This is a genomic window from Streptococcaceae bacterium ESL0729 (genome assembly GCA_029391995.1).
Taxonomy (GTDB): Bacteria; Bacillota; Bacilli; order Lactobacillales; family Streptococcaceae; genus Floricoccus.
Genome location: CP113924.1, coordinates 177,501 through 292,843 on the forward strand (window position 1 = coordinate 177,501; position 115,343 = coordinate 292,843).

Genomic DNA, 115,343 nt, shown 5'->3' on the forward strand with positions numbered 1-115,343 from the left:
TTTAGTGAAGAAATGAAGGTCGTGGCTGAAGAGTTTGAAGTTGTTTATCTTCCTGATGATCATATATGAAATATGAAAAAAGATAGATTAAAAATCTATCTTTTTTGGCAATATAATTTTGCAAATATAGGTAAGAGGTGAATTTTTTCAAGGAATCTAAAAATCAATACAATAAGACGATTTTTGTAATTTTCTCCTGATAATTTATTTGAAAGAGGATTTAGCTTGCTTTCAAGCCCTTTTTCTTGTATCCAATTTTTAATGGTATAATATTGGTTCATAAATTCATCTGCTGATGCTTGTCTTCCTGAAAAAAGAAGATACCAAATATAATAGCGCTTGATGTAGTATTTAAAATACTCATTTTCTTGACTGTTTTTTGCGATTTCAAGAAGTTTATTTAAAAAATATATAATATTTATTTTTTGACTAAAGCCTTTTTGGGAAGTATTTGATACACTTTCCCCATTATAAAACCAATTGTAACCAGTGTAGTTAATTGAGCTTATTTTCTTGGTAAAATTAAAGGCTTTTAAATTGAAATAAACGTCTTCTCCAATTGGATAATCAAGAAATTGAATTTTATTTTCAAGTAAAAAAGATTTACGGTATATTTTTGCCCAAGGTGCAAGGATTATATATTTTCCCCATTTATTATCCCTTGGGTAGTCAGAAAAAAGAACTTTTTCTTTGTTTGTTCGTTTGTATCCACCGATTACAATATCTGATTTATTTTTTTCGATCTCTTTGAGATAAGTTTCAAGGTAATCAGAATCAATAAAATCGTCATTATCAATAAAAATAACATACTCACCTTGAGCCATAGATATTCCCAAATTTCTGGTAGGTGCAACTCCTTGATTTTCTTTATCTACCACCTTTATCCTACCATCTTTAATTTTATAGTCTTCTAAAATGGTAAGGCTATTATCCTTAGATCCATCATTGATGAGCAAAATTTCATAGTCGGTATAGGTATTTTGGAGAATAGAATCAAGACATTGTTTAATATATTTTTCTGAATTATAAACTGGGATTATTATTGATATTTTTGGTTTTTTGTTTTGCAATTTGTCCACCTCTAAATCTTCGATAATCTTATTTTAACATATTGAAATGTTAGCTTCTATTTAAAAAGAGCCCAATAGCTGGGCTCTTTAATATAAGGAAGTAAGATTTATTTATTTTTTGATTTAAAAAATTTAAGGGCTGATGAAATTACCATACCAATTGTTCCAAATAAAAGGGCGTAAGCTGGGAAGCCTAAAATTGGATAATTCTTATTGAATAATAGGGTTAAAATCCCATCATGGTAGCCAAAATTATTTAAGGTACTGCTTAGGTAAGAGCCAAGAGCAATAAAGAGTATGAGCTCAAGAGCGGCTAGAATTAGGGAAGTCATTTGTAGGGCTTTGTTTGCTAGGAAAGTAAAAACTATTGTCAAAATTGGTACAATAATTAGTGCAAAGCCTATGTATTTAGCTAACTCAAGACTGTTGTTGGTCTGCCCGTTACCAAACATTTGATTAAATCCGTTAATTGATCTACCAACTGATGAAATATCACCTAGTAGTTGGTAGATATTTTCATCTATGAATTTAATAAATTTAGGTCCAAGGGCACCATATAAGGCAAGGAGAGAAGATATGATTGTTAGGATATTTACTAGTCCCAATTTAGTTAGATTGTTACTGACTGCTGGTGCAGGATTGTCTACTTTATCCTTTGCTTGGTCTGAATCAACAGTTTTAGTTAATTCTCCGACTATCTTGGCTGATTCTGAATGTATTGATTGAATGGTTGTTTCAGATTGACTGTAAGTTTTTGAAAAAAGTTCAATTAATTTTCTATTTGCCTTGATTTCATTTCCCTTACTAGAGATGGCTAAAAAGTAAAGAACCATTAGAGATAGTAAAAGGAATATGAGTCCTCTTTGGGCTGAAAAGAGGGTTATGAAAAAGATAAGGCCATAAAAAGTATGGGTTAATTCGAAGTTATTAATCAAAAAGTTTTTCAGGTAATGCATGTTTAGTTTGCTGGGTTTTAAGTCTTTGATTTTGTCGTTACTTGTGGAACTTTTAATAGTTCCCTCTACAGGATGACCACACGATGGGCAAAATTTATCATCAGGTGCTAGTGGTGCCTTGCAATTTTTGCAATTAGTTTGTAAGTTATCTTCCATTGTGCTTGTTCTCCTTAGTTTATTAGTTTAAAATTTTGTATAACACATTAATTGTCTCATTTTATTTTTTTAAATCAACACTCTTTTATCGAATAAGAACTAATTTTTAGTGTATTATGTTGATTTAAGGTGTCTTTTTAATGTTTTATGGTATAATTTTTTGTAATATTTCTGAAAATGATTGGAGAAGTGATGAAAGTTACTAGAAAAATGATTGCTCCAAATTTACGATGGCGGGGGGAAATTCTTAAATCAATATTACCCTGGCATAGTAAAAGAGGTTTTTATTTTAGTCAATTTTTACTTGATCAGATCCTTGAACAACTAAGACCAGCTGCTGATATTTCCTTTGAGGAGGTCTTTATTGACCGGACTGATGGTAGTAAACTCAGACTTTGTATCTATAAATCTAAAGACTACCAGTCAAAGGATGCTTTACCTGGTCTCCTCTGGTTTCATGGGGGTGGATATGCCATGGGTCGCCCTGAGATTGAGACGGGGATTATTGAAGGATTTATTAGGGCAAGCCCTGCGGTTATTATCGCACCCGACTATCAACTGTCGCTTGAAAAGCCCTATCCGGCTGCTCTTGATGATGCTTATTTGAGCCTTTTATGGATGAAAAATAATCATGAGGAGCTTGGAATAAGGGAGGATCAACTTTTTATTGGGGGAGAAAGTGCAGGAGGTGGTCTTACCTGTGCCCTTTCAGCCTATGCTAGAGATAGGGGTGAGGTAAGTATTGCCTTTCAAATTCCCCTTTATCCCATGCTTGATGACCGTGAACAGACGGATTCAGAAATCAGTAATAATGCTCCTATTTGGGATCAAAAAGCTAATATTTTGGCTTGGAAACTGTATCTAGGAAATGGGTATGGAAGTAGTGACGTGCCCTTCTATGCAGCACCAGCAAGACTTACAAATTTTAAAAACCTTCCGCCGACCTACTCCTTTGTTGGGTCAATTGAGCCCTTTTATGATGAGACAAAAGCTTACATTGAAAAAATTAACTCAAGTGGAGGAGAGGCAGAGCTTGACGTTTATGAAGGTTGTTATCATGCTTTTAATATGGTTGCTCCAAACTCGTCTCAAGGAAAAGAAGCTAATAAAAAATTATTTAAGGTTTATCAGAAGGCGGTTAAGACTTATTTTGCCAGCCAACAAAAGGATAGAAAAAAAGGAGTTTAGCACTCCTTTTTATTTTGCTGTATAGACCCAGAGATGGGCAAGTTCATTTTGGATTTGCTCTTTGCTAAAGGCAGTTAGTGAATGCCTTTTTTTAGCATCATCATTTGGATCAAGAAGGTGGATTCCTTGGTCATCTAAAGAACTTAGAACCAAGATGTGACCAACTGATGTAAAGATTCCTGGTTTGACTGATGCAACGACTGGAATTCCCTGGCTTAGGTAAGAAAGGGCACTGTCAATATTGTCTCCAAGGTCAGTAAAGTTATAGTCATATTTTTCAGCAAAGGCAGGGAAAATGTTCCAAGAGGTACCCTCATCGGTAAAGTAGTCATTTTTAGCCCAATCTAAAACATTTTGGACTGATAAATCCCCCTTTTGATAGTTAGCATTAATCATTGAAAGTGAGGCTATGGCACAGGCATTTTTGTCAAAAGTGGTGTAGGTACCCCAGCCGTAAGGAAGATTAGCCCATCTTTCGTCAGTTTGTAGGATGAGGTTGGCATTTAGGCCCTGCTTTTGAAGTTCAGCCCGTGCTTCATTACCATAAGCTTTTATGGGATTAGCGACAGCCTCTTCAAGGGCTTGATTTTTATCTTCAGCGGCTTTTAATTTGTCTTGAGTTGTACGAAGTTCATTTTTTAGATGGTTAATGTCCGTTGTATCCTTGGTTTGGATGGCAGAAAAAGCAAAAATAAGCCCTAAAAAGACTGATATTAAAATTAAGGGCATTCCGATTTTCTTTTTAAATTTCATATAAACTTCCTTTTGCTGAATATTGAGGTCTTCTGGCTTAAAGTTAAGGAGAAGACCAAGTCTTTTGCTATTATAGCATTATTTACTATCTAATCAATATATTTTGGTTCAGAGACTGGGAAGGTTTGTTTTTTTATTTTTCAATAAATGTTATAATCTAGCTATTAGTATAATTTGTGTAAGGAGTGGATAATGGATTTAAAAACTGTAAGTGAATTGTCGGATTTATTCGGCGTAACCCGGCAGGCCATGAATAACCGGGTTAAAAAATTACCTGGGGAGTATGTTGAAAAAAATGAAAAGGGTACAACCGTTGTAAACATCAATGGTATTAAGGAACTGGAAAATATCTATGGTAAGAAGGTTACTTTCAAGCCTGAAGAAGAGGGTGAGGACAAGGGAGCCTCAGAGCAAGGTTTAGCTAGCCTTCTTACAAGTCTTATGGAGGATAAGAATGCTGAGATTAGACGCTTAAATGAGCAGTTAAGGGTCAAAGATAGCCAACTGGCCACCAAGGACAACCAAATTGCCATTAAGGATCAGCAAATTTTTGAAAAGGACAAGCAGCTTGATCAACAGCAGCAATTAACTGCTAAAGCCATGGCCGATAGTGAGCAATTACGTCTTGATAGTGAGCAGTTAAAACTTGATTCAGAGCAGCTGAAAGAAGATGCTGAAAAGTTGAAAACAGACCTTGATACTGACAAGAAAAAGGGCTTTTTTGCTAAACTATTTGGTAAAAAAGAAAATGTTAAAGATGAGTAATTTATTCTTAATAATATTGTAATAAGACCACTATTTATTTATATTTTATCTCTTACTTATCAGTCTTTAGTTCTTGCAATTTATTGTAAAAATGTTATCATAGTTGATGTAAGTTGATTACTTACCAATGTGGTGGGAGATTAGTCTCCCTTAAATAAATTTTTGATTTTCAATAAGGAGGAAATCTACATTATGGTAATTAAAGTCGGTATTAATGGTTTTGGACGTATCGGGCGTCTTGCATTCCGTCGTATTCAAGAAATCGAAGGTGTTGAAGTTGCTCGTATCAACGATCTAACTAACCCAGAAATGCTTGCTCACCTTTTAAAATATGATTCAACTCAAGGTCGTTTCGACGGTTCTGTTGAAGTTGCTGAAGGTGGATTTAACGTTAACGGTAAATTCGTTAAAGTTTCTGCTGAAGCTGACCCAACAAAAATCGATTGGAAAAACGATGATGTTCAAATCGTTCTTGAAGCAACTGGATTCTTCGCTTCCAAAGAAAAAGCTGAACTTCACCTTCACGAAAATGGAGCTCAAAAAGTTGTAATCACTGCACCTGGTGGAGCTGATGTTAAAACTATCGTTTTCAACACTAACCATGATGTACTTGATGGAACTGAAACAGTAATCTCTGCTGGTTCATGTACTACTAACTGTCTTGCACCAATGGCTGACGCTCTTAACAAAGAATTCGGTCTTAAAGCTGGTACAATGACTACAGTTCACGGATACACTGGTGACCAAATGCTTCTTGATGGTCCTCACCGTGGTGGAGACTTCCGTCGTGCGCGTGCTGCTGCAATCAACATCGTTCCTAACTCAACTGGTGCTGCTAAAGCTATCGGTCTTGTAATCCCTGAGTTAAACGGTAAACTTTCAGGTCACGCACAACGTGTTCCAATCCCAACTGGATCACTTACTGAACTTGTAAGCATCCTTGGTAAAGAAGTTACTGTTGAAGAAGTAAACGAAGTTATGGCTAAAGCTGCTAACGAATCTTACGGATACAACACTGACGACATCGTTTCATCTGACATCGTTGGTATGTCATTTGGATCACTTTTCGATGCTACTCAAACAGAAATCATCACTGGTGATGACAATGCACAACTAGTTAAAACTGTTGCTTGGTATGACAACGAAATGTCATACACTTCACAACTAGTTCGTACTCTTGAGTACTTCGCAAAAATCGCTAAATAAGACATCTTATTAACGATAAAAACAAGGGAGGCTTAATAGCTTCCCTTTTTTAAATTTTAAAGGAGAAAAAATGGAAACACCTAAATGCCCATCGTGCTCTTGCGTTTATACTTATGAATTATCTGACACAACTTATGGTTGTCCTGATTGTGGACTTGAGTTTACAGCTGATGATGTAGCAGCTAATGAAACTGAAGGTAAGTTTGTTGTTTTAGATAGCGAAGGTAATGAGCTTAATACAGGGGATACTGTAGTAATCATTAAAGACCTTCCAGTCAAGGGTATGCCAAAACCAATCAAAAAAGGTACTAAGGTTAAAAACATCCGTATCAATGAGTTTGGTAAAAATGGTCATAATATTGACTCTAAGATTGATGGATTTGGATCAATTGGACTTAAGGGTTTAGTTGTAAAACTATCTAAGTAAAAAAAATATATTTATCCCTCAACAAAAGCTCAGTATGTGCTATAATAATCAATGTATATAAATAGCTAAATCATTTGATTTTAAAAGGAGAAAAAATGGCTAAATTAACTGTTAAAGATGTAGATCTTAAAGGTAAGAAAGTTCTTGTCCGTGTTGACTTTAACGTTCCCCTAAAAGACGGAGTTATCACAAATGATAACCGTATCACTGCAGCACTACCAACAATCAAATACATCGTTGATCACGGTGGACGTGCTATCCTCTTCTCTCACCTAGGACGTGTTAAAACTGAAGAAGATAAAGCAGGAAAATCTCTTGCTCCAGTAGCAAAAGCTTTATCTGAAAAACTTGGTCAAGAAGTTGTTTTCGTTCCTGAAACTCGTGGAGCTGAGCTTGAAAAAGCTGTTAGCGACCTTAAAGATGGACAAGTTCTTCTTGTTGAAAACACTCGTTTTGAAGATATCGACGGTAAAAAAGAATCTGGAAACGATCCAGAACTTGCTAAATACTGGGCAGGTCTTGGAGATGGAATCTTCGTTAATGATGCCTTTGGTACAGCTCACCGTGCCCACGCTTCAAACGTTGGTATCTCTAAGAACGTTGATAAAGCAGTAGCAGGATTCCTACTTGAAAACGAAATTGAGTACATCCAAAACGCTGTTGATGCTCCAGTTCGTCCATTTGTTGCCATCCTTGGTGGATCAAAAGTATCTGACAAGATCGGTGTTATCGAAAACCTTCTTAAAAAAGCTGATAAAGTCCTTATCGGTGGAGGTATGACTTACACATTCTTCAAAGCTCAAGGAATTGAAATCGGAAACTCTCTAGTTGAAGAAGACAAACTTGACCTTGCTCGCGAACTTCTTGAAAAATCTAACGGAAAACTAATCCTTCCAGACGACTCTAAAGAAGCAAACGGATTTGCTGACTACACTGAAATCAAAGATACTGAAGGTAAAGCAATCGACGCTGGCTTCATGGGTCTTGATATTGGTCCAAAAGCAATTGCCCAATTCGGTAAAGAAATCGAAGGAGCTAAAACTGTAGTCTGGAATGGACCAATGGGTGTATTTGAAAACCCTGACTTCCAAGCTGGTACTATCGGAGTAATGGATGCTATCGTTTCACAACCAGATTGCAAATCAATCATCGGTGGTGGAGATTCAGCAGCAGCTGCAATCAACCTAGGATATGCTGACAGATTCTCATGGATCTCTACTGGTGGTGGAGCTTCTATGGAACTTCTTGAAGGTAAAGTTCTTCCAGGACTTGACGCTCTTACAGGTAAATAATTAAAGAAAATCCTGATAATCTATCAGGATTTTTTTGTTTTTTCTAAATTACTATTTCGTAAATCTCTGTAAAAGTGTATAATATAGTGATTATGATAACTAACACATCATGTTTAGGAAAGCAAGAAATAATATAATGTTTAGGGGATGAAAATGAAAAGATACATAATAGGGCATGGACTTGATGCTTGGAGTTTCGATGAGGCTTATAAGGTAGCTCGAGATGGCGATATTATTGAGTTAGAAAAGGGTTATAATTTTACTATCCCTAAGGGAGAATCTAGACATCTCGAGAAATGCATAACTATTGAGGGGCATCTTGAAAAAAATAATGAGGGAATCCTATATACTAATACAATTTATGGCGAGTTTATATTGAAAAGCGGTGCCCATGTTACCCTCAAAAACTTATGGATTGAGCCTGACGAAGATAAGGCAGCTTTGATGGTTGAAGAGATGTCTATACTTAATATGGAAAATGTAGTACTGACAACAAAAGTTGAAAACTATTCTGTGTTTATTTTATACGCAGATACGGGGTCGACAGTATATGGGTGCAATTTATTAGTTACAAATCAGGGATGTTTCAATGGTTGCGAAGCTACCTTTGAAAATAGTAAGTTTCGTGATAAAGTAAAACTCCTCAACAAATCTCGCGTAACTTTTGTAAATTCCATTTTAGAGCTTCCTACCCAATCAAATAACTCAGTTCATATTGAAGATTCAAGCGCAAATTTTGTAGACTGCAATATAAGTGGTTCAACCCAAAATGATTTATTTCCTACAATGTGGGTGATAAGAAGTGAAGTCGATTTAGTAAATACCATGGTTTCTCGCGAATCTACAGTGGGAGAATATGTTTCGGCGCTTTGGATGACAGATACTTCTCTATTGAAATCGAATGGGGGCAACTATTCAGGATTGGTTTTACAAGGTTCCACTGCGCATGTAGAAGATTTGTCTATTGAAAGTTGTGTAGATATGGATAATGGATCCTTAATGTTATCAAAAGGAATTTTAAATTTCCGTGCTCATTACCCAGAAAGATGCAATTTATATATGGAGAAAAATTCCATCTTCCGCGGTGAAGAGATTTATTTGAATAAAGTGATAAATCCTAATATTTACGTGGGAGAAAAGTGCACCTTGTCATTAAACTCTCTTAGTTTTTGGGACAGTTCAAAAAAACAATTGAAATCTGGAGATGAGTTATTAATAGCCCATCCCAACAGTTCTGTTAGTGTTCCAAGTGTTAAGAATATGTTTTTTAATGATATTGAATCTAATTAATTCATTGGATGAAGCTTAAGAATTCGAGAGAACAGGTAGGGAGTTTATGAGAACTTCAAGTAAAAACTTACCGAAAAGATGAATGATGGAAGTGATGGGGATAATCTCCATAATGCCAAAGCAATAAGTAAGGAAGATATAATAAAGGTGCTAGTCTTGAAAGTAAAGTTCTTCCAGGACTTGATGCCCTTACAGACAAATAATCGAAGAAAATCCTGATAATCTATCAGGATTTTTTTTAATTTCTTATTTTTTAAGAGGTAAAAGTATTTTTTAAGGTGTGCACTTCTACGTAAAGGTGTATAATAGCAGTGAACAAGATAACTAAGATGTTGTCTATAGAACATTAAAAAATATTTAGGAGGCGAGTTTGGCAAAATATTTAGTGGGTTCCGGAGGAAATACGTGGGACTTTGGTGATGCATATGCAGCAGCAAGCGATGGGGATGTCATTGAACTAGAGAGTGGTTTTAATTACAGGATACCTCAAGGATATCAACATAATCTTGAAAAAAATATAACTATTATTGGCTGTTTGAGAAAAGAAGGAAATACTGATATTTATGAAAATGCTATATATGGAAAATTAGTTATCAAAGGGGGAACCCAGGTCACTCTTAAAAATATCTGTATTCAGGCAGATGAGGATAAGAATTCTCTGGTGATTACAGAAAAATCAACTGTCTCCATTGAAAATGTGGTGCTTACAACAGAAGTTGAAAATCCTAGTGCTCCTACCCTCTATGCAGAGGACGGTGCAACCATAAAAGGGACTAGTTTGGAAGTAAAAAAAGGAGTAGCTAAATTTTATAATGCAACCGCTGATCTTATAAAGAGCAAGTTTTTGGATAGTGTAATTGTCAAGAATAGATCTAGGGTAACCATGCGAGATACGGTTATCGAACTTCCAAACCGCTCTGGTAATGCAGTGAGTATTTTGTATTCAGAGGCCATTTTTACAAACTGTAAAATAAGCGGTTCCCTCCAGAATGACGACAATTCAACCTTATGGGCCCAAGGGAGTAGGGTAACCCTCACCAATACTACAGTTTTCCGAAAAACTGAGAAGACGTTTGAGCATGGAATATGTGTAATAAATGGTTCATCGCTAAAGGCAGCTAAAAGCACTTGCTCTTCGATTTATTTAGATGGCTCGATGGCACAAGTGGAGGGCCTGACTGTCAACAATGTAGTCAGTTTAAGAGAAGGCTCGCTTATGTCTTCCAAGGGAGTCTTGAATCTTCTCGGTCAATATTCTAAAAAGATAGATTTATTTATGGATGACAATTCTGTTTTAATGGGAGAAGGACTCCGTCTAAACAGAAAATGCGGTCCTAATATTCGTTTAAGGGGAGGTTCTAAGCTCTGCACCGACTATATCAGCTTTGTTGGTGGTCAAAAGAGCGATCTAGTATTTCAGGTTTCTGAAGACAGTCACATGATGAGTTCAGGATCTGGAAAGGCTACGGCGACCTCGCCCAATACTCTTTCAAGTTCCCCGAAAAATATTCCCTCACAAAGTGCTCGGGAGAAATTAAATGACCTAGTTGGCCTTGATCTGGTCAAGGGGGAAATTAATAAGATTATCCAGATGGTTGAGTACAATAAAATACGTGAAAGTAAAGGTCTTTCACCTGAAAAACAGTCCCTTCACTCGGTCTTTCTGGGAAATCCGGGAACCGGTAAGACGACAGTTGCAAGGCTTCTTGGGGAAGTGCTCTTTGAAAATGGAGCGTTTTCAGGTGACGAATATAAATTCATTGAAGTATCAGAATCAGATCTGATTTCAGAAAATGTAGGAGGAACTGCCCTACAAACTCAGTCATTTTTGGAGAAGGCACGAGGAGGGGTTCTCTTCATTGATGAAGCCTATACCTTAAATAAGGGAGAGTCTAGGGTAAATTTTGGTCAGGAAGCCATCAACACCATCCTGAAATATATGGAAGACTACCGAGATGAAATCATGGTCATTTTTGCCGGTTATACGAAAGAGATGGAACAATTCCTGCAAACCAACCCTGGTCTCAAGTCGCGAGTTCCTAATACTTTCGTCTTCGAGGATTACTCTCCTCAAGAAATAACCAAGATGGGACAATTCCTTTTGAGGAAAAAACAATATGTTTTGGAAGATGAAGAGTGGTATGCAAAAAGAGTTGAAGGTGCTTATAGGAACTCTCTTGATAAGAGTAATGGACGCTGGATTCGTAACTTCAATGAAAAACTCTTGAATGCTCTTGCTAGTCGTGTTATTGAAGATGATTGTGATGATGTTGCAACAATAATCAAAGCAGACATTGAAGAAGTTGCTAATGCCGGGCGCTACCAAAATGACGAAACTTCTATTAGTGCTACAGATCGGCTGAACCAGATGATAGGTATTACCCAGGTCAAAAAACAGATGGAACAATTTATTGCTGTTGCAGAAGTTAATAAGCGTCGGGAAGAATTGGGACAAAACATTTCCGATTTCACTCTCCATTCTCTCTTCTTAGGAAACCCGGGAACTGGCAAGACGACTGTCGCCCGTATTATGGGTGATATCCTTTATCAAAAGGATGTTATCAGTCAAAATAAATTTATTGAGGTTTCACGAAGTGACTTAGTCGCGGGTTATGTTGGACAGACTGCTATTAAAACCCGTAGGGTTCTCGAATCTGCCCTAGGAGGGGTCCTCTTTATCGATGAGGCTTATACCTTAAGTGGAAATGGGGATAATGATTTTGGTAGAGAGGCCATTGGCGAAATTTTGAAATTTATGGAAGATCACAGAAGAGATATTGTAATTATCTTTGCCGGTTATACAAAAGAGATGGGAGAGTTCCTACAAATGAACTCAGGCCTTAGAAGTCGTATTCCAACGACTATGAACTTTGAAGATTATAGCCTTAAAGATCTTGTGGAAATTGGTCTTCTGGATCTTCATAGGTCTGGCTATAAAATTGATGAAAAATCTTACGGTCTACTAGTTGAAAACAAGTACAATATTTCAAATGACTCCAGTAATGGTCGTTGGATTAGAAATCTTAATGAGAAACTCATCATGGCTATGTCTATTCGCATTAGCAGAACGAGCTCTTACGACTTAAATACCATAACTGTTGAAGACATAAATGAAGTATTAACATAGGAGATATAAAGACGATGAATATGTGGCACCACCAGTAAGGACTTTTGTTGAAGATACTTCTGCACAAAATGAGTATATAGCCCCTCCCGGAAATTTTGATGATGAAGAAATACGGGAGAACATTTCAGAAGAAAGACGAGGTTATTTCGCCACATCTCACATGAATATCAAATTTTATCTCTCAGGATACATATTTTGATCTCTGATATTTATTCTGTGCATGGATACGACTCCGCTTATGAAAATAATACTTGTCGCATATGTATTTTTTCTAATTATATCTATTGTTGGTATGCAGATTACAAACGCTACTAAGGTGGGAGATTTTCATGGTTCTTTACCCCTTGGAATAGCTTCAAAACGGCTCGCGACTGTTCTCAAAGCGCAGATTTTAAAAAGGGATCTATAGAAAAGAACTGGTATGGTGGTGAAACTGTAAAAATAAGAACAGACTACAAACAGCATTTCATAACTTTCATTGTAGCTGCTGTTCTTGGAGAATTGGCTAAGTATTTCGTTTCGGTAGTTATTGCCTTTATAAGTATATTTGTTCATTTTTCAACAATTGATAAATATATAGCGGATATTGGGGAAGAGATTGCATAATTAATTTTTGCAAAGGACTTGACGCTCTTACAGATAAATAATTAATAAAAAGAATCTTGATGAAATCAAGATTCTTTTTTAAGTTTAACCTAAGTTTCCCTTTAGCTTTTCTTAAGCTTTCAGGCCTATACTAAGGTCACTCCTAAAAGACAGCTTAAAAACTGTATAAACTTTTTTCATAAATAAACTCCTAAAAACCGCTAGACATCATGCTAGCGGTTTTTTTTGTTTTCATTTATTTTTTATTAGAAGCTTCTTACTTAATTTTTTGGAAGGATTTAAAGGTATATTTTTTTAAGTTTAATCTAAGTTTATCTTTAGCTTCCATTAAGCTTTCAGGCTTATACTGAGGTCACTCCTAAAAGACAGCTTAAAAACTGTATAAAAACTTTTTTCATAAATAAACTCCTAAAAACCGCTAGACATCATGCTAGCGGTTTTTTCTGCTTTTAAATTACTTTTCTTTCAAAGGCATCTGTTGAAATACCTTTTGAAAGAATTTCACGGGCCCACTCTTTAGCTGACCAGAGTGAATGATCGCGGTAGTTACCACAAGATTCAATCGTAGTTCCAGGGACATCCTCCCAAGTAATACCATCAGCAATTTCTTCAAGAGATGACTTGATAACTCGAGCAATGTCCTCACTGGTTGGCTCACCCCACATAATCATGTGAAAACCAGTCCGACAGCCAAAGGGACTGCAGTCAATCATCCCGTCAATGCGGTCACGAATAAGACTTGCCAGCAGGTGCTCAATTGTGTGTAGGCCCCCTGTTGGAATCTCTTGAACATTTGGTTGAACCAAGCGGACATCAAAATTTGTTATAACATCACCATGAGGTCCCTCTTCGCTTGCAATAAGCCTGACGTAAGGTGCTAGTACTTTAGTGTGGTCAAGTTGGAAGCTTTCTACTTCTGCCATGATTTTCTCCTTTAAATTAACTTTTAATGTAAGTTCTATTATACCAGTTTTAAGCTTTTAAGGTAGTTATAATTTTTTATCCAAAAGTTTTTCATTTTACTAAAGTTAGGGAAAAGTTTAATAAACTTTCTGAACAAACCTTGTGTTCATAATAAAAATTGGGTACAATTGTCATTAGTTACATTCAAATTTTAAAATCGTAGCATAGTACAATATAATGAAAATAAATTACTTTTAAATATTGGTGGGGTGGGAAATGACTTTTAGTGAAGATAAGAAAATTAAGCAACTACAGTTGCTAGAACTTGAAGCCTTGAAAGAGATAAAGGCGATAATGGACAGCAAAGGTTACCCTTTTTTTTTACGTGGGGGATCAGTTATGGGAGCTGTCAAATATCAAGGATTTGTGCCTTGGGATGATGATGTCGATATAGCAATTCCAAGACCTTACTACAAGGAAGCAATCAAACTTATGCAAGAGGGTCTATCTGATAAGTTTTGGGTAGCCGCATATTCAGATGACTTCAATTCATTTTGTTATTTCCCACGTGTGTTCTTAAAAGAAGAAGTCAGGGTTGAGCTTGGTATTCCTAAAAATAACCATCTTGGCCTTTGCTTGATTGACTGCCTACCGCTTGATTCAGGACCGCAAAATAAATTGGCCTTAAAATTCTATCAGTTTAGAGTTTTATACTTAAGGGCCATCGCCTCAACCTTTACCTTAGAAAATAAGGATACGGTCAAGACGAAAAGTCCAATGGTTTATAAGGTTGTTAAGGCTTTAAAGGCTCTTAGATTAAATTCAAATGAGACACAAAATCAAATCTATGACAAGCTAGATAAACTTTATACATCAATAGAATACGAGACTTCACCAGTTAAGGGGACTGTTACAGGTTCACTTTCCTTTAAGGAACTATTTGACTCAGAGGTATGGGGCAAGGGTAAAATGCTTCAATTTGAAGATACTGAAATGCTTGTTCCAGATGATTTCGATTTTTATTTGAAGAAGCTTTACGGGCAAAATTATGCTACAGAAGAGCCAGATTATAAAAAATCTCACCAAGAAGATAGAACCCATTAAGAAATATAAAAAGTAGACGTGTAAAAGAAAAAGGCAGGTAGAGAAAAAGTAATGATTTCCTTTGTAACATTAAATTTTAATTCAGAAGATGAAATTGATTTAGCAGTAGCTAGTATAAGAGAAAAGGTAGCAAATGATTACAAGATTGTAATTATTGATAATGACAGTCCTGATAAATCAGGTCAGAGGCTCAAGGACAAGTATGCTAATGATGATAAAATTGAGGTCATCTTAAACCAAGAGAATGCAGGTTTTGCAAGGGGAATGAATGTTGGTTTCAGGAGGGCATTGGCCGAAAATCCTGATTTTATAGCAATTATGAATCCAGATTCTCACCTGGAATCTAATAATTTTGATCAAGCCATTGAAGAAATCTATGCCAGAGAAAATTTTGCAGCCTACGGTCCTGATATTAATGTTGGTGGAACAAATCAACACCAGAATCCTAAAAAAGGGGACTGGGTTTCAAAAGAGGCTGTTAAAAAGCGTATTAAAACAGCCCAGTCTAAGATTGACCACCCTTATTATGCCTTAGTGAGAAACCGACTTGCTAATTTGGTAAGAAACAACAAGTCTTATAATGATGGGGATTTTTGGAAGGAAGCACAAGAGGGAATCCAACTTCACGGAGCCTTCGTTGTCTTTTCTAAGCAGTTTTTTGAATGGCGTGACTATGCCTTTGATGAAAATACTTTCTTCTACATGGAAATGCAGATTTTATTTTATGAGATGGAAAAAGCTGGCTTAAAATCATATTATTCACCGGAGTTAAAGGTTATCCATGATAAAAGTAGCTCTACTAAAAAATCACACAGTGATTTCTTTAAGAGAAACAAATTCCAAAATGAGAATCTAGTAAAATCATGTACCTACTACCTAAGTCTTTTGGAAAAAGATGAAATCTAAGCTATAAAGGCTTGTAAGAGAGAAATTGAAGATGAAGATAAAGTTTGTTATTCCAAGAAATGTAGATAGACCATCAGGAGGGTTAAAAGTAGGCTTTGATTACGCCAATGAGATGTCAAGACATGGCCATGAAGTTGAAATTCTATTTGTTGGAGATTCAAATTATAAAATTAGAACACATAATCATTTAAAAATTTTAAAGCATTTTTATGACTATGCCAAAACCAAAGGGAAACAAAAAAAGATAAGTTGGTATCAGCTTGATGAAAAAATTAAGATATCAAGTTCCTTTCACTTTAAGCCAAGGAAGCTTAAGGATGATGAGAGAGTTATTTGTTTAGGCTTTGATATTATTTTAAGCATTGCTGATAGGTTGGATAATTTAAAAAATTATTTCTACCTTATTCAACATGATGAAAAGGTCTACTACAAGGAAGAAATTATCAGAGAAGCCTGGAAGCTTCCAATGAAGAAGATTGTGGTAAGTTCATGGCTTAAAAGAGAGGTTGAAAAATATAGCTCAGAGGTTTATCTGGTTAAGAACTATACTGATGAATCAAAATTTTACTTAACCAAACCCGTTGAAGATAGAAAACCAATTGTTTCAATGATTTACCATACCAACCCCTACAAGGGAACGGCTACAGGAATAGAGGCCCTAGAGTTAGCCTACAAACGCTATCCTAAGTTTGAAGCCCAGCTCTTTGGTGTTTTTGATCAGCCTGAAAATTTACCTGCTTTTATTAAATATTTAGGAAAAAGATCAGGTGATCAGTTGAGGGATGAGGTCTATAATGAGTCTTCTATCTACTTGTTCCCGTCTGTTCTTGAAGGATGGGGTCTTGTGGCTACAGAGGCTATGGCTTGTGGGGCTGCTCTTGTAACTACTAAAAATGGTGGTTCAGATGATTTTGCCCTTGACGAGCAAACGGCCCTTGTTAATGAGGTAGGAGATGCAGCAGGTTTGGCTGAAAGTATTGTGAGGATTCTCAAAGACCAAGATTTGAGACAGAAACTTGCAAATAACGCCCTTGAAAGCATAAAAAACCTGACCCTAGAAAATAGTTACAATAATTTAATGAAAGTTTTAGAAGATTAGGAGTGGAGTAAGAGTGCCTTTAGAAAAGCCAAAATATTTTGACGAACTATCTTTAGTTGTTTTGAATTATAATTCATTTGATGACACCATTAAATGTGTGGAGCAACTACTGAGTTTTTCTGAAAACTTTAATATTATTGTTGTTGACAATGCTTCACCCAATAATTCCCGGGAAATTTTAACAAATAAATTTAAAGATGTTAAAAATGTTAGCCTGCTATTTGCTGATGAAAATAAGGGCTATAGTGCAGGTAATAATATCGGAATAAAATTTGCCTTGAAGGAATTTAATTCTAAATATGTCGGAATACTAAACCCTGATGTTATTATTCCAGATGCAAACCTTATCTATAAAACAATTGAAGCTTTAAATATTGATGATAAGTATGTGATAGCAGGGGCTTCACCAATTAACAATTCCAAACATTTTAATGCCAGTGAGGCAGGTTGGAGGATTCCTACGGCCAAGGAGCTTGTTTTAAATCACTCGATTAGAATGCCTTATAGCAGGATTGCTCAGTCCTTTAATATTGTAGATGGAACAATAGCTGAGGTTGATTGTGTTGCAGGTTGCTATTTTATAGCTAAAGCAGATTTCTTAAAGGAAATTGACTACCTGGATGAGGGAACCTTCTTGTACAATGAGGAAAATATTCTGGGAATTAAAGCTAAAAGCTTGGGTTATAAGGAATTAATTCTGTTAGATGAATTTTACCTCCATAACCATAGGCACAGTTCCAAGGACCTAAAGGGTGATTTTAGGGCCTTAAAAATATCTTATGATTCAAGGGCTTACTTATGCCGCAAGTACTATTCAAAATCATTAATTTTCCCCTTATATTTAGTAGATAAGAGCAATTATTTGGTTAAAATTGTGGGAAGATTAAAGAAGAGTATTAAAAAATAGAAGCTTAAGATGAGCAAGTTAAATTTTTATAAATAATTATTAAGGGGAATAAATGAAAAATGATCCAAAAATAGCTTCAATCATAGTAACCTTCAATAGGAAGGAACTACTTATTGAAGCAGTTGAAGCAATGAAAAATCAAACACTAAAGCCGTCAAATATTATCATTATTGATAATAATTCAACTGATGGAACCTTTGAAGAGCTAGAAAAAAATGGCCTACTCGGCGGAAATGTAATCTACAAAAAATTAGATGAAAACATCGGGGGAGCCGGTGGATTTAGTGCTGGGGTTAAGTATGCCCTTGATAATTTAGAATTTGATTGGTTGTCACTATCAGATGATGATGCCATCTATGATTTAAATTATTTTGCAAATCTTTTCTCAAATGAAGATGAATATAGCAAATATGGTGGCCTTTGTGGTAAGGTTCAGTTCCCAGATGGGGAAGTTCAAATGGAGCAAAGAAGAAATGTCACCAACCCCAATATCCTTCTTTCTGAGCCAGTAGCCCCTGAGACTAAGGCAGATATTGATTTAGCAAGTTTCTGTGGTCTAGTTGTAAATAGGGATGTTGTTGAAAAGATTGGCCTACCAAGGGAAGACTTTTTCATCTGGATGGATGATACAGAATATAGCCTAAGAATTAGAAAAGAAGCAAAAATTTTGTATAATCCTTTAGCTTTTATTAATCATAAGACTGCTAAACCTGCTCCTGCTTCGGCTGGACCAACTAAATTAAACTGGAAAAATTACTATGGTTATAGGAACAGTCTGGTAACAGGTTGGGCCCATGCAGAGAATAAGATGGTCTTTTCTTTAGTTAACCTAAAAAACTATTCAAAGATTATTTTTGGTAAATTAAGACGTGGTGACAAGGATTCAGCCAAGGTTGTATTTACTAGTACTGTTGACGCTATAAGAGGAAACATGGGGATAAGTGAAAAGTACCGTCCTTAATTGTTTCTAATAGAAAAGTAAATTTTGGAGGTTGGCTTGGAAAGACACAATAGAAGGAAAAGGCGAGGTTCTTGGATTTTTATCCTCGTGCTTTTGATAATTTTATTACTTATAGGTGGTGGGGCTTACGCCTTAAGAGACCTCTTCTTACCTCAAAGGGAAGAGGCTACAACCAGTCTTAGTAGTAATCAGCCTACTAAAACTTCAGAAGAAAATGGTTATGTTCCTGAGGAGAAGGCACCAGCTGCTACAGGCAGCATGGAGGTCACAGAAGATACAGGTGAAGCTGGTTGGGTTAAGGTTCCATCAAGCGAAAAATTAGATAAATTTACTGATTTATCGGTTAATAATATTACAATTTACCGAATCAATAATCCTGAGGTTTTAAAGACAGTTACAAATCTAAGTGATCAAAGGGTGACCATGGACGAGCTTGTAGCCAAGTATCCAAATTCTTTAATCATGAATGCTTCGGGTTTTAATATGGAGACAGGTGTTATTGCAGGTTTTCAAATTAATAATGGAGAGTTAATCAGGGACTGGCGGTCTACAGATAGCTTGCAGTATGCCTTTGTTATAAATAAGGATGGGTCATGTAAGATCTATGACTCAAGGACACCAGCAAGTGAGATTATTGCAAACGGTGGCCAGCAGTCCTATGACTTTGGCTCAGCTGTTATCCGTGATGGACTTGTCCAACCAAGTGATGGTTCAGTTGATTGGAAGATTCACACCTTTATCGCAAATGATAAAAAAAATAATCTCTATGCCATCTTAAGTGATACCAATGCTGGATACGGAAACATCATGAATGCTGTATCTAATCTTGGGCTAGAAAATATGCTGCTTCTTGACGGGGGAGGCTCAAGTCAGCTATCGGTTAATGGTCAAGTTATTGTTGCTAGCCAAGATAGTAGGCCTGTTCCCGACTACATAGTTATGAAATAAAAAAGAACCCGCGGGTTCTTTTTTATTTCATTGATTGGACAAACATATTTTTAACTGAATCAAGTTCCTCTTGGGTTACAATTTTGGTGTCATTTTCAGTTACTGTATGTAGATTTAATTTACTTGTGTTAATTATTCCCTTGTTGTAGTTGAGGGCAATTTCTTTGGCATCATTAAGGCTAATGTCTGATTTGATGATGGTTGAAAGGGCATCTAGGATATTGCGGTAGTAATTAATATTTTGTAGCTTTTTACTGCGGGCAATTTTTTGGATATTACCATAGAGTTCCATGGAAACATTTTGAATTCTTTTGACTGATGAATCAAAGTCAGCATCGTCAACTTGGGTTAGATAGGCTTGAACTTGTTCAGCCGTCTGAAGGCTTACAGTACCTTGTTGGAATTTATATCCATTGGCATTGAAGGCCTTGGGATTTTCCATGGTAATTCCGCCAGTTGCTTGGACAACAGTCCCCATATTGTTGACGTCAATTTGTACTACCTTATTAATTGGGAGCTTAACAAGGTCAGATACCATCTGGATGACACCAGTATCGCCACCTGTGTTATAGGCCTCAGTTATTGTCTTTTGATTGGGCATGATGGCAAAAACTGGAAAATTCATAAAGGTAGTTTGCTTGGTTTTAGCATTTGTTGAAGCTAGAACAGCCGCATAGGCAATATCAGTAGAATTATTGTGTCCACTTTCGATAATTAGGGTCGTGAAGGCATCTGAATTTTTAAAGTCAGCCTTGGTGGTTTGGGGGAAGTCCTTGTAGGAATTTGCAAAAACGGCGTCAATATTGCGGTAGATAATGAAAGAGGCAGCCCCAAGGAAAATAAGAATCAGTAAAAGAAGACTAAAGAAAACCTTTAAACCTGTATGTTTTTTAGGATAGCTTCTTCGTCTGTACTTGTTTGAATAATGATTTTGTTTGTTAAACATAAGATCTCCATCTAAAATTAAATTCCCCTAATTTTATCACAATTTAAGGAAAGATTATGTATATGATTTAACTTTTTTTAATCAACAAGTAGTTTTGACTCCCTTTAATAATAATTTGTACCTGGAGATAAATGTTCTAAAGGTGTTTTATTTTTAAAAATTTTAGTTTATAATTAAAATATTGGGGTGATGTAGCCTATATTTTAACACTGGGGATAAAAAATGAATCAAGTGACTGAACTATTCTTATCATATTTGGACTTAAAATTAGATAAGTCATTGCATGAAATCGTCTATGATGCCTTTTATAAGATGATAATTACTGGAAAAATTCCTGCAGGGACAAGAATAAATGAAAAGCAAATCTCTATTCATTCCAACATATCACGGACTCCAATCAGACAGGCCCTCAAGCAGCTTGAGGCTGAAAAGCTTATAGCTTACGGCCTAGGAAATAAAAATGGTGCCATAGTGCTTGGGATAACGAGAAAAGATGTTTATGAAATCTTTACTATTAGAAGGTCCTTTGAAACTTTTGCAGTGATTGAGGCCAGTCGGCGAATGTCTAAAGAAGATTTTTCTAAGCTTCACCAGCTGGTACAAAAGTCTTATGACCTGTATGAACTTGATGATTTTGCAGGGATTAGGGATAATTTCAGAGATTTCAATGCCTTTATTTTTGAAAGGGCTAAAATATTTAGGATTCAAAATATTCTTGAGACCCTTGAGGTTTATCAGTTGTATTTTTATGAAATTACAACCAAATGTAGCGAGCGAACCCTTGAGGTCATTAAAAATCATGAAAAAATTTATGCTCTCATGCTTGATGGTGATGAAAAGGGGCTTGAGCGTATAATTGATGATTACCTTAAGGTGAGTTCGGAGTTTATAGCTAATGTTATAGATGAAAAGGATATTAAAAGAATTTAGCTCTGAGTAATAGACAACCACATGGTTTATCAGTGATTGTGGGCGTGTTTATTATTTGACTGATTTATTTTCTTTTGATAGACTTATTTACAACAAGGGAGTAACTAACGTGCAGACGTGGTAATATCGACAATTCGAGTAATCCGGTATTACCTTAAAAAGTGAGACTTGTGGCTGAGCCACAGGTCTCTCTTTTTTACTTACCTGTGAAAGAAAGGAAAATTATGTCAGAGAAAAAGTTTTTTACGCAAACAGGAGATGAAGTCCTAAAGGAGTTAGACTCATCAAGCAAAGGATTGACTACTGAGGAAGTTAATCGCCGTCTTGAACTCTACGGAAAAAATGAGCTTGATACAGGAAAAAAAGAATCTCTTTTAACAAAATTTTTAAATCAATTTAAAGATTTAATGATAATCGTTTTGATTATCGCAGCCATCTTGTCTGTTGTGACAAGTGGCGGAGAAGACATTACTGATGCTATTATTATCATGGCTGTTGTAATTATTAATGCAGCCTTCGGAGTTTTTCAGGAAAATAAGGCTGAGGCTGCAATTGATGCCTTAAAATCAATGAGTACGCCTAATGCACGTGTTCGCCGTAATGGTCATGTAGAGGACATCGAATCAGATTTACTTGTTCCAGGTGACATTGTGCTTCTTGAGGCAGGAGATGTTGTGCCAGCTGATATTCGCTTACTTGATACAGCAAGTATGAAGATTGAAGAAGCTGCCTTAACAGGGGAGTCAGTACCCGTTGATAAGGACGAAGACATTCTTTTAGGTGACGATGCAGGGCTTGGTGACCGAGTTAACATGGCCTACCAAAATGCTAATGTGACCTATGGTCGCGGGGTCGGTGTGGTTGTTGCTACAGGAATGTACACTGAGGTTGGACGTATTGCAAGCATGCTTGAAAATGCTGACGAGACTGAAACTCCGCTTAAAGAAAACTTGAACCGTCTGTCTAAGGTTTTAACCTATGCTATTCTTGTAATTGCAGCTGTTACCTTCTGTGTGGGGGTTTTCCTTCAAGGACATGCACCTCTTGATGAACTTATGACGTCAGTGGCCCTTGCGGTTGCGGCAATTCCAGAAGGACTTCCGGCCATTGTAACCATTGTCCTAGCTCTTGGAACTCAAGTTCTTACTAAGAAAAATGCCATTGTCCGCAAGCTTCCAGCAGTTGAAACCTTGGGTTCAACTGAGATTATCGCAAGTGATAAGACTGGTACCCTAACCCTTAATCAAATGACTGTTGAAAAAGTTTACACTAATGGACAACTAAGAGACGCGTCAGATGAAATTACAGCAGATGATATGACCTTAAAGGTTATGAACTTTGCTAACGATACTAAGATTAGCCAAGATGGTAAATTACTTGGTGACCCAACTGAGACAGCCCTTATTCAGTATGGTCTTGATAATAACTATGATGTTCGTGAAGCCCTAAAAATTGAAAAACGGGTGGCAGAAATTCCATTTGATAGTGACCGTAAACTTATGACTACCATCCACAAGGAAACTAATGGTAAGTATCTAGTTGCAGTCAAGGGAGCACCAGATCAACTCCTAAAACGCATTACTGGAAAGCTTGAAAATGGTCAGGTTACTCCTCTAACAGATAGTGATCGAAAAAATATTTTAGATCTTAATACTAAACTTGCCAAACAGGCCCTTCGTGTTCTTATGATGGCCTACAAGGAAGTTGATCAAATTCCTGAACTTGAGTCAGACATAGTTGAAAAAGATTTAATCTTTGCAGGACTTGTGGGAATGATTGACCCTGAACGTAAGGAAGCAGCAGAAGCTGTTAAGGTTGCTAAGAAAGCTGGTATTCGTCCAATCATGATCACAGGTGACCATCAGGATACAGCTGAAGCTATTGCTAAACGTTTGGGAATTATTGACGCAGGAGATACTGAAGATCATGTGTTAACTGGAGCTGAATTAAATGAGATGACCGATGAAGAATTCCAAAAGGTTGTAGGTCAGTATTCAGTATATGCTAGGGTGTCACCTGAACATAAGGTAAGAATCGTTAAGGCTTGGCAAAATGAAGGCAAGGTTGTTGCCATGACTGGTGACGGGGTTAACGATGCACCAGCCCTTAAAACAGCAGATATCGGTATTGGTATGGGGATTACAGGGACTGAGGTTTCTAAGGGAGCTTCAGACATGGTTCTTGCTGATGATAATTTTGCAACCATTATCGTGGCTGTTGAAGAAGGACGTAAGGTCTTTTCTAACATTCAAAAAACCGTTCAGTACCTTCTTTCAGCTAATACAGCTGAGGTGTTAGCTATTTTCCTAGCTACCCTATTTGGTTGGGATGTTTTACAACCAGTTCACCTGCTTTGGATTAACCTAGTAACTGATACCTTCCCAGCGATTGCTCTAGGTGTTGAGCCTACTGAGCCTGGTGTTATGGACCATAAGCCAAGAGGGCGTAAATCAAGCCTCTTCTCTAATGGTGTTTTATCATCAATTATCTACCAAGGTCTCTTACAGGCTGCTCTAACTCTTGGTGTTTACTGGTTTGGTATCAGTCATCCGGTCCACCTTGGTGATGAGGTAGCCATCCACGCTGATGCCCTAACCATGGCCTTTGCAACCTTGGGTCTAATCCAATTGGTTCATGCCTTTAACGTTAAGTCAGTTTATCAATCAATCTTTACAGTTGGACCTTTTAGGTCAAAAACTTTCAACTGGTCAATCCTTGTATCATTTATCCTTCTGGCAGCAACAATCGTTATTCCAGGATTTAATGATATCTTCCACGTAAGTCACCTGGACGGATACCAATGGTTGGTCGTTCTAATCGGTAGCTTATCAATGGTTGTCATCGTTGAAATTGTCAAATTTATTCAAAGGGCAATGGGACTTGATAACAAGTAATAATAAAAACCTTCAATTCGACTTGGATTGAAGGTTTTTTGTTTATTTTAAGCGGCCATTTATCGGAAAAGTTTGGTCTGAGACAAAAACTTTTTACTCAAAATGTAAAAACATATTTACATTTATTGAAAAGTAACTTATACTGAAATGGTTATATAAATAACAAAAGTTAAAAAAATTAAAAGTCAATTAATTTGTCTCTTGCAACTTATGCTGGATAAAAGTTGATTTTTAATCTGTCAGGGGGAAATGATTATCGCCAATATGAAGCGAAAGATACCGGTAATTGCCTGGGTGGCCTTATTTCTTATAATAATTGCCATATCAGTTATAATATCGGTCAGTAACGGTCAAGCTGATATCTCATTTTGGGATGTTGGTCGAATTTTAGTCAATAAGATGAGCCAGGGAGCAATTGGTGACATAGCAGATTTACCTGCTTCGTCGGCTAATATTATTTGGTTTATTAGGATGCCAAGGATTTTACTGGCAATTTTTGTCGGTCTAGGTCTGGCCCTTTGCGGGGCAGTTATGCAGGCTGTTGTCCAAAATCCCTTAGCAGATCCTTATATCTTAGGGATTTCATCTGGATCATCCTTGGGTGCAACCTTTGCCATATTGATTGGTTTTGGTTCAAGTTCCATCTTATCACAATTTGGGCTTGGTTTTGGTGCCTTCTTGGGGGCCATGATTGCCACCTTGTCCGTTTTGCTCTTGTCAAATATTGGTGGTCGAATGACCAGCGTCAAGCTAATCCTATCAGGTTCTGTAATAAGTAGCCTTTTTGGTTCGATTTCAAATTTAATCGTTTACATGGCGGGTAATTCTGAAGGGATTAAGACCATCCAGTTTTGGCTCATGGGAAGCCTTGCTTCAGCAACCTGGTCTAAGCTTGGAATGGTAGTCATTCCTGTCCTCCTTGTTTTTATCTTTTTTTTAACCCAATCAAGGATTTTAAATGTCATGCTTTTGGGAGATGAGGCAGCAATTACCCTGGGTATATCCCTTGGCAAATACCGTAGAATCTATATGGTTTTAACCTCTCTTGTAACAGGGCTTATCGTTGCAAATTCTGGAATGATTGGCTTTGTTGGGCTGATTGTACCGCATATTGTGCGTGGTCTCTTTGGAAGTGACCACAAGGTAATACTAGCAATTACAGCCGTTTGCGGTGCCCTTTTTATGGTTTGGGCTGATTTGATTTCTCGGATTTTGATTAAAGGTGTTGAGCTTCCGATCGGAATTATCACAGCCATGATTGGTGCACCATTATTCATCTATATTATCGTTAAAAAAGGTTATAGTTTTGGGGGGTAAAAAATGAAATTATCGATTCAAAAACTTGATATAGAAATCGGAAAGAATTCGATTGTCCGTAATGTTTCCTTGGAAGTACCTGATAAGAAAACAGTTGGACTCATCGGAGCTAACGGTTCTGGTAAATCAACCTTATTAAGAAGTATTTACCGAAGCATTGCTCCAAAAGATGGGGCCATCTACCTGGATGATATTGATGTTTTAAATTCACCAAATAAGAAGGTAGCCAAGCATTTGGGCGTGGTTGGTCAGTTTAATGAACTAAATTTTGACCTAACGGTCGAACAGATGGTTTTACTAGGCCGAACACCTCACAAAAAAATGATGGAAGCAGATAATATTTATGACCATCAAAGGGTTCAGGAAGCACTTTTGAGGACTAATTTGATGAATTATAAGGACAGGAGTTATCTGTCTCTATCTGGTGGGGAAAAACAAAGGGTAATACTTGCAAGGACGATAGCTCAGGAACCCCAGGTGATGATACTTGATGAGCCTACCAATCATTTAGACATCAGGTATCAGCTTGAAATTTTAACTGCAGTAAAGAATCTTAACATCACAACATTTGTCGCCCTCCATGATTTGGAACTTACGGCTTCATACTGTGATTACATATACGCCATGAAAAAAGGCGAAATTATTGCCCAAGGAACCCCTGAGGAGGTATTAACTGAAGAGTTAATCGAAGAAATATATCAGGTTAAGTGCCAGATATATGAAAATCCAATCACCCATAAACTGGGCTTTCATTATTCCATCTAAGAATAGTGGAAGGCGGGTAACTTATAGTAAAGAATAATCTATCTGACAAGATAGGTTTGGAATATAGGAAGAAATTATGAAAAAAATATTGATGACAGCCCTTCTTGGGGTATCAGTTCTAAGCCTTGCAGCTTGCGGCGGGAAAAGTACAGAAAAATCAACAGCACAAGCTAGTGATTCAGATAAGACAACTTATCCTTTGACCATTAAAAACTACAGTAAGAGTGTAGGTAGTGACTCATCAGATCCAACTTGGCCTGAAAGTACCCAAACATTTACCCATGCTCCTAAAAAGGTAGTGGCCAATACTCGTCCTATGGCTGAACTTTTACTTCACCTGGGACTTGAAAAGTCAATTGCAGGTGTTGGAGCCGTTTTTGGTGAGAAAGATGAAAGCGTTGAAGCTTCATTTGACAAGCTTAAAAATCTTGGTAACAGCTATATTCCACAGGAGGTTGCCCTATCAGTTGACCCTGACTTTGTCTTTGGTCGTGGTGGTCTCTTTGAAAAATCTGAATGGGGAGTTGGTACAGTTGAATCCCTAAATGAGATGAAGATTCCTACTTATATCATGGAAACATCTATCAATGGTGGAACATTTGACTCAATCTACAAGGATATTGATAATCTTGGTAAAATTTTTGATGTCGAAGCCAGTGCAGATAAGTTTAAAAAAGAGATTGAAGACCGTGAAGATGCCCTTAAGAACACTGTTAAAGATGTTAAGGAAACTCAAACATTTGCCTACATTCACTCTAATGACCCAGCAGAGATTAATGGCTACTCACTAAAGGGTGATACTTTTGCTACCAGCCTGTTTGATATGTTGAAACTTAAGGAAGCTTACGATGTGCCGACAGGTACTGTAAGTATCGAGAAAATCATCGAAGCCAACCCAGATGTTATCATTATTCCTAAGTGGGATGATACCGACAATGCTGAAAAGATGGTCGCAGGACTTTACACTAGTGATAAGGTATCAAGCCTAAAAGCGATCAAGAATAAAAAAGTCTACATCCTAAACTACAACTACCTATTTGGCTACAGCTACCAATCTCTTGCAGGATTTGAAGACTTTGCCAAGGTTTTATACCCTGAACTTGCTAAATAAGAGGTAGTAGGATGACAAATGAAGTTTATGATCTTGTAATCGTAGGAGGTGGCCCAGCAGGCCTTTACAGTAGCTTTGCCTGTGGTATGCGGGGGATACGTGCAAAAATGCTTGAAGCACGAGACTCTTTAGGTGGACGAATGACAGCATACCAGGACAAGCTTGTGTGGGATTTAGGCGGTAGCCAGGGCAAACTTGCTAGTGATATCGCTAATAACTTACTTGCAGCAAATCAAGAGTTTGAGCCAGATATTAGCTATAACCAGCAGGTTAAAAGGATTAAAAAAGAAGCAACAGGCTTTAGCCTGACTAGTCAAGACGGTCAGGAATATAAGGCAAAAACTGTTATCTTGGCTTCTTCCCTAGGGATTATTAGGGCAAAAAAATTAGCTATTCCAGCTGACTATGAAAACCTATCTTATCCGGTAGAAGAGGTGCTTAATTTCAGGGACTATCAGGATAAAACTGTGCTTCTTTACGGGGACCCTGAGTATTTAATTAACTATGCTAATTTACTTGGTCAGCTTGCAAAATCGCTCATCTTGGTTAGTAAAAAAGAAGAGTTCCCTAAAGATGTGGACTTTTCAGCAAATGTGACCCTTGTAAAAAATGCGGAAATCGCTAGTTTTTCAGATGAAGCTGGCCTAATAACTTCAGTTAGTCTATCAGATGGACAAAGCTTCCCTGTTTCAAATGTCTTAGTAAATATTGGCATGAAACGTGAGGCAAACACCATTGACTTTGCGAACTTCGAGCTTGAGACTGTTGACCACCATGGTCATGAGTTTATCAAGAATGAGGCAGATACAAGTACAAGTGTTGAAGGTTTATTTGTTGTAGGTGATTTGGGGAATTACCCTGATAAAAATTACATGCTAGCCTCTTGCATGTTAGAGGGGACCAATGCAGCATCTAAAGTAGCCCGCTATCTTGACGCTAGTGCTAAACCACAAATTACCGTCTCAACTCATAATGAGCTCTTTAAGGCAAAAAACCAAGAAAAGATTGCCAAATATTTTTCTTGATTAAAAGGTACCAATCGGTGTCTTTTTTGTTTGTTAAAGCATGTTAATTAATTTTATAGATTACTTTTATTTTAAATATATAGAATCAGAATGCTTTTACATTTAGCCAAAATTTTGTTATACTTGAACCCGAGAGCCTTTTTTAGGTCTAAGTAAAATATAAGGAAGAATTAAATTGACAAAATTACGTGAAGATATCCGCAACGTTGCGATTATTGCCCACGTTGACCACGGAAAAACTACCCTGGTTGATGAGCTTTTAAAACAGTCAGACACACTTGATGACCACTTTACGCTTCAAGAGCGTGCCATGGACTCAAATGCCATTGAAAAAGAACGCGGGATTACAATCCTTGCTAAAAATACTGCCGTATCATATAACGGTACTCGTATCAACATCCTTGATACACCAGGTCACGCGGACTTCGGTGGAGAAGTTGAACGTATCATGAAAATGGTTGACGGGGTTGTTCTTGTAGTTGATGCCTATGAAGGAACAATGCCACAAACTCGTTTCGTACTTAAGAAAGCACTTGATCAAAAACTAACTCCAATCGTTGTAGTTAACAAGATCGACAAACCATCAGCACGTCCTGCTGAAGTAGTTGACGAAGTTCTTGAACTATTCATCGAGCTAGGTGCAGACGACGACCAACTTGACTTCCCAGTAATCTACGCTGCAGCCCTTAACGGAACATCAAGCCTATCTGATGATGTAGCTGATCAGGAAGAAACAATGGCGCCAATCTTTGATACAATCATCGAACACATTCCAGCACCAGTTGACAACTCTGATGAGCCCCTTCAATTCCAAGTATCACTACTTGACTACAACGACTACGTAGGTCGTATCGGGATTGGACGTGTCTTCCGCGGAACAATCAAGGTTGGGGACAATGTAACCCTTTCTAAGCTTGACGGAACTACACAAAACTTCCGTGTAACTAAACTATTTGGTTTCTTCGGTCTTGAACGTCGTGAAATCCAAGAAGCAAAAGCTGGAGATTTGATTGCTGTATCTGGTATGGCTGACATCTTCGTTGGGGAAACTGTAACTCCAACTGACGCTGTTGAAGCTCTTCCAATCCTTCACATCGATGAGCCAACTCTTCAAATGACCTTCCTAGTTAACAACTCACCATTCGCTGGACGCGAAGGTAAATTTGTAACTTCTCGTAAGGTTGAAGAACGTCTTGAGTCTGAGCTTCAAACAGACGTTTCACTTCGCGTTGACCCAACTGATTCACCAGACCGCTGGACTGTATCAGGACGTGGTGAACTCCACCTTTCAATCCTTATTGAAAACATGCGTCGTGAAGGATACGAACTTCAAGTATCTCGTCCAGAGGTTATCGTAAAAGAAATCGACGGCGTTAAATGCGAACCATTTGAACGTGTTCAAATCGATACTCCTGAAGAATACCAAGGAAGCATCATCCAAAGCCTTTCTGAGCGTAAGGGTGAGATGCTTGACATGCAAAACGTTGGTAACGGACAAGTCCGTCTGATCTTCCTAGTTCCAGCTCGTGGACTTATCGGATACTCAACAGACTTCCTATCAATGACTCGTGGATACGGAATCATGAACCACACATTCGACCAATACATGCCACTTATCCAAGGTGAAATTGGTGGACGTAACCGTGGTGCCCTAGTATCAATCGATACTGGTAAGGCTACAACTTACTCAATCATGTCAGTTGAGGAACGCGGAACAATCTTTGTTAACCCAGGAACTGAAGTTTACGAAGGAATGATCATCGGTGAAAACAGCCGTGACAACGACCTTACAGTAAACATCACAAAAGCTAAACAAATGACAAACGTGCGTTCTGCTAACAAGGACCAAACTTCAGTTATCAAAACTCCACGCATTCTTACTCTTGAGGAATCACTTGAATTCCTTAACGACGATGAATACATGGAAGTAACACCTGAGTCAATCCGCCTTCGTAAGCAAATCCTTAACAAGGCTGAGCGTGAGAAAGCTAACAAAAAGAAAAAAAGCTAATAGTTTAGACTATAACTTTTGACATAATAGATGCTACTGCATCTGAGAGGGCCTGAAATTTTCAGGCTTTTTTGGTAAAATAAAATTATGAAATTAAATGAAGAAGCAATGCTAGCCTTTGCAGAAGGCCTAGCTCATAAATTACAAGCTGGTGACGTTATCATTTTAACAGGTGATTTGGGTGCCGGAAAGACCACATTTACTAAGGGCCTAGGCCGCGGACTTGGGATTAAACAAATGATAAAAAGTCCAACTTATACAATTGTCCGTGAGTATGCTGGACGTCTTCCCCTTTATCACATGGATGTTTACCGTATCGGTGATGATCCAGACTCAATTGACCTTGATTCTTATTTATTTGGAGACGGTGTAAGTATTATCGAGTGGGGAAACTTACTTGAAGAGGATTTACCAGATGAGTACTTGGAAATTATTTTTGAAAGGCTAGACGAGGCAAGAGAGATTAAACTTGTCAGTCACGGTAAAAAATATGAACGATTTGAAGATCTGGTAGATGGTGAATTGTAAGGTAAATTCTTAACTTTTATATTACAAATGCCTAAACTATGTTGATTAACTCTTTAAAGAATGAGATAATCAGCCGTATATAAGAAAAAATAGGGAGATTGATAGTGAAATACGGAAGGAAGATAGTAGGTGCAATTTTTATGGGCCTAGCTGTCACTTTAATAGCCGCAGGTGTGTATGCCTATACGGTAGTACATAAGGCAGAGGATATTATGTCCTCAACTTACGACGACTTAGGACTTGAAAGCACAGGTGTCCAATTTGATGCCTCAAAACCTTTTAGTATCCTTTTAATGGGTATTGATACTGGAGGAGAGGGCCGTGAGGACCCTTGGGACGGTCGAAGCGACTCAATGATGGTTGCAACGGTTAACCCTAAAACCAAGGAGACAACCCTAATAAGCCTTGAGCGAGACATGCTGATTGACCTTGTTGATACAGATGGGAATTCAACCAACGAGCTTCATAAACTTAATGATGCCTATGCCATTGATGGGGCCAAAATGAGTATCGCTAACGTTCAAAAACTTTTGAATACTGATATCGACTCTTATGCTCTGATCAATATGGAGGGTCTGGCAACTCTTGTCGATGCTGTAGGTGGTATTACCGTCAACAATACCTTGGGTGAGACAATCTCGATTGAGGAAACAGAGCCTGATTATAAGGCGACAGTTGAGCCAGGAGTTCAGCACATTAACGGAGACCAAGCCCTGGTTTATGCACGGATGCGCCACCAGGACCCAGAAGGCGACATTGGCCGTCAAACTAGGCAGCGTGAGGTTATCAGCCAGGTTATTAAAAAGCTTCTAAGTATGGATAGTATCTCCAACTACCAGAAGATTCTTAAGGCCTTGAGTGGTAATATTAAAACAAATATTAAGATTGACGCAGGATCAGTCTCTCATCTCTTAAAATATAAGGATTCCCTAGAAAATATTAATACCATTAAGCTTCAGGGTGTTGGTGAAATGATTAATGAAATTTCTTATCAGGTGATGCCAGCAGATAATTTACTTAGTGCCCAAAATGCGGTTAAGCGTTCCCTTGATGAAGAAACAAGTGACAAGCTTGATTCAGGTATTGTGACCTTCGAATCATACTATGGTACCTATCCTAGCCTTTATGAGCGTCCCCTTTTAACCATTGGTCAAAAGGGTAAGACACCAGTTTCTTACTATTTGAACTTAGACGGGACTGAATCAAGTGAGACAGTAGCAAGCTCTGCTTCTGAGGAAGCTGAAAGCTCAAGCTCAAATTGATTCCTCTAAATCTTAAAAAGCAATTGACAAGTTGTGAAAATTTGTTAAAATATAATTAGCGTTTACACGACCTATAACTTACTGTAATAGGGGCTTGTGTGACTTGTTTCAATAGCTCAGCTGGATAGAGCATTCGCCTTCTAAGCGAACGGTCGGGGGTTCGAATCCCTCTTGAAACGCTCTTTATATTGGAACCCGTCCTAGGATGGGTTCTTTTTTGATATATAAGATCTGTTTTGGTAATATTCTCTAAAGGAGATTATTTATGAAATTAATGACAGATCACTTGCTTCTTAGACCCTGGTCTCTTGAGGATGTAGAGGGCCTATACAAGTATGCACAGAGTCCAGAGATTGGTTCTATGGCTGGATGGCCAAGGCATGAAAGTCTTGCTGACAGTAAATGGTGCCTGGAAAATATTCTAATGACTGATTTGAGCTATGCCTTAACCTTGAAGGAAGATTCGTCTCAAGTCATAGGAGCCATTGCCCTTAAGGTCAATGAAGATTTAGGTGCAGAGGATTTGGAACTTGGTTACTGGTTGGGTAGGCCTTTTTGGGGTCAAGGTTTGATACCTGAAGCAGTTGAGGAGCTGAATAGATATGCTTTTACCAATAATCTAGCCCAGACCATATGGTGTCAGACCTATGCCCATAATTTGAATTCAAAGAGGGTACAGGAAAAAACAGGATTTATTTATGAAAAAACAGTCAAAGATGTTTTTTCTCAGTTTTTAAATAAAACTGTGGATTTAGATTTTAGCCGCTTGGATAAGGCTTCTTGGTTTGAAAATTTAGCCCAAATAAAAAGTTAATGGATTATCCATTAACTTTTTATATTTCCATGGCCATATTTACGTGGTCAATGCCAGCTTCTTCAAAAATTTGACCAAATTCCTTAAAACCAAAGCCTTGGTAGAAGCCTTTAGCTGTTAGTTGGGCATGAAGGCTAATTTTTTCAAATTTTTCTGCCCTAGAAAAGGCTAGAAGGTCATTAACCAAGGTTTTAGCATAGCCCTGTCCTCTGAAATCCTTTAAAACCGCCATCCTTTGGAGGACAAATTCCTTTTTATTTAGGGGAAGTAGTCTTGCTGTGGCTACAGCTTCCTTGTCATCATTATATAAGACAAAGTGAATACATAAGGGTTCTTCAGCATCGACCTCCATTGAATAAGGTACACCTTGTTCCTCAACAAAAACTTTAGTGCGAATCCTTAGGGCATCCAGGTAGGTTTGTGATAAGGTGTCTCTTGTTAATTTTATTTCCATATATAATCCTTCTAAAAATTTCTTAAATAAATTATAATATAAAGAAGTTTCATCAGCAAATATATGAAGGAGATCTATGTTTAAAAATAGCAAATTATTCTTTTGGACAGTTGAAATATTGGCTCTTGCCCTACTTACTTTGGTCCTAACTCAGATGGATTTTCTTTTTCATCCTCTGGTTAGTCTTTTTGGAACAGTCTTTATCCCCTTTTTGATTGCAGGATTTTTATACTATTCCTTCAATCCCTTGATTGAATTTTTGGAAGCAAACTTTAAACTTAAACGTTCCTTGGGAATTATGATTGTTTTCATCCTTCTAATCGGAATTATTGTCTTCTTAGTTGTAAGTTTTGTACCGACCATTATTAATCAGCTGGGAGGCTTAGTAAATTCGACAGCCAGTGCCATTCCAGACATCCAAAAGTGGATTTCTGACTTAGCCCTAAGGGATGAGTTTAAAAATATTGACTTAAATGGCACCTTTGAAAAGTTAAATCTATCTTATTCTGAGATTTTGAAAAATATCTTAAATGGCATTAGTTTTAGCTTGGGCGGAATGTTTTCGACAGTTACCAAAATTGGTATGATTTTAATCCTTGCACCAATTCTTTTATTTTACATGCTCAAGGACGGAAAGAAGCTACTTCCTAGCTTGAAGAAAAATGTCCTTAAAAATGATAAGTACGGGGTGGCTTCCCTCCTAGAAACCCTAAATAATACCATGTCCCGCTATATATTAGGTTCAGCTATTGATTGCTCGATTATTTTTGTGGCAGTCTTTGCGGGTTATCTATTTATGGGTATACCTTACGCCTTTTTACTGGCAACTTTCTCAGCCATAATGAACTTGATTCCTTATCTTGGGCCCTACCTTGGAATCATGCCCATGATTCTTGTTGTAGCAGTTGATGACTGGAAGAAGGCCTTGATTGCAGCAATCTATGTCATGATTGTCCAGCAAATTGATGGTAATTTTATCTATCCAAGGGTGGTAGGTAATGCCATGAAGATTCATCCAGTTACTATTATGCTTTTGATGCTGGTTGTCGGCAATTTATATGGGCTTTTGGGGATGATAGTAGCAGTACCAGCTTATTCTTTAATTAAGGATTTAATAAAATTTGCTTTTACAAGCTATGAAAATAGAAAAATAGCTAAGCAAATTAGCCCTAAATAGTTAAAGTATGATATAATCATACTACCTTTAAAAAATTAGAAAAATAGGAGAAATAGAAGAAATATGAACGCAGATCCCGAGGGTCAGTCACTTATAATTCAATTAGTTTTGTTGATTGTCCTAACAATCTTAAATGCTTTTTTTGCAGCCAGTGAGATGGCTTTGGTTAGTGTGAACCGCTCAAGAGTTGAACAAAGGGCGGCTGAAGGTGATAAAAAGTATAAAAACCTTTTAAGCATCATTAACTTTCCAAGTAACTTTTTATCTACAATTCAGGTAGGTATCACCTTGATTAATATCCTGACTGGGGCGAGTCTTGCTGAAGGTTTAGCGGCTAAGCTTGTGCCGTATTTAGGAAATGTTTCAGGGGCCAAGGCCATTGCTCAGGTTATTACGCTAGCTCTTTTGACTTATTTCTCAATCGTATTTGGGGAACTTTATCCTAAAAGGGTGGGACAAAATCTCAAGGAAAACTTGGCTATTGTTGTAGTTAAGCCTATTCAAATCCTTGGGATTATAATGAAACCTTTTGTTTGGCTTCTAGCCAGCTCAACAACTCTTTTGGGTAAGATTACACCCATGAAGTTTGATGATGCCGATGACAACATGACACGGGATGAGATTGAATATCTTCTTAATACAAGTGCCATTGCCCTTAACTCAGATGAGCGGGAGATGCTTGCGGGTATTTTCTCCCTTGATGAGTTGATGGCACGCGAGGTTATGGTACCAAGGACTGAGGCTTCAATGATTGACATTGAGGATACTCCAGCAGAAAATATCCAGTATATTATTGATTCTGTCTACTCACGCTTTCCGGTCTATAACGATGACAAGGACAAGATTGTAGGAATTCTCCATACCAAAACGCTTTTAAAAGAAGCTTACGCTAAGGGCTTTGATAAGGTGGATATCTCAAATATCATGCAGGAGCCTCTTTTTGTTCCAGAAACAATCTATGTTGACGACCTGATGAGGGAGCTGAAACGAACTCAAAATCAGATGGCTATTTTGCTGAATGAATATGGTGGAGTTGAAGGGATTGTTACCCTGGAAGACTTACTTGAAGAGATTGTTGGTGAGATTGAAGATGAAAATGACACTTCTGAGACACCAGAGGTTGAAAAAGTATCTGACAACATCTACAAGGTAAAAGGTAGAATGCCGCTGGGTGACTTTAATGAGGAGTTCCAAGTTGAACTTGAAAATAATGATGTTGACACCATTGCAGGTTTCTTTATCACAGAGATTGGAACCATTCCAGGTCAGGACGAGCATATGAACCTTAATTTACTTTCAAGAGACAAGTCGTTTACTCTGACAAACCTTGAGATGGACGGTCCCCGTGTTGATATTTTACAATTAGAATTTCATGAAGCACAAGCTGATCAAGAAGGAGAAAAAGAGGAGGAATAACCTCTTTTTTTCATGTTTCCCATTGGATGTTTGTAAATATGGTCAAAATCGGGTATTCTTAAGGCATAAATAAATATGATGGAGACGTGTAAAATGAAGGATAGGGACTTATTAGGGGTCAAGGGGCTTGTTCATTCGACCGAAAGCTTTGGAAGCGTTGATGGACCAGGTGTGCGTTTTATTATCTTTATGCAGGGCTGTAAGATGCGTTGTAAGTACTGTCACAATCCAGACACCTTGGCCATGCAAAATGCCAAGGCCCGTGAGCGAACAGTCGAGGATGTCTTAAAGGAAGCTTTGAAGTTTAAATCCTTCTGGGGCCGTCGTGGCGGAATTACTGTAAGTGGTGGAGAGGCCATGCTCCAAGCTGAGTTTGTGACTGCTCTTTTTACCGAAGCTAAAAAACTAGGTATTCACACAACCCTTGATACTTCAGCCCAGCTCTTTACAAGAAAAGCTGAATTTTTAGAAGTCCTTGATGGCCTTTTGGATGTGACTGACTTGGTTCTTCTTGACCTAAAAGAAATAAATCCTGAGCGTCATAAAATTTTAACTGGCCATAAGAATGATAATATTTTAGACTTTGCCAGATACCTATCTGATTACGGAGTTCCTGCCTGGATTCGCCATGTATTGGTACCAGGGGAGTCTGACTTTGATGAAGATTTGATTGAGCTTGGTAAGTTTGTCGAAACCCTAGATAATGTGGACAAGTTTGAGATTCTTCCCTACCACACCATGGGAGAGATTAAATGGCAGGAGCTTGGCTGGGATTATCCCTTGGCTGGAGTTAAACCACCGACAGCAGACCGGGTTAAGCACGCTAAGGATATTATGAGAACTGAATCTTATACAGACTACTTGGCCCGTGTCCAAAGCAGGTAATTACCCCAATAAAATATTATCCCCTGGCAAAAGAATCCCTAATCTGATAAAATAAGATGAATAAATGAATGGAGAGTAGATAAAATGTCTAAAGTTTTTGTTTTCGGGCACCTTAACCCTGACACAGATGCCATTGCATCAAGTGTTGCCTATGCCAATCTTGTAAGAGAGACCGAAGGTCTTGAGGCTGAGGCTGTAGCTCTTGGTACTCCAAATGAAGAAACTGTTTTTGTACTTGACTACTTCAAAATGGATGCACCGCGTGTTGTTGAATCAGCTGGTTCAGAAGACGTAAGTAAGGTTATCCTTACCGACCACAATGAAGCTCAACAGTCAATTTCTGATATTAAAGACCTTGAGGTCCTTGCTGTTATTGACCACCACCGTGTGGCGAATTTTGAAACTGCAAACCCACTATTCATGCGTCTTGAGCCAGTTGGGTCTGCATCAAGCATCGTTTACCGCATGTATAAGGAACGTGGCCTTGAAGTTGGGCCTGAAATCGCAGGACTTCTTTTATCAGGTCTAGTTTCAGATACCCTACTTCTTAAATCACCAACAACAACAGATTCAGACCGTGCAATTGCACCTGAACTTGCTAAACTTGCGGGTGTTGACCTTGAAGAATACGGTTTAACCATGCTTAAGGCTGGAACCAACCTTGCAAGTAAGTCTGCTGACGTTTTAATCGACATTGATGCAAAAACTTTTGAACTTTCAGGAAACGCTGTGCGTGTAGCTCAGGTTAACACTGTTGACATCGATGAAGTTCTTGACCGTCAAGAAGAAATCGAAGCAGCTATGAAGGCTGCCATGGAGCAAAACGGTTACTCTGACTTTGTCCTTATGATTACTGACATTGTAAACAGCAACTCAGAAATCATGCACCTTGGAGCAAATGCTGATAAGGTTGAAGCAGCCTTCAACTTCAAACTTGATAACAACCATGCCTTCCTAGAAGGTGCTGTATCACGTAAGAAGCAAGTTGTACCTCAACTTACTGAAGCCTTCGAAAAATAATGGCAATCAAAATATACAATGAAAATCGGCTGACCAAACAGCCGTTTTTTCAAAGTTTGATTACTTACTTGGATGAAAATTCTAATGTAACCCTAAGGGATATCAAGCGAGAATTCCCCCATGTTGAAAAGCTTGACCGTAAAATTGAGGAGTATGTTAAGGCGGGTTTCATCAGTCGACGTGACAGACGCTACTACAACAATTTTGAGCTTTTTGGTGATGGGGATTTTGACCTGTCTGATGGAACAATTGACGCTCCTGCCATCTTGGTTTATGAGGCTCCCTTCTTTGTTGCTGAGGGATCTAAGCTTCAAGAGCTTTTAGAAAGTAGTCGCATCAACCAAATTCTTGAAAATGATACCAACGAGCTTAAATTCTTTTTTACAAGTGATTATGCAAGAAGGGAAGATAATCTAGCCAACTATTTTTATAAGCTTGAAAAAGATATTCCTTTAACAGAGCTTGAAGGTCAAATCTACAAGTTAATTGGTGATGTTAATCGTGATTACGCCCTTAAATATATGACAGCCTTTTTGCTTAAGTATAGTAAGCGGGACTTAGTCCCTCAAAAGCGGCTTGATATCTTTATTAAAAGTCTGGAAGTCTATGGCTACATTGAAGAGGCTGAAGACAAGCGTTATGCCTTAGGTAATCTTGAGTTAGCTAAAGCTTACGAGCTTCCTGTAATCACATTTGACAATCCACGTGACTTTATTAGCTCACAACTCAAACAACAAGCAAAAACTCAAGGAAGACTATCTCTTCCCTGAGTTTTTATATTTTATAATGGATAATCTTACAGGTATTTTTCAGCGACCGCACGGTCACCAGCATATGAGGCATGCTTACCTTCTACAATCTGGTAGGCGTCGGCCCCTTTTCCAGCGATGATTACAGCATCTCCTGGTCCCAGAGTTCTTGCTAGAGCAGTTTTAATGGCTTCTTCCCGGTCAATAATGGTTTCAAAAGGACGGGTCAAGAAGCTTCCAATTTCAGCACAGATGTCCGAAGGATCTTCAAAGTTTGGATCATCTGAGGTTAGAATAATCTGGATGTTAGGTCTTTTGTTGAGGACGTCAGCAAAATCCTTCCTACGGCTTTCCCCCTTATTACCAGGGGCTCCCAGGAGGAGTTGGATTTTTCCAGTTTGAGTCTGTTCAGCTACCTCTAAGAGATTATTTAAGCTGACTCCGTTATGGGCATAGTCTACATAGACATGGGCCCCATTGTCCTGCTTTAAAATCTCCATTCGCCCAGGAACTGTTGTTTGAGCAATTCCTTTTTTAATGGCTGAAATATCAGCTCCAAGTTTATGGGCTGCAAGGGCTGCTGCCAGAGCATTTTCCTGGTTGAAGCCACCGATTAGCTTAATATTAAAACTATCATTGAAGGTTCCGCTTGTTTTGAAGCTAAAGGCCTTAGAATCATGGATTTGATTGTCTGATTTACTACCGTAAAAGGCATGGGGGATATCCATACACTGGTCCCTGACCAGGTCGAAATGATCCATGTCTGAATTAACCACCATAAAATGGCTATTTTCAATCAGCATTCGCTTGCAGTAAAAATAATCTTCATAGGTTGGATGTTCAATCGGTCCCACGTGGTCCGGTGATATATTTAAAAAGATTCCTACATCATACTTAAGGCCATAGACCCTTGAAATTTTATTGGCCTGGCTACTGACTTCCATGACCAAATGGGTCATGTTATTATCACGGGCACAAGCCATCATCTTGAAGAGATCAAGGCTTTCAGGGGTTGAAAGGGCAGACTTGAAGTAGTTGATCCCATCAAGAGTTGTCTCCATGGTAGAGAGCATGGCTGTCTTGTGACCATTTGTAGCATCAAGAATGTTTTTAGCAAAGTAGGCAGCAGTTGTTTTACCCTTGGTTCCAGTAAAGGCCATAATTTTTAAGTCCCTTTGTGGGTAGCCATAGAAGGCCTGGCAAAGAAGGCTCATGGCCTTTCTAATGTCTGATACCATAAGAACTGGGATTCCGACTTCATAGTCTCTTTCAGACACATAAAATTTAAGTCCAGCTTGGACTGCACCTAGGAGAAACTCCCTTTTAAAATTTAGCCCCTTGGCAAAAAAAAGTGTATCACCATCAACCTGCCTTGAATCGTAAGAAACCTTGGTGAAACTTAGTTCATGCGGGTATTTGTAGTAGTAATTATCATCATCAATAATCTCTCGGAAGTTACTGTCATCCTTAAGAATTTGTATCATTTCATCTATATTAATCATGATTTCAGTATAAAACAAATTTATTAAAAATTCTATTTTTCTACAAATATTTTTATAGTTTCCAACCGTTGCGGGCGAAACATTATTTTTTTGGTGTTCTATCCAAAGCTCATATAGATCGTTAAAAGTCTCAACTTTGGAAGCTTCTGAATTAATCCCGTTGTCCTCATAGAAGACCATTGTTTTATTAATTCATCTATTAGTTTCAGTTTTAGTTTTAAATCCTGATTTTGATTTATATTTTTTCTTATAGGTCACATCATCCCTACCAATGTAAAGGTTTTTAACCTTGTAGAGTTTACGTCCGTTCTTTGTATATTGTTCTATTTGTGCCATTTTTTAATTATCCTTTCTATTTCGGGTAGATATCGGACATTATTCATGCTAAAATAGTACATAAAAGGCCTTATGCGGGCTTTAAAATCAACCACTCAAACTTTGGTCGGGGAGAGTGGTTTTTTTGTTGTTATTTTTTAGTTTCGAATGTATTACCGCAGTTATTGCAGTGCCATTGATTTTTCCCTTTTTTACCAGCGAATCCAGCCAAAACACCAACACCGCTGGTTAGAGCAGCGCCTGCTACAGCCTTACCTACAGAAAAACTTTTTCTATCATTACCCATGAAACTAACATTAATAGAATGACATGCAGGGCAAGAAATAATATTTTTTTTAACATTTTCTTTTGGTACGGCAGGAGTTACTACAGGCTTACTTTCTCTCTTTATAACTTCCACGTTTAATGAAGTTAATAAGTTTAGCAAATCTTCAACTTTTTTAATTTCACCTTGGGTAAAACTAATCACAGTTGCACCAAAGCTACTCCTAGTAGTTTGGTCATTCCCATCTTTGCTAAAATACACTACTCCATCTAAGAGTGATGGATCATAGGGTTTATAATATACGCAAGCGATATCATCCAAATTAAACTTATTTTTTTTAATAGTGATACTTTCATCTTCTAAGATTACTCTTTTTTTAAGTAAAAAACCAAATTTCTCATCAAATAAAACCTTTCCCATGAATAAGCCTCCTGTGATATAATATTTTTGTAAATACATTACATCCTAGTCCCTGATTGCAGTCAGGGGCTTTTTTATGTTGTTAAATAATATCTGAATAATTCTTCTGCCATATCGTAATATCTTGGTTTTATCTTATAGACCGTTAGAAACCTATTAACGTCTATTTCTTCTGGTGGATAGTCGTAGTAGGACAGGAACTCCTTGACCCTGCATTCTATCCAGTACCTGTCAGCTTCGGCTTCATTTTTAATGTGTAGTGCTGGTGCTGAAAGTCTAGTTTCAAAATGTTTATTTAAGTAGTGGCCCAGCTCATGCAAGAGGGCATTTTTTGCGTCAACGTCTTCTAAATTACTATTTATTACTATTAAGTTTACTTTAGGTATGTAGACCCCATCTTCTTTAATCCTATCTGAATAAATAATCTGTATACCTAACTCCTCAAGGCTCTTCATTTTCCGCCTCCTAAGTATTTCTTATTTTTCTTCTTTTAAAATATCTTTCAAGGCTTCTAATGTCTTGCTACTTACTGATTTACCACCAAAGGCGACAGAACCCTCTAACAATTCTTCTAAGTTAATTTGCTGTAATTGAATGATTTTACTTTGTTCCTCTAGTTGATCATTAGCAAAGTTTAGGACTTTTTCTTGGCGGTATTGTTCAAGCTGTTCGCTGACACTTATTATTCTATCTATAGTAGTTATTGATTTTACAGATAAATTTTCATTCAGAAGTTTACTTAATGGAATGTTGAATAGTTTTGCTATTTCATTTAGTACTCCAGCTTTAGGCGTATATTTTCCTTTCTCCCATTCGCTTACTGAAGAAGAACTTTTTCTTCCTAAATGATGGGCTAGTTCCAATTGTTCCATTTTATGTTTTTGCCTCAAATATTTTAAGTTATTAGCAAAATAATTTTCTTTTAAATAATTATTCTCCATGGGGTAATAGTACCATGTAATTCGGTAAATATGAAATATAAGCCATAAGAACGGAAATATTTTTTCTTTCCAAATCTTTTAATTTCCGTTAAAATATAGATATGGAAAACATTGATGAAATTGAAACCTTGCTTGATGATACGGAGCAGGACCAAAAAAATAAGATGATTGAAGGTTCCTTTTGGCTTACCATGGGAAATTTTTTATCTCGATTTTTAGGGGCCCTTTATATCATACCCTGGTATGCTTGGATGGGTACCAGTGCCAATGAAGCTAATGCACTTTTTGGAATGGGTTATAATGTTTATGCCCTCTTTTTACTTATTTCAACGTCTGGTATTCCAGTAGCTGTAGCCAAGGAGGTGGCTAAATACAATACCTTAGGCGATAAGAATTTAAGTTATAAACTTGTCAGACAAATGTCTGGTTTTATGCTGATTTTAGGGGCAGTTGCGTCAATTGCCATGTATCTTTTATCACCAACTTTAGCTCATATGAGTGGGGGTGGTGATTCCTTAATCCCTGTCATGAGAAGCCTGTCATATGCTGTTTTTATTTTTCCAGCAATGAGTGTAATCAGAGGTTTTTTCCAGGGGAATAATAATCTAAAGCCCTTTGCTATTAGTCAGCTGGCTGAACAGTTAATCAGGGTCATCTGGATGCTTTTAACGGCCTTCATTATCATGAAACTTGGTAGTGGGGATTATGTTAAGGCTGTTATCCAATCAACAACTGCAGCTTTTATTGGAATGCTTGCAAGTATAGCTGTTTTATTCTATTACTTGGTTAAAACTGGGGATTTGACAAGGATTATTAATCCAGGCCCAGCCAAGCGGTCAATTAACTCGAAGGAACTCCTTGTAAATACAGTTATTCAGGCAGTTCCCTTTATCATTCTGGGATCGGCCATTCAGATTTTTAAGGTAATTGATCAATTTACCTTTTCAAATGTTATGAGCCGAATTGGGAACTTTACAAGCTCAGATCTTCTGACCTTTTTCAGCTATTTCTCTGGTAACCCAGACAAATTGACCATGATTCTTGTGGCTGTTGCTGTTTCCGTAAGCGGGGTAGGAATCCCTCTTATCACGGAAAATTTTGTTAATGGAAATACTAAGGCAACCGCAAATCTTATAAGCGATAATCTTCTTTTATACTTTGCTTTTATGATTCCAGCTGTGACCGGTCTTTCAATTCTAGCCCTACCGGCTTATACTATTTTTTATAACCGACCTGACAATTTGGCTCTAAATCTGTTTGTTTTCGCGGTAATCCAGAGTTTTATCCTGGGTCTTTATATGATGATTACACCCATGATGCAGTCCCTTAGAAGGAGTAGGCTGGCTGTTAGATATTTCTTTTATATCGTGCTTTTGAAGCTAGCTATTCAACTGCCAGCTATTTATCTGTTTGAGTCTTATGGTCCAATGATTTCAACAACGCTAGCCTTTAGTGTTGCCTGCTACTTTTACATGAAAAAGCTCCATCAGATTACGGACTTTGACATCAATCTTTTATTGAGGCGTTTGGCTGGGATTTTAACTTTTACAATAATCATGGCTCTTGTGACTGCTTTGGTCTTTACCCTTTTAAGATTATTCATAAGTCCTAATGGAAAATTTAGGTCCCTCATTCTTGTCCTTTTAGCTGGAGGAAGTGGTTTTGTAAGCTATCTCTTCTTAATTCTAAAGACTCATTATATTGATCTGCTCCTAGGTGAGCGTGGTACCCGCCTAAGAAAAAAATTAGGCCTATAAAAGCAAAAAAAATAGACTGGCTAGTCTATTTTTTTTGCTTTTATTTAGTCTTTTGAATGTTCCTTATACCATAGGTCAGGCTGCCAAATCCATGAAGCATGATGCTCTTCAAGGAGCCTGAAGCTCTCTTTGGGTCCCATGCTGCCAGCTTCATAAGGGTAAAGGGGAACCTGATTGTCAGACCAGACCCTTTCGATGTCGTCAATTAAAATCCAGCTGGCCTTAACTTCCTCCCAGCGGGAAAAGTTAGAAGAGTCTCCGTGAAGGACATCATAAATTAGCTTTTCATAGGCCTCTGGAGAATTACCAAGGATGGCCGCATCATGTCTAAAGTCAAGCTTAATGTCATTGATATTAAAGTCTTTACCGACCTCTTTTCCATTCATCAGAAGGGAGAAACCTTCTGTTGGCTGGATATAGATGGTGAGGATATTTTGTTTTAATTCCTTTTTAGAGCTAAAGATTGAATCTTCCTTCTTGAAGACAATATTAATCCTCGTCCCCTTTTCAGTCATCCTTTTACCTGTCCTAAAGAAGAAGGGAACATCTTTAAATCTTTCATTATTGACAAAGATTGTCCCAGCTGCAAATGTTTCAGTCATAGACTGAGGATCAACTGCATTTTCCTGGCGGTAACCAAGATAGTCATGGCCTTCAAAATGACCAGCATGATACTGTCCACGAACAAAATTGTCCTTAATTTCATCTGTTGAAGGGAGCTCTAAATTTTCAAGAACCTTAATTTTTTCCTTGAGAATGTCTGAACTCTTAAAAGACGCAGGTTTATCCATGGCTAAAAGAGATAGGACTTGGAGAATATGATTTTGTACCATATCTTTAAGGGCCCCTGATTTATCATAATAGGCACCGCGGTCTTCAACTCCAATGGCCTCAGCAAAGGTAATCTGAATATTATCAATGAAGTTGCGATTCCAGATCTTGTCAAAGATGAAATTTGCAAAACGGATGGCAAAGATATTTTGAATCATCTCCTTGCCTAGGTAGTGGTCAATTCGAAAAATTTGGTTTTCGGAGAAAGCCATCGAAAGCTCATCATTAAGTTTTTCAGCACTTTTAAGGCTTGTCCCAAAGGGTTTCTCAATAATCAGCCTCTCATATCCCAGACCATCAGTAATATTTTCTGACTTTAGGTGACCTGCGATTGTCCCAAAAAATTCTGGAGCCATGGCTAGGAAGAAGATTTTATTATTTTCCGTTTGGTACTTTTGACCAAGCTCAAGGGATAGATTCTTCAAGGTTACATAGTTCTCAGAATCATTTACATCGTGAGCCTGGTAGTAAAAGTGGCTGGCAAATGTCCTTGCATCCTCAGTATTTTCAATCAAATCAGAAATACTATCTAGGACAACCTCCTCATACATCTCCTTGGTCCAAGGACGTCTAGCAGTCCCGATTACTGCAAAGTCCTCCTCCAAAATACCAGATTTATATAAACGGTAAAGTGATGGGTAAAGTTTACGCTTGGCTAAATCACCAGTTGCACCAAAGATTGTGACTAAAACTTTTGACATATATCTTTTCCTTAATTTTTTATTATAGTTATCCTATTCTATCATAAAATTTTAGCTTTTGCCCAAAGCCTAGGATTTACAGCCCTTGTAATCAGCTAATCCTAGCCTAAAAACTTCTATAGACATAGGGGTTGGCTGGCTGATCAACCTCTTTTATCTCCTCAACCTGAATGGTTGGAATATTTCTCTTGTAGACATCAAAGAATTGACTAACAAGAGTCCCTTCAACAGAGAGCCAAGTATTGTCCTTATAGTCCTTGCTACCTTCAATCATGAGACCAAAGACGCCCGAATCTGCTATGCAGTGAATGATACCAAAGCGAAAGAGGAAGTGGTAATTTTGGCCATTAGAAGCATTATTATAGGCAAAGCCTGTTAGGCGGATTTTTTTGCCAATAAATTCACTAGGATAATCGTAGATAAGTTCCATGACCTCCATATAATTTTTTTCAGTGACCTCAATCAGCTTGCTATCCTGGTAATTCTTGAGGGTCTTTTTCATGAGCTCATCATAGTCTGACTTAGTGAAGTAGGAGCTGGTATCAGGCTTTAGGTATTGAATGCTTGTCCCGTCATCACTAGTGCCAGATTCTTTTGAAAGGGGGAAAACAAAGCCCTTATTGTTTACGACAGATGCATCAAGGGATTGGTAAGGAAGGAAGATGCAGGTGAAGAGGGGGAGGGCAAGTAGGAGGTAGGACATAACATTTTTAAGCATACTTGTAAAAGAAGTTTTTTGCTTTTTTTGGCCGGTCTTGACCCACTTGACTAACTCAACCAGAGATAAAAGAAGGGCAAGAATCATGCTCATTTGGGCAAGGTAGCTGTAGTGGACATTGATGTACTGATTTAGCCTTCCGCTAACCATCAAATACATCATCAGCTCAAAATAACCAGATAATATTAAAAATCGAATCATACAAGATACCCCGTAAAAATGATGATGGTGAGTGAGACAAGTGCAATAAATTTGATGATGAAGCTTGCCTTGAAGTAGCGGGCCATTAAAAGGAGATTTTTGATGTCAACGATTGGTCCAAAAAGAAGGAAGGCAAGGACTGGGGCAGGCCCAAAAAGTCCCAGGAAGCTTGCTCCGACAAAGGCATCAGCCTCTGAACAAAGGGACATAATAAGGGCAAGAATCATCATGGTAAGAATGCCCAAAAGTTTATTGTGGTTGAGGCTTGTAATAAAAGTTGTTGGTAGATAAATTTGCATGATGCTTGCAAGCGAGGCCCCAATTATTAAGTATTTCCCCGTATCAAAAAATTCATCAATCGAGTGGTTCAAAGCCAGCCAAATTTTTGAAGATGTTTTAAGGTTTTTAAAATCATGATGGTGGTGGGCGTGTTCGTGCTCACAGGAATTTAGATTCTTGTCCTTTAAAGGAGATCTTTGGTAGACATAGATTAGAAACAAACCGACTAAAAAGGCTACAAGAATTGTTCCAAGGGTTCTAAGAAAAACCAGATGAAGGGAGTTACCAAAGGCAATGTAGCCTGCAAAGATTACGATGGGATTTATTACGGGAGCAGCTACCATAAAGGGGAGGGCTGTGTAAGATGGCACACCCTTAAGCATAAGCTTACTTACCACAGGAACAATCCCACATTCGCATGAGGGAAAGAAAAAGCCAAAGAAGCTACCAAATAGGACTCTTAAAATCTTATTTTGAGGTAGAAGTCTTTTAATTAAATCAGCTGTTAAAAAGATTTCAAGAAAGCCTGAGATGATTGAACCCAGTAAAACAAAAGGAAGTGCCTCAATGACTATGGACATGAAAATTGTCGCACATTGAAGCACCCCGTAAGGTAGATTGCTAAACATTACTTAGTTTTTTCACCGTCCTTATTTTTTTGATCATTTTTTTGATCACTTGTAGAATCTTTTTTCTCGTTCTTGTCTTCTTCATTCTTGGTCTTTAAAAGATCATCAGGAAAACTTGCAAATTCGCTTAGAACCTTATCAAGGTCATCTCGTTTTTTATAGGTTAGTGCCATAATTTCCTCCAGGATAAATTTATTTACTACTACTATCTTATCACTAACTTGCAAAATATGTTAAAATAAATTGCTATGGAAAAAAATATTGAAAAAATCGCAAACGCTATTACCTTAAAGCCAAATCAGGTTGCAACCGTTTTGGAGTTGACCAAAGAAGGCAACACAATTCCCTTTATCGCCCGCTACCGTAAGGAGATGACGGGAAGTCTTGATGAGGTTGAAATAAAAAAAATAATTGACACCCATGCCCAGCTAGAACGTCTCCTTGATCGTAAAAAAACTGTTCTTTCGATAATTGAAAAGCAGGGTAAGCTGACTGATGATTTACGCAAGAAAATTGAAGTCGCTGAAAAAATTCAAGAGGTTGAAGACCTTTATCTTCCCTATAAGGAAAAACGCCGGACCAAGGCAACCATTGCTCGGGAAAACGGTCTTTTTCCGCTGGCAAAACTTATCATGCAAAATGCTTCCAATATCGAAGAGCAGGCTGAAAGCTTTATAAATGATAAGGTAAAGACTGCAAAAGCTGCCCTTGATGGAGCTCTTGCCATCTTAAGTGAGGCCATTAGTGAGGATGTAAAATTACGCAAATGGACCCTATCTGAGATTCGTAACAACAGCCACTTGACCTCCAAGGTCAAGGATGAAAGTCTTGATGAGAAGAAAGTCTTTCTTATGTACTACGACTTTGATAATGCCCTAGCAAAACTGCCTAATTACCGGATTCTCGCCCTAAACCGCGGGGAAAAATTAGGTATTTTGACCCTTAAATTTGCCAACAATTTTGATAAGATTGAACGCTTCTTTGAAACACGTTTTAATGCACGTGGCAACAAGTATTTAGGTCTTGCCATTAAAGATAGCCTTAAAAAGAAAATTGTACCTGCCATGGAAAGGCAGGTACGTAGTGAAATGACTGAGGCTGCTGAGGATTCAGCCATCAGCCTCTTTTCTGAAAACCTGCGTAACCTTTTACTTGTAGCTCCTCTTAAGGGCAAAGTCGTCCTTGGATTTGACCCAGCCTTTAGAACTGGGGCAAAACTTGCCGTCGTTGATGCTACTGGAAAACTTCTTGAAACCAAGGTAATCTATCCGGTTAAGCCAGCCAAGGCTTCTGAAATTGAAGCAGCCAAAAAAGAACTGGCTAACCTTGTCAACAAGTACGAAGTTGAGATGATTGCTATCGGTAACGGGACGGCCTCACGTGAATCTGAAGCTTTTGTGGCTGAGGTCATCAAGAGTGAGAAGCTAAATAGCTACTATGTTATTGTAAATGAGTCAGGTGCCTCTATCTACTCAGCCAGTGAGCTCGCCCGCCGTGAGTTTCCAGACCTTACTGTTGAGAAGCGTTCTGCCATCTCAATTGCCCGTCGCCTGCAAGACCCTCTTGCTGAACTTGTTAAGATTGACCCCCAATCAATTGGAGTAGGCCAGTACCAGCATGATGTCAGTGATAAAAAATTATCTGAAAATCTTGATTTTGTAGTCGATACCGTGGTCAACCAAGTAGGAGTTAATATCAATACAGCAAGCTCAGCCTTACTTAGTCATGTTTCAGGGCTTAATAAGTCAATTGCTGAAAACATTGTCAAATACCGTGAGGAAAATGGAGCAATTACAAGTCGTAGTGAGATTAAGAAGGTACCAAGGCTTGGAGCCAAGGCCTTTGAGCAGGCAGCAGGCTTTTTAAGAATTCCTGATGCTAAAAATGTTCTTGATAACACGGGAGTCCATCCAGAGTCATATCCTGTAGTAAAGGACTTGCTTTCAGTCCTAGAAATTAAGGAGCTTGACGATGAGGCTAGGGTAAAACTTAGCCAGCTAAAAATCAAAGAGATGGCTGACAAGCTTCAGGTAGGTCAAGAAACTCTAAAGGATATCGTGGCTGATTTGATTAAGCCAGGTCGTGACCTTCGTGATAACTTTGACGCTCCAAGTCTTCGCCAGGATATTTTATCAATTGAAGACTTACAAGTGGGCCAAAAACTTGAGGGAGTGGTTCGTAATGTTGTTGACTTTGGTGCCTTTGTTGATATCGGGATCAAGGAAGATGGCCTAATCCACATTTCAAAAATTAGCAAAAATTATATTAAGCATCCTTCTGAAGCTGTAGCTGTAGGTGAGATTGTGACTGTTTGGGTTGACAAAATTGACCTTGATCGCCATAAATTAAACCTCAGTCTACTTGACCCTAGAGACTAATCTTAGGTAATTAGCCAAAATGAGTAAATTATCAGCTGAAAATTTTGATCTCAAGGCCTATGTTAAGAAGGTGTCCCTTGAAGATTTCGCAAGGGAGTTTATCCATGATGTTAGCTGGAATAATCGTTTGAAGACAACCGGTGGTCGCTTTTTTACCAGTGATTGCCATCTTGACTTTAGTCCATCCATCTATGAAGCCTTAGATCTTTCTACTTTTAGGAAGATTGTCCGCCATGAATTGGTCCACTATCACTTGTTTATAGCTGGTAGAGGATATAGGCATAGGGATTACGACTTTAAAAAATTACTAAAAGAAGTTGATGGATTGAGATTCACTCCAAGGATAGCTAAAGATAAGGATTATTATTTTTACTTGTGTAAGGACTGTCAAAAAAAATACAGGCGTCAAAGAAGGGTTAATACCAGTAAGTATGTCTGTGGACATTGCCTGGGAAAGTTGCAGGAGTTAAAGGAGGAAGTAAATGAGTAAGAAATCACCCTTGGAAAAATTAGGAGACCAGGCCATAAGAAAAGCCAGCAAAAAATCCCCCATTTTAGGCCTGATTTTGGCCCTGATGATTGCAGGTTTGCTTTTTTACCTGGACAAGTCAGAGCCTGGAAAGTCTCCCAATACTAGCCCTACAAGTTCCCAGATTCAAAGTTCAGTAAAGGAAAGCAGTCAAACTAGTGGAAGTAGCTCTTCTACTTCTGAAGTCATTTCAGAAAATTCTTCTGATTTTCTAAATTTGAGCTGGGACGGGACTGTTCAAAATATTGCAGTGGCCATAAATAATAATAAGTCAACCTTTACCAGCGAGGAAATGCAGGAAGATTCTGGTCAGGATTTTTGGGTTAAGTTTTCTAAACTTGATAATTTGACAAGAGCTGGTCAGGCCAATGCTCGTCTCAGTCGGGACAAGTACCTAGAGATTAAGGCCATCAAGCGTCCAGGAATTCCCCAAGGTAATGATCCAGCAGGCTGGAAGTACCAGGGGAAATCAAACAATAAGAAAATTGACTTTGCTGGTCAAAATCAAATGATCTATAATCGGAGCCATCTCATTGCCTGGATGCTCTGTGGGGATGCTGGAAGCCTTGATAATTTGGTGACAGGAACCCGTGCCTTTAATAGTCCAGGGATGAGTAATTATGAATCAAAGATTTCAAATTCCTTGTATTATCAAAATGTCCATATTAGATATCAGGTTACTCCCATCTATAAGGATAATGAACTTTTACCTAGAGGAGTTCATATGATGGCCAAAAGTATTGAAGATGACGGAAAATCATATGATCTAAATATCTATGTTTTCAATGTCCAACCAGGTGTCCAAATAAATTATTCAACTGGTCAAACCAACTTGTAAAACAAGCAAAAATTAAATTCAGTCTGCGGACTGATTTTTTTTAGTGAAAATCTGACATAATGGACACATAGCAGGAGGAAGCAAACATGCAAAAAAAAGAAAGAATTTTAGATTTAATGCGTCACGGAGTCATCTCTAATGAAGAGGCCATTGAACTACTTGAAAATATTGATAATAAGAAAAATGATACAAATATAGATACTGGTAAGGATCTTGATAGCTTTAGTGATATCTTTGCAGGTTTTGATCCAAAGAGCTTCTTTGATAGTGAAGAAGTAATCGAAGAATATCCAGAAAATCAGGAATCTGAGACAGACCAGAAGAAAGAAGATGGAAGTAAGAAAGGCAAGAGTCAAGACACTAAGCAAGATAAGTTTAATGCAAGTGACTTTTCAGATAGCATTGGTGAAGCCATGAGGAGCCTTTTAGGATGGGGCAGTGATGTTTTTGACAATGTAAAAACCAAGGTTGATGAAAATTTTGAGTGGGATTCTGGTAAGTTTAAGGTTAAGAGCAGTAAAAAACAGGATTCAAGGGTAATTGAGGGAGACATTCGTGCCCTCAATATCATCTCTCAGGCGGGAGATATCGAAATCATCAAGTCAGAAGATGACAGGGTCAAGGTTGATTTTGACTTTGAGGTCTATGGAAGTGATAATATTGACGATTTCCTTGAAAAAAATATTCTAATCAGTGATGCTGGCGGCATTTTGACTATCAACGTTGCAAGTAAGCGTGTGTCGGCTGATATGGTGGTGAGTCTTCCAGCTAAGAGGTATGATTCTTTAATTGTAAGACTGGCAAGTGGTGATGTAGCTGTCAGCTCAACTATCGCTGACTACATTCGAATTACTAGTGTTAGTGGTGATTTGGAGCTAAATGACTTGAGTTCAACGATTACAGAGCTTTCAACAAAAAATGGTGATTTGAAGGTTTCTGGTGGCTCTTATACCGACTTGAATGTGAAGACAATTAATGGTGATTTGAGGGTCAATTCTGACTTTGAGACTAGCGAGCTTTCATCAATCAATGGGGCCATCCGTCTTGCTCCAAGCCTTAAGGCTAAAAAGATAAATATTAAAAATATCAATGGTGACATCAAGATGTCCATCCCGTCTTCAGCAGGCTTTACAGGACTTGCTAAGACATCTTTTGGGAAGTACAAGACCCGTCTTGAGCTTGATAATCCGCTAGATATTGGTAAGAGTGGTGTTGCCCTAGTCAGAGCAGGCCATGATGTTATTACCTTTGAGATTGAGTCTAAAATGGGTAATATTTGGCTCAAAGATGCTGACTTAGATGAAAAAAAATGAGATAATAATCTCAGTAATGTAAGAAAAGAGGAAAATTATGCCAAAGAAAAGACTGACAAAATCTTCAACCGATAAGGTTTGGTCGGGTGTCTTAGGTGGGATATCAGAATATTTCGGACTTGATTCAACTTGGGTAAGGATTGCCTATGTTGCCTTGTCAGTGCTCTCTTCTGGCTTTCCGGGGATAACGCTTTATATTCTCCTTTCCATAATAATTCCCAAGGCTCCAGATACAAATTACAGGAAATTCCATGGTTTTGACCAAGGGAATTACTACTATAAGGGTGGGACAAAATCGACAGATGGGGCCCGCAAGAGAAAAGATGCTGAGGTCATCCATGATGAGGATGATGACTGGGCAGATTTTTAAAAGTAAAAAAACACTGGCTGAGGCTAGTGTTTTTTGCTTGAATTTAAAATCTTTGAGCATTAAAATCACAAAAAATTTTTAGCTGGGTTATAATGAAGACGGAGGGTAATATGAATAATAATGATTTTTTAGATATTTTAACTAACCGTCGTTCAATCAGAAAATATAAGGACGTGAAAATTGCACAAGATGATATCCTTGACATGCTTAATCTAGCAGTCAAGTCCCCTAGCAGTAGAAACATTCAGCCCTGGGAATTTGTAGTTGTTGAAAGCCCTGAGGCCAAGGATAAATTAAAGCAAATGGTTTATAGCAATACTGTGCAGGTTGAAACATCAAGTTTTGCCTTAATTATATTCTCACGTTTTCAACTTGAAAATAATGCCGAGAAGGTTATTCATGCGGAATACTTGAAGGGACATGTTTCTGAGGATAAGAAATCTGAGCGTGTGGACTACTTCCATAAGAATTACAAGATGTTGTCTGATGAGATAAAGCGTGAGCTTGCGACCTTTGATGCAGGAATTATTACAGCTAATTTTTTAAATGTTGCCCGCCACTATGGTTATGATACCAATGTTATCGGAGGCTTCGTAGCAAGCCAGGTTCATGATGAATTTTCACCAGCCAGTGACACAAGGCCAGCTATTATCATAACAGTCGGTATTGCCGATGAGGAAGGTAAGAAGACTGCAAGGATTGCAGCAGAAGAAATCACTAGATTTGTTTAAAAAAGAGGGTTTTCCCTCTTTTTTGCTTGCAGCTTATAAATTAAAGATAGGAGCTAGTGTGCTATAATAAAAGTTAATAGAAAAAGGAGAAGTCATATGAGTGTTACTGTGCAAAATTTGATTGATAAAATCATGCTTGATGTTGTTTACGCAAGTGAAGATGCCCTTAAAAGGGAAATTACAACTGATGATATTGAAAGACCAGGTCTTGAAATATCTGGCTACTTTGACTACTACACTCCCGAGCGAGTTCAGGTTATTGGACGCAAGGAGTGGAGCTACATGCAGGAGCACACTGGGGAGAACCTTTATGAACTTTTAAAGAAGATTTTTACTCCTGAGACACCTGCAGTAATTGTGGCCCGCGACCTTAAAATTCCTGAGGAGATGGTAAGGGTAGCAAAAGATCAAGATGTTGCTCTTTTACAATCAAAGGATGTAACGAGCCGTTTGTCAGCAGCCATTACTACCTATCTCTATGAAAAATTAGCTGAAAGATTTACTGTCCACGGGGTACTCATGGATATCTTTGGGACAGGAGTCTTGATTCAGGGGGCAAGTGGGATTGGTAAAAGTGAAACAGGACTTGAATTAGTCAAAAGAGGGCATTCTCTAATTGCAGATGACCGTGTTGATGTTTACCGTAAAAGTGAGTTTACCTTGATGGGAGAGCCTGCTGAAATTTTACGCCATCTGATTGAAATTCGCGGAGTTGGGATTATTGACATAATGACCCTCTTTGGGGCTGGGTCAGTTAGGGATTCAAGCGAGGTGAACCTAGCAGTAAATCTAGTTCCCTATGCTAATGACGACGAATATGACCGTTTGGGGAATGGGACAAGCATTTTAAAGCTTGCTGATGTTGAAATTCCACAAATCAGTATACCGGTTAAGACTGGCCGAAATATTTCAGTCATCATTGAGGCTGCGGTCATGAATTTCCATGCTAAAAATATGGGATATGACGCTACTAAAATGTTTGAGGACCGCCTGACCAACCTTATTGGAAAAAATAGTTAGGGAGGTTTTATGCTCTTATCAATTAATCCCATAGCCTTTAAACTAGGTCCTGTTCAGGTACACTGGTATGCTATATTCATAACCTTGGGGGCCGTTTTAGGGGTTCTTTTGGCCATGAAAGAAGCACCCAAGAAGAAGATTAAGGCAGATGATGTTTTAGACTTCATCCTTCTAGCCTTTCCCATCTCAATCATCGGGGCAAGAATCTACTATGTCGTTTTTGAATGGTCTTACTACAAGGACCATCTATCAGAGATTATTGCCATTTGGAATGGGGGGATTGCCATCTATGGTGGACTTTTAACAGGCCTTCTGGTCCTGATTGTTTACTGCTACTATAGGATGATAAATACCTTAGACTTTCTTGATGTGATAAGTCCCAGCCTTTTTATTGCTCAAGTTATTGGTCGCTGGGGGAATTTCATTAATCAAGAGGCTTACGGGCGTGCTGTATCAAATCTTAATTATCTACCAAAATTTATTAGGGAGCAGATGTTTATTGATGGTTCCTACCGAATACCGACCTTTCTTTATGAAAGCCTTTGGAATCTGCTTGGTTTTATCATAATCATTGGTCTAAGGGCTAGAAAAAACTTCCTAAGGCGGGGTCAAATATTTGCCTTTTATCTAAGTTGGTATGGTTTTGGTCGCTTCTTTATCGAAGGCATGAGAACGGACAGTCTGATGCTTGGAGGTCTTAGGGTATCCCAGCTGGTTTCTATTCTTATTTTCTTGACTGGACTTTTAATTATGATCTACCAGGCAAAAAAGAAAAGTAAATATTATCAAGGATAGTTTAAATTTGCTATAATGAAAAAAGTAGATTTAGCCCTTTGGGCTTAGATGGGAGGCTTGTGTGGAAAATATTGCCTTATGGATTATTGTTGGTGCCGTTCTTGTTTTGGTAGCTTTTGTCGCCGCTTTAATCGTCTACCTAATCGGATTTATTAAAAAAATATCGAAAATGGCAGATGAGGTTACAGGAGCAGTCAATTTACTTGCAAGTGACGCAGATATCTTGATGGGACAAACGGATCAACTTTTGGCAAAAACTAACCTTCTCATGGACAATGTTAATGAGAAGATGGATACTGTAGATCCTTTATTTCATACTGTGGCAGACTTGTCAGTTAGCGTTTCAGACATCAATGAAAAGGGACAAGATTTTGTATCTCGCTTCAATTCAAATGCGGCAAGCATTGGGAAGGCTGGGACCATTGTTACAGTTGGTCGGGCTGCAAGCAAGATTTTAAAGGGTCGAAAGAAAGTTTCTAAAAGAAAAAAGGAGGAAAAGTAGATGGCTAAGAAATCAGGATTTTTAACAGGTGCTTTATTTGGAGCTGCTCTTGGAGCAGTTGGAGCCTACCTTACTGCCAGCAAGAAGGGTGAAGAATTAAGGGAAGACTTGCGTGAAGAGTTCAACGAGTACAAGGAAGACCCACAAGGAAAGCTTAATGAATTAAAGGATGTAGTTATTGACAAGGCTTATGTGGCCCGTGACTTTGCTGAGGATAAGTACATTGAGCTTCGTGAGGCCATTGACAATGGTGATATTTCAGTTGATTCAGCTGTCCAATTTTTGAATGAGAAAAAAGCTGAAGCCATTGAAGAATTTAGAAAAATTAAGGCGGATGTTGAATCTTCTGATGAAGAAATCGTTGAAGACCTCAAGGAGGAAGGCCTTGATTTTGAATTAGAGCTTGAAAAATTTGTTGATGACAAAAAAGAAGAAGGTCAGGAACTTAAGGATCGACTAGAAGAGAAGGTTCTTGAAACTGAGGATCGCATTAAGGAAAAAGCTTCTGAGCTCAAAGAAGAAGGCAAAGAAAAATTCACTCGTTTTAGAAGTGAAAAATAGATGATTTAAAATAAGTAATATAAGAAGGGCTCCAGATTTAATCTGGGGTTCTTTTTTTGGGGAAAATAAAAAGAACCCAGCCTCAAGATTCAGAGGACAAGTCCTTTAATGAGCCTTTAGGGTATTATCCTAAAGTTTAGCGGGAAATACGTTTGCGGGCTGCTTTTTTGCGATTTTCATTGATGAACTCTTCTTTTTCAAGCTCTGGATCAATGAATTTCTTTTTGGCAGCGAGAGCCCCAGCTACTGAAACTGCTACAGTTGAGGTTACACCTGCAAGAACACCCTTGACAAATTTATTCATTTTGAATACCTCCGATATGTGTTATAGTTATATTATCTTAAAAAAATGGAAAAATATCAAATGAAAAACAAATTATTAGTCATTGCAGGTCCTACTGCCGTCGGAAAAACAGCCCTTGGAATAAAATTAGCCCAGATTTTTAATGGGGAAATTATCAATGGGGATTCCCAGCAGGTCTATCAGGGCCTTGATATTGGTACAGCTAAGGCAAGTCGTGAAGAGCAGGAGATGGTTCCTCATCATTTGATTGATGTAAAAAGGATTGACGAGGACTTTTCAGCCCATGATTTTACCAGCCAGGCACGAAAGCTGATTGATGACATAAGTTCCAGGGGAAAAGTTCCAATTATTGTTGGGGGGACTGGTCTTTATTTACAGGCCCTTTTGGAAGGTTATCATTTGGGCGGATCTGATAATCATGATATGATGAGGGCAAGGCGTGAGGAACTTGAACTTATGGATGACCAAGGTCTTGAGGAAATTTTTAAAAAGGTAGGTCTTAGTCTTCCTGAGCCCAATAGGAGAAGGATTATTAGGGAGATTGAAAAGTATGAGCTGGCTACTAACCTTGAAAATAATCCCCTCCCCTATGATAGTTTGATCATAGGCTTGAATATGGAGCGACCCCTGCTTTATGACCGCATTAACCAGCGGGTTGACTTAATGGTTGATGCTGGGATTTTAGATGAAGCAGGTCTCCTTTTTAAGCAATTTCCCCAAGTTCAAGCAACAAGAGCCATTGGCTATAAGGAATTCTTCCCTTATTTTAGGGGGGAGGTTGACCTTACAAGTGCCGTTGAAACAGTGAAGAAAAATACCAGACATTATGCCAAAAGACAGCTGACCTGGTTTAAAAATCGCATGAAGGTTGATTTTTATGACGTACTGTCAGAGGATTATCCCTCTGCTGTTTTAAGGGATGTCGAGGTATTCTTACATGAGGAGGATAATCATGATTGAAACTGAAGAAAGAAAAGAACGAGTTGCCATTGTGGGAGTTGAAACTGAGGAGAACTACAAGACTTTTTCAGTATCCATGGAAGAGCTTGCAAGTTTAGTTACAACAGCAGGTGGCGAGGTTATTAGTGAGTTTATCCAAAAGCGTGACCGAGTTGATGGAAAATATCTGGTTGGAAAAGGCAAGCTTGAAGAAATCAAGGAGGGCATTGAGGCAGATGAGATTGATACGGTTATCTTTAATGACCGCTTAAGCCCAAGGCAAAATATGAACCTTGAAGAACTTTTAGAGGTCAAGGTTATTGATAGGATGCAGCTGATCTTGGATATCTTTGCCTCTCGTGCAAAAAGTTATGAGGGCATGTTGCAGGTTGAGCTGGCCCAGTTAAAATATATGCTTCCAAGGCTTGTTGGAAAGGGAATTGCCCTTAGCCGTCAAGCAGGTGGTATTGGTAGTAAGGGTCCTGGGGAAAGCCAGCTTGAGATGGACCGCCGTTATATTAGGACTAGAATTGAAAATATTGAAAAATCCTTGAAAAAGGCTGAGAAAACTCGTCTCAACATGCGTCAAAAACGCCAAAAATCAGGAATTTTTAGGATTGGGTTAATTGGCTACACCAATGCTGGTAAGTCAACCATCTTTAATGTTTTGACTGATAAAATTCAATATGAGAAAGATGAGCTTTTTGCAACCCTTGACGCCACAACGAAAGATTTCAGCTTAAAGGATGATTTTATTGCTACCTTGACTGATACTGTTGGATTTATCCAAGATCTTCCAACGGAGCTTGTTAATGCCTTCAAGTCAACCCTTGAGGAAAGTTCTGATGTGGATCTTCTAATTCATGTTATTGATGCAAGTAATCCTGATCATCAGATTCATGAAGATACCGTTAAAAAAATAATGGCTGACTTGAAAATTTCTGACATTCCAGTCTTAAATGTCTACAATAAGGCTGATTTAATTAAGGGTGATTTTACTCCTGATGCCTATCCAAATATTTTAATTTCAGCTAAAAACAAGGATGACGTAAAAAAACTTAAGGATAAGATTGTTGAGAGAATCGAAGAAATCTTTGAAAAATTTGCCATTAAGGTACCTTATGCGGATGCTTATAAGCTAGCAGATCTTGGGAAAGTCGCCTTGATTGACGACATGAAGGAGCTAGAAGATAGCTATGAAATCCGCGGATCAATTGCTAAAAATCAGGAATGGAGAATACAAAACTATGAGTTTATTTAAGTGGGTCGACCTTGCTCTTAAGTATGGCGGCTACATGGAAATGGACAAACCCCTCCTGGCTAATAGGCTAAATTTATTAGCCAGTGACCAGGAAAAATTGGCTCTTGTGACACCGCCAGCTAGTGTTGTCAACGCTTATTTTTCAGAGCTTTACCAGAAAAAAAGTCCCCAGGATGCCTTGGATTATTTCTTGGATCTAAGTAGGGCCTTAAATAACTTTAATGCGGAGCCTGATTTTAGGCAGGAGGGTGATGAAAATTACCCTTCTTACCGTTTTATCAGGCTTAATCTGCAAAAGCTGTCATATGGCTTTGTTTTCACAAATGACAGAGGAGATGCCCTGGTCTTTCCAGAAGATAGGACTAAAAAGCCTGAGGATGCTATTTTCTTACAGCTAGCAAATCTTTTTCCAGGCTACGGAGTTTTCTGGAAACCCGAAGAGAGTGCGATTAAAGTTCAACCCATGGATGAATTTTCTGAAGAAGTTATTAATGAAAAAATTTTAAATGACTTTCCTAATTCTAAGATTTTTTACCACAAATCTTATGTGCTAGTAGAATCAATGAAATTTGACGAATTAACTGGTCTAAGCCAGCTTCTTGGTGCAGGGTGTGACAAAATTTTACTACTGGATAGGGATACAAATGGAGATGATAAACTTAAGGTTTTTTTAAAGCCTTAGATAAATAAAGGAGGTTATATGATTTTTTTACTAGTTGTACTTGGATTTCTAGCAGTTCTTTTTCTAGCTGCAGCAGGTAGTTTATTTTATGTTGTTAAACAAGAGACAGTTGCCATTATTGAACGCTTTGGTAAATTTCAAAAGGTGTCAGCTTCAGGGATTCATGTAAGGCTTCCCTTTGGGATTGACCGAATTGCTGCAAGGATTCAGCTTCGCTTAATTCAAAGTGATATGACAGTTGAGACAAAAACACGTGATAATGTCTTTGTACAGATGAATGTGGCTACCCAGTATAGGGTGAGTGAGCAAAATATCACTGATGCCTACTACAAGCTTATGAACCCAGTTGAGCAGATTAGGTCATATATTGAAGATGCCCTAAGGTCTAGTGTGCCAAGGCTTACTCTTGATGAGCTCTTTGAGAAAAAAGATGAGATTGCCCTTGAGGTTCAACACCAGGTGACTGAGGAGATGGCAACTTATGGGTATGTTATCGTTAAAACCTTGATTACTAAGGTTGAGCCTGATGCAGAGGTTAAGCAGGCCATGAATGAAATCAATGCTGCTCAAAGGAAGCGAGTGGCGGCCCAAGAGTTAGCTCATGCTGATAAAATCAAGGTGGTTACAGCAGCTGAAGCTGAGGCTGAAAAAGATAGACTTCACGGGGTCGGGATTGCTGAGCAAAGACGTGCTATTGTTGACGGTCTTGCAGCATCTATTCTTGAGATGAAGGAAGCAAATGTGAATATTAATGAAGAGCAGATTATGTCAATTTTACTGACCAACCAATATTTAGATACTCTTAATCAGTTTGCAGAAAAAGGAAATTCAACAGTCTTTTTACCAGCAAGTCCAGAGGGAGTAGAAGATATCAGAACTCAGATAATGACCGCTCTTAGTGCTCAAAAGTAATCAAGTAGGCTGGGAAAGAAGATGGGTGATCTATCTTCTTTTTTTATTGTTGAGGGTGCTTGGGCAAGGGGGCAGTCGCAGAATTTTATTTGTTATGTTATAATGCAAGAAGCTTATATCCAACTAAGGATACCTATAGAATAAATAAATTTTTTGAGGAGTCTAATGAAGAAGGTCATTTTAATAATTCCAGCCTACAATGAAGAAAAGAGTATTGTAAATACTGTAAAGATGGTTGAAGATTTTAAAAAAGAAAGGGCTAAAGATCTTAGTTTTATTCTTGACTATGTTGTTATAAATGATGGTTCAAAAGATAATACCAAGCAGGTTTTAGAAGAGCACAAGCTAAACCACGTCAATCTAATTCAGAATCTAGGAATCGGTGGTGCTGTTCAGACGGGTTATCTTTATGCCTTTAGAAATGATTATGATGTGGCTGTGCAGTTTGACGGGGACGGTCAACATGATATTGCAAGCATTGAAGATATCGTTGCCCCTATCTTAAATAATCAGGCTGATTTCGTCATTGGCTCTCGTTTTGTCCAGGAAGATCAAGATAACTTTAAGTCGACAGCCGCTAGGAGGATGGGGATTAATCTGATATCACAGGCCATTAAGCTTGTAACCGGGAAAAGAATATATGACACAACCAGTGGTTACCGGGCAGCAAATCGGGAATTGATTAAGTATTTTTCAGAAAATTATCCCGTTGCTTATCCGGAGCCTGAAACCATTGTGCGAGTTATCAAACATGGCAATCGTATCCTAGAGGTAGCGGCTCATATGTTTGAAAGAACTGAAGGTGAGTCAAGTATCAGTGCCTTAAAATCGGTTACCTATATGATGGATGTTTTAACCTCTATTTTTATCGCAGGACTTATGAAGGAGGTTGACTGATGTCTACATTGTTGAGAGTTGAGATGCTGGCCTTAGCCTTGGGGCTATTTGTATATATAGTTCGAATGATTAACAGGAGCTCCTTTTCACTAAGAAGGTCTGCTCCCTGGATGATTGTTGGTATTGGAATCTTATTTTTAGCTGCCTTTCCAGGCATAATTGAAAAATTAGCTCATGAATTAGGCTTTGGACTAACCATCAATTTTATCCTTTTTGTTGGCCTTGTTTTTGTCTTTGTGCTTGAACTCATGAAAACAAGTAGTGATACCAAAAAGGACAATCAAATTAAAGTTTTGATTCAGGAAGTTTCATTGCTGAAAAAAGAGGTGGAAGATAAAAATTCTAACCATGATTCTAGTGCTAAATAAATTTATTATCAAAATTTAAAGATAAATCAAACAAGCTTTAGTGAAAATAAAGTAAAGATTTTAACGAGATTCGCTGAAAAAAGATAATTATGATATAATCTAAGAGTATAATTTTTGAAAAAGAGGTAAATATGAAAGGTATTATCCTAGCCGGAGGTTCTGGCACACGTCTATATCCCCTAACTCGTGCAACAAGCAAGCAACTTATGCCGATTTATGATAAACCAATGATCTACTATCCACTATCAACTTTAATGTTGGCTGGAATTAAGGACATTCTTATCATCTCTACCCCTCAAGACCTTCCGCGTTTTGAAGAGTTACTGGGAGATGGAAGCGAGTTTGGAATCAATCTAAGCTATGCTGAACAGCCAAGTCCTGATGGACTAGCCCAAGCCTTCATTATTGGTGAGGACTTTATTGGAGACGATTCAGTAGCATTGATTCTTGGGGATAATATCTACCATGGACCAGGCCTTTCTAAGATGCTTCAAAAGGCTGCCTCAAAAGAAAGTGGAGCAACTGTTTTTGGTTACCAGGTAAAAGATCCAGAACGTTTTGGTGTGGTTGATTTTGATGAAAATATGAAGGCTATCTCTGTTGAAGAAAAACCTGAACATCCAAAGTCAAATTACGCTATTACTGGCCTTTACTTCTATGATAATGATGTCGTAGAGATTGCTAAAAATATCAAACCAAGTGCACGTGGTGAGCTTGAAATTACTGACGTAAATGCGGCTTACTTAGAACGTGGAACACTTGACGTTGAGCTTATGGGGCGTGGTTTTGCCTGGCTTGATACAGGTACACATGAAAGCCTACTTGAAGCAGCTCAATACATTGAGACTGTTCAACGTATGCAAAACCTTCAGGTGGCAAACCTTGAAGAAATTGCCTACCGCATGGGTTACATTACACGCGAACAAGTAGGTGAACTCGCTCAATCACTTAAGAAAAATGAGTATGGTCAATACCTACTACGTTTAATCGAGGAATAAGATGACTAAAGAATTCTTTAATAAACCACTTGCTGCAAGAGAAATTCCTGGTATTCCAGGCATGCTTGAATTTGATATTCCAGTCTTTGGGGACAACCGCGGCTGGTTCAAGGAAAACTTCCAAAAGGAAAAGATGATGCCACTTGGATTTCCTGAAAGCTTCTTTGCCCAAGGAAAACTACAAAACAACGTAAGCTTCTCAAGGAAGAATGTCCTTCGTGGACTCCATGCTGAGCCTTGGGACAAGTACATTTCAGTTGCTGACGATGGGCGTGTTCTAGGTTCTTGGGTTGACCTTCGTGAAGGTGAAACTTTTGGAAATGTCTACCAGACTGTAATTGACGCCAGCAAGGGAATTTTTGTTCCTCGCGGTGTGGCAAATGGTTTCCAAGTTTTATCTGACAAGGTTGCCTACAGCTACTTAGTTAATGATTACTGGGCTCTTGAATTGAAACCAAAGTATGCCTTTGTCAATTATGCTGACGAGACCCTTGGCATTAAGTGGGAAAATCTTGCCCAAGCAGAAGTATCTGAAGCAGATGAGAATCACCCAATGCTTAAGGATGTAAAACCTTTGAAGGCATCTGAGCTTTAATGAGGGTTGTTCATCTTAAAACCAAGAGAAAACTTGAGGCTTGGACTGTTCAAACAGACACCTCCTTACCTTTTTGGGCCGAAAACTTCTTTTCTCAAGGTGGCTTTAAATGGAATGGGACCAGGTCTTTGGCTATTAAAAATGCAGGAGGTCTTGTCAAAATGACAGTGCCTGTCGGGGATGTCATGGTCTTTAATGGCAAGTATTTAAAAGCAGTACCAGCCTACAAGTTTACTCGCGAATATAAGATCTTAGATTAAATAAATAGTTTCAATAAGGAAATGAAAAAAGGGAATACAATGACTGAATATAAAAATATTATCGTAACTGGTGGTGCAGGATTCATCGGAAGTAATTTTGTTCACTATGTTTACAACAATCATCCAGATGTGCATATCACTGTCTTAGATAAGTTAACTTACGCTGGAAACCGTGCCAATATCGAAGAAATCCTTGGCGACCGTGTTGAACTTGTCGTTGGAGATATCGCTGATGCTGAGCTTGTGAATGAACTTGCAGCAAATGCTGATGCCATTGTTCACTATGCAGCTGAAAGCCACAATGACAATTCACTTAAGGACCCTCGTCCCTTCCTTGATACCAATATCATTGGGACCTATACCTTAATTGAAGCAGCTCGCAAAAATAATATTCGTTTCCACCATGTTTCAACTGACGAAGTGTACGGAGACCTTCCATTACGCGAAGACCTTCCAGGACACGGTGAGGGCGTTGGAGAAAAATTCACTGATAAAACTCCTTATAATCCATCAAGCCCATATTCATCAACAAAAGCAGGTTCTGACCTTCTAGTTCGTGCTTGGGTGCGTTCATTTGGACTTAATGCAACAATCTCAAACTGTTCAAACAACTACGGACCATACCAACACATTGAAAAGTTCATTCCACGTCAAATTACAAATATTTTAAGTGGAATCAAGCCAAAACTTTATGGTGACGGTAAAAATGTTCGTGACTGGATCCACACTAATGACCATAGTTCAGCAGTTTGGGCTATTCTTACTAAGGGTGAAAAGGGTGAAACTTACCTAATCGGAGCTGACGGTGAGAAGAACAACAAGGAAGTTCTTGAACTTATCCTTGGTGAAATGGGTCAGGCGTCTGACGCTTACGACCGTGTACAAGACCGTGCAGGTCACGACCTTCGTTATGCAATCGACTCAACTAAGCTTCGTGAAGAACTTGGTTGGGAGCCAGAATTCACTAACTTCGAAGAAGGAATCGCAGACACTATTAAGTGGTATGCTGACCATGAAGACTGGTGGAAGGCTGAAAAAGACGCTGTTGAAGCAAACTATGCCAAAAACAATCAGTAAAATATTTTAGCCTCATAGGGTTAGTGGTAATCAAAGTGCTGGAAAAGATTTAGTTCATTTTTCAGGATTACTGCTAACCCTTATGGCAGTTTTATACTTAAATAAAAAATAAAAAATAAAAGATTCAAACGAAATAAAAAAATTTGTTATTATGATTAAGAATGGAGATAAAATGATTTTAGTTACTGGAGCAAACGGCCAACTTGGAACAGAACTTTGCCACCTATTAGATGAGCGTAATGAAGATTACGTAGCAACTGATGCAGCTCAACTTGATATCACAGATGCTGAAGCAGTTGAAAAAGCTTTTGCTGAAATTAAGCCAACCATCGTTTACCACTGTGCAGCTTACACAGCTGTTGATAAGGCTGAGGATGAAGGAAAAGAATTAGACTATGCTGTAAATGTTACAGGTACTGAAAACATTGCCAAAGCTTGTGGTAAATATGATACAACCCTTGTCTACATTTCAACTGACTATGTCTTTAACGGTGAAAAACCAATCGGTGAAGAGTGGATGGAAGATGATGCGACAGGTCCTCAAACAGAATACGGTCGCACTAAACTTCTAGGAGAAGAAGCAGTCCACAAGTATGCACCACATCATTACATTATCCGTACCAGCTGGGTCTTTGGTAACTACGGAGCAAACTTTGTCTTCACCATGCAAAAACTTGCTGAAACTCGTGATACTTTAACAGTTGTTGATGATCAATTTGGCCGCCCAACTTGGACTCGTACCCTTGCTGAATTCATGGTTTATTTAGTAGAAAATCAAAAAGATTTTGGTACCTACCACCTATCAAACGAAGGTGTAACCAACTGGTATGGTTTTGCCAAAGAAATCTTAAAAGATACCGATGTTGAAGTTTTACCAGTTGACAGCAGCAAGTTTGTCCAAAAGGCAAAACGTCCTAAAAACTCTGTCATGAGCCTTGAGAAAACTAAGGCGACAGGTTTTGTAATTCCAACCTGGCAAGATGCCTTAAAGGAAATGCTTAAAAAATAAAAGAAGAGGTGCAAGATGCAACACGTTTTTATCATCGGATCCCGCGGACTTCCCGCAAAATACGGTGGATTTGAAACCTTTGTTGATGAACTTGTGAGTAATCAAAAGAGCACAGAGATCAAATATCATGTTGCCAATCTATCTGACAGTGAGAACAAAAGCCATTATAAGTATAAGGGAGCTGATGTTTTTAACATTAGGTCACGCAATCTTGGTGGAGCACGGGTCATTTTTTATGACCTTGATGCCATCAACTACTCCTTAGAAATTATTAGAAAAGAGGGGATTGAAAATCCCATTTTCTATATTCTGGGAAATACAATCGGAGCCTTTATCACACCTGCCATCAAAAAAATTCATGCAGTGGGGGGTAAAGTTTTTGTAAATCCAGATGGTCTTGAGTGGAGACGTTCCAAGTGGAGCTATCCAATTCGTAAGTACTTAAAATACTCTGAGCGTAAGATGGTTGAGCAGGCTGATTTGATTATCGCTGACAACCAGGGAATTGAAGATTACTTAAAGACTGAATACAAAAAGCCCTTTAAGTCGACAGTTTTAGCCTACGGGACAGATACTGAAGCGGGGGTAAATCCGGATTTTTCATGGTTTGAAAACAAAGCTATAACTTCTGACGGTTATTATTTAGTTGTTGGCCGTTTCGTACCTGAAAACAACTATGAAGCGGTAATTAAGTCCTTTATGAGGTCTAAAAGTAAAAGGGACTTAGTTATTATTACCAACAAAGATGATGGCAATCTCTATGAAAGTCTCTTAAAATCAACAAATTTTGAAGGTGATTCAAGGATTAAATTTGTGGGAACTGTTTATGATAAGGATACCTTAAAGGCAATTAGGGAAAGAGCCTTTGCCTACATTCATGGTCATGAGGTTGGGGGAACTAATCCCAGTCTTTTAGAGGCCATGTGGTCAAGCAAACTAAATCTGGTCTTGGACGTTGATTTTAATCGTAATGTGACCCTAGACTCGGCCTGCTACTGGCAAAAAGACAATCTAGCAGAGTTGATTAATGAGGTCGATCTTCTTGATGAAGCTAAACGGGCTTTATACAGGCAAAAATCAAGACAAATTGTTTGTGATAATTATACCTGGCAGGGGATTGTTAATAAGTATGAGGAGCTCTTTTTGAATGAAGGTTAATATTTTAATGCCAACTTATAACGGGGCACGATTTATAGCAGACCAATTAAAAAGTATTCAAAATCAGACCTTTACTGACTGGCATCTTCTTATTCGTGATGATGGGTCAACTGATCAAACACCCGACATTATTAGGGAGTTTGCAGCTGTCGATAGGCGAATAACATTCATAAATGATGGAAAACCCACTAAAAATTTAGGGACCATTGCCTCAGTTTTTGAACTAGTAAAAAGTGAAGCTGCTGATTTCTACTTTTTCTGTGACCAGGATGATATTTGGTTGCCCGAAAAATTGGCTCTGACCTTGGATGAGGCAAGCCTTCATGATAATTCAAGGGCTGTCATGTACTATACAGATCTTAAGGTAGTCGACCAGGAGCTTAAGGTGGTTTCTGAAAGTATGATTAGGTCGCAAAGTCATCATGCCAATACTAATCTCCTTGCAGAACTTACTGAAAATACAGTAACCGGCGGGGTAAGTATGATTAACCATGCTCTGGCAGACCTTTGGCTTTCAGCTGATAATATCCTTATGCATGACTGGTATCTGGCCCTTCTAGCTGCTAGCATGGGGGAGCTTGTCTATATCGATATTCCAACCCAGCTTTATCGCCAGCATGATAGTAATGTGCTAGGTGCAAGGACCCTTAGAAAAAGAATGAAGAACTGGATTCGTCCCTGGAAGCTTGTTGATAAATACTGGTGGCTAATTAAATCCAGTCAAGAGCAAGCTAGGAAACTTTTGGAGCTTCCAAATCTTACTAGAGAAAATAGGGAGCTTATTGAAAGTTTTGTCAGCCTCACTGAAGGAGGGTTTACTACCCGACTTTCCAAGCTACAAAAATATAAATTTAGAAAGAACAGGACCTTTCATACCCTGGTCTTTCGGACTTTAGTTATTACCAATTTTGGTAATAAATCGGAGGAATAAGTAATAATGAAGAAAAATAAAAATCTGATTCTTTTAAAGGAATTAGTTTCGACAGATTTTAAATTGAGATACCAAGGATCTGTTTTAGGCTACCTGTGGTCGGTTGTCAAACCGCTGATGCTTTTTACAATCATGTACTTTGTCTTTGTGCGATTCTTAAGATTTGGTGGCGACATGCCCCACTTCTCGGTTGCCCTACTTTTAGGTATGGTTCTGTGGAATTTCTTTGCTGAATCAACCATGCTAGGGATGACATCCATTGTGTCTTACGGTGGTCTTTTGAGGAAGGTAAATATTCCTAAAACAATTATTGTAACCAGCTCAACCATGAACTCAGTTATCAATCTTTTGATTAATTTGATCGTAGTTGTAATTTTTGCCTTAATCAATGGAGTTAGCCTTACTTGGCGGGTTGCCTTTCTGCCATTTTTACTTGTCGAGCTCTTTATTTTAGCTTATGGTCTGGCCCTTTTAATGTCAGCCATCTATGTCCGTTTTCGTGATCTGGGGCAAATTTGGGAGGTTGTTCTTCAAGGTGCCATGTATGCTACTCCAATCATTTATCCAATTACAATGATTATTGACCGCGGCTATACAACAATTGCCCAGCTGATGATGTTAAATCCAATGGCTCAAATCATTCAAGATGCTCGCTATCTTACTATTTCGCCAGAAAATCTAACCATCTGGCAGCTGGTAGATAACAAGTTTCTTGCACTTATCCCCTACCTGCTACCTTTTGCTATTTTCCTATTAGGTCGTTGGTACTTTAATAAGCAATCAGATTACTTTGCGGAGGTAGTATAATGGCAAAAGAAAAAGAAGTAGTCCTAAGAGTTACTGATGTTCATAAATCCTTTAAACTTCCTGTTGATATGTCAAACAGCCTGAAGGTTACCGTTTTAAACATGCTTAAGGGTGTTAAGGGTTATGTTAAATATGATGTTTTAAAGGGAATTTCCTTTGAAGTTGAAAAAGGTGATTTTTTTGGGATTGTTGGACGAAATGGCTCAGGAAAATCAACCCTTTTAAAAATTATTTCTCAAATTTATAAACCAGAAAAAGGCAATGTTGAAGTTTTTGGAAAACTTGTTCCCTTTATTGAACTTGGTGTTGGTTTTAATCCTGAGCTTACTGGACGTGAAAATGTCTACATGAACGGTGCCATGCTTGGTTTTTCAAATGAAGAGATTGACGGCATGTATGACGATATCGTTGAATTTGCTGAGCTTTCAGAATTCATGGAACAAAAGTTAAAGAACTATTCAAGTGGGATGCAGGTTCGTCTGGCCTTCTCGGTTGCCATTAAGGCTCAAGGGGATATTCTAGTTCTTGATGAGGTTCTTGCGGTTGGAGATGAGGCCTTCCAAAGAAAATGTAATGACTACTTTGAAGAACGCAAAAAATCAGGTCTTACAACCATTCTTGTAACCCACTCAATGGAAGCTGTTCGTAAGTATTGTAATAAGGCCCTTCTAATTGATGATGGTCTAGTAAAAACTGATGGTGACCCAAATGATACAGCCAATCAATATGTCCTTGATAACTTTTATGATGTGATGCCAGAATATGAGGCTCCTGAGAATAAGTATGTCGAAGACCTTCAGGTAAAACTTTTAAATAATAGTATTATTGGGCCTGATGAATATGTTGAGTTTGAATTATCCTATACGGTGACAGAGGATATTAAGACTTATCCAGCCTTTTCATTTGTTGATATTGACCGAAATTTTGACCTCTATAATGACAATATGATGCTTGATATGACAAGTGGTAAGGGTTCATTTAAGTTTAACTATAAGTGTAAACTTAATGCCATTAATAATGCCAAAGTCCGCGTTGCCATCTCAATTAAGAGCGACAAGGATGATTATCTGGCTTTCCCTGAAAATAACGATGAGCTTGTCTTTGTTGTTAGAACAGATAAGTTTAAAGATGAGAGTGAAAAGGACTCAGCCTTTGGTCTTCTAAAAAGAAATGGAAGCTGGACCCATGAGTAAAATCTTAGTTTTATCTCCCTTTGGAGGTTTTGGAAATGGTGCAGATATTTCCATGAATCACCAGATGGTTTATCTGAGAAGCCTTGGTTATGAAATAGTTAATGTCTATAACCAAGGTAGCGATAGCTACAGGGATTTTTTAGCACAAGAAGGTATAGAAGGGGTCAATCTCAATTACACTTGGTGGGATGAAACTGAACTTCCTGATGAATTAAAGGCTAATAATGTTTTAATTTATCAGGAGCTGGTTTCTCTGATTAAAAGTCATGGGGTTGACCTCTTAATAACTAATACTTCAAACATGCCTTGGGGAGCTATCGCAGCAAGTATCACTAATATTCCCCATATCTGGCTTCTCCATGAATTCGCTGAAGGTGATTTTGACTGGGTTAAGGACAAGTATCCTTTTATCGATGCCTTTTCAAATAAAATTCTTTGTTCAAGTGAGTCACTGGCTCAGGCGGTACAAAAAGAAGTTAAACAGAAGGTAGATTTTTTTAATCCCTATACAAATGTCCCTTCAATTACGGGACATAGTGAGGACATTCGCCTGCTTTCGGTCAACTACCTAAGTCACGGAAAAAATCAACTGGAGCTTCTTTATGCCCTTAAGGAATTAGTTGCAAGAGGCTACAAGATTCCTGTTCTTTTTTCTGGTCGAGTTGAAGATGAAAAATATTATCAAGAGATGCTCACCTACATAGAAGATAATAATTTAGAGAATTATGTTAGCTTTACTTATGCGGAAAATGGTAACTGGCATCCGGCGTCAGCAAACGATATATTTGTTTCACCAAGTAGGTCTGAAAGTTTTGGCCTTACCTATGTTGAAGCCATGAAAGTTGCCATCCCTGTAATTACTGCCCAAAATGGAGGAGCAGAAACTCTTGAGCAAGCAGGTTATTTGGACCAGGAAAATATCTATCAAGCAGGAGATATAGATGAACTTGTTTCCAAAATAATCTACATGGTAGAAAATCATGATGATATTAAGAAGCAGGCTGAAGCTACTCGAGTAAAGGTGCTTGAAGAGCAGAGTCTTGCAAGGATAACAGAAGCTCTTCTTGCAGCCATTAAGTCTTCAGCGACTTCAATTAATAAAATGACTCAAATCATGGCTCCTTGGGGTGAAAATTTTGTTTATAATCTTGATGGTTTAAAAAATCTTTTAGAGGGTAGACTGAGCTATATCAAAAACCTCGAAGGTGAGGTTATAAATTTACATGTGAAACATGATGCCTTACAAGGCAATCTTCAAGAGCTTGCAGATATTGCAAGGGAGCATGAACTTGCGGCCACTGCTAGTAAAAAAGAGCTTGAAGTCTTGGCACAAGAATACAATAATTTAAATGAACGTTATCAATTTTTAATAAATTCATGGTGGTATAGGGGGATGAAACTGGCCTACCTGCCGATTAAGAAGTCTAGGAGTGCACTTCCGAAAATGAAAAATTTTGTTAAGAGGGGAATTAAGAAGGTCCTTAGGGCCAACCCTAAATTATACGGGTATGTTAAGCAAAAGAATATGGCACGTGCCTTGCGGAAGGAACAAAAACGTCAAGCTATTGCAAACAGACCGTCTAAGGAACTTTTAGCCCTACAAAAATTAAGAAGAGAAGAAAGGGAGGCCTACGTCTATCAGGCAAATAATGCCAAGCGTGCCCTGATCTTTGTTGTCTATGAAAGTCAAGAACGCTTGCAGCCTTATAAGCTTTATTTTCTTGACCACCTTGCTAAATTTGCTGAGGACATCTATATTGTTGTAAATGGTTATTTGGACCCTCGAGATCTTGATACCCTTTCAAAATATGGTCAAATTATGGAGCGGGAAAATATAGGCTATGATGCCACAGCCTTTAAATACGCTGTTGAACATTTAGGAAAAGACCTTCTTGCAAACTATGATCAACTACTTTTGGTTAATGATACAAGCCTTGGTCCTGTAAATGACTTTGAAGATATGTTTGAGTATTTTTCTGACAAGAAGGTGGACATGTGGGGGATAACTGAAGGTGAAACCCAAATTGATCCGCATGGCTTAAATAAATACGGCTACATTCCCCACCACATTCAAACCTACTTTGTAGTTATTGAAAAAACTTTACTCAAGTCTGATGCCTTCTACCAGTATTTCATAGACATGCCAAGGATTACCAATCGTGATGAGGCGATAATGCACCATGAAACAGTCTTTACCAAGAACTTTACCGATCTAGGTTACTCTTATGATGTGTATGTAAAGGAAAATAGGGATTCTGCTGTTTATCATCATCCTTATTTGCTGGTCTCTAAATTCAATAACCCTATTATTAAATTTACGGCCCTTGAATATGATAATGATTTAATCTACCAACTCAATAAGCTTCATACCAAAACAGAAGTTCCTGAACTTCTTGAATGGGTGGAAAAAGAGACAGACTATCCTCTTACTATCCTTGAGGAAGCCATTAGGGTCGTTAAAAGTAAGGAAGAAAGTATCTTAATTATTGATGGCGTCCATGATTTAATTCCACAACTTACAAGATACCGGGTTGAAAACAAAAGAGAGCAACTAGCAAATCTTGGTTTCAAGGTTAGGGTGAGAAGTTCTGAAATAGTGACAACGGCTGACCTTTACAAGACCAACTTCCTTATTATTTATAGGGCTTGGTACAATGAAAATCTGCAGGAGATTGTTGACTGGGCAAGAAAACTTAAGATTCCAGTATTCTTTGATGTGGATGACCTTGTAATTGATACAAGCTATACCGATCAGCTTTCTTATACTCAGGGACTTTCTGTATCAGAAAAAGCTAATTACGATAGTGGAGTTATGAGCTACCGTAGGATGATGCTTTCAACGGACGGAGTTATTGCAAGTACAAGAGATTTGGCTCATGAACTTGAAAACTACAAGGATCAGGTTATCTTAAACCGAAACCTTGCTAATGAAGGGTTGGTAGAAATATCAATGAGGGCCTTGATTCATAAAGATCTTGAAAGGGAGTCTGACCGAGTTAGGATAGGTTATTTCTCAGGATCGATTACGCATAATGAAAATTTTGACCTGATAAAGGCCGCCCTTAAAAAAATTATGGAGGAAAGACCATTGGTTGAACTTCATCTTGTAGGTCACCTGGATTTGCCAGAAGATATGAGTCACTTGAAGAGTCAAATTGTAACCCACGATTATGTTGACTGGAAGAAGCTTCCACAACTAATTGCTCAAGTTGATATCAATTTAGCTCCTTTGGTTGATAGTATCTTCAACCGGGCTAAGTCTGAAATCAAGTGGATTGAAGCTTCCTTGGTCAAGGTACCAACTCTTGCTAGCAAGCTTGGGGCCTTTGCTGACTCTATTGACAGCGGGGTAGACGGTATCTTGGTGGAAAACACAGAAGAGGCCTGGTATGAAGGGCTTGAGCAGTTGGTTAATTCGCCAAAACTAAGGGAAAGCCTGGCAGAGAATGCCTACAAGCGAGTTAGGGCAGATTTTACAACCATTGACCAAGAAGATGACTTATCTAGGTATATTAGAGGGCAAATAAATCATGACTAAAAAGAAGAAAATTTTGTTTGTTTCACCGACAGGAATGCTTGATAATGGAGCTGAACTATCAATTGCAAACCTAATGTTTCTTTTGAAGGATAGGGGCCATGAAGTTATCAATCTAGCTCCTAAAAGTCCTTATGAGGGCTATGACGAAAGTTTTAATGATAAAGGAATTGCTGTTGAAAGGCTTAAGGTCACTAAATTTTGGTGGGCTGATGCCCCAGGAGGCCTACCTGCATCTGAAGAGATTATAGCCCAGGCTCATGAGAGAAACATTGAGGAAATTTCTCAAATTATTAGGCAAAGGGCAGTTGATTTAGTCATTACTAACACGGCTAATGTTTTCGTTGGTGCTGTTGCAGCAAAAAGAATGGGTGTAGCCCACTTTCAATTAATCCATGAATTTCCTGATGGCGAATTTTCCTATTATGATGACAGGCTTAAGTTTTTCTCTGACCATAGTTCAGAAATTTTTGCCGTCCAAGGAAAACTAGCTGAAACCCTCCAGGAAAGATTTGATGAAGAAGGTCTTTTTCAAACAATTAATACTTTTGTACCCTTTGTTGACTACAAGGAAAAGAAGCTATCTGAGCTTGAAGCTAGCCAAACGAGTTTCATCTATATCTCACGTTTAACTGAGCGGAAGAATCAACTTGAGATATTAAGGGCCCTGAATTTAATCCTGCCAGATTTCCCTGACTTGAAGGTTAAGTTTATTGGTGGTTATGATGAAGCTTACAGGCAAAAGATGGTTGATTTCATCAAACTTTTTGAGCTAGAAAAAAATGTAGAATTCATCGGCAATCAGCCCAATCCTTGGGCCATGGTAACAGATAGGGATATAGCTGTCTTCCCATCAGCCGATGAAACATTTGGTCTAGCTTACGGGGAGGCCGTTTTAAACGGGGTTCCAGCAATTTTCACAGACAATCGTGGCTTTAAATCAGCCTATCCAATCTTCCAGGCAGGTCTTATGTATAGGCTCGGAGATATCACAGGTCTTGCTCGAATGATGGCTGACATGTACGAGAATTTTCCAGCCTTTAAGGCAGATGCCCTTGAGCGGGTAAATCTAGCTAAGGAAAATTATAATCTTGAAAGTTGCTATAAAAACATTATCGATAAGATTGAAGGATAATATATGGATATTTTATGCCCTTTAAATTAATAATTGAGTAAACTGAAAAGGAATAGATTTTTGAAAAATGTAAGAAAAGATTATTTAATACTCATACTCATTTTTGGGTTCTTGAGTGTTTTGATTATGCCGGCTGGTACACCACCAGATGAAGGCCATCATTTTTATATTATAAATAGAGTAATTGATAAAGATTGGACTTGGGTAGGAAATGGTCAATCAAGACCTGATGGAGGCCAGTGGCCAGGGACTGCTGAAATTAGGGAACAAATAGCAAATCATACTTATTACGATGAATATTTTAGGGAAAAACTTCCAGCCAGTCAGTTAGAATATGATTTTAATTTTCATCTGAAGGATATAGTTTACCTTCCCCAGATTATTGGTGTCGCTTTGGCTAAAGCCTTTTTTCCAAGCTATGGGATGATGTTCTTTTTTGGGAGACTATTTAACCTCCTAACCTATGCCTTAGGGATTTGTTTTTGCCTTAAATATGCAGTTTATGGCAAGAGAGTTATGTTCTTTGTAGCCCTTTTACCAATAATGGTTCAACAGGCAAGTTCATTAAGTTATGATGTTTTTACAATCCTTGCTATCTTTAATTTTTTCACTCTCTTAACCAGACTTTCTGTCCAAAGAAAGACTGTGACCAAAAAAGAAATTATTTGGCTGATTTGTTCAATCCTTCTTCTTTATGTCACTAAGAGAAACAATATTCTCTTGCTGGGACTACTAGCCTTTCTTCCAACCCAGCTTCTTAGAAGCAAAAAAATTGGCGGTTTGATTGATAAAATATTTAATTTTATCGAAAATAGAAAATTTGTGACCTTTATTTCAGCTGGATTTTTAGCCCTTGTTGGAGCCTACGTTTTCCTCCGAGCTAAGGGTGGTTTCATGCATTTTGTACAGGTAATGTATAATTCATTTTTCCGGGCAGATATAAATTCAACCTTAAATGGGATCATGGATAATGGAGTCATAGGCTTTTTCTCTGATTTTACTTATCAGTTGCCAGGTTGGATGATTACATTTGATTTTATGCTTTTGGCCTTACTTTTATTTGCAGAAAGGGCAGAAGACGGTCTAGTTGAAAAAAGATTTGGCCTAGCTTCAGGGATGGTTTATCCCCTACAGATGCTTATAATCGTGACTGGGATGTACTTTGAATGGACCAGTGTTGTCTCACCAGATGCCCTCTTTTCACAAGGGGCTCAGGGCCGTTATTTTACTCCATTTTTAGTCTTCTTTGTACCGTTTGCCGTCTATATGTCTAAATATATAAAGGTTAAAATTCAAGATAAATTCCTTGATCAACTTCTCCTTTATACATCAACAATTAATTTGTTTACCTTCCTCATCTTGACCATCCAGGTGGAATGGATGCCAAATAAGGGAGCAGATTTTCTCCTTCATTTCTTTTAGCGGCCTAAAGGTGTCGAGGGAGTACTTGGGAGATATGATTTGAAAAAATTAAGGAAAAATTTTCCTTTGCAAGCACTAGCGTAAATAAGCGGCATGTATTGATAGAGGCATCTATCGGTAAACTTTAGAAGCAAATTTCTTCTGTCTCTTCTCGTAATAATTGCAATCATAAATCTTACTACCTATATAAGGATAATTCACCAATTTAGTTGGTAGGCCTAGCAAGGAGTGGATTTTATGATGAATATCTTTAGCATTTTTAGAAAGTAAAACAAAATGACCAATCACACATTTGTAATTTGTGCCTATAAGGAATCTCCTTATTTGGAGGCCTGTATCGAAAGTTTAATGGACCAGGAGTCTGTAGCAAGAGGGGACTCAAAGATTATCCTTTATACCTCAACTCCTGGTGCTTATACAGATGATTTAGGTAGAAAATATAACATCGAAGTTTTTGCAGGGGTTAAAAAGGGAATAGGAGCTAACTGGAACGAGGCCTTAGGCTTTGTGGATACCAAATATGCTACCATTGCCCATCAGGATGACATTTACTTACCAGACTATGGTGTGCGTGTTCTTGATGCCTTTAATAAAAATCAAAACTTAAAGATAGTTTTTACCGACTATGGAGAGATTGATGCAGCTGGCCAAGTACGAGTGCGTAATATCAATCTTAAAATTAAGACTCTGGGTCTAAAAACCATGTCTCTTTTTAACAATAAAACCTATCAAAGAAGGATTTATGCCTTTGGTAATTTTATTAGCTGTCCCGCTGTATCCTATAATCTTGAAGCCCTAGCTGACTTTAAATTCGACGAAAAGCTTAAGATGACCCTTGACTGGGATGCCTGGGAAAGGATCATGAAACTTCCTGGTAACATTAAATATCTACCAGTTCAAGCCATGTACCATAGGATTCATGAGGATTCTGAAACTTCGGCTAATACAGTTGATAAATCAAGGGAGCAGGAAGAGTATCTAATTTACAGACGCTACTGGCCAGAATTTATTAGCAAACTTCTTATGAAGGCTTACGTTAAAAACCAAAAAACAAATAATTAAAAAAACTAGGATTATCCTAGTTTTTTTGTTTGTTTCTTGTAAAAAATAAAGCAGAGGCTACTAATCATTAGAACCAAAAGAAAAATTGAGGTAAAGTAGCTAAGGCCTGCTCCTAAAAGTTGAAAGTTTTTAACTAGATAATTTGTATAAATAGTTGCAAGGATAACAACAATTAGGTAGACGTAAATTAATGCATACTGTTTTCTGAAAACCGTCAAAAGGAAGGTAGTAAAGTAGACAAAGGTGTTAAGCCCCCCAGCAACAAGCAAGATCATGAAGGCTGATTTATAAGGGGCAAGGTCTATCCCGTAGACAATTGATAAAACAGGTATTCCAAGGAAGTATCCTGCAAGCAGTATCAGAGTGGTTAAGCTTACAATAATAGTCGAAATTTTAAAAATTATTTTAAGGAATTCAGCTAAATTTTTTTCCGTCCATTTTCTTGAAATAGTTGTATAGATTGGTGTTAGGATAACAGAGGTCAAGACCATAATAATGGCTGAAGGCATGGAGATAATATTATAGGCCGCTTGAAGGTCATCTGTAAGATAAAGTTCAATGGAGTTTTTAGGGGTATTGGTCATATAAATTATCGTAAAGGCACTGATAAAAACAGGTAGGGTCTGTTTGAACAATGCTAGAAAATCTTTCATTGTTGGTTTAAATTTTCTGTCATAGCCTATTAGTTTAACGAACTGATAGTCTACTAGAAAAATCCAAGAATAAGATATAATTGTGGCTACAAGGATTGCAAGCTCCAAATTTTTAGTAATCAGTAGGCTAAGGGCAAATCCGCAGATATAGGCTAGTACTCGGAAGAAATAAGATTTCCCTGATATATCTAGTCGCTCATGTTGCTGGAAAAAACCAGCAAAGACATCTGCCCAGACCTCAGCTGAAACAAAAAGGGTCAGTAGGACAGCAATTGTTAGTTTCAGAGAGCTTAAAGATAGTAAAAAGCCGTAAATAAAAATACCAATAAACATTAATGAAATCGTTATAAATTTAGAATTAAAATATGTTTTAGCCTTAAACTCCCCTATAACATCGACACTCTGGTAGTTTCTGGAAGCAAAATTACCGATAGAAAGCATCTGCTGGCACATGGCCCAGCCAATAGAGAAAATTCCTGCCATATCATCATTAAGAGTTCTAGTAACAAAGAGCATAAGAAAAATTGATGAAAAGGCATAGATTGTATTTCCAAGTCCAAACCAGAGGGTATTTTTTTTAAGACTGGTTTCTCTTGCAAGTATTTGTAAATATTTGTTAGTCATATTCTCTCCTTAATTATCTACCAATTATACTATATTTCTTAATTTCTTAGCTAATCATTGACAAATTTAAATTTAGATAGCCAAAAAAAATCCCCCATGTTATACTAAATCAATGGAGGTACAAATATCTAAATGAAGAAAGTTTTACAAATATCGTATTTAGTTAGCTTACAGCTACTTTTTCTTTTTATGGGAATAAGTATAAGTCATGCAAGTGCTGTAAATGACTACATAAGAGCTAATAATATTAGGCCTGCATCAGAATCTGTAAATATTCAGATAAATATGCAAGATCCTAATATTAATGGTGGCCTCAATATGGATTTTGCGGATGGGAAACCAACCCTTGTTATCATCCATGAGGTAGCCAATGAATACTCAACCATTGATAGTGAAATAGCATTTATGGTGAGGAATCAAGAAAATGCCTTTGTCCATTCTTTTGCGGATGCAAACTCCCTTAAAACGATTGCTGATACCAGCAAGAAGGCATGGGGAGCAGGTCCCTTTGGGAATCGCTACGGGGTACAGATAGAGCAGACCCGTGAGCATTCTAAGGTGGACTTTGCCAAGCAGGTTGCAAATGTTGCCAGTTGGACGGCAGACCAGCTAATCAAGTACAATCTGGGTGCTCCAAAACTTGTGAGTGAATCAAGTAAGGCCCTAGATGGAAATCTGGCCAGCCACCGTAATATTTCTTACAAGTGGGGTGGTACTGACCACGTTGACCCTGACTGGTACTGGGAAAATAGGGGGCGGACATATTTTGGCGAGTCCTATGACATGAGCCAATTTAGGGAGCTTGTTGATTACTATTATCAGCAAAGGGCCTACCCACCAAAAATTATGGGAACTTCGATTGAAGGAAATCCTTCAACTGGTAAGTTTTCAGTCCGTGTGAAGACCAATGATGTTCCAGGATTGGAGGTTAAGGTTCCAATATGGTCTAATGCCAATGGTCAAAAAGATCTTTACTGGTATCCTGCTCGCAAGGTAGGAAGTGGTGAGTTTGTGGCTGATTTTGACGGTAGCCGCCATGATTACTATGTCGGGGATTATACAGCTCATGCTTATGCCTATGCAGCTGGTAAGGTTGATGCAAGCCTTGTAAATAATACTATTAATGTATCCTTTGGTGCAACGCCCAAAATTACCAGTGCATCAATCGAAGGAAATCCTTTGGATGGTAAGTTTTCTGTTCGGGTCAAGACCAATAATATTGATGACCTGACAGTTAAGGTTCCAATATGGTCTAATGCTAATGGCCAGGATGACCTTTACTGGTATGATGCCCGTAAGGTAGGAAGTGGTGAGTATGTGGCTGACTTTAATCCGGCCAACCATAATTATGAAAGTGGAACCTATTCAATCCACGCTTATGCCTATGCCAACCGTCAAACAACTGCTGTTGCAGTAAGTAGCAACTTAAATGTTTCCTATGCAACACCTTCTGTTAATTATTCAAGTCATGTTAGAGACATAGGCTGGCAAGGATATGTCTCTAATGGAAGTTTATCAGGAACCTCAGGTCGTAGCCTTCAAATGGAAGCTATTAAGCTGATTCTTGCTGGTAATGGAGGTATTACCTATTCCAGTCATGTGGCAGACGTTGGTTGGACTAGTTGGTCGTCAGATAATCAAATTAGTGGAACTGTTGGCCGCAGTCTTCAAATGGAAGCCATTAAGATTAAATTAACGGGAAATGTAGCATCTACTTATGATGTTTACTACCGAGTTCACATCAAGGATTATGGCTGGCTTGGTTGGGCTAAAAATGGTGAAGCAGCTGGAAGCACAGGACTTAGTGAACGAATGGAAGCCATCCAAGTAAAATTGGTTAAAAAAGGTGATAAATTTGATACAGGTCAACCTGCCCTAGTTGAACCCATCCCAAATGTTAATTATTCAAGCCACATTCAAGATATTGGTTGGCAAGGCTACGTCTCAAATGGTAGTCTTTCAGGAACCACAGCTCGCTCTTTAAGACTTGAAGCTGTAAAGTTAAACCTTTCAAATCTTTCTAAAGATGGAGGGATTAGCTATTCAACTCATATCCAAGATATTGGTTGGCAAAATCCTGTAGCTAATGATGCCCTTTCAGGAACCACAGCTCGACTCTTAAGACTTGAAGCCATTAAGATTAATCTAACCGGCTCAATAGCTAATGACTATGATGTTTACTATAGGGTTCATATTCAAGATGGTGGCTGGCTTGGTTGGGCTAAAAATGGTGAACCTGCTGGAAGTTCAGCCATGTCCAAGAGACTTGAAGGACTTAATGTTGTCTTGGTTAAAAAAGGAGGACAGGCTCCTGGCTCGACAGCTAACGCCTTCCTACAGCCGACACCAGTTGTCAGCCAACCAACTGATAAGCCAAACAATGGTTCAAGTACGGGTAATGTAGGTAGCTCAACTCCTTCAAATGAAGATACAAGCAGCTCAACATCTCCGTCGACAAGTGGAAGTAGCTCAGATGCATCTACTAGTGGTTCAAGTACTTCATCTGAAGCACCAGCATTTACTTTACCAAATCTTAGTGCCAGCCAAAAATCATGGTTTGATCAAATTTATCCACAAGCAGCTAAGATTGCTAAGGAGAAAAACCTTTATGCTTCTATCATGATGAGCCAAGCCATTGCAGAATCATCATGGGGGCAAAGTGAACTTGCCAAAAATGCCAATAATTTATTTGGTATCAAGGCAGACAGCTCTTGGATTGGTGAAGTTTATGAGCGAGATACGACAGAGTATGTTGACGGAAAACCAGTTACCGTTAAGGCTAAATTTAGGAAGTATTCAAATCTTTCTGGAAGCCTAGAAGATTATGCTAAAAAAATAGTGGGTTCTCCTGATCGATATAAAAATGTCTTAAAATCTAATGCACCTACTTTTGAAGATGCGGCTCGTGCCCTCCAAGAAGGTGGCTATGCAACTGATCCCAATTATGCAAATAACCTTATAAATCGAATTAAGAGTTATAAGCTTGATCTTTTAGATTAAGTCAGGAGGATTTCATTTGATGAAGAAAAAAACAAGTTTAATCTTTATTTTAGCCTTGCTTTCCCTGCTAGCAGTCTTTTTATTCTTAAAGATTGATGGAAGTAAAAAGACTTCAAATCCTAAGGAATCATCTTCCAAGCAAGTGGTGACATCTACTGAATCTTCAGCTAGTTCTAGCCTTGCAAGTGAATCAAGCTCGACAAGTAGCCAGGAAGAAAGTTTGACTACAATTGAAGCTTCAGAAGCAGCAGAATCTCATTTTGCAGATGAGGCTTTAGAAGCAAGTCAAATCAAAGAATCAGCTGAGGAAATTATGTCCCTTGAAGAAGCACGCCTGAAAATGCGTGAAGCTGGAATTGATGATAGTAATTTTGGTAATGTCGATGTTGCCAAGTATATCAATGAGGCTCATGACAAGGGTGAAGATTTTATTAGCTATCTGAAAGATCAAGGTCTTTAAAGAAAAAAAGGAAGTGAGAAATCACTTTCTTTTTTCATGTTACAAAATCTAACATATTGGTTGACTTTTCAAGAAATTATCGTTAGAATATGTCTTGTAAAGGAGATCGAAGTGAAAGAAAGAGAATTGCGTCGATCAATGGCGGTATTTCCAATAGGAACCGTTATGAAACTAACTGATTTGTCTGCCCGCCAGATTAGGTACTACGAGGATAATGAGCTAATTTTCCCCGACCGAAATGATGGAAATAGGCGGATGTACTCGCTCAATGACATAGATATCTTACTTGAAATTAAAGATTATATAGCTGATGGCCAAAGTATCGCTCAGATTAAGAAGACTTATGATGAGAGTAAGAAGGAAAGGGCCAATAAGCTTTCAAAATCTGTAAGTGACAAGGAAGTTCGTAGGTTATTAGAAGCTGAATTAGTCCGCCAAAGTAGATTTATGGGTAAAGAAGGAACAAGCTTTGGACACAAGTCCATGTAAGGAAAAGGAGAAAGAATGAAGGTTACAGCTGAAGATATCCGTCGTGATATTAAGGAAAAAAATGTTACATTTTTACGTTTAATGTTTACTGATATCATGGGAACTCTAAAAAATGTGGAAGTTCCAGCTACTGAAGAGCAACTGGATAAGGTTTTAGACAACAAGATGATGTTTGACGGATCTTCAATTGAAGGTTTTGTAAGAATTAATGAATCTGACATGTACCTCTACCCAGATTTGGACACATGGATTGTTTTCCCTTGGGGTGCTGAAAATGGTAAGGTGGCAGGTCTTATCTGTGATGTTTACAATCCTGATGGAACACCTTTTGCAGGAGACCCACGTGGTAATCTTAAACGTTCTTTAGGTAAGATGGATGAGCTTGGATTTTCTTCATTCAACCTTGGACCAGAGCCTGAATTTTTCCTTTTCAAACTTGATGAGCTTGGCAATCCTACCCTTGAGGTAAATGACAAGGGTGGCTACTTTGACCTGGCCCCTACTGACCTTGCAGACAACACTCGTCGTGAAATCGTTAATGTTTTAACTCAACTTGGTTTTGAAGTTGAGGCGAGTCACCATGAGGTTGCAGTTGGTCAACATGAAATCGACTTTAAATATGCGAATGTACTTGAAGCTTGTGACAACATTCAAATCTTCAAACTAGTTGTTAAGACCATTGCCCGTGAACATGGTTTACATGCAACATTTATGGCTAAACCTAAGTTTGGAATCAATGGTTCTGGAATGCACTGTAACATGTCTTTATTTGATAAAGAAGGCAACAACGTTTTCTATGATCCAAAAGGTGAACTTGAGCTTTCTACAACAGCTTATGAGTTCTTAGCTGGTCTCTTAAAACATGCCTACAATTTTACAGCCATCACAAACCCTACCGTAAATAGCTACAAACGTTTGGTTCCAGGTTATGAGGCACCAGTATACGTGGCATGGGCTGGACGTAACCGTTCACCTCTAATCCGCGTACCTGCATCACGTGGTAAGTCAACTCGTCTTGAGCTTCGTTCAGTTGACCCAACGGCTAACCCGTACCTAGCCCTTGCTGTTTTACTTGAATCAGGACTTGATGGAATTGCCAATAAGCTTACACCACCAGCTCCAGTTGAATCTAACATTTATGTAATGACTGAAGAAGAGCGTAAGGAAGCAGGAATTACCGACCTCCCGTCAACCCTTCATAATGCAGTTAAGGCACTTAGGGAAGATGATGTCGTTAAATCTGCCATGGGTAACCACATTTACACCAACTTCGTTGAAGCTAAACGAATTGAATGGGCAAGCTATGCTCAATATGTTTCCCAATGGGAACTTGATAACTACTTAGAGTTATTCTAAGTAAGAAAAAAATCTAGGACATCTGTCCTAGATTTTTTGTTTGCCGTAAATTGAACGATTGAAGTTAAAGGTATAACTTGCAAGAACCACGATAATAAAGTAGGGAAGGTTTTGGAAACCAAAGACCTCGCCACCGATTAGGATGGGTGCCAAGAGGGTATTGGTAGCACTAGAGAAGACAGCTGAGTAACCTAGTGCTGCTAAGAGGCTTGCATCCATTCCAAAGAGAGTAGAAAGGCTGACTCCAAGGCTTGCTCCAATAGCAAAAAGTGGTGTTACCTCACCACCTTGAAAACCTACAGCTAAGGTAAGGGTGGTCAAGATAAATTTAAGAAGAAAGTCGAAGGAGTATATTTCCCCTCCACCAAGAGACTCATTAATTAGATTGGTTCCAAGGCCAGCGTAACGTCCGTCCCACAGGGTAAATAGCAGGATTGAAAGGATGAGACCACCTAGACCAATCTTAATTAGGGGGTTTGGGAAAATCTTTCCTAGCTTATCTTTTGAAAATTTAAGAACTTGTGAAAAACCAAATCCTGTTAACCCAAAGATTAATCCCACAAGTAGGATTTTTACAATCATATAAAGGTCCAAGTCTGGGAGGCTATTAAGTTTAAAGGTAAATTTTTCCAGTCCTAAAAAATTACTGGTATAGCTTGCTGCGTAAGAGGCAATCAGGGCAGGGAGGAGTAATTTATAGTAAATTTTCCCAGCAACTAAAACTTCAAGGGCAAAGATTGAAGCAGCCAGGGGTGTTTGATAGAGGCCTGAAAAACCTGCCGCCATTCCAATCATTATCAAAGACCTATTGGATACATCTATCTTCAAGGCTCGCCCCAAGTTGTAAGAGCCTGTGGCTCCAAGTTGTACGGCAACTCCCTCCCTACCGGCACTTCCACCAAATAAGTGGGTAAGCCAGGTTGATAATATGGCAAAGGGGATCAATCTTTTGGGAATAACTTCCTCTTTTTCTGACGAAACATCAAAAATAAGACTCATCCCAGCCAAGGTTTTGGGAGAATATTGTTGAAAAAGATAGGCAATTAAAATCCCTACCGGAGCCAAAAAGGGAATGAGATACATAAAATGCTCCTCCCTAAACTGGCTTATTTCAATTAAAACTCGGCCAAAAAAAGCATCAATAACTCCCACTAAGAGACCAACTACCAGGGCAAAAATTGTTAATTTAAAGATTTCCAGGTAGTATTTTTTCATTTGTTTAAGTGTTTATTCTGGAAATCTCTTGAATTTTTCATGATATCTTTGAAAGATTCAACAATTGTTGCTGAGTATTTTTCATCATCTACCCTAGATGCTACTTTTTCGAGGACTAAATTTTCCCTGCTAGAGTCTAAAACCTGCATGTTATGTTCAATTTTGTAGTTGACAACTTTTTCCACAAGTTTCATTCTCTCTTCTAGTAGTTGAACAATTTTAAGGTCAACTCCATCTATCTGCTTACGAATTTCATCTAAGTTCATGTAAAAACCTATCCTTTTTTGTTATAATATGACTTACGTATTATAGCAGATTTAAGAGGAGGATTAAAGAAAGTGAATAAAAAAATAAGTGATTACAAGCTGATGTTGGCCCAGTTTGAAGGCCTCCTTTCTATGGATAATTTGAATGTACTTTCTGTTCTTTCTAATGCTTCAGCCCTTTTGAAGGAAACTTTACAGGCAAGTGTTTTTGTAGGGTTTTACCTTTATGACGGCGAGAAGTTGATTTTAGGTCCCTTTCAAGGAGGGGTTTCCTGTACTAATATTGAGCTTGGACGCGGTGTCTGCGGTGAGAGTGCTGAAAAATTAAAGACCATTATTGTTGATGATGTTAGGAGTCATAAAAATTATATTGCCTGTGATTCAAAAGCCCAATCAGAGATTGTGGTTCCCATTATTAAAGATAGTCAGTTGCTGGGAGTTCTGGACCTAGATTCGCCTAAGACTTGCGATTATGACCAGGTTGATCAGGATTATTTGGAAGCTTTCGTAAAAATCTTAGTGGAGAAGGCTGACTGGAAGACGGCACAAATTGGGGTGGTAAAATAATGACCTATCAAGCCTTATATCGGAAGTATCGTTCTCAAAGATTTGACCAGATGGTTGGGCAAGAACTTGTAGCAACTACCTTGAAAAATGCAGTCATGAACAAGCAAATTAGCCATGCCTATCTTTTTTCGGGGCCACGTGGTACAGGGAAGACAAGTGCTGCAAAAATCTTTGCCAAGGCCATCAACTGCCCTCATCAGGTAGACGGTGAGCCATGTAATGAATGCTTTATTTGCCAGTCCATCTCAAAGGGGAATTTGGATGATGTGATTGAACTTGATGCCGCCAGCAATAATGGGGTTGATGAAATCAGGGAGATTCGCGATAAATCGACCTATGCCCCAAGCCTTGCTGCCTACAAAATCTATATCATCGACGAGGTTCATATGCTTTCAACAGGTGCCTTTAATGCCCTTTTGAAGACTTTGGAGGAACCTTCTGAAAATGTCGTTTTCATCCTGGCAACTACGGAGATTCAAAAAATACCAGCAACTATTTTATCAAGGGTGCAACGTTTTGAATTTAAGACCATAAGTAGTCAGGCCATTAAAAATCACCTGGAGCATATCCTTGATTTAGAAGGTGTATCCTTTGATGATTCGGCCATGGAGGTAATTTCAAGGGCAGCAAACGGTGGAATGAGAGATGCCCTCTCGATTCTTGACCAAGTTTTAAGCCTATCTGATGGTCTTGTAAGTCTTGAGGATTCCCTCTTAATTACTGGTAGCATAAGTAATGAAGCCATGAATTCATATCTTGAGGCCCTTTTAGCCTTTGATACCAACAAGGCACTATCAGAACTTGATACCTTATTTAACCAGGGTAAAAACATGCTTAGATTTACCGAGGATTTGCTTTTTGCCCTAAGAGACCTTCTTTTAAAGCCCGATCTTGATTTTGATAAAAATCTTATTTTTTCGTGGATTGATATCGCAAGTGATAGCATGAAGACCCTCAAAAGTTCCCTTCAGACCAAAATAATTGCTGATGTGATGACCATAAAGATTACTAGCAGCAAGGGTCTTGGGTCAGGAGATGATAATGCTGGGGAAGGTCATGTTAAGAAGCTTGAAGATGAGATTCTTGCCTTAAAACTTAGGTTAAAGGATATTGAGGGTAAACTTTCCCAGCAAGGAGCTCCTTCAAAACCAGCTCTTCTTTCACGGGAGCAGGATGAGGATACCACCTTTGCTGAGTATTATGATCGGGAGAAGGTCTTTAGTGTCTTAAAAGAAGCAACCATGGAAGATAGGCAGGCTACAATTAATGCCTGGGATGAATTGATTGCCCACTTTAATAAACCAAGTGAGCAGGCTCTTTTGAGTAATACTAAACCAGTTGCGGCTAGCAAAAATTATGTCTTAATTACCTTTCCTCATGAAAATTTAGCCAAAAAGATTATGGAAAATCAGCTTTTACAGGCTCAATTTGGTAACCACTTAAGTAATATTATAGGGGTTGCCCCTGAAATAATTGCCCTGTCAGAGGGGGACTGGCTTAATCTGAGAAGTGACTATGTGGCACAACTTAAGAAAAATCAGACGCAAGATGCCCAGGAACAGCAGCTACCAGATCAGATTCAGCCTGAGGTGGAGACTGAAGAGAATCCCAATAATCAGCTGATAGAAGCTGGTCTCAAGGACTTGAAAAACCTGCTGGGTGAAAAGGTTGTTGAAATTAAAGATTAAAATTAGTAAAAATAAAAAAACTAGGATTAATTATCCTAGCTTTTTTTATTTTCCATCTGGTGTTAAAACCATGGGGATTATAATTGGATTTCTTTCAGTTTCCCTATAAAGGAAGGGACGAAGGGCATCGGTCATAGCCTTTGAAACAGTTGACTCATTAGCATTTTCAGCATTAAGAGCCTTTCTGATGGCATTAAAGAGGACGCGTTGGCTGCTGCGGATTAAATCTCCTGAACCCCTCATGTAGATGAAACCGCGGCTTAATAGGTCAGGGCCTGCAAGGATTAATTTTGATTTAAAATCAACAGTAGCAACAGCTAAAACCACTCCGTTATCAGAAAGTTCGTGACGGTCACGTAAGACAGCATTACCAATGTCTCCGATACCAGATCCATCAACGTAAACATCTTGAGCGTTGAAGTGGCCAGCAAGTCTTGCTGAATCCTTAGTTAGAGCTAGGACGTCACCATTTTCCATAATAAAGGAATTTTCCTTTGGAACACCGGTGTCATGAGCCAGGCTAGCATGAATCTTAAGCATGCGGTATTCACCGTGGACAGGCATGAAGAATTTTGGTTTTAAGAGGCGAAGCATTAATTTTTGCTCCTGTTGGCCCCCGTGTCCTGATGTATGGATATTGTTCATCTTACCGTAGATAACCTTAGCTCCAGCTTCAGAAATTGAGTTAATCAGTTGGTTAACTCCGTGAGTGTTTCCTGGAATGGCATTACTTGAGAAGACCACAGTATCTCCTGGCTGTAAGGTAACCTGGCGGTGCATACCATTTGCAATTCGGCTAAGGGCAGCCATAGGCTCACCCTGAGAACCTGTACACATAACAAGGATTTCATGTCCTGGATATTGGTTTAACTCATGTGGTTCAATGAAGGTTCCTTTTGGTGCCTTAATGTAGCCAAGTTCAAGACCATTAACGATGGCTTTTTCCATACTACGTCCAAAAACGACTACCTTACGTCCAGTTTTCACAGCAGCTTCAACAGCTTGTTGGAGACGGAAGATATTTGAGGCAAAACTTGCAAAGATAATTCGTCCTTCAATTTTTTCAAAAATCTTTAAGATTGACTGTCCGACAACCTTTTCACTATGGGAGAAGGTTGGGATTTCTGCATTGGTTGAATCTGATAGAAGGAGAAGAACTCCCTCGTCACCAAGTTGAGCCATTCGATGTAAATCCGCAGGTTTTCCAACTGGTGTAAAGTCAAATTTGAAGTCACCAGTTGCAACAATTTTACCTGGAGGTGTTTGAACAACGACCCCAAGAGGTTCTGGAATTGAGTGGGTTGTGTTAAAGAAGCTAACGCTTGTTTTCCTGAATTTGATGACACTATCTTCATTGATTTCATAAAGGGTAGCGTCACGAAGAAGACCGTGTTCTTCCAGTTTTCCGCGAATAAGGGCAAGTGCTAAAGGACCTGCATAAATTGGAATATTAGCTTGTTTTAAAAGGAAGGGAATTCCACCGATGTGGTCTTCGTGACCGTGGGTGATGAAAAGTCCCTTGATGCGATCAACATTATCAACGATAAAGCTGTAGTCAGGTATAACGTAGTCGACTCCTAGAAGGTCATCTTCTGGGAATTTAATACCTGCATCAATTAAAATAATTTCGTCTTGGTACTGGATTCCATAGGTATTCTTACCTATTTCATCAAGTCCGCCGATGGCAAAAACCCCGACTTCATTATTTTTTATATTTAATTTTGTAGACATTATTTCTCCTGTTTTTTATACGCAAAAAGCATCCTAAACAAGGATCTTTTTGACTTTCTTAAAATTGTGTAAGCTCGAAGTTTTCAGCTTCTCTTTCGTATTCTTCAGCATCCTTACTTAAGGCATCGATGAATTCAACATTGTAGGCTGTATTTTTAGCAAGTAGTTCACGAGTCTTAACGATACCAGTTTGGGCAGTTACGTCGTCAAGTTCTACGAATAGTGTCTTTGTAGTTTCACGTTTTGGTGAACGAGTTTTGGTTTCTTGGTAAAATACTTTAAATAACATGTTATAAATCTCCTGAAAATCATATTTATATCCGCAGATATATTATTTTGCCTGTGCACCCAAAGGTCGCCTGATTGCAATTATCTTTATAATATCATAAAATAGATGGGGTTGCAAAAGGATAACCTGAGCAGAATAAAAATAAAAATGAAAATTAGTAAGAGGTAGGAATGAAAATCTTAGCTTTTGATACATCCTCTAAGGCCTTATCCGTGGCCCTTGTTGAGGACGATAAATTACTAGGTCAGCTGAGCCTAAATATTAAAAAAAATCATAGCATAACCCTTATGCCAGCCATCGATTTTTTGCTAAGTCAGCTAGATATGAAGGCAAGTGACCTTGACCGAATAGCTGTGGCAGAAGGTCCAGGGTCTTACACAGGTCTTAGGATAGCAGTAACGACTGCAAAAACTTTAGCCTACGCCCTTAAGTGCGAACTTGTCGGTATTTCAAGCCTTGAAGCCATTGCAGCTAGATTATCTTTTGAAAAAGGACTGATTGTTCCTTTAATTGATGCCAGAAGAAAAAATGTCTATGCTGGTGCCTACTTAAAGGGAGAAAGTTTTATAAAAGATCAACATATTTCCCTTGGAAGCCTGCTTGAGCTACTTAAAGATTCAGGTCAAAAGCAGATAACCTTTATGGGTGAGGTCGATAATTTTGTAGAAGATATTGAGGCAGAATTACCTCAGGCTAGAATTATAAGCGATTCAGAATTAAATCTTCCATCAGCATATGAAGTAGCCCTTTTAGGAGCTAAAAAAGAAGCGGTTGAAGTCCATAATTTTCTACCCAATTACTTGAAACTCGTTGAGGCAGAGGAGAAGTGGCTTGAAAACCATGATGAAAAAGATTCAGGATATATTAGTAAGCTTTAAGCTTAAGGAAAAAAGGTTAGACTATTTTCAGCTAAAGGAATCAAGAGAGGGTATAAGCTTTAGGCCTGCAAATGAAAGTGATATCTACCAACTTTTAGCCATTGAAAGAAGTATTTACGGGGAAAATTTGCCCTGGATTTACCCTCATTTTGAGTTTGAGCTGGTCGCAAACCCTCAAGCTTTTTTCATCCTGGCTGAAATTAGTTATCAACCGGTGGCTTTTTTAGGCTTTAGGCTTGAAACTAGGGAATCAAGCGTCTATATTACCAACCTGGTCGTAAAAAAGGAGTTTCAGAGGCAGGGCCTTGCTTCAAAACTCTTGGATGAGCTTAGTCAGCAAGTCGAGGCTATGAATATTTGTAAATTTAGGCTGGAAGTGAGAGCTGATAATAAAGAGGCTCAAGCTTTTTATAAGGCCCGTGGCTTTTTGGTCAAAGAAAAAATACTAGCTTATTATGAAGATTCGACGGATGCCCTTTTAATGGAGATGGAAGTGAGAAGTAGGTATAATGGATAAGAGACAGGTAAAGATAGTAAGCCACAAGGAAGAAACTTGTAAAAATGTGCCAGTAAATATTCATGATATTTTATGTCAAATTTATAAGATATCTCCGTGGAATTTGAAGCAGATAGAGTCTGATCTTGGGCAGGATGAGTCAGTTTATCTTCTTGCTTACCAAGAAGATAGGCTTATAGGCTTTCTAGCGGCTACTGAGCTTATGGGAGAGATTGAGATTACCAATATCGCCATCCATCCGGACTTTCAAGGGCAGGGCCTTTCTTCAAAACTTTTAGAAAAACTTTTGGACTTTGAGGCCAGCTTTTTTTTGGAAGTCAGAAAATCTAATTATGTCGCCCAGAATCTTTATAAAAAATTTAACTTTGAGCCCTTTCATGAGCGAAAAAACTACTATAAAAATCCGACAGAAGATGCAATTTTAATGCGTTTAGAGAGGTCATAAATGAAAGATACATATATTTTAGCCATTGAGACTAGTTGTGATGAAACTAGCGTGGCTGTCTTAAAAAATGATGATGAACTTTTAAGTAATATCATCGCCAGTCAAATTAAGAGCCACAAGCGTTTTGGCGGGGTGGTACCTGAGGTCGCAAGCCGCCACCATGTGGAACAAATTACCCTTGTTATTGATGAGGCCCTAACTGAGGCTAAAATTACGCCTGATCAACTAGATGCTGTAGCTGTAACTTATGGCCCTGGTCTTGTGGGTGCCCTTTTAGTCGGGGTAGCAGCAGCCAAGGCCTTTGCTTGGGTTCACAATCTTCCTGTAATTCCAACAAATCATATGGCGGGTCACTTGTGGGCCGCAAGACTTGAGGCAAAGCTTGAATTTCCTCTGATGGCCCTTCTGGTATCAGGAGGTCATACAGAGATTGTCTACGTCAAGGAGCCAGGAGACTATAAGATTATTGGTGAAACCCGGGACGATGCAGTCGGTGAGGCCTATGATAAGGTCGGTCGCGTTATGGGCCTAACCTACCCAAGTGGGCGTGAGATTGATGAGCTTGCCCATCAAGGGTCTGATATTTATAATTTTCCTCGTGCCATGATTAAAGAAGACAATCTGGAATTTAGCTTTAGCGGACTAAAGTCGGCCTTTATTAATCTTCATCACAATGCCGAACAAAAGGGTGAAAGTTTGGACATTAAGGATTTATCAGCAAGCTTTCAAGCAGCTGTTCTTGACATCCTTATGAATAAGACGCAAAAGGCCCTAAAAAAATATCCTGTTAAGCAGCTGATTGTAGCAGGTGGCGTTGCGGCCAATCAAGGATTGCGTGAATGTTTGGCTGAGGAGATTCATGATGTTGAGGTCATTATTCCTCCCTTACGTTTATGTGGGGACAATGCTGGAATGATTGCGGCAGCGTCTGCCTGTGAGCTTAAGGGTGAAAATTTTGCAGACTTAGATCTTAATGCCCTACCAAGCTTAAGCTTTGAAACAATGGGTTAGCTTATGTATAGGTGAATAAAATTTGAATAGTTAAATAAAAAAGCAAGAAAATGTACTTTTCTGCTTTTTTACTTAAATTTAAGGATTAGATAAAAAATCACATTGATTGTGAATATAAAAAAGAGTAAAATTAACGTATTACAATATTATGTGCGGCTCATAATTGCCCAACTTTCTATGGAGGACTTAGTTTCAATGAATGAACTAACTACAACTGATGATTTAGATGTTACAAAGCTACCTAAAAATAAATTATTTTCCTTTTTTTCTTTAGTTATTTCACAAGAACAGCCTGTGCTTGAAGCTGAAGATTGTTATCTCAATAATAAGGATGTAATCTCACTTCTTTTTTCAGAAAAGCAATTTTCAGAAGATTATTTTTATTCGGGTGTTGAAAAAATTCCTAATCTTATAGGAAAAACTTCACAGGAATTAGAAAGTATTATTAGTAACCGGATTATAGAATCAAATAAATTAATAAAAAAGATATATGATGATACGGGCATAGTTGAAAAAGATCTTGATGAAAAAATTAAGTTACTTGAAAATGAATCAAAAGCAAATCAAGAACTTTTTAACAAAAATCTAAAAATACAAGAGACTGAATACAAGGCTCAGAGAAAAAAACTAAATTTGCAAACTCTTGCAGTTAATTTAGGCTATAAGAATGCCTTAGAACTTGAAGGAAATCTTATTAGACAAGGTAAACCTAAGCCTAAGCCTAAACCTAAACCTAATCCAATAATTGAAATGATGGGCTCAAATCATGATTTTTCATGGACTTTAGTTGCTATATACATATCAATATTCACAGTATATCCCGTCAAGCTTATAATCTCCATTGTAAGATTTATTATAAGCCTTTGCTCGGGTCAGTCAATATTATTCCTTAGAAACTGTAAAAAAATTATGGAGATGATACCTGAGGATATAAGTGAGGTATCTTATGACATAAAAGATGGAAAACCAAGCTACACAATAGAAGTGGAGGATATTGGAACAACCTTCGACTACCCTAACTCTTTAAGCTATTCCGTGGCAGTAAATCCGGATCAAAAAGAAATGGATGAGAACTGCATAATCCGATATAAAAATATGAAAAAAGGCTATATTAAAGGTCAAGATAAAATACAATCATTAATTTCGGATGATGTACAAAAGTTAAATAACTGTGGTATGGAAGCCTTAGAATCTATTCTTCTTTTACAAGAAGAAAATTATAAATTAACAATCCTTGATAGGTCTAAAACTAGACTGTCTAAGTCTCTGCCAAGTCAGTTTGCTAAAAGTGGTCAAAATTGTATAGATGATTGTCTTGTATATATTTCATTATTGGAAACAGGAAGGGCTGATACTTGGAAGGATGCTGCAAATTTAGCTATAGATGATAAATTTAAATTAGCTACTTTAAATGAAATGAGAGAAAATAAAAATCAACTCATCAGGAGTATGGTTGAAACTGCCAGTGAGCTTCAAAGTTCAATTAGTAGGGACATTAATGAAGTTAATGAAAATATTAATGAAGTTAATGAAAATATTTTATATAGTAATGAACGTGTTAAGGACGAAATTAATTCGTTACAGAGGAAAGTAGATTCGGCACGTAACAAACTGAATTCTATATCATACAGGAGTTCAGCTTTGATTAGGAAACTTACAAGGTGAAGCTAAATCTTCTTTTTCCTTAAAAAATAAGAGGTGACTTGCTTGTCAAAGTCCATTCCTAGAGCGATTGTTTTAAGTAATTTATTAATTTTCTTCATGTTCATACCTCATTTTGATGTGGGGACTTCCTTCGTGAATGAAAGGTTCTCCTGCTATCTTGAAACCATATTTTTCATAAAATCCTATTACCTGCTCTTGAGATTCGATGACTATTGGTCGATTGGGCCACCTGTCTTGGGCAAAATCTAAGGTTTTCCTTAATAGTTTTTTACCCCAACCCTTAGCTTGAATAGATTTATGAGTGACGACACGTCCCATAATGATGTCACTTTCCTCTTCAAAAATTCGAGCATAGGCCAAAATTTCCTTGCTGTTAGAATCTTGGTAGAAGATATGGTAGGCTACAAGGTCTTTTTCATCTAATTCATGATAAACTCTTTTTTGATCTACGATAAAGGTATCGATTCTAAGCTTTAGGACATGATAAAAATCTAGTCCGTCAAGTTCATTAATTTTTTTAATTTTCCACATGGTTTTCTCCTTTTCCAATTGGTTTAGGTTATGTATAATGTGTGTTAGTTTTGTTTTAAATTTTTATCTAAAGGAGGAGCAGCCCCTTGAATAACATTGCTATATTCAGAATGATGGGTTCAATTTCGCGTAGGGCCATGACCAAGATGAACCACGATGCCAGTAAGTATGGTTTGAATAACAACCTCTTTTTATACCTCTTAAGGATTGTTGAAAATGAAGGTATTACCCAAACGGACTTAGTTTCTCTTGTGCAGGTTGATAAAACCACCCTAAGTCGGGCTCTTTCAAAGCTTGAAAAGCTTGGTTTTATCAGAAGCTCACTAGAAGATGGGAAAAAATATAAGAAGCTTTATCCCAGTCAGGAGGGCTTAAAATTATATCCAGAATTAGCACAGCTCGAAAAAAGCTATGTGGATGAGAGACTTAAAGGATTTTCTGAGGAAGACTTGTCTGATCTACTTAAGTTGCTTGAAAGGATTAATTTGAACTAGCATGGACATATAATAATCTATTTTAGTTGCATATGCAACTAAAATGACTGAAAGTATTCACCGAAAAGAAAAAACAGGAAATTATCTTCCTGTTTTTTCTTTTAAATTTAGTTGGTTCCAGCCACCCAACCAGTTACAAGGGCACTGGTAATATTGTAGCCACCGGTATGGGCATTGATGTCTAGAACTTCACCAACAAAGTAAAGGCCTGGAACCAAGCGTGATTCCATGGTTTTGGGGTTGATATTTTTAAGATCAACTCCACCTTGGGTCACAAATGATTTTTCCAAGGAGAAGGTCTTTTCAATTGGAAGCTTCCACTTCTTACTTATTTCAACCAAGCCTTCCAAATCTTTTTTATTGACCTGCTTGAGGGGCGTTTGGGGGTCAAGGTTTACTCTTTCCAAAAGATAAATTAAAAGTCTTTCCTGGAAGTCAGCTTTCAGGGCATTTTTCAAGGATTTATTCCGGTCTAAGGATTCAAAATGACCTAGAAGCTCTGATTTGGTCATCTCTGGAAAAAGATCAAGATTTATCATGGTTGCTTGTTGAATGAAGGTAGAAGCACGAAGGGCCGCAGGTCCTGACAGTCCAAAATGGGTAAAAAGTAAGTCATGCTTAATTTTCTTTTTATTTACCGTAAGTTCAACATCGTTCAGGCTGATTCCTTGTAGGTCCTTGATAGGTTTTTCCATAATCAGAGGACTTTCTGACGGGTGAAAATCAGTCAGGGGAATGTTAAAGCGTCTAGCAATTTCGTGGCCAAAGCCCGTTGAGCCTGTCGAAGGATAAGTTTTTCCACCTGTAGCTACAATCACACGAGATGCTTGGAAAATTTCATCCTTTGTTTTCACGGTGAAAAGATCATCGGTTTTCTTAAGGGAGGTCACCTCAGTCTTGGTCAAACTTGTCACCCCGTATTCGCTCATTTTTTTGAGGAGGGTTTCAATAATGGTTGCGGACTTATCACTTGCAGGAAAAACGCGACCGTGGTCTTCGATTTTAAGTTTTACGCCAGCATCCTTGAAGAAGGTGATAATGTCTTGGTTGTCAAACTGCGAAAAGGCTGAATGAAGGAAGCGACCATTTCCTGGAATATTTTCGATTATTTCATCGAGGCTTCCATTGTTGGTAACATTACAGCGTCCTCCGCCAGTCATAGAGAGTTTTTTCCCCAGCCTTCTATTTTTTTCAAGGAGGAGGGTTTTATGGCCATAATAGGCTGAAGCAATGGCCGCCATCATACCAGATGGGCCACCACCAATTACAATTGTGTCATATTTTTTCATAAGTCAATTGTAGCATAAGTTCATTTTATGGGAGCAAAAAAGAACCATTATTTATGAAAGCGTTTAAAAAACCGATGGTAATCTATTGAAATATAAGTAGAAAAAAGATAGAATGTTATGGAAACAGTTTCACTATTAAATAGATGAGATAATTAAAAAATCGGAGGAATTTATGGGACATATTAAATTTGACTACAGTAATCTAGCACCTTTTGTTGCAGAACATGAGCTTGCTTACATGCAAGATCAGGTTACAGCGGCTGATAAGATGCTGCGTGAGGGAACAGGTCCAGGGTCTGATTTCATCGGCTGGCTTGATCTACCTGTAGACTATGATAAGGAAGAGTTTGCTCGTATCAAAGAGACTGCTAAAAAAATTCAATCAGGTTCAGATGTCCTAATTGTTATTGGTATTGGGGGATCATACCTTGGTGCCCGTGCTGCCATTGACTTTTTAAATAATTCATTTGTAAACCTTCAGTCTAAAGAAGACCGCAAGGCACCGCAAATCCTTTATGCTGGAAACTCAATTTCTTCAAGCTATTTAGCTGAGCTTGTTGCTTATGTGTCAGACAAGGATTTCTCAGTCAATGTAATTTCTAAATCAGGAACTACTACTGAGCCTGCCATTGCCTTTCGTGTCTTTGAAGAGCTTTTGGTTAAAAAATATGGCCGCGAAGAAGCCAACAAACGCATTTACGCTACAACTGACCGTGAGCGTGGGGCTGTAAAGGTAAATGCTGATGCCAATAACTGGGAAACTTTTGTGGTTCCTGATGATGTGGGTGGACGTTTCACCGTTCTTACAGCAGTAGGACTTCTTCCAATTGCAGCAAGTGGTGCTGATATTGATAAACTTATGGAAGGTGCAGCAGCAGCTCGTACTGAATATTCATCTGATGACCTTACTAAAAATGAGGCCTACCAATATGCAGCATTACGTAACATTCTTTACCGTAAGGGTAAGGTGACTGAAATCTTAGCCAACTACGAGCCAAGCCTTCAATACTTCTCTGAATGGTGGAAACAGCTGGCTGGTGAGTCTGAAGGTAAAGACCAAAAGGGTATCTACCCAACTTCAGCTAACTTCTCAACAGACCTTCACTCTCTTGGACAATACATCCAAGAAGGTATGCGTATCATGTTTGAGACAGTGGTTCGTATCGACAAGGCTCGCCTTAACATTGATATTCCAGCACTTGATGAGGATCTTGACGGACTTGGTTACCTTGAAGGACGTGATGTTGACTTTGTTAACAAAAAGGCAGCTGACGGAGTTCTTCTTGCCCACACTGATGGGGGAGTACCTAACATGATTGTAACCATTCCAGAACAAGATGAGTTCTCACTAGGTTATGCCATCTACTTCTTTGAGATTGCAATCGGTCTATCAGGTTACCTAAACGGGGTTAACCCATTTGACCAACCAGGAGTTGAGGCCTACAAGAAAAATATGTTCGCCCTTCTTGGAAAACCAGGATTTGAAGAACTTGGAGCTGAATTAAACAGCCGTCTTAAATAATAATAGAAAAAAGACAGGGAGACCTGTCTTTTTTTGATACCAAAAACTCCATTTACTTTTATCTACTTTAAGAAAACTTAAAGATTTAATTAAGGAACCTTAAAGTTTGATGTAAGCTTTGAGCAAGCTTTGTCCTATAAAATAAAAGCAAATCAAGGAGGAAAATATTATGAAATTAAAAAATGTTTTTCAAAGGAGAGAAGTGAAATATACCATGACCTTTGAACAATATAAAAAGTTAAGGGAGGCAGTCGAGGGTTTACTGACAGAGGACCAATACGGGCTTCATACAATTTACTCCCTTTACTATGATACTGATGACTATGCAATGATAAAAAAATCAATTGAAAGACCAGAATATAAGGAAAAATTTAGGGTTAGAAGCTACGGTAAACCTAAAATAGACGGAGACGTCTACCTCGAAATAAAAAAGAAGGTTTTGGGGGTGGTTTATAAAAGAAGGGTGGCCAGTAATTACGGCGGCCTATCTCTAGACCATATTGCCTCAAACCTCGAAAGAAATTGTAGCGATTCAGATAAGTCAAATAATCAAATAGCTAATGAAATAACCTACCTTTTCAGTAACCTTATCTTAAAGCCAAAGGTCCTAATAGCCTATGACAGGAGGGCTTTATTTTCACCAGAGGATGAAGATTTCAGGGTAACCTTTGATTTTAATATCAGATATGATTTGGACTCATTAGACTTTAAGGATGAGGATATGACTCCTCTAAGTCCAGAGGTTGACGTACTGATGGAGGTTAAAAGCCTTGGTAGCTATCCAATGTGGTTTAGTAGGGCCCTAAGTGAACTTGGGATCTTTAAGGCCAGCTATTCAAAATATGCAAATGTATATAAAAAAATTATTTATCCCTTAGAAAAAAATAGAAAATTTGATGAAAAATTAGAAGAGATAGGAGAAAAAGCTTATGCTTAGCACACTAACTGGAGTAGGGGTTGCCCTAGTCCTAGGACTACTTATTGCCCTGGTACATACCTATAGGAATGTATACAGTAAAAATTTTGTTATTACACTGGTAACTCTTCCGGTTCTAGTTCAACTAGTTATCATGCTTGTTAATGGGAACTTAGGAACTGGGGTTGCTGTTATGGGAGCCTTCTCACTCGTCCGCTTTAGATCAATTGCTGGTGGGGCGCGTGAAATTACAAGTATCTTTTGGTCAATGGCTATCGGTCTAGCAGTAGGTACAGGAGCCTACCTTGAAGCAGCTGTATTTTCACTAGTAACAGCAATTATAATTATTTCCCTAAATACAATTAAATTTGGGGAAAATAACAAAACAGTTGAACGGACCCTTAAAATTACTATAGCTGAAGATTTAGATTTTCCAGGTCTCTTTGATGACATTTTAGACAAATATGCCTATCAAGTTGAAATGGATTCAGTAAAAACAACAAATATGGGAAGTCTATATGAGCTTAGATATAATGTTAAGCTAAAAGATTCTCAAGACGAAAAGAAATTAATTGACGATATTAGAGTACGTAATGGAAACCTACCAGTAAGTCTTGGTAGATTAGCACAAAATAGCGAGGTATTATAAATGAAGACAAAAACAAATGCAGGTAAGATCAGAAACTTTATTCTATTAGCAAGTACATCCCTTCTTCTTGCAGCATGTTCAAGCAAGGCTGCTACAAGTTCACAGACAACGACAACAAGCAGCACATCAACTGTCCAAACTGTTGCAACATCAACTACAGTTGACGAGACTAATGCAACAACCATTGACCTATCAAAGGAAAGTGGTTCAACCGTTGAAATTACAAAGGCCGGTACCTATATTTTAACTGGGGAATACAAGGGACAGATTCATATAAATGCCAAGGATGAAGAAGTGGTAATTATCCTTAAGAATGCAAAAATTACCTCTGATTCAGGCCCAGCCATCTACTCTGAAGCAGCTAAAAACACAGTAGTGAGCCTTCAGGGGGAAAATAGTCTGACTGACTCAAGTAATTATCCAACTGGTGACAGTGCCCCTAATGCCACCCTTTATGCGAAAAATGATTTGGTACTTACAGGAGACGGAAGCCTAAGTGTTAAGTCTAATTACAAGGCAGCTGTTCGTAGTAAGGATATCTTGACCATTGAAAGTGGTACCTACTCAATTGAAAGTACAACAGACGCCCTAAAAGCAACAGACCAAATCCTTGTTCTAGGTGGTAAGATTGACATTAAGTCAGGAAGTGATGGACTTCAAGCAACAAGTACTAAAGACGGTAAGGGAATCATCACAGTCAAAGGCGGAGAACTTAATATCTCAGCAGAGAAAAAAGGTCTTAAGGCTGGTAAGGTTCTAAATATTGAAGGTGGAATAATTAATGTAGTTAAATCTTATGAAGGCTTTGAAGCTGAGGTGATTAACATTAAAGGTGGTAAGAACTCAATTGTAGCCTCTGATGACGGAATTAATGCAGCAAGCTCAAGCACCACTTCATCAAAAGATACCAGCTCAAACTCATCAAGCAAGGCCCCTCAAATGGGTCAAGGCGGCCCAAGCCAAGGTGGCGGACAAATGGGCGGTGGTATGCCTGGCGGCCAAGAAGAAGCTGATGAAAACCTTATTGTAAATATTACAGGCGGGGAGACAGTAATTAAGGCAAGTGGTGATGGAATTGACAGTAATGGGAATATCAACATGTCTGACGGTCTAGTTTACGTTGAACAAAATGGTGATGGCAATGGTCCCCTTGATTTTGACGGTAAATTTGTTCAAAACGGAGGAACTTTAGTAGCTATGGGTTCAGCAAGCATGGCCCAAACAACCCAGGGAGATCAGGTCGGATTAGCCCTTTACAAGGAAGCATCTGGTCAAATCACTATTGAGGATGGTAAGGAAACATTAACTTATACACCAAGTAATTCTTATGCCTTCCTCTTTGTTTCAACGCCTAATATGTCTAAGGGTGGAACAGTCAAGGTCAACGGCGAAAGCTACAACCTAACTGATACCATTACGACAAGTGGTCAAGCAAGCAATCAAATGCGAGGTGGTGGAAGACCCTTCTAATAAACTGTCAAGTTAGTTATAGGTCCACTAGGAATAGAAAGGATAAAAATGAAAACAACAGGAAAAAAATCAAGGCTTCTGAAGAAAATATCAGTCACCCTAGCTGGACTTCTAACACTAGCAGTCCTTGGGATATATACCTTCTTTAAAACGGATGTTTTTGCGGATACAAGGGATTTATGGGTCCAAACTGCCATGAGCACAAGTAGCCACAAGTGGCTGGCAACATCATTTTTAAATGATGATGAGATAAATAAGATTCTAGCCAAGTACCAGGTAACTAACGATACCAAATCAGACAGCTCAACTATTAACCTCTCAACAAGCTCAAGCTCATCTAGTACTGACACATCAAATACGTCAATCAAAGAGATAAGTGGCTCAACCTATAAGGGATATGTTGTAACCATTAAAGATCCTTCGACTGTTAAGCTTGTAAATACTCTAACCTCAAGTGGCGGGGGAACCAAGTTATCTGAAACAGTTAAGGATGAGGGTTATCAAATTGCCCTTAATGCAGCAGGTTTTAACTTTGACAGAAAGACTGAGTCAACTGGAGAGAATGCCCTTGATTCCCTAACTATTATGGACGGAAAACTCCTTTACGGAGATCAATCGGAAAGCTATCAAATGATTGGGATGACCTCAGAAGGTAAGCTCGTTCTTGGTAGCTATACCTATCAAGAAGCCCTTGAAGCTGGAGTTAATGATGCTATCTCCTTTGGCCCATATCTTTTAGTCAACGGGGAAGAACAGGTTACTGAAAAGGCAACAGGAGGCCTGCAACCAAGAACGGCCATCGGTCAAGCAAGTGACGGAAGTATCTTCTTTGTAGTTATTGAAGGAAGGTCATCATCGAGTGCTGGTGCAAGCCTATATGACCTGCAAGAGGTTATGAAGAATCTAGGGGCAGTAAATGCAAGTAACCTAGATGGCGGTGGCTCAAGTGAGATGTACTACGATGGTAAACTCGTTAATCAACTAAGCAATGGAAGTGAAAGGGAAATACCCAATGCTTTTGTTGTAAGTAAATAAAAAACCTAGGGTCATTAACCCTGGGTTTTTAATGTTCCATATATTCAGTAAAGCTTTGACCCTTAAGTTTGGCGTTTAAGGCGATTATTAATTTGATTCTAGCCTTTTGGGAGTTGATTTCCCTACTGAATAAAACTCCTTTTTCATGGAGGACGACTCCTCCACCCTCGTAGCTATAAACTGGCTCAGCAATCCCGTTAAAGCAGCGAGAAACTAGGACAACTGGTATTTTTGCAGCAATAATTCGCTCAAGACTTTTAAAGGCTTTTGGCGGTAAATTCCCAGCTCCTAAAGCTTCAATGACCAGTCCATCAAGCTTATCTGAATCAAGTAAATCAATGATACTTCCATCCATGCCAGCATAAGCCTTAATGATTGGCACCTGACCTTCGACTGATTGGATATCTAAGTGCTTATCTTCATGATCATTTTGGAAGTAGAGGATGCTATTTTTAGTTATGAGACCAAGGGGCCCGTGAGTTGGTGTTTGAAAGGTTGAAACATTTGTTGTATGGGTCTTTGTCACGTATCTAGCCGAATGGATTTCATCATTCATGACAACAAGCACACCACGGTTTTTAGAGTTAGTTGAAGCAGCTACCCTAATGGCCGAAAGGAAGTTGTAGGTTCCATCACTTGCCAGCTCATTACTTGAACGCATGGCTCCTGTTACGACAATGGTTTTCCCCCGCTCGATAGTTGAGTCAAGGAAGTAGGCAGTCTCTTCCAAGGTATCAGTTCCGTGCGTGATGACAACTGAATCGATATCTTCTTCTGAAAAAGCCTTCTTAATCCTTTTTTTGAGTTGCAACATGTTTTCAAGACTGACATGGGGGCTTGGTAGATTTAAAAAGTCCTCGACAAGGAGTTCAACATCAGGGAAGTCAACCTTGATATTGTTCATGGGGTTGGTTTGATCGGGCCTTACATTCCCGTTTTCATCCTCATGCATGGAAATGGTACCACCAGTATGGAGCACTAATATTTTTTTCATTGAAATTCCTCTGTATATAGTATGTGTAATAGGTGAAATAATTCAAAGAAATTGTATAATAAATAAAAGACTTAATCAAGTTAGTGGGGAAATTGAAAGAAAATGGATGTAAGAGCTGTATTTTTTGACCTAGATGGTACCTTGTTTACAACAACCAGAAATATTTTACCTAGCACCAAGAGTGCGATTTTAGCTTTACGCCAGCAGGGAATCTTGGTTGGTATTGCAACAGGGCGGGGTCCGTCATTTGTTAAAAGCTTAATGGAGGATTTAAAATTAGATTTTGCCATAACCTATAATGGTCAGTATATCTTTACTCCCAAAGAGGTGATTAGAAAGGTGCCAATTGATAAGACAAGCCTGCGGGAAATCCTGTCCTATTCTATTAGTAATCACCGTGAAGTATCCTTTGGTGGAGAAAACGGCATGTCTGGAAGTAGCTTGATTAAGTTTGGCGAAACAAGGACAGCTCAATTTGCCAATCACCTGCTGCCTAAGGGTTTTTCAAGCGGGGTAAAAGGAACCTTCCAAAATTTCATTAGGCGACTAATCCCGCAACAGGGTGATTTGAATCGTTTGATTGAAGAACCTATTTATCAGGTTGTAATGGTTGCTACTAAAAATGAAACACAAAAGTTAAAGGAGCGTTTTCCTAATGTTTCCTTTACCAGAAGTAATCCTTATTCAGTTGATATCGTGGCCAAGGGAGCATCTAAGGTTGAAGGTATTAAACTACTTGGTGCAAGATACTCCTTTGGTCTTGAGCATGTAATGGCCTTTGGTGATAATGATAATGACATCAAGATGATTCGAGAGGTGGGCTGCGGTATTGCCATGGGTAATTCAAGCAGTCGGGTTAAGGATGTGGCAGCCTATGTGACATCAAGTAACAACCAAGACGGGATAGTTAAGGCCCTTAAACATTTTGGCTTATTAAAGACAGACAGCAATAATCCTTTCAAAAGTAGGGATCGAAACTTTGAAAAGGTCAAGGAATTTCACCAGTTGATGGATGGACGCTTGCAGGAGCTACCAAAAAATTTGTCAAAAGAGGAAGCCAGCCACCGGGTGGATTTTCAGGTTGAAGAATTAGTGGAACTTTTGTACGCAGCTTCTAAGGGGCAAACAGAAGACTTTACCGACCTGGTTCAAAAGATGAAAGAGGATGTGGATAAGGCTTATAATAAGGTTATCTCAAAGAAAAAAGATGTGAGTGATACCATGACCAATGAAGTGGATGCCCTGATTGACAGCCTCTATCTGACCTATGGTAGCTTTGTCCTTATGGGTATTGATCCAGCTGAGATTTTTGATCTAGTCCACCAGGCAAATATGGGGAAGGTTTTCCCAGATGGTAAGGCCCACTTTGATCCTGTGACCCACAAGATTTTAAAGCCTGACAACTGGGAAAGAGATTATGCTCCTGAATCTAGGATGGAAAAGGAGTTGGAGGGTCAAATCCTTAGAGGCTTTAACCGCAAGTCCTTATCGGAATAGGATAGGTGTCCTTTTCTTACATTGAAAAAAATTATCAAAATGATATAATGGAACGAGCAACACACACTAGGAGAAGAAATGGCTAATATTGTAAAAAAGCTTGTTGAAAATGATAAGCGTGAATTAAAGAAACTAGATAAAAAGGCTGATGAGGTCGAAAAATTTGCTGGTGAGATGGAAGCCCTATCAGATGAGAATTTGAAGGCCAAAACTTCAATCTTACGCAAGCGTTATCAAAATGGTGAAAGTCTTGATGATTTACTTCCTGAGGCTTTTGCTGTCGTGCGTGAGGGAGCTAAGCGTGTTCTTGGTCTCTATCCTTATCATGTCCAAATTATGGGGGGAATTGTCCTTCATAATGGTGACGTCCCTGAGATGCGTACAGGTGAGGGTAAAACGCTAACTGCGACCATGCCTGTTTATTTGAATGCCCTAAGTGGCAAGGGTGTCCATGTAGTAACCGTTAATGAGTACCTATCAACTCGTGATGCCCTAGAGATGGGTGAACTTTACAACTGGTTGGGACTATCTGTTGGGATTAATCTTAATTCTAAGTCTGCTGAAGAAAAAAGAGAGGCTTATGCCTGTGATATTACCTACTCAACCAACTCTGAGTTAGGTTTTGACTACCTTCGTGATAACATGGTAACCCAAACTGAAGAGCTGGTTCAAAGGGATTTGAACTTTGCCTTGGTTGATGAGGTTGACTCTATCTTAATTGATGAGGCAAGGACTCCGTTAATTATTTCTGGTCAGGCTGAAGGGTCAAGTGCCCTTTATACAAGAGCGGACATGTTTGTTAAATCCCTTGCAGATGAAGATTTTACCATCGACTTGCAGTCAAAAACAATCTCTTTAGCTGAGACAGGAATTGATAAGGCTGAAAGTTATTTTGATTTAGAAAATCTTTATGACCTCGAAAACGCAGCCCTAACCCACTATATTGACAATGCCCTTCGTGCCAACTATATCATGATTCGTGACCTTGATTACATGGTTGATGCCAACCAAGAGGTTCTGATTGTAGACCAGTTTACAGGTCGGGCCATGGAAGGACGCAGATATTCTGACGGTCTCCACCAGGCCATTGAAGCCAAGGAGTTAGTTCCCATTCAGGATGAGTCAAAAACAATGGCCTCAATTACCTACCAAAATTTCTTTAGGATGTATAAAAAACTTGCTGGGATGACGGGTACTGCAAAGACTGAGGCTGAAGAATTTAGGGAAATCTACAACATGCAGATTGTACCCATTCCTACCAACAAGCCAATTCAGCGTATTGACCACCATGATGTTTTATACCCAACAGTTGGCTCAAAATTCAGGGCTGTTGTTGAAGAGGTTAAAGAACGCCACCATAATGGTCAACCTATCCTTATTGGGACTGTCGGAGTTGAAACCAGTGAGATTATTTCAAATAGCTTGACCAAGGCTGGCATTCCCCATGAAGTTTTAAATGCTAAAAATCACTTCAAGGAAGCTGAAATTATCATGAATGCAGGTCAGAAGGGTGCAGTTACTATTGCCACCAATATGGCTGGTCGTGGTACAGACATCAAGCTTGGTGCAGGTGTGCGTGAACTGGGAGGTCTTGCCGTAATCGGTACTGAACGCCATGAATCACGCCGTATCGACAACCAGCTCCGTGGTCGTAGTGGCCGTCAAGGAGACCCAGGTGAGTCTAAATTTTACCTATCCCTTGAAGATGAGCTCATGCGTCGTTTTGGTAGCGAGCGGGTATCAGCCTTCCTTGAGAGCATGAATCTTTCTGAAGAAGATTCTGTTATTGAGTCACGTTTAATTACCCGTCAGGTTGAGTCAAGCCAAAAACGAGTTGAAGGAAACAACTATGACTCACGTAAGCAGGTTCTTCAATATGATGATGTCATGCGTGAGCAGAGGGAGATTATCTACCGCCAAAGAAAAGAGGTTATGACTACAAGTGATGACCTAAGTTCAGCCCTCCTTGGTATGTTTAAACGTACAATTGAAAGGGAGGTCGAAGGTCAAACCTTAGGAACTAAGGAAGTAAGCCCAGAGGCTGTGGAAGGAATTTATGATTTTGCCAAAAATTCCCTTCTTCCAGAAGATATGATTACTAAATCAGAACTTGAAGGAAAATCAGCGGCTGAAATTCAAGCCCTGCTCTTTGATAAGGTCAAAAACCACTATCATGATCAGATGGATAAACTGCCTGAACCAGAACAAAGATTACGCTTCCAAAAGGCTGTAATTTTAAGGGTTGTTGACAGTAAGTGGGCTGATCATATTGATGCCTTAGACCAAATGAGACAATCTGTTGGTTTGAGGGGTTATGCCCAAAACAATCCCTTGGTAGAGTACCAGACTGAAAGCTATACCATGTTTAATGACATGATAGGCTCAATTGAGTTTGAAGTGACCCGTTTGATGATGAAGGCACAGATTCACCAAGAGGTACCAAGGGAGCACCCTCAAGCTGCAAGGACAACAGCATCACAAGAAAACCTGCTTGTCGATGATGAAACTTCAAAGGCAGCTGGTGATGTAGAGGAGATTGACTTTTCTCAAGTCAAGAGAAATGACCTGTGCCCATGTGGTAGCGGTAAAAAATTTAAAAATTGTCACGGACGTAATTTGTAGAAATTACGTAGGCAAAAATAGATATAAGATACATAAAAATTAAATAAGGTAGGATAATCCATGTCATTTAAAAAATTAAGTCAAGCAATCAATGTTGAAGAAGTTAGGAAATTAGGTCACCTTGAAGGTCAAGACCTTGAAAACAAAAAGAAGAGGGATAAGGAACTTGAAGCCATTATTAAAGGAGAAGACGACCGTCTACTTCTAATCATTGGCCCATGTTCAAGTGATAATGAAGAGGCTGTCTTAGAATATGCCCGTCGCCTGGCTAAGCTTCAAGAAGAAGTTAAGGACAAAATCTTTATGGTCATGCGAGTTTATACTGCGAAACCAAGAACTAATGGAGACGGCTACAAGGGTCTAATCCACCAGCCAAATAGCATGGGACTTCCTGACCTTTTAAATGGTATTAAGGCCGTTCGTGACCTTCACTACAAGGTTATTAAGGAAACAGGACTTACAACAGCTGATGAGATGCTCTACCCAGAAAACTTAGAATTAGTTGATGACCTTGTCAGCTATATTGCAGTTGGAGCAAGGAGTGTTGAGGACCAACAACACCGTTTTGTAGCTAGTGGTATTGATGTACCAGTTGGGATGAAAAATCCAACCAGCGGTAACCTTTCAGTCCTATTCAACGGGGTTTATGCGGCTCAACAGCCTCAAAACTTCCTCTTTACTGGATCAGAAGTTGAGACATCAGGAAATGACATGGCCCACGTTATCCTACGTGGTGCAGTTACGGAAGAAGGAAAATACCTACCAAACTACTACTATGACAATCTTCTTCGCACAATTGACATGTATGAAAAAATGAACCTGAAAAATCCATTTATCGTTGTTGATACCAACCACGACAACAGTGGAAAACAATACCTAGAACAGACTAGGATTGTCCGCCAAACCTTGGTCAACCGTGAATGGAATGAAAAAATCAAGAAAAACGTTCGCGGATTTATGATTGAAAGCTACTTGGAAGATGGACGTCAAGATAGTCCAGAAGTCTTTGGAAAATCAATCACCGACCCATGTCTTGGTTGGGATAAGACTGAAGCCTTGATTAGGGAAATATTTGAAACTGAAGGTGAAGTAGAAGCTTAGGCTTCTACTTTTTTCATGGAAAAAATAAATATTTAGGGAATATTAATGGTTCAAGAATTATATATGGAGAATTAATTGCATATTAAACTGGTTTATGTTAGAATTTTTATTGTAAGGGGTTACCCCGGGTGAAGAAATTGTTAATTTTTTCATAAATTTAATTTAGATAATTCGAAGGAGAATACAAAATGGCATCAAAAGAATTTCACATTGTAGCAGAAACTGGAATCCATGCACGTCCTGCAACTTTACTAGTTCAAGCTGCTAGCAAATTTGCAAGCGATATTAACCTTGACTACAAAGGTAAAGCAGTAAACTTAAAATCAATCATGGGTGTAATGAGCCTGGGTGTTGGTCAAGGTGCTGATGTTACTATCACTGCTGAAGGTGCTGATGCTGACGACGCAATCGCAGCAATCGCTGAAACAATGGAGAAAGAAGGTCTTGCTGAATAATGTCGAAAATGCTTAAAGGTATTGCTGCCAGTGATGGTGTAGCAGTAGCAAAGGCTTATCTACTTATTCAACCGGATTTGTCATTTGAGGCAGTTACTGTCGAAAATACTGACAACGAAGAAGCTCGCTTAGACGCAGCCCTTGCTGCAAGTCAAAGCGAGCTTCAAGCTATCCGCGATAAAGCAGTATCAAGCCTTGGTGAAGAAGCTGCATCAGTATTTGATGCCCACTTAATGGTTCTTTCAGACCCTGAGATGATTGGTCAAATCAAGGAAACAATTCGTGCTAAGAAGACCAATGCCGAAGGTGCTCTTAAAGAAGTTACTGATATGTTTGTAACTCTTTTTGAAAATATGGATGATAATCCATACATGCAAGAAAGAGCTGCTGACATTCGTGACGTTGCAAAACGTGTTCTTGCGAATCTTTTAGGAGTTAAACTTCCAAGTCCTGCTATGATCAATGAAGAGGTTGTTGTAATTGCCCACGACCTTACACCATCTGACACAGCTCAACTTGACCGTAAATTTGTTAAAGCCTTTATTACAAATATTGGTGGACGTACAAGTCACTCAGCTATCATGGCTAGAACCCTTGAAATCCCAGCTGTTCTTGGTACCAACAACATTACTGAGCTTGTAAAAGACGGTGACATGCTTGCAGTTAACGGAATCACTGGTGAAGTTATTATTGATCCAAGTGAAGCTGAGCAAGCTGAATTCAAAAAAGCAGGTCAGGCTTATGCTGAGCTTAAGGCTACTTGGGAAGAATTAAAAGATGCTGAAACTGTTACTGCAGATGGTAAACATTTTGAATTAGCAGCAAACATCGGTACTCCTAAGGACGTTATCGGAGCAAATGATAACGGAGCTGAAGCTATCGGACTTTACCGTACTGAATTCTTATACATGGATTCAAAAGACTTCCCAACAGAAGATGAACAGTACGAAGCTTACAAGGCTGTGCTTGTTGGTATGAACGGAAAACCTGTTGTCGTTCGTACAATGGATATTGGTGGAGACAAGGAACTTCCTTACTTTGACCTTCCACACGAAATGAATCCATTCCTTGGATACCGTGCCCTACGTATCTCTTTATCTGAAGGTGGAGATGCTATGTTCCGTACACAAATCCGTGCTCTACTTCGTGCCTCAGTTCATGGTACCCTTCGTATCATGTTCCCAATGGTTGCACTTGTTACTGAATTCCGTGCAGCTAAGAAGGTATTTGACGAAGAAAAAGCAAATCTTCAAGCTGAAGGCGTTGAAGTTGCTGACAACATCCAAGTTGGTATCATGATTGAAATCCCAGCGGCTGCTATGCTTGCTGACCAATTTGCTAAAGAAGTTGACTTCTTCTCAATTGGTACAAACGATCTTATCCAATACACAATGGCTGCTGACCGTATGAATGAGCAAGTTTCATACCTTTATCAACCATACAACCCATCAATCCTACGCTTGATCAACAATGTTATCAAGGCAGCTCACGCTGAAGGCAAATGGGCTGGAATGTGTGGTGAGATGGCAGGAGATCAACTAGCAGTACCACTTTTAGTTGGTATGGGTCTTGATGAGTTCTCAATGAGTGCTACTTCAGTTCTTAAAACTCGTAGCCTAATGAAGAAACTTGACACTGCGAAAATGGAAGAGCTTGCTCAAAAGGCTCTTACTGAAACTTCAACCATGGAAGAAGTTGTCGCACTTGTTAATGAATATGCTCCAGAAGCATAATAAGATAATAAAAAAAGTTGAACCCTTGGGTTCAACTTTTTTTATTATCTAAAGTTTTAAGAAAACGGACAACCTTACTTTTGGCATAGCGAAATTCAATATTTTTTTCAGCCAAAAAATTATAAAAATCTTTCTTTCCTTTGCGGGCGTCAGTAACCTCAAGCTCAAGTTCATAGTCACAGTTGTCAGCGTAGGTATTTTTATCAAGGGCCATGAGCCCAATTTCAGTAGGCATTTCTTGTCTGATTGTCATAAGCTTACCGAGGACTGTGATTTTATTTAAATCAATCTTCTTGTCCCTTAAGATTTGTAAAATATCAGCTAGTTGGGGCAGCTCTTCATTGATTTTTTTATTATCAAGCATCTCTTGGGCCTCTTTTAGGCTAAGCCTTGCATTATGCTCCATATTTCCAACATTTTGCGGAACCTTAAGGGTCATCTCAGCTGAGTCATCAAAGGTTCTAATCCTAAGAGCCAGGCGATTTTCACGCATGATAAAGTCAGTGCTATCCAGGTAATGGTTGACCTGCCTGATGGGGGTGACATGGCTGAAGTACTTTTTTAAGCGGTCGTACTCATCCATACTAAGGAGGCTTTTATATTCGATTTCTAAATTTGTGGTCATAATGTAATCCGTTCTAAATTATGGTAAAATTATTATAAATTATAACGTGAAAAAGGAGAAGAGGCAAGTTTTTTAAGAACGAGAACGACCAGTTTTTGAAAAATTGTTAATTTATGATTATGAGCGATATGAATTGGGAAGAATTTTTGGATCCTTATGTCCAGACTGTTGGCGAACTTAAGATAAAACTTCGGGGGATGAGAAAGCAGTTTCAAAAGAAAAACATGCACTCTCCGATTGAATTTGTGACAGGACGTGTTAAGCCAGTTGAAAGTATCATCAAGAAGGCCAAGCTAAGAGGAGTTAAGCGGGAAAATTTGGACCATGAAATGCAGGATATAGCTGGTATTCGGATTATGGTTCAATTTGTTGAAGACGTGGAAGAAGTCTTAGAACTTTTGAGGAAGCGAAAGGATTTTAATATTATTCAGGAGAGGGACTATATTAAAAATCAGAAGGCAAGTGGTTATAGGAGTTATCATGTGGTTATTGAGTATCCTGCTGAAACTATAAATGGCCACAAGGTCATTCTCGCTGAAATCCAGATTAGAACTCTTGCCATGAATTTTTGGGCGACCATTGAGCATTCACTTAACTACAAGTATCAGGGGGAGTTTCCAAAGGAACTTAAGGAAAGGATTGCCAAAACGGCTAAGATTGCCTATGACCTCGACCAGGAAATGAGCGAAATCAGGGAGGAAATCCAGGAGGCTCAGCTGCTTTTTAATCCCCCAGCAAGTAAATTAAATGACGGAGTAGGTAATAGTGATGACAATGATGAATATTACAGATGGTAAGAAGGTAGCTATTGTCTCAAGTGGTTCCAAGCAATCAAAGGATTTAGAAGATGACTTGGCTCAAAAATTAAAATCCCGCTGTATTCAAATTGATGCCAAGCGTCCAGATATTGTTATTTCCATCGGTGGAGATGGTACCTTTTTACAGGCCATTCACCAGTATGAAAGGTGCTTGGATAGGATTAGGTTTGTTGGTGTTCATACAGGTCATTTGGGATTTTATACGGATTATTTAGCTAGTGAATTAGATGAGTTGGTTGAGGCTGTGGTTTATGAACAGCCTGAAAAAGCTATTTCCTACCCCCTTTTAAAGGTCAAGGCTGTCATGGCTGATGGCCAGACCTTTGAAAAATATGCCCTTAATGAATCAACTATTAGAAGGTTGAGTCATACCTTGGTTGCTGATGTTTATCTTTCAGATTTTCTTTTTGAACGCTTCAGGGGAGACGGTCTTTCTGTATCAACACCAACGGGTTCAACTGCCTACAATAAGTCAATTGGTGGTGCTGTCATTCATCCTGGACTTAGGGTCATGCAGATGGCTGAAATTGCATCTTTAAATAACCGGGTTTATAGGACTCTTGGAGCACCAATTGTGGTTAGTGACCAAGAAAATATTGTCTTAAATTTAGACAAGGCTCTTGATTACGGACTAACTGTTGATCAACTGGAGTATAAGTTTACCAATCTTGCTGGGATTGAATATCGACTGGATGGTAAGGAAGTTAAATTTTTAGGAAGCCGTCATAATTCTTTTTGGAAAAGGGTGCAGGAATCCTTCATCGGTGATGATATTGACTAAAGCTAAAGCTAAAGCTAGAAGTAAAAGTAGAAGTGGTAGATATGAACTTTGAGTATAGGGTTGAAGATGACCGAATTAAAATTAAAACAGTCCTCGCCAAGCAGGGGATTTCAAGGAGGCTTCTGACCAAGATAAAATTTAGGGGAGGCTTGATTCTTTTAAATGGCCAAGAGGAAATTGTAACCAAGTTTGCCAGTAAGGGAGACGTGATTGAGGTTTATTTGCCAGCAGAAGGTGTATCTGATAGGCTTGAACCAAGTTACTATCCCCTTGACATTGTTTTTGAAGATGATCACTTTATTGTTATTAATAAGCCTGCAGGCTATGCTAGTGTAACAAGCTCAGTTCACCCCAAGCATACAATCTCAAATTTTATCCAAGATTATTTGATAAGGCAGGACTATGAAAACAAGAAGGTTCATCTGGTAACAAGACTTGATAGGAATACATCGGGCTTGATGCTTTTTGCCAAGCATGGTTTTGCCCATGCCCTCATGGACAAAATGCTCCAGGAAAAAAGGATTGAAAAAAGATATTTTGCCCTAGTTGAAAAATCTGATGAACTTGAAGCAGCAGGCGAAATTATAGCCCCAATTGCTAGAGAAGATGGCAGTATCATTAAAAGATGTGTGGCCAAGGGGGGCAAGGAGGCTCATACCTCCTACAGGCTTGTTAAGTCAGCAGATGATATCTCTCTTTTAGATATCAAGCTTCATACGGGAAGGACCCATCAAATTAGGGTTCATTTTTCCCATCTTAAGGCTCCTCTTTTGGGGGATGACTTATATGGCGGGTCTTTAGCTAGAATAAGCAGGCAGGCCCTTCACTGCCACAAGCTTGAGTTTATTCATCCGATTAGCCAGGAGCTAATTACCTTAAATAGTGACCTTCCTTCAGACATGAGGAATTTGCTATAAAAAAATAGCTACCAGAAGGTAGCTGTTTTTTGTTGGTAGGTCTTACTTGCTAAAATCATAATCTTTAATGATTTCGATACTTTTGATTTTTACTGGGTTGAGAGGTTTTGATTTCTCACCAGAATCATTTGTAGCTACCTCACCTGAGGCAATCTTGTCAACAACATCCATGCCAGAAATAACTTGACCAAAGACTGTATAATTACCATCAAGGCTTGGAACTCCACCAGTCTTATAAGAGTCGATTATCTTACTTGGATACTTCCCTGTATTTAAACCAGCACTACTATCAACAGGATTTTGGACGATGAAGAACTGACTTCCATTGGTATTAGCACCAGCATTTGCCATTGAAAGAGCCCCTCTTATGTGGTAGAGATTTTGTGAAATTTCATTTTTAAAACCTTGGCCAGAATCAATATTTTTATCCTTGTCCTTCCAGATAGATTGGCCTCCACGTCCTGAATTTTCTGGATCTCCACTTTGAATCATGAAATCTTTAACCACCCTAAAGAATTCTAGGTTATTATAATATCCATCTTTGGCATGGGTAAGGAAATTTTGTGAAGCTAGGGGAGCATATTTGGGAAAAAGCTTGATGGTAATATCACCAGCTTCAGTGACCATTTTAACTTCAGCTTCATCATCAGCGACTGCAGTCGATAATTGGGGCAGGTTTAACTCATTTAGACTTTCATTTTTAGCTGCACTTGACTTACTATTATCTTTATTGGCAAAGAAAACAAGAACGGCTACAAGGAAGATGAGAATAAGCCCACCAGCAATTAGACCTATATTTTTATTTTTATCATTTTTTTTCATGATAGTATTATAACAAATTCAGATTTATAAATAAAGGAATTCCTAGGCTCCCTTGGTAAAATACCTTGCAAAAATATCTAAATATTTGTATAATTATAGAACTACATTTTAAGGGGTGACAGATGGAGTATATATTAGAAATACTGCCACAATTATTATCAGGTTTAAAGATAACATTAGAAGTCTTTGCCATTACTTTAGCCCTATCAATACCGCTTGGTATGGTAGTCGCTTTTTTATTAAGGGTTAAATTTTTCCCAGTTCGCTTGCTGGTTAATCTCTATGTTTGGTTGATGAGGGGGACACCTTTACTTGTTCAATTAATCATCATCTTTTATGCCCTACCCATGGTTGGGATAACTCTTGACCGGATGCCAGCGGCACTTTTGGCCTTTGTTCTTAACTATACAGCCTATTTTGCGGAAATCTTTAGGGGAGGCTTGCAGTCTATACCCAAGGGCCAAATCGAGGCCTCTAAGGTGCTTCAATTGTCTAAATGGCAGACAGCCCGCTTTGTTGTAATTCCACAAGTTGTGCGAGTTGTTTTACCCAGTGTCTTTAATGAGGTAATCAATCTGGTCAAGGATTCATCTTTGGTCTATGTAGTAGGTCTGGGTGATCTTTTAAGGGCTGGAAGAATTGCTATGAGCCGGGATGTATCCCTTGTTCCTATGATGACTGTCTCTTTGATTTATTTACTAATAATTGGTCTTTTGACCCTGTTAGCTAATAAGATTGAAAAAGATATTAATCGTCATGGTTGAGTTGGTTGAAGGGAGACTGGTAGATGCTAGAGTTAAAGAATATATGTAAAAAATTTGGTGATAAAGTTATCTTTGATAATTTTAACCTTGTGGTGGCTGATAAGGAGCTTTTAACAATTGTAGGTCCAAGTGGAGGTGGAAAAACAACCCTTCTTAGGATGCTTGCAGGTCTTGAAAGTATTGATAGTGGAGAAATTATCTATAATGGTCAGGTTATTTCCCATGAAGATGGCTATGTTAGGGGAAATATTTTAGGTTTTGTCTTTCAAGATTTTCAACTCTTTCCTAATATGACGGTTTTAGATAACCTAATCTTAAGTCCAA

At 38.5% G+C, this 115,343-nt stretch carries 111 protein-coding genes, 1 tRNA gene and 1 pseudogene (2 of these 113 cut by a window edge); 87 read left to right on the forward strand and 26 right to left on the reverse strand.

Annotated features, from left to right (window positions below; translation table 11 throughout):
- A protein-coding gene (locus OZX68_00970; protein WEV60847.1) for an ASCH domain-containing protein crosses the window boundary here: on the forward strand, positions 1-69 show its 3' end. The gene continues 402 nt to the left of window position 1, outside the view; only the last 69 of its 471 coding nucleotides appear in the window; its start codon lies beyond the left edge, outside the window; its stop codon occupies positions 67-69.
- A gap of 26 nt (positions 70-95) precedes the next feature.
- On the opposite strand, the gene OZX68_00975 is transcribed toward OZX68_00970, so the two are convergent.
- Positions 96-1,070 (reverse strand): glycosyltransferase, encoded by a 975-nt coding sequence (locus OZX68_00975; GenBank protein WEV60848.1) that lies wholly within the window; start codon positions 1,068-1,070, stop codon positions 96-98.
- Positions 1,071-1,177: 107 nt separating this feature from the next.
- Positions 1,178-2,182, reverse strand: coding sequence for a zinc ribbon domain-containing protein (locus OZX68_00980; protein WEV60849.1), 1,005 nt, complete (start codon positions 2,180-2,182; stop codon positions 1,178-1,180).
- A 192-nt stretch (positions 2,183-2,374) separates the two neighbouring features.
- On the opposite strand from OZX68_00980, the gene OZX68_00985 reads away from it, so the two are divergent.
- Positions 2,375-3,370: an alpha/beta hydrolase gene (locus OZX68_00985; protein WEV60850.1), complete on the forward strand. Its 996-nt coding sequence runs from the start codon at positions 2,375-2,377 to the stop codon at positions 3,368-3,370.
- Between the two features lie 9 nt (positions 3,371-3,379).
- Here the strand turns inward: OZX68_00985 and OZX68_00990 are convergent, their stop codons facing one another.
- Positions 3,380-4,123, reverse strand: a complete 744-nt coding sequence (locus tag OZX68_00990) for a C39 family peptidase (GenBank protein WEV60851.1) — start codon at positions 4,121-4,123, stop codon at positions 3,380-3,382.
- A 192-nt stretch (positions 4,124-4,315) separates the two neighbouring features.
- Between OZX68_00990 and OZX68_00995 the strand changes: the two genes are divergently transcribed.
- From OZX68_00995 to OZX68_01020, 6 genes are all read left to right on the forward strand, one after another.
- The gene (locus OZX68_00995) at positions 4,316-4,888 is read left to right on the forward strand and encodes a DUF536 domain-containing protein (GenBank protein ID WEV60852.1); all 573 of its coding nucleotides are present in this window, start codon (positions 4,316-4,318) and stop codon (positions 4,886-4,888) included.
- 192 nt (positions 4,889-5,080) lie between these two features.
- A complete protein-coding gene (gene gap, locus OZX68_01000) occupies positions 5,081-6,094 on the forward strand; it encodes a type I glyceraldehyde-3-phosphate dehydrogenase (GenBank protein WEV60853.1) in 1,014 nt (337 codons plus the stop codon).
- A gap of 70 nt (positions 6,095-6,164) precedes the next feature.
- Entirely contained in the window at positions 6,165-6,521 is a 357-nt protein-coding gene (locus OZX68_01005; protein WEV60854.1) for a zinc ribbon domain-containing protein YjdM, read from the forward strand.
- Between the two features lie 95 nt (positions 6,522-6,616).
- Positions 6,617-7,813 carry a phosphoglycerate kinase gene (locus OZX68_01010; GenBank protein ID WEV60855.1) on the forward strand — a complete coding sequence of 399 codons (1,197 nt, stop codon included), beginning with the start codon at positions 6,617-6,619 and terminating at the stop codon, positions 7,811-7,813.
- Between the two features lie 153 nt (positions 7,814-7,966).
- A complete protein-coding gene (locus OZX68_01015; protein WEV60856.1) occupies positions 7,967-9,103 on the forward strand; it encodes a hypothetical protein in 1,137 nt (378 codons plus the stop codon).
- A 370-nt stretch (positions 9,104-9,473) separates the two neighbouring features.
- Positions 9,474-12,230, forward strand: coding sequence for an AAA family ATPase (locus OZX68_01020; GenBank protein ID WEV60857.1), 2,757 nt, complete (start codon positions 9,474-9,476; stop codon positions 12,228-12,230).
- A 1,055-nt stretch (positions 12,231-13,285) separates the two neighbouring features.
- Here OZX68_01020 and OZX68_01025 read toward each other — a convergent pair.
- On the reverse strand, positions 13,286-13,759 hold the full coding sequence (locus tag OZX68_01025) for an S-ribosylhomocysteine lyase (protein ID WEV60858.1): 474 nt from the start codon (positions 13,757-13,759) through the stop codon (positions 13,286-13,288).
- 256 nt (positions 13,760-14,015) lie between these two features.
- On the opposite strand from OZX68_01025, the gene OZX68_01030 reads away from it, so the two are divergent.
- Genes OZX68_01030 through OZX68_01055 form a run of 6 tightly spaced genes read left to right on the forward strand, consistent with a single transcriptional unit; the run spans position 14,016 to position 19,664 of the window.
- A complete protein-coding gene (locus tag OZX68_01030; GenBank protein WEV60859.1) occupies positions 14,016-14,843 on the forward strand; it encodes a LicD family protein in 828 nt (275 codons plus the stop codon).
- A 51-nt stretch (positions 14,844-14,894) separates the two neighbouring features.
- Positions 14,895-15,749 carry a glycosyltransferase gene (locus tag OZX68_01035; GenBank protein WEV60860.1) on the forward strand — a complete coding sequence of 285 codons (855 nt, stop codon included), beginning with the start codon at positions 14,895-14,897 and terminating at the stop codon, positions 15,747-15,749.
- A 31-nt stretch (positions 15,750-15,780) separates the two neighbouring features.
- Entirely contained in the window at positions 15,781-16,848 is a 1,068-nt protein-coding gene (locus tag OZX68_01040; protein ID WEV60861.1) for a glycosyltransferase family 4 protein, read from the forward strand.
- 13 nt (positions 16,849-16,861) lie between these two features.
- Positions 16,862-17,755 (forward strand): glycosyltransferase family 2 protein, encoded by an 894-nt coding sequence (locus tag OZX68_01045; GenBank protein WEV60862.1) that lies wholly within the window; start codon positions 16,862-16,864, stop codon positions 17,753-17,755.
- 52 nt (positions 17,756-17,807) lie between these two features.
- A complete protein-coding gene (locus tag OZX68_01050; GenBank protein ID WEV60863.1) occupies positions 17,808-18,716 on the forward strand; it encodes a glycosyltransferase family 2 protein in 909 nt (302 codons plus the stop codon).
- Positions 18,717-18,752: 36 nt separating this feature from the next.
- Positions 18,753-19,664 carry a phosphodiester glycosidase family protein gene (locus tag OZX68_01055; protein ID WEV60864.1) on the forward strand — a complete coding sequence of 304 codons (912 nt, stop codon included), beginning with the start codon at positions 18,753-18,755 and terminating at the stop codon, positions 19,662-19,664.
- Between the two features lie 22 nt (positions 19,665-19,686).
- Here OZX68_01055 and OZX68_01060 read toward each other — a convergent pair whose 3' ends face one another.
- The gene (locus tag OZX68_01060) at positions 19,687-20,610 is read right to left on the reverse strand and encodes an LCP family protein (protein ID WEV60865.1); all 924 of its coding nucleotides are present in this window, start codon (positions 20,608-20,610) and stop codon (positions 19,687-19,689) included.
- Between the two features lie 222 nt (positions 20,611-20,832).
- Between OZX68_01060 and OZX68_01065 the strand changes: the two genes are divergently transcribed.
- From OZX68_01065 to OZX68_01115, 11 genes are all read left to right on the forward strand, one after another.
- Complete coding sequence (locus OZX68_01065) at positions 20,833-21,540, forward strand: GntR family transcriptional regulator (GenBank protein WEV60866.1); 708 nt, start codon at positions 20,833-20,835, stop codon at positions 21,538-21,540.
- Positions 21,541-21,764: 224 nt separating this feature from the next.
- Positions 21,765-24,434 carry a cation-translocating P-type ATPase gene (locus OZX68_01070; GenBank protein WEV60867.1) on the forward strand — a complete coding sequence of 890 codons (2,670 nt, stop codon included), beginning with the start codon at positions 21,765-21,767 and terminating at the stop codon, positions 24,432-24,434.
- 249 nt (positions 24,435-24,683) lie between these two features.
- Positions 24,684-25,751: an iron ABC transporter permease gene (locus tag OZX68_01075; GenBank protein WEV60868.1), complete on the forward strand. Its 1,068-nt coding sequence runs from the start codon at positions 24,684-24,686 to the stop codon at positions 25,749-25,751.
- A gap of 3 nt (positions 25,752-25,754) precedes the next feature.
- The gene (locus tag OZX68_01080) at positions 25,755-26,516 is read left to right on the forward strand and encodes an ABC transporter ATP-binding protein (GenBank protein ID WEV60869.1); all 762 of its coding nucleotides are present in this window, start codon (positions 25,755-25,757) and stop codon (positions 26,514-26,516) included.
- Between the two features lie 76 nt (positions 26,517-26,592).
- Positions 26,593-27,627 (forward strand): ABC transporter substrate-binding protein, encoded by a 1,035-nt coding sequence (locus OZX68_01085; protein ID WEV60870.1) that lies wholly within the window; start codon positions 26,593-26,595, stop codon positions 27,625-27,627.
- Between the two features lie 11 nt (positions 27,628-27,638).
- On the forward strand, positions 27,639-28,652 hold the full coding sequence (locus OZX68_01090) for an NAD(P)/FAD-dependent oxidoreductase (GenBank protein WEV60871.1): 1,014 nt from the start codon (positions 27,639-27,641) through the stop codon (positions 28,650-28,652).
- A 175-nt stretch (positions 28,653-28,827) separates the two neighbouring features.
- A complete protein-coding gene (gene typA / locus OZX68_01095; protein ID WEV60872.1) occupies positions 28,828-30,663 on the forward strand; it encodes a translational GTPase TypA in 1,836 nt (611 codons plus the stop codon).
- A gap of 87 nt (positions 30,664-30,750) precedes the next feature.
- Positions 30,751-31,191, forward strand: a complete 441-nt coding sequence (gene tsaE, locus OZX68_01100) for a tRNA (adenosine(37)-N6)-threonylcarbamoyltransferase complex ATPase subunit type 1 TsaE (protein WEV60873.1) — start codon at positions 30,751-30,753, stop codon at positions 31,189-31,191.
- Between the two features lie 140 nt (positions 31,192-31,331).
- The gene (locus OZX68_01105) at positions 31,332-32,453 is read left to right on the forward strand and encodes an LCP family protein (protein ID WEV60874.1); all 1,122 of its coding nucleotides are present in this window, start codon (positions 31,332-31,334) and stop codon (positions 32,451-32,453) included.
- Positions 32,454-32,558: 105 nt separating this feature from the next.
- A tRNA-Arg gene (locus OZX68_01110) sits at positions 32,559-32,632 on the forward strand.
- Between the two features lie 86 nt (positions 32,633-32,718).
- Entirely contained in the window at positions 32,719-33,267 is a 549-nt protein-coding gene (locus OZX68_01115; protein ID WEV60875.1) for a GNAT family N-acetyltransferase, read from the forward strand.
- Positions 33,268-33,286: 19 nt separating this feature from the next.
- Here the strand turns inward: OZX68_01115 and OZX68_01120 are convergent, their stop codons facing one another.
- Positions 33,287-33,721 carry a GNAT family N-acetyltransferase gene (locus OZX68_01120; GenBank protein WEV60876.1) on the reverse strand — a complete coding sequence of 145 codons (435 nt, stop codon included), beginning with the start codon at positions 33,719-33,721 and terminating at the stop codon, positions 33,287-33,289.
- A gap of 76 nt (positions 33,722-33,797) precedes the next feature.
- On the opposite strand from OZX68_01120, the gene OZX68_01125 reads away from it, so the two are divergent.
- The 5 genes from OZX68_01125 (at position 33,798) to OZX68_01145 (ending at position 38,989) form a co-directional block, all read left to right on the forward strand.
- Entirely contained in the window at positions 33,798-34,898 is a 1,101-nt protein-coding gene (locus OZX68_01125; protein ID WEV60877.1) for an AI-2E family transporter, read from the forward strand.
- A gap of 63 nt (positions 34,899-34,961) precedes the next feature.
- Positions 34,962-36,314 carry a hemolysin family protein gene (locus OZX68_01130; GenBank protein ID WEV60878.1) on the forward strand — a complete coding sequence of 451 codons (1,353 nt, stop codon included), beginning with the start codon at positions 34,962-34,964 and terminating at the stop codon, positions 36,312-36,314.
- 93 nt (positions 36,315-36,407) lie between these two features.
- Positions 36,408-37,199 carry a pyruvate formate-lyase-activating protein gene (gene pflA / locus OZX68_01135; protein ID WEV60879.1) on the forward strand — a complete coding sequence of 264 codons (792 nt, stop codon included), beginning with the start codon at positions 36,408-36,410 and terminating at the stop codon, positions 37,197-37,199.
- A gap of 84 nt (positions 37,200-37,283) precedes the next feature.
- A complete protein-coding gene (locus OZX68_01140; protein ID WEV60880.1) occupies positions 37,284-38,219 on the forward strand; it encodes a manganese-dependent inorganic pyrophosphatase in 936 nt (311 codons plus the stop codon).
- Complete coding sequence (locus OZX68_01145) at positions 38,219-38,989, forward strand: DUF1803 domain-containing protein (protein WEV60881.1); 771 nt, start codon at positions 38,219-38,221, stop codon at positions 38,987-38,989. Before OZX68_01140 ends, OZX68_01145 begins: the two co-directional genes overlap by 1 nt.
- Positions 38,990-39,015: 26 nt before the next feature.
- Here the strand turns inward: OZX68_01145 and OZX68_01150 are convergent, their stop codons facing one another.
- The 5 genes and pseudogenes from OZX68_01150 to OZX68_01170 form a co-directional block, all read right to left on the reverse strand.
- Positions 39,016-40,470 (reverse strand): UDP-N-acetylmuramoyl-L-alanyl-D-glutamate--L-lysine ligase, encoded by a 1,455-nt coding sequence (locus OZX68_01150; protein ID WEV60882.1) that lies wholly within the window; start codon positions 40,468-40,470, stop codon positions 39,016-39,018.
- A 192-nt stretch (positions 40,471-40,662) separates the two neighbouring features.
- Positions 40,663-40,806 carry a hypothetical protein gene (locus OZX68_01155; GenBank protein ID WEV60883.1) on the reverse strand — a complete coding sequence of 48 codons (144 nt, stop codon included), beginning with the start codon at positions 40,804-40,806 and terminating at the stop codon, positions 40,663-40,665.
- Positions 40,807-40,936: 130 nt separating this feature from the next.
- Positions 40,937-41,491 (reverse strand): hypothetical protein, encoded by a 555-nt coding sequence (locus tag OZX68_01160; protein WEV60884.1) that lies wholly within the window; start codon positions 41,489-41,491, stop codon positions 40,937-40,939.
- A gap of 74 nt (positions 41,492-41,565) precedes the next feature.
- The gene (locus OZX68_01165) at positions 41,566-41,946 is read right to left on the reverse strand and encodes an ImmA/IrrE family metallo-endopeptidase (protein ID WEV60885.1); all 381 of its coding nucleotides are present in this window, start codon (positions 41,944-41,946) and stop codon (positions 41,566-41,568) included.
- Between the two features lie 144 nt (positions 41,947-42,090).
- A pseudogene (locus OZX68_01170) lies at positions 42,091-42,432 on the reverse strand (helix-turn-helix transcriptional regulator).
- Positions 42,433-42,533: 101 nt separating this feature from the next.
- Between OZX68_01170 and OZX68_01175 the strand changes: the two are divergent.
- On the forward strand, positions 42,534-44,189 hold the full coding sequence (locus OZX68_01175; GenBank protein ID WEV60886.1) for a polysaccharide biosynthesis protein: 1,656 nt from the start codon (positions 42,534-42,536) through the stop codon (positions 44,187-44,189).
- Between the two features lie 44 nt (positions 44,190-44,233).
- Here OZX68_01175 and zwf read toward each other — a convergent pair whose 3' ends face one another.
- The 4 genes from zwf to OZX68_01195 form a co-directional block, all read right to left on the reverse strand.
- Positions 44,234-45,721, reverse strand: coding sequence for a glucose-6-phosphate dehydrogenase (gene zwf, locus OZX68_01180; protein ID WEV60887.1), 1,488 nt, complete (start codon positions 45,719-45,721; stop codon positions 44,234-44,236).
- A gap of 106 nt (positions 45,722-45,827) precedes the next feature.
- Positions 45,828-46,640: a TIGR03943 family protein gene (locus OZX68_01185; GenBank protein ID WEV60888.1), complete on the reverse strand. Its 813-nt coding sequence runs from the start codon at positions 46,638-46,640 to the stop codon at positions 45,828-45,830.
- Positions 46,637-47,548 (reverse strand): permease, encoded by a 912-nt coding sequence (locus OZX68_01190; GenBank protein WEV60889.1) that lies wholly within the window; start codon positions 47,546-47,548, stop codon positions 46,637-46,639. The genes OZX68_01185 and OZX68_01190 overlap by 4 nt, the downstream gene beginning before the upstream one ends.
- Positions 47,548-47,721, reverse strand: coding sequence for an SPJ_0845 family protein (locus tag OZX68_01195; GenBank protein WEV60890.1), 174 nt, complete (start codon positions 47,719-47,721; stop codon positions 47,548-47,550). The genes OZX68_01190 and OZX68_01195 overlap by 1 nt, the downstream gene beginning before the upstream one ends.
- Positions 47,722-47,796: 75 nt before the next feature.
- Here OZX68_01195 and OZX68_01200 point away from each other — a divergent pair, with 75 nt between their 5' ends.
- The 10 genes from OZX68_01200 to OZX68_01245 all read left to right on the forward strand — a co-directional run bounded on the left by OZX68_01200 (position 47,797) and on the right by OZX68_01245 (position 56,585).
- Positions 47,797-49,926, forward strand: a complete 2,130-nt coding sequence (locus OZX68_01200; GenBank protein WEV60891.1) for a Tex family protein — start codon at positions 47,797-47,799, stop codon at positions 49,924-49,926.
- 19 nt (positions 49,927-49,945) lie between these two features.
- Complete coding sequence (locus tag OZX68_01205; protein WEV60892.1) at positions 49,946-50,416, forward strand: SprT family protein; 471 nt, start codon at positions 49,946-49,948, stop codon at positions 50,414-50,416.
- Positions 50,409-51,293: a DNA/RNA non-specific endonuclease gene (locus OZX68_01210; protein WEV60893.1), complete on the forward strand. Its 885-nt coding sequence runs from the start codon at positions 50,409-50,411 to the stop codon at positions 51,291-51,293. The genes OZX68_01205 and OZX68_01210 overlap by 8 nt, the downstream gene beginning before the upstream one ends.
- 86 nt (positions 51,294-51,379) lie before the next feature.
- A complete protein-coding gene (locus tag OZX68_01215; GenBank protein ID WEV60894.1) occupies positions 51,380-52,606 on the forward strand; it encodes a DUF4097 family beta strand repeat-containing protein in 1,227 nt (408 codons plus the stop codon).
- Positions 52,607-52,643: 37 nt separating this feature from the next.
- Positions 52,644-52,976 carry a PspC domain-containing protein gene (locus tag OZX68_01220; GenBank protein WEV60895.1) on the forward strand — a complete coding sequence of 111 codons (333 nt, stop codon included), beginning with the start codon at positions 52,644-52,646 and terminating at the stop codon, positions 52,974-52,976.
- A 110-nt stretch (positions 52,977-53,086) separates the two neighbouring features.
- Complete coding sequence (locus OZX68_01225) at positions 53,087-53,707, forward strand: nitroreductase family protein (GenBank protein ID WEV60896.1); 621 nt, start codon at positions 53,087-53,089, stop codon at positions 53,705-53,707.
- Between the two features lie 96 nt (positions 53,708-53,803).
- Entirely contained in the window at positions 53,804-54,727 is a 924-nt protein-coding gene (gene hprK, locus OZX68_01230) for an HPr(Ser) kinase/phosphatase (GenBank protein WEV60897.1), read from the forward strand.
- A 9-nt stretch (positions 54,728-54,736) separates the two neighbouring features.
- Positions 54,737-55,522 carry a prolipoprotein diacylglyceryl transferase gene (gene lgt, locus OZX68_01235; protein ID WEV60898.1) on the forward strand — a complete coding sequence of 262 codons (786 nt, stop codon included), beginning with the start codon at positions 54,737-54,739 and terminating at the stop codon, positions 55,520-55,522.
- 61 nt (positions 55,523-55,583) lie between these two features.
- Positions 55,584-56,024 carry a DUF948 domain-containing protein gene (locus OZX68_01240; protein WEV60899.1) on the forward strand — a complete coding sequence of 147 codons (441 nt, stop codon included), beginning with the start codon at positions 55,584-55,586 and terminating at the stop codon, positions 56,022-56,024.
- A complete protein-coding gene (locus OZX68_01245; GenBank protein WEV60900.1) occupies positions 56,025-56,585 on the forward strand; it encodes a YtxH domain-containing protein in 561 nt (186 codons plus the stop codon).
- A 136-nt stretch (positions 56,586-56,721) separates the two neighbouring features.
- On the opposite strand, the gene OZX68_01250 is transcribed toward OZX68_01245, so the two are convergent.
- Positions 56,722-56,889: a DUF3042 family protein gene (locus OZX68_01250; GenBank protein WEV60901.1), complete on the reverse strand. Its 168-nt coding sequence runs from the start codon at positions 56,887-56,889 to the stop codon at positions 56,722-56,724.
- Positions 56,890-56,949: 60 nt separating this feature from the next.
- On the opposite strand from OZX68_01250, the gene miaA reads away from it, so the two are divergent.
- The 19 genes from miaA to OZX68_01345 all read left to right on the forward strand — a co-directional run bounded on the left by miaA (position 56,950) and on the right by OZX68_01345 (position 77,130).
- A complete protein-coding gene (gene miaA / locus OZX68_01255; GenBank protein WEV60902.1) occupies positions 56,950-57,849 on the forward strand; it encodes a tRNA (adenosine(37)-N6)-dimethylallyltransferase MiaA in 900 nt (299 codons plus the stop codon).
- Positions 57,842-59,089 carry a GTPase HflX gene (hflX, locus tag OZX68_01260; protein ID WEV60903.1) on the forward strand — a complete coding sequence of 416 codons (1,248 nt, stop codon included), beginning with the start codon at positions 57,842-57,844 and terminating at the stop codon, positions 59,087-59,089. The genes miaA and hflX overlap by 8 nt, the downstream gene beginning before the upstream one ends.
- The gene (locus OZX68_01265; protein WEV60904.1) at positions 59,076-59,771 is read left to right on the forward strand and encodes a hypothetical protein; all 696 of its coding nucleotides are present in this window, start codon (positions 59,076-59,078) and stop codon (positions 59,769-59,771) included. Before hflX ends, OZX68_01265 begins: the two co-directional genes overlap by 14 nt.
- Before the next feature lie 18 nt (positions 59,772-59,789).
- Entirely contained in the window at positions 59,790-60,683 is an 894-nt protein-coding gene (locus OZX68_01270) for an SPFH domain-containing protein (protein WEV60905.1), read from the forward strand.
- Between the two features lie 165 nt (positions 60,684-60,848).
- Complete coding sequence (locus OZX68_01275) at positions 60,849-61,580, forward strand: glycosyltransferase family 2 protein (GenBank protein ID WEV60906.1); 732 nt, start codon at positions 60,849-60,851, stop codon at positions 61,578-61,580.
- Positions 61,580-61,948, forward strand: coding sequence for a DUF2304 domain-containing protein (locus OZX68_01280; GenBank protein WEV60907.1), 369 nt, complete (start codon positions 61,580-61,582; stop codon positions 61,946-61,948). Before OZX68_01275 ends, OZX68_01280 begins: the two co-directional genes overlap by 1 nt.
- Positions 61,949-62,079: 131 nt before the next feature.
- Positions 62,080-62,946, forward strand: coding sequence for a glucose-1-phosphate thymidylyltransferase RfbA (gene rfbA, locus OZX68_01285; GenBank protein ID WEV60908.1), 867 nt, complete (start codon positions 62,080-62,082; stop codon positions 62,944-62,946).
- 1 nt (position 62,947) lies between these two features.
- Complete coding sequence (locus OZX68_01290) at positions 62,948-63,541, forward strand: dTDP-4-dehydrorhamnose 3,5-epimerase family protein (protein WEV60909.1); 594 nt, start codon at positions 62,948-62,950, stop codon at positions 63,539-63,541.
- Positions 63,541-63,801 (forward strand): hypothetical protein, encoded by a 261-nt coding sequence (locus tag OZX68_01295; GenBank protein WEV60910.1) that lies wholly within the window; start codon positions 63,541-63,543, stop codon positions 63,799-63,801. The genes OZX68_01290 and OZX68_01295 overlap by 1 nt, the downstream gene beginning before the upstream one ends.
- A 39-nt stretch (positions 63,802-63,840) precedes the next feature.
- Positions 63,841-64,878: a dTDP-glucose 4,6-dehydratase gene (gene rfbB / locus OZX68_01300; protein ID WEV60911.1), complete on the forward strand. Its 1,038-nt coding sequence runs from the start codon at positions 63,841-63,843 to the stop codon at positions 64,876-64,878.
- A gap of 172 nt (positions 64,879-65,050) precedes the next feature.
- Positions 65,051-65,887, forward strand: coding sequence for a dTDP-4-dehydrorhamnose reductase (rfbD, locus tag OZX68_01305; GenBank protein ID WEV60912.1), 837 nt, complete (start codon positions 65,051-65,053; stop codon positions 65,885-65,887).
- 15 nt (positions 65,888-65,902) lie between these two features.
- A complete protein-coding gene (locus tag OZX68_01310; GenBank protein ID WEV60913.1) occupies positions 65,903-67,045 on the forward strand; it encodes a DUF1972 domain-containing protein in 1,143 nt (380 codons plus the stop codon).
- The gene (locus tag OZX68_01315; GenBank protein WEV60914.1) at positions 67,035-67,976 is read left to right on the forward strand and encodes a glycosyltransferase family 2 protein; all 942 of its coding nucleotides are present in this window, start codon (positions 67,035-67,037) and stop codon (positions 67,974-67,976) included. The genes OZX68_01310 and OZX68_01315 overlap by 11 nt, the downstream gene beginning before the upstream one ends.
- Before the next feature lie 6 nt (positions 67,977-67,982).
- Positions 67,983-68,783, forward strand: coding sequence for an ABC transporter permease (locus tag OZX68_01320; GenBank protein WEV60915.1), 801 nt, complete (start codon positions 67,983-67,985; stop codon positions 68,781-68,783).
- Positions 68,783-69,976, forward strand: coding sequence for an ABC transporter ATP-binding protein (locus tag OZX68_01325; GenBank protein ID WEV60916.1), 1,194 nt, complete (start codon positions 68,783-68,785; stop codon positions 69,974-69,976). Before OZX68_01320 ends, OZX68_01325 begins: the two co-directional genes overlap by 1 nt.
- Positions 69,969-73,514 carry a glycosyltransferase gene (locus OZX68_01330; protein WEV60917.1) on the forward strand — a complete coding sequence of 1,182 codons (3,546 nt, stop codon included), beginning with the start codon at positions 69,969-69,971 and terminating at the stop codon, positions 73,512-73,514. Before OZX68_01325 ends, OZX68_01330 begins: the two co-directional genes overlap by 8 nt.
- Positions 73,507-74,646, forward strand: a complete 1,140-nt coding sequence (locus OZX68_01335) for a glycosyltransferase family 4 protein (GenBank protein ID WEV60918.1) — start codon at positions 73,507-73,509, stop codon at positions 74,644-74,646. The genes OZX68_01330 and OZX68_01335 overlap by 8 nt, the downstream gene beginning before the upstream one ends.
- Positions 74,647-74,706: 60 nt before the next feature.
- Positions 74,707-76,068 (forward strand): DUF2142 domain-containing protein, encoded by a 1,362-nt coding sequence (locus OZX68_01340; GenBank protein WEV60919.1) that lies wholly within the window; start codon positions 74,707-74,709, stop codon positions 76,066-76,068.
- Positions 76,069-76,344: 276 nt separating this feature from the next.
- Positions 76,345-77,130, forward strand: a complete 786-nt coding sequence (locus tag OZX68_01345; GenBank protein WEV60920.1) for a glycosyltransferase family 2 protein — start codon at positions 76,345-76,347, stop codon at positions 77,128-77,130.
- 11 nt (positions 77,131-77,141) lie between these two features.
- Here OZX68_01345 and OZX68_01350 read toward each other — a convergent pair whose 3' ends face one another.
- A complete protein-coding gene (locus OZX68_01350) occupies positions 77,142-78,407 on the reverse strand; it encodes a hypothetical protein (GenBank protein WEV60921.1) in 1,266 nt (421 codons plus the stop codon).
- A gap of 132 nt (positions 78,408-78,539) precedes the next feature.
- On the opposite strand from OZX68_01350, the gene OZX68_01355 reads away from it, so the two are divergent.
- The 4 genes from OZX68_01355 to glnA all read left to right on the forward strand — a co-directional run bounded on the left by OZX68_01355 (position 78,540) and on the right by glnA (position 83,712).
- Positions 78,540-81,407: a GBS Bsp-like repeat-containing protein gene (locus tag OZX68_01355; protein WEV60922.1), complete on the forward strand. Its 2,868-nt coding sequence runs from the start codon at positions 78,540-78,542 to the stop codon at positions 81,405-81,407.
- A 19-nt stretch (positions 81,408-81,426) separates the two neighbouring features.
- Positions 81,427-81,867, forward strand: coding sequence for a hypothetical protein (locus tag OZX68_01360; GenBank protein ID WEV60923.1), 441 nt, complete (start codon positions 81,427-81,429; stop codon positions 81,865-81,867).
- 111 nt (positions 81,868-81,978) lie between these two features.
- Positions 81,979-82,356: a MerR family transcriptional regulator gene (locus tag OZX68_01365; protein ID WEV60924.1), complete on the forward strand. Its 378-nt coding sequence runs from the start codon at positions 81,979-81,981 to the stop codon at positions 82,354-82,356.
- A 15-nt stretch (positions 82,357-82,371) separates the two neighbouring features.
- Complete coding sequence (glnA, locus tag OZX68_01370; protein ID WEV60925.1) at positions 82,372-83,712, forward strand: type I glutamate--ammonia ligase; 1,341 nt, start codon at positions 82,372-82,374, stop codon at positions 83,710-83,712.
- Positions 83,713-83,739: 27 nt separating this feature from the next.
- Here the strand turns inward: glnA and OZX68_01375 are convergent, their stop codons facing one another.
- Together OZX68_01375 and OZX68_01380 are read right to left on the reverse strand one after the other, a co-directional pair.
- Positions 83,740-84,927: a chloride channel protein gene (locus tag OZX68_01375; GenBank protein ID WEV60926.1), complete on the reverse strand. Its 1,188-nt coding sequence runs from the start codon at positions 84,925-84,927 to the stop codon at positions 83,740-83,742.
- On the reverse strand, positions 84,924-85,193 hold the full coding sequence (locus tag OZX68_01380; GenBank protein WEV60927.1) for a chorismate mutase: 270 nt from the start codon (positions 85,191-85,193) through the stop codon (positions 84,924-84,926). The genes OZX68_01375 and OZX68_01380 overlap by 4 nt, the downstream gene beginning before the upstream one ends.
- 102 nt (positions 85,194-85,295) lie before the next feature.
- On the opposite strand from OZX68_01380, the gene OZX68_01385 reads away from it, so the two are divergent.
- Together OZX68_01385 and dnaX are read left to right on the forward strand one after the other, a co-directional pair.
- Positions 85,296-85,760, forward strand: a complete 465-nt coding sequence (locus OZX68_01385) for a GAF domain-containing protein (protein ID WEV61348.1) — start codon at positions 85,296-85,298, stop codon at positions 85,758-85,760.
- Positions 85,760-87,448 carry a DNA polymerase III subunit gamma/tau gene (gene dnaX, locus OZX68_01390; protein ID WEV60928.1) on the forward strand — a complete coding sequence of 563 codons (1,689 nt, stop codon included), beginning with the start codon at positions 85,760-85,762 and terminating at the stop codon, positions 87,446-87,448. Before OZX68_01385 ends, dnaX begins: the two co-directional genes overlap by 1 nt.
- A 45-nt stretch (positions 87,449-87,493) precedes the next feature.
- Here dnaX and OZX68_01395 read toward each other — a convergent pair whose 3' ends face one another.
- Together OZX68_01395 and OZX68_01400 are read right to left on the reverse strand one after the other, a co-directional pair.
- A complete protein-coding gene (locus OZX68_01395; protein ID WEV60929.1) occupies positions 87,494-89,179 on the reverse strand; it encodes a ribonuclease J in 1,686 nt (561 codons plus the stop codon).
- 58 nt (positions 89,180-89,237) lie between these two features.
- Entirely contained in the window at positions 89,238-89,468 is a 231-nt protein-coding gene (locus OZX68_01400) for an RNA polymerase epsilon subunit (GenBank protein WEV60930.1), read from the reverse strand.
- A gap of 170 nt (positions 89,469-89,638) precedes the next feature.
- Between OZX68_01400 and tsaB the strand changes: the two genes are divergently transcribed.
- From tsaB to OZX68_01425, 5 genes are all read left to right on the forward strand, one after another.
- Positions 89,639-90,346: a tRNA (adenosine(37)-N6)-threonylcarbamoyltransferase complex dimerization subunit type 1 TsaB gene (tsaB, locus tag OZX68_01405; protein WEV60931.1), complete on the forward strand. Its 708-nt coding sequence runs from the start codon at positions 89,639-89,641 to the stop codon at positions 90,344-90,346.
- A complete protein-coding gene (gene rimI / locus OZX68_01410) occupies positions 90,309-90,863 on the forward strand; it encodes a ribosomal protein S18-alanine N-acetyltransferase (GenBank protein WEV61349.1) in 555 nt (184 codons plus the stop codon). The genes tsaB and rimI (OZX68_01410) overlap by 38 nt, the downstream gene beginning before the upstream one ends.
- A complete protein-coding gene (gene rimI / locus OZX68_01415; protein WEV60932.1) occupies positions 90,856-91,308 on the forward strand; it encodes a ribosomal protein S18-alanine N-acetyltransferase in 453 nt (150 codons plus the stop codon). The genes rimI (OZX68_01410) and rimI (OZX68_01415) overlap by 8 nt, the downstream gene beginning before the upstream one ends.
- Positions 91,309-92,319, forward strand: coding sequence for a tRNA (adenosine(37)-N6)-threonylcarbamoyltransferase complex transferase subunit TsaD (tsaD, locus tag OZX68_01420; protein ID WEV60933.1), 1,011 nt, complete (start codon positions 91,309-91,311; stop codon positions 92,317-92,319).
- 195 nt (positions 92,320-92,514) lie between these two features.
- Positions 92,515-93,984 (forward strand): hypothetical protein, encoded by a 1,470-nt coding sequence (locus tag OZX68_01425; protein ID WEV60934.1) that lies wholly within the window; start codon positions 92,515-92,517, stop codon positions 93,982-93,984.
- Between the two features lie 84 nt (positions 93,985-94,068).
- On the opposite strand, the gene OZX68_01430 is transcribed toward OZX68_01425, so the two are convergent.
- A complete protein-coding gene (locus OZX68_01430; GenBank protein ID WEV60935.1) occupies positions 94,069-94,515 on the reverse strand; it encodes a GNAT family N-acetyltransferase in 447 nt (148 codons plus the stop codon).
- Positions 94,516-94,601: 86 nt separating this feature from the next.
- Here OZX68_01430 and OZX68_01435 point away from each other — a divergent pair, with 86 nt between their 5' ends.
- The gene (locus tag OZX68_01435) at positions 94,602-95,009 is read left to right on the forward strand and encodes a MarR family transcriptional regulator (GenBank protein ID WEV60936.1); all 408 of its coding nucleotides are present in this window, start codon (positions 94,602-94,604) and stop codon (positions 95,007-95,009) included.
- A 107-nt stretch (positions 95,010-95,116) separates the two neighbouring features.
- Here OZX68_01435 and OZX68_01440 read toward each other — a convergent pair whose 3' ends face one another.
- Positions 95,117-96,298 (reverse strand): NAD(P)/FAD-dependent oxidoreductase, encoded by a 1,182-nt coding sequence (locus OZX68_01440; protein WEV60937.1) that lies wholly within the window; start codon positions 96,296-96,298, stop codon positions 95,117-95,119.
- 172 nt (positions 96,299-96,470) lie between these two features.
- Here OZX68_01440 and OZX68_01445 point away from each other — a divergent pair, with 172 nt between their 5' ends.
- From OZX68_01445 to OZX68_01465, 5 genes are all read left to right on the forward strand, one after another.
- Positions 96,471-97,820, forward strand: a complete 1,350-nt coding sequence (locus OZX68_01445) for a glucose-6-phosphate isomerase (GenBank protein WEV60938.1) — start codon at positions 96,471-96,473, stop codon at positions 97,818-97,820.
- Positions 97,821-97,989: 169 nt separating this feature from the next.
- Positions 97,990-98,757: a polyphosphate polymerase domain-containing protein gene (locus OZX68_01450; protein ID WEV60939.1), complete on the forward strand. Its 768-nt coding sequence runs from the start codon at positions 97,990-97,992 to the stop codon at positions 98,755-98,757.
- Entirely contained in the window at positions 98,750-99,385 is a 636-nt protein-coding gene (locus OZX68_01455) for a DUF4956 domain-containing protein (GenBank protein WEV60940.1), read from the forward strand. The genes OZX68_01450 and OZX68_01455 overlap by 8 nt, the downstream gene beginning before the upstream one ends.
- Positions 99,386-100,855 (forward strand): carbohydrate-binding domain-containing protein, encoded by a 1,470-nt coding sequence (locus tag OZX68_01460; protein WEV60941.1) that lies wholly within the window; start codon positions 99,386-99,388, stop codon positions 100,853-100,855.
- 48 nt (positions 100,856-100,903) lie between these two features.
- A complete protein-coding gene (locus tag OZX68_01465) occupies positions 100,904-101,890 on the forward strand; it encodes a phosphodiester glycosidase family protein (protein ID WEV60942.1) in 987 nt (328 codons plus the stop codon).
- A 28-nt stretch (positions 101,891-101,918) separates the two neighbouring features.
- Here OZX68_01465 and OZX68_01470 read toward each other — a convergent pair whose 3' ends face one another.
- On the reverse strand, positions 101,919-102,884 hold the full coding sequence (locus tag OZX68_01470; GenBank protein WEV60943.1) for an asparaginase: 966 nt from the start codon (positions 102,882-102,884) through the stop codon (positions 101,919-101,921).
- Between the two features lie 102 nt (positions 102,885-102,986).
- Between OZX68_01470 and OZX68_01475 the strand changes: the two genes are divergently transcribed.
- The 5 genes from OZX68_01475 to ptsP all read left to right on the forward strand — a co-directional run bounded on the left by OZX68_01475 (position 102,987) and on the right by ptsP (position 110,292).
- Positions 102,987-104,381 (forward strand): Cof-type HAD-IIB family hydrolase, encoded by a 1,395-nt coding sequence (locus tag OZX68_01475; protein WEV60944.1) that lies wholly within the window; start codon positions 102,987-102,989, stop codon positions 104,379-104,381.
- A 78-nt stretch (positions 104,382-104,459) separates the two neighbouring features.
- Positions 104,460-107,003 carry a preprotein translocase subunit SecA gene (secA, locus tag OZX68_01480; GenBank protein WEV60945.1) on the forward strand — a complete coding sequence of 848 codons (2,544 nt, stop codon included), beginning with the start codon at positions 104,460-104,462 and terminating at the stop codon, positions 107,001-107,003.
- Between the two features lie 60 nt (positions 107,004-107,063).
- Positions 107,064-108,104 carry a 3-deoxy-7-phosphoheptulonate synthase gene (locus OZX68_01485; GenBank protein ID WEV60946.1) on the forward strand — a complete coding sequence of 347 codons (1,041 nt, stop codon included), beginning with the start codon at positions 107,064-107,066 and terminating at the stop codon, positions 108,102-108,104.
- 188 nt (positions 108,105-108,292) lie between these two features.
- Entirely contained in the window at positions 108,293-108,559 is a 267-nt protein-coding gene (locus OZX68_01490; protein WEV60947.1) for a phosphocarrier protein HPr, read from the forward strand.
- A complete protein-coding gene (ptsP, locus tag OZX68_01495; GenBank protein ID WEV60948.1) occupies positions 108,559-110,292 on the forward strand; it encodes a phosphoenolpyruvate--protein phosphotransferase in 1,734 nt (577 codons plus the stop codon). Before OZX68_01490 ends, ptsP begins: the two co-directional genes overlap by 1 nt.
- A 31-nt stretch (positions 110,293-110,323) precedes the next feature.
- Here the strand turns inward: ptsP and OZX68_01500 are convergent, their stop codons facing one another.
- Entirely contained in the window at positions 110,324-110,917 is a 594-nt protein-coding gene (locus tag OZX68_01500; GenBank protein ID WEV60949.1) for a CYTH domain-containing protein, read from the reverse strand.
- A gap of 119 nt (positions 110,918-111,036) precedes the next feature.
- On the opposite strand from OZX68_01500, the gene OZX68_01505 reads away from it, so the two are divergent.
- From OZX68_01505 to OZX68_01515, 3 genes are read left to right on the forward strand one after another with little or no spacing between them, the layout of a single operon-like run.
- Positions 111,037-111,714: a GTP pyrophosphokinase family protein gene (locus OZX68_01505; protein WEV61350.1), complete on the forward strand. Its 678-nt coding sequence runs from the start codon at positions 111,037-111,039 to the stop codon at positions 111,712-111,714.
- Complete coding sequence (locus OZX68_01510) at positions 111,695-112,516, forward strand: NAD kinase (GenBank protein ID WEV61351.1); 822 nt, start codon at positions 111,695-111,697, stop codon at positions 112,514-112,516. The genes OZX68_01505 and OZX68_01510 overlap by 20 nt, the downstream gene beginning before the upstream one ends.
- Before the next feature lie 41 nt (positions 112,517-112,557).
- Entirely contained in the window at positions 112,558-113,433 is an 876-nt protein-coding gene (locus OZX68_01515; protein ID WEV60950.1) for an RluA family pseudouridine synthase, read from the forward strand.
- 42 nt (positions 113,434-113,475) lie between these two features.
- Here OZX68_01515 and OZX68_01520 read toward each other — a convergent pair whose 3' ends face one another.
- Entirely contained in the window at positions 113,476-114,255 is a 780-nt protein-coding gene (locus OZX68_01520; GenBank protein ID WEV60951.1) for a peptidylprolyl isomerase, read from the reverse strand.
- A 122-nt stretch (positions 114,256-114,377) separates the two neighbouring features.
- Between OZX68_01520 and OZX68_01525 the strand changes: the two genes are divergently transcribed.
- Both OZX68_01525 and OZX68_01530 read left to right on the forward strand, forming a co-directional pair.
- Positions 114,378-115,019 (forward strand): amino acid ABC transporter permease, encoded by a 642-nt coding sequence (locus OZX68_01525; GenBank protein WEV60952.1) that lies wholly within the window; start codon positions 114,378-114,380, stop codon positions 115,017-115,019.
- A gap of 23 nt (positions 115,020-115,042) precedes the next feature.
- Positions 115,043-115,343, forward strand: the start of a protein-coding gene (locus OZX68_01530; protein ID WEV60953.1) for an amino acid ABC transporter ATP-binding protein. The gene runs 338 nt beyond the window's last position; 301 of the gene's 639 nt are visible here — the first part of the coding sequence; the start codon lies at positions 115,043-115,045; the stop codon falls past the right edge of the window.

Excerpts from the sequence above, each read along its gene's own strand:
- gap (WEV60853.1), top strand. The coding sequence starts at position 5,081 with ATGGTAATTAAAGTCGGTATTAATGGTTTTGGACGTATCGGGCGTCTT.
- OZX68_01520 (WEV60951.1), bottom strand. The coding sequence starts at position 114,255 with ATGAAAAAAAATGATAAAAATAAAAATATAGGTCTAATTGCTGGTGGG.
- OZX68_01065 (WEV60866.1), top strand. The coding sequence starts at position 20,833 with ATGAATCAAGTGACTGAACTATTCTTATCATATTTGGACTTAAAATTA.
- OZX68_01430 (WEV60935.1), bottom strand. The coding sequence starts at position 94,515 with ATGTGGAAAATTAAAAAAATTAATGAACTTGACGGACTAGATTTTTAT.
- OZX68_01360 (WEV60923.1), top strand. The coding sequence starts at position 81,427 with ATGAAGAAAAAAACAAGTTTAATCTTTATTTTAGCCTTGCTTTCCCTG.
- tsaD (WEV60933.1), top strand. The coding sequence starts at position 91,309 with ATGAAAGATACATATATTTTAGCCATTGAGACTAGTTGTGATGAAACT.
- OZX68_01120 (WEV60876.1), bottom strand. The coding sequence starts at position 33,721 with ATGGAAATAAAATTAACAAGAGACACCTTATCACAAACCTACCTGGAT.
- OZX68_00995 (WEV60852.1), top strand. The coding sequence starts at position 4,316 with ATGGATTTAAAAACTGTAAGTGAATTGTCGGATTTATTCGGCGTAACC.
- glnA (WEV60925.1), top strand. The coding sequence starts at position 82,372 with ATGAAGGTTACAGCTGAAGATATCCGTCGTGATATTAAGGAAAAAAAT.
- OZX68_01010 (WEV60855.1), top strand. The coding sequence starts at position 6,617 with ATGGCTAAATTAACTGTTAAAGATGTAGATCTTAAAGGTAAGAAAGTT.
- rfbD (WEV60912.1), top strand. The coding sequence starts at position 65,051 with ATGATTTTAGTTACTGGAGCAAACGGCCAACTTGGAACAGAACTTTGC.
- OZX68_01005 (WEV60854.1), top strand. The coding sequence starts at position 6,165 with ATGGAAACACCTAAATGCCCATCGTGCTCTTGCGTTTATACTTATGAA.
- pflA (WEV60879.1), top strand. The coding sequence starts at position 36,408 with ATGAAGGATAGGGACTTATTAGGGGTCAAGGGGCTTGTTCATTCGACC.
- OZX68_01280 (WEV60907.1), top strand. The coding sequence starts at position 61,580 with ATGTCTACATTGTTGAGAGTTGAGATGCTGGCCTTAGCCTTGGGGCTA.
- OZX68_01355 (WEV60922.1), top strand. The coding sequence starts at position 78,540 with ATGAAGAAAGTTTTACAAATATCGTATTTAGTTAGCTTACAGCTACTT.
- OZX68_00985 (WEV60850.1), top strand. The coding sequence starts at position 2,375 with ATGAAAGTTACTAGAAAAATGATTGCTCCAAATTTACGATGGCGGGGG.
- OZX68_01165 (WEV60885.1), bottom strand. The coding sequence starts at position 41,946 with ATGAAGAGCCTTGAGGAGTTAGGTATACAGATTATTTATTCAGATAGG.
- OZX68_01225 (WEV60896.1), top strand. The coding sequence starts at position 53,087 with ATGAATAATAATGATTTTTTAGATATTTTAACTAACCGTCGTTCAATC.
- rimI (WEV60932.1), top strand. The coding sequence starts at position 90,856 with ATGGATAAGAGACAGGTAAAGATAGTAAGCCACAAGGAAGAAACTTGT.
- OZX68_01190 (WEV60889.1), bottom strand. The coding sequence starts at position 47,548 with ATGTTTAGCAATCTACCTTACGGGGTGCTTCAATGTGCGACAATTTTC.
- OZX68_01315 (WEV60914.1), top strand. The coding sequence starts at position 67,035 with ATGAAGGTTAATATTTTAATGCCAACTTATAACGGGGCACGATTTATA.
- OZX68_01330 (WEV60917.1), top strand. The coding sequence starts at position 69,969 with ATGAGTAAAATCTTAGTTTTATCTCCCTTTGGAGGTTTTGGAAATGGT.
- ptsP (WEV60948.1), top strand. The coding sequence starts at position 108,559 with ATGTCGAAAATGCTTAAAGGTATTGCTGCCAGTGATGGTGTAGCAGTA.
- miaA (WEV60902.1), top strand. The coding sequence starts at position 56,950 with ATGAAAAACAAATTATTAGTCATTGCAGGTCCTACTGCCGTCGGAAAA.
- OZX68_01505 (WEV61350.1), top strand. The coding sequence starts at position 111,037 with ATGAGCGATATGAATTGGGAAGAATTTTTGGATCCTTATGTCCAGACT.
- OZX68_01395 (WEV60929.1), bottom strand. The coding sequence starts at position 89,179 with ATGTCTACAAAATTAAATATAAAAAATAATGAAGTCGGGGTTTTTGCC.
- OZX68_01335 (WEV60918.1), top strand. The coding sequence starts at position 73,507 with ATGACTAAAAAGAAGAAAATTTTGTTTGTTTCACCGACAGGAATGCTT.
- OZX68_01070 (WEV60867.1), top strand. The coding sequence starts at position 21,765 with ATGTCAGAGAAAAAGTTTTTTACGCAAACAGGAGATGAAGTCCTAAAG.
- OZX68_01200 (WEV60891.1), top strand. The coding sequence starts at position 47,797 with ATGGAAAAAAATATTGAAAAAATCGCAAACGCTATTACCTTAAAGCCA.
- OZX68_01445 (WEV60938.1), top strand. The coding sequence starts at position 96,471 with ATGGGACATATTAAATTTGACTACAGTAATCTAGCACCTTTTGTTGCA.
- OZX68_01075 (WEV60868.1), top strand. The coding sequence starts at position 24,684 with ATGATTATCGCCAATATGAAGCGAAAGATACCGGTAATTGCCTGGGTG.
- OZX68_01275 (WEV60906.1), top strand. The coding sequence starts at position 60,849 with ATGAAGAAGGTCATTTTAATAATTCCAGCCTACAATGAAGAAAAGAGT.
- OZX68_01040 (WEV60861.1), top strand. The coding sequence starts at position 15,781 with ATGAAGATAAAGTTTGTTATTCCAAGAAATGTAGATAGACCATCAGGA.
- OZX68_01510 (WEV61351.1), top strand. The coding sequence starts at position 111,695 with ATGAATATTACAGATGGTAAGAAGGTAGCTATTGTCTCAAGTGGTTCC.
- OZX68_01450 (WEV60939.1), top strand. The coding sequence starts at position 97,990 with ATGAAATTAAAAAATGTTTTTCAAAGGAGAGAAGTGAAATATACCATG.
- OZX68_01250 (WEV60901.1), bottom strand. The coding sequence starts at position 56,889 with ATGAATAAATTTGTCAAGGGTGTTCTTGCAGGTGTAACCTCAACTGTA.
- OZX68_01025 (WEV60858.1), bottom strand. The coding sequence starts at position 13,759 with ATGGCAGAAGTAGAAAGCTTCCAACTTGACCACACTAAAGTACTAGCA.
- OZX68_01295 (WEV60910.1), top strand. The coding sequence starts at position 63,541 with ATGAGGGTTGTTCATCTTAAAACCAAGAGAAAACTTGAGGCTTGGACT.
- rfbB (WEV60911.1), top strand. The coding sequence starts at position 63,841 with ATGACTGAATATAAAAATATTATCGTAACTGGTGGTGCAGGATTCATC.
- OZX68_01485 (WEV60946.1), top strand. The coding sequence starts at position 107,064 with ATGTCATTTAAAAAATTAAGTCAAGCAATCAATGTTGAAGAAGTTAGG.
- OZX68_01375 (WEV60926.1), bottom strand. The coding sequence starts at position 84,927 with ATGAAAAAATACTACCTGGAAATCTTTAAATTAACAATTTTTGCCCTG.
- OZX68_01380 (WEV60927.1), bottom strand. The coding sequence starts at position 85,193 with ATGAACTTAGATGAAATTCGTAAGCAGATAGATGGAGTTGACCTTAAA.
- OZX68_01220 (WEV60895.1), top strand. The coding sequence starts at position 52,644 with ATGCCAAAGAAAAGACTGACAAAATCTTCAACCGATAAGGTTTGGTCG.
- OZX68_01080 (WEV60869.1), top strand. The coding sequence starts at position 25,755 with ATGAAATTATCGATTCAAAAACTTGATATAGAAATCGGAAAGAATTCG.
- OZX68_01210 (WEV60893.1), top strand. The coding sequence starts at position 50,409 with ATGAGTAAGAAATCACCCTTGGAAAAATTAGGAGACCAGGCCATAAGA.
- hprK (WEV60897.1), top strand. The coding sequence starts at position 53,804 with ATGAGTGTTACTGTGCAAAATTTGATTGATAAAATCATGCTTGATGTT.
- OZX68_01105 (WEV60874.1), top strand. The coding sequence starts at position 31,332 with ATGGGCCTAGCTGTCACTTTAATAGCCGCAGGTGTGTATGCCTATACG.
- OZX68_01125 (WEV60877.1), top strand. The coding sequence starts at position 33,798 with ATGTTTAAAAATAGCAAATTATTCTTTTGGACAGTTGAAATATTGGCT.
- OZX68_01490 (WEV60947.1), top strand. The coding sequence starts at position 108,293 with ATGGCATCAAAAGAATTTCACATTGTAGCAGAAACTGGAATCCATGCA.
- OZX68_01245 (WEV60900.1), top strand. The coding sequence starts at position 56,025 with ATGGCTAAGAAATCAGGATTTTTAACAGGTGCTTTATTTGGAGCTGCT.
- OZX68_01090 (WEV60871.1), top strand. The coding sequence starts at position 27,639 with ATGACAAATGAAGTTTATGATCTTGTAATCGTAGGAGGTGGCCCAGCA.
- OZX68_01050 (WEV60863.1), top strand. The coding sequence starts at position 17,808 with ATGAAAAATGATCCAAAAATAGCTTCAATCATAGTAACCTTCAATAGG.
- lgt (WEV60898.1), top strand. The coding sequence starts at position 54,737 with ATGCTCTTATCAATTAATCCCATAGCCTTTAAACTAGGTCCTGTTCAG.
- OZX68_01155 (WEV60883.1), bottom strand. The coding sequence starts at position 40,806 with ATGGCACAAATAGAACAATATACAAAGAACGGACGTAAACTCTACAAG.
- OZX68_01160 (WEV60884.1), bottom strand. The coding sequence starts at position 41,491 with ATGGGAAAGGTTTTATTTGATGAGAAATTTGGTTTTTTACTTAAAAAA.
- hflX (WEV60903.1), top strand. The coding sequence starts at position 57,842 with ATGATTGAAACTGAAGAAAGAAAAGAACGAGTTGCCATTGTGGGAGTT.
- OZX68_01465 (WEV60942.1), top strand. The coding sequence starts at position 100,904 with ATGAAAACAACAGGAAAAAAATCAAGGCTTCTGAAGAAAATATCAGTC.
- dnaX (WEV60928.1), top strand. The coding sequence starts at position 85,760 with ATGACCTATCAAGCCTTATATCGGAAGTATCGTTCTCAAAGATTTGAC.
- OZX68_01470 (WEV60943.1), bottom strand. The coding sequence starts at position 102,884 with ATGAAAAAAATATTAGTGCTCCATACTGGTGGTACCATTTCCATGCAT.
- OZX68_01425 (WEV60934.1), top strand. The coding sequence starts at position 92,515 with ATGAATGAACTAACTACAACTGATGATTTAGATGTTACAAAGCTACCT.
- OZX68_01205 (WEV60892.1), top strand. The coding sequence starts at position 49,946 with ATGAGTAAATTATCAGCTGAAAATTTTGATCTCAAGGCCTATGTTAAG.
- tsaB (WEV60931.1), top strand. The coding sequence starts at position 89,639 with ATGAAAATCTTAGCTTTTGATACATCCTCTAAGGCCTTATCCGTGGCC.
- OZX68_01185 (WEV60888.1), bottom strand. The coding sequence starts at position 46,640 with ATGATTCGATTTTTAATATTATCTGGTTATTTTGAGCTGATGATGTAT.
- OZX68_01030 (WEV60859.1), top strand. The coding sequence starts at position 14,016 with ATGACTTTTAGTGAAGATAAGAAAATTAAGCAACTACAGTTGCTAGAA.
- OZX68_01265 (WEV60904.1), top strand. The coding sequence starts at position 59,076 with ATGAGTTTATTTAAGTGGGTCGACCTTGCTCTTAAGTATGGCGGCTAC.
- OZX68_00990 (WEV60851.1), bottom strand. The coding sequence starts at position 4,123 with ATGAAATTTAAAAAGAAAATCGGAATGCCCTTAATTTTAATATCAGTC.
- OZX68_01150 (WEV60882.1), bottom strand. The coding sequence starts at position 40,470 with ATGATTAATATAGATGAAATGATACAAATTCTTAAGGATGACAGTAAC.
- OZX68_01345 (WEV60920.1), top strand. The coding sequence starts at position 76,345 with ATGACCAATCACACATTTGTAATTTGTGCCTATAAGGAATCTCCTTAT.
- OZX68_00980 (WEV60849.1), bottom strand. The coding sequence starts at position 2,182 with ATGGAAGATAACTTACAAACTAATTGCAAAAATTGCAAGGCACCACTA.
- OZX68_01290 (WEV60909.1), top strand. The coding sequence starts at position 62,948 with ATGACTAAAGAATTCTTTAATAAACCACTTGCTGCAAGAGAAATTCCT.
- OZX68_01130 (WEV60878.1), top strand. The coding sequence starts at position 34,962 with ATGAACGCAGATCCCGAGGGTCAGTCACTTATAATTCAATTAGTTTTG.
- OZX68_01385 (WEV61348.1), top strand. The coding sequence starts at position 85,296 with ATGTTGGCCCAGTTTGAAGGCCTCCTTTCTATGGATAATTTGAATGTA.
- rfbA (WEV60908.1), top strand. The coding sequence starts at position 62,080 with ATGAAAGGTATTATCCTAGCCGGAGGTTCTGGCACACGTCTATATCCC.
- rimI (WEV61349.1), top strand. The coding sequence starts at position 90,309 with ATGATGAAAAAGATTCAGGATATATTAGTAAGCTTTAAGCTTAAGGAA.
- OZX68_01440 (WEV60937.1), bottom strand. The coding sequence starts at position 96,298 with ATGAAAAAATATGACACAATTGTAATTGGTGGTGGCCCATCTGGTATG.
- zwf (WEV60887.1), bottom strand. The coding sequence starts at position 45,721 with ATGTCAAAAGTTTTAGTCACAATCTTTGGTGCAACTGGTGATTTAGCC.
- OZX68_01350 (WEV60921.1), bottom strand. The coding sequence starts at position 78,407 with ATGACTAACAAATATTTACAAATACTTGCAAGAGAAACCAGTCTTAAA.
- OZX68_01115 (WEV60875.1), top strand. The coding sequence starts at position 32,719 with ATGAAATTAATGACAGATCACTTGCTTCTTAGACCCTGGTCTCTTGAG.
- OZX68_01215 (WEV60894.1), top strand. The coding sequence starts at position 51,380 with ATGCAAAAAAAAGAAAGAATTTTAGATTTAATGCGTCACGGAGTCATC.
- OZX68_01015 (WEV60856.1), top strand. The coding sequence starts at position 7,967 with ATGAAAAGATACATAATAGGGCATGGACTTGATGCTTGGAGTTTCGAT.
- OZX68_01310 (WEV60913.1), top strand. The coding sequence starts at position 65,903 with ATGCAACACGTTTTTATCATCGGATCCCGCGGACTTCCCGCAAAATAC.
- OZX68_01515 (WEV60950.1), top strand. The coding sequence starts at position 112,558 with ATGAACTTTGAGTATAGGGTTGAAGATGACCGAATTAAAATTAAAACA.
- tsaE (WEV60873.1), top strand. The coding sequence starts at position 30,751 with ATGAAATTAAATGAAGAAGCAATGCTAGCCTTTGCAGAAGGCCTAGCT.
- OZX68_01460 (WEV60941.1), top strand. The coding sequence starts at position 99,386 with ATGAAGACAAAAACAAATGCAGGTAAGATCAGAAACTTTATTCTATTA.
- OZX68_01195 (WEV60890.1), bottom strand. The coding sequence starts at position 47,721 with ATGGCACTAACCTATAAAAAACGAGATGACCTTGATAAGGTTCTAAGC.
- OZX68_01325 (WEV60916.1), top strand. The coding sequence starts at position 68,783 with ATGGCAAAAGAAAAAGAAGTAGTCCTAAGAGTTACTGATGTTCATAAA.
- OZX68_01475 (WEV60944.1), top strand. The coding sequence starts at position 102,987 with ATGGATGTAAGAGCTGTATTTTTTGACCTAGATGGTACCTTGTTTACA.
- OZX68_01175 (WEV60886.1), top strand. The coding sequence starts at position 42,534 with ATGGAAAACATTGATGAAATTGAAACCTTGCTTGATGATACGGAGCAG.
- OZX68_01060 (WEV60865.1), bottom strand. The coding sequence starts at position 20,610 with ATGTTTAACAAACAAAATCATTATTCAAACAAGTACAGACGAAGAAGC.
- OZX68_01145 (WEV60881.1), top strand. The coding sequence starts at position 38,219 with ATGGCAATCAAAATATACAATGAAAATCGGCTGACCAAACAGCCGTTT.
- secA (WEV60945.1), top strand. The coding sequence starts at position 104,460 with ATGGCTAATATTGTAAAAAAGCTTGTTGAAAATGATAAGCGTGAATTA.
- OZX68_01500 (WEV60949.1), bottom strand. The coding sequence starts at position 110,917 with ATGACCACAAATTTAGAAATCGAATATAAAAGCCTCCTTAGTATGGAT.
- OZX68_01320 (WEV60915.1), top strand. The coding sequence starts at position 67,983 with ATGAAGAAAAATAAAAATCTGATTCTTTTAAAGGAATTAGTTTCGACA.
- OZX68_01085 (WEV60870.1), top strand. The coding sequence starts at position 26,593 with ATGAAAAAAATATTGATGACAGCCCTTCTTGGGGTATCAGTTCTAAGC.
- OZX68_01140 (WEV60880.1), top strand. The coding sequence starts at position 37,284 with ATGTCTAAAGTTTTTGTTTTCGGGCACCTTAACCCTGACACAGATGCC.
- OZX68_01270 (WEV60905.1), top strand. The coding sequence starts at position 59,790 with ATGATTTTTTTACTAGTTGTACTTGGATTTCTAGCAGTTCTTTTTCTA.
- OZX68_01400 (WEV60930.1), bottom strand. The coding sequence starts at position 89,468 with ATGTTATTTAAAGTATTTTACCAAGAAACCAAAACTCGTTCACCAAAA.
- OZX68_01455 (WEV60940.1), top strand. The coding sequence starts at position 98,750 with ATGCTTAGCACACTAACTGGAGTAGGGGTTGCCCTAGTCCTAGGACTA.
- OZX68_01035 (WEV60860.1), top strand. The coding sequence starts at position 14,895 with ATGATTTCCTTTGTAACATTAAATTTTAATTCAGAAGATGAAATTGAT.
- OZX68_01525 (WEV60952.1), top strand. The coding sequence starts at position 114,378 with ATGGAGTATATATTAGAAATACTGCCACAATTATTATCAGGTTTAAAG.